The 114665-nt window shown below is 58.5% G+C and carries 109 protein-coding genes, 6 tRNA genes and 1 other RNA gene (2 of these 116 running past the window's edge); 53 read left to right on the forward strand and 63 right to left on the reverse strand.

Features of this window, described 5'->3' with window-relative positions:
* The 7 genes from hcp to CBW22_RS15065 form a co-directional block, all read right to left on the reverse strand.
* A protein-coding gene (hcp, locus tag CBW22_RS15035; protein WP_058776563.1) for a type VI secretion system effector Hcp crosses the window boundary here: on the reverse strand, positions 1-461 show its 5' portion. Its footprint begins 31 nt before the window's first position; only the first 461 of its 492 coding nucleotides appear in the window; the start codon lies at positions 459-461; the stop codon falls past the left edge of the window.
* A 3-nt stretch (positions 462-464) separates the two neighbouring features.
* Positions 465-2171, reverse strand: a complete 1707-nt coding sequence (locus CBW22_RS15040) for an OmpA family protein (protein WP_088517088.1) — start codon at positions 2169-2171, stop codon at positions 465-467.
* Positions 2168-2857, reverse strand: coding sequence for a type VI secretion system protein TssL, short form (gene tssL, locus CBW22_RS15045; protein WP_021509113.1), 690 nt, complete (start codon positions 2855-2857; stop codon positions 2168-2170). Before tssL ends, CBW22_RS15040 begins: the two co-directional genes overlap by 4 nt.
* On the reverse strand, positions 2854-4194 hold the full coding sequence (tssK, locus tag CBW22_RS15050; protein WP_088517089.1) for a type VI secretion system baseplate subunit TssK: 1341 nt from the start codon (positions 4192-4194) through the stop codon (positions 2854-2856). The genes tssL and tssK overlap by 4 nt, the downstream gene beginning before the upstream one ends.
* Positions 4195-4211: 17 nt before the next feature.
* A complete protein-coding gene (tssC, locus tag CBW22_RS15055; protein ID WP_088517090.1) occupies positions 4212-5759 on the reverse strand; it encodes a type VI secretion system contractile sheath large subunit in 1548 nt (515 codons plus the stop codon).
* Positions 5760-5792: 33 nt separating this feature from the next.
* Positions 5793-6290 carry a type VI secretion system contractile sheath small subunit gene (gene tssB / locus CBW22_RS15060; RefSeq protein WP_088517091.1) on the reverse strand — a complete coding sequence of 166 codons (498 nt, stop codon included), beginning with the start codon at positions 6288-6290 and terminating at the stop codon, positions 5793-5795.
* 614 nt (positions 6291-6904) lie between these two features.
* Positions 6905-7768 carry a helix-turn-helix domain-containing protein gene (locus CBW22_RS15065; RefSeq protein ID WP_088517092.1) on the reverse strand — a complete coding sequence of 288 codons (864 nt, stop codon included), beginning with the start codon at positions 7766-7768 and terminating at the stop codon, positions 6905-6907.
* Between the two features lie 181 nt (positions 7769-7949).
* On the opposite strand from CBW22_RS15065, the gene CBW22_RS15070 reads away from it, so the two are divergent.
* Positions 7950-8849, forward strand: a complete 900-nt coding sequence (locus CBW22_RS15070; RefSeq protein WP_088517093.1) for a DMT family transporter — start codon at positions 7950-7952, stop codon at positions 8847-8849.
* Between the two features lie 36 nt (positions 8850-8885).
* On the opposite strand, the gene CBW22_RS15075 is transcribed toward CBW22_RS15070, so the two are convergent.
* A complete protein-coding gene (locus CBW22_RS15075; RefSeq protein WP_021313687.1) occupies positions 8886-9125 on the reverse strand; it encodes a hypothetical protein in 240 nt (79 codons plus the stop codon).
* Positions 9126-9405: 280 nt separating this feature from the next.
* On the opposite strand from CBW22_RS15075, the gene CBW22_RS15080 reads away from it, so the two are divergent.
* Positions 9406-10623 (forward strand): L-lactate MFS transporter, encoded by a 1218-nt coding sequence (locus CBW22_RS15080; RefSeq protein ID WP_088517094.1) that lies wholly within the window; start codon positions 9406-9408, stop codon positions 10621-10623.
* A gap of 282 nt (positions 10624-10905) precedes the next feature.
* Entirely contained in the window at positions 10906-11058 is a 153-nt protein-coding gene (locus CBW22_RS26355) for a hypothetical protein (RefSeq protein WP_176428131.1), read from the forward strand.
* 73 nt (positions 11059-11131) lie between these two features.
* On the opposite strand, the gene CBW22_RS15085 is transcribed toward CBW22_RS26355, so the two are convergent.
* From CBW22_RS15085 to CBW22_RS15100, 4 genes are all read right to left on the reverse strand, one after another.
* Complete coding sequence (locus CBW22_RS15085) at positions 11132-11413, reverse strand: membrane lipoprotein lipid attachment site-containing protein (protein WP_021509105.1); 282 nt, start codon at positions 11411-11413, stop codon at positions 11132-11134.
* A 255-nt stretch (positions 11414-11668) separates the two neighbouring features.
* A complete protein-coding gene (locus CBW22_RS15090) occupies positions 11669-12472 on the reverse strand; it encodes a hypothetical protein (RefSeq protein ID WP_088517095.1) in 804 nt (267 codons plus the stop codon).
* 9 nt (positions 12473-12481) lie between these two features.
* Positions 12482-12934, reverse strand: a complete 453-nt coding sequence (locus CBW22_RS15095; protein WP_058758371.1) for a universal stress protein — start codon at positions 12932-12934, stop codon at positions 12482-12484.
* A gap of 7 nt (positions 12935-12941) precedes the next feature.
* Positions 12942-13727 (reverse strand): IclR family transcriptional regulator, encoded by a 786-nt coding sequence (locus CBW22_RS15100; protein WP_021509102.1) that lies wholly within the window; start codon positions 13725-13727, stop codon positions 12942-12944.
* A 149-nt stretch (positions 13728-13876) separates the two neighbouring features.
* On the opposite strand from CBW22_RS15100, the gene CBW22_RS15105 reads away from it, so the two are divergent.
* The 3 genes from CBW22_RS15105 (at position 13877) to ypdK (ending at position 16786) form a co-directional block, all read left to right on the forward strand.
* Positions 13877-15478 (forward strand): MFS transporter, encoded by a 1602-nt coding sequence (locus tag CBW22_RS15105; RefSeq protein ID WP_088517096.1) that lies wholly within the window; start codon positions 13877-13879, stop codon positions 15476-15478.
* Positions 15479-15483: 5 nt separating this feature from the next.
* Positions 15484-16512 (forward strand): HlyD family secretion protein, encoded by a 1029-nt coding sequence (locus CBW22_RS15110; RefSeq protein WP_058758369.1) that lies wholly within the window; start codon positions 15484-15486, stop codon positions 16510-16512.
* A gap of 202 nt (positions 16513-16714) precedes the next feature.
* A complete protein-coding gene (gene ypdK / locus CBW22_RS26085) occupies positions 16715-16786 on the forward strand; it encodes a membrane protein YpdK (RefSeq protein WP_006120362.1) in 72 nt (23 codons plus the stop codon).
* Positions 16787-16828: 42 nt separating this feature from the next.
* Here the strand turns inward: ypdK and alaC are convergent, their stop codons facing one another.
* Both alaC and CBW22_RS15120 read right to left on the reverse strand, forming a co-directional pair.
* Positions 16829-18064 carry an alanine transaminase gene (gene alaC, locus CBW22_RS15115; RefSeq protein ID WP_058758368.1) on the reverse strand — a complete coding sequence of 412 codons (1236 nt, stop codon included), beginning with the start codon at positions 18062-18064 and terminating at the stop codon, positions 16829-16831.
* 119 nt (positions 18065-18183) lie between these two features.
* Positions 18184-18708, reverse strand: coding sequence for a GNAT family N-acetyltransferase (locus tag CBW22_RS15120; protein ID WP_031280018.1), 525 nt, complete (start codon positions 18706-18708; stop codon positions 18184-18186).
* Between the two features lie 384 nt (positions 18709-19092).
* Here CBW22_RS15120 and CBW22_RS15125 point away from each other — a divergent pair, with 384 nt between their 5' ends.
* Positions 19093-20784, forward strand: a complete 1692-nt coding sequence (locus CBW22_RS15125; RefSeq protein ID WP_088517097.1) for a sensor histidine kinase — start codon at positions 19093-19095, stop codon at positions 20782-20784.
* Positions 20781-21509, forward strand: a complete 729-nt coding sequence (locus CBW22_RS15130) for a LytR/AlgR family response regulator transcription factor (protein ID WP_021508252.1) — start codon at positions 20781-20783, stop codon at positions 21507-21509. The genes CBW22_RS15125 and CBW22_RS15130 overlap by 4 nt, the downstream gene beginning before the upstream one ends.
* A gap of 35 nt (positions 21510-21544) precedes the next feature.
* Here the strand turns inward: CBW22_RS15130 and glk are convergent, their stop codons facing one another.
* Positions 21545-22510, reverse strand: a complete 966-nt coding sequence (gene glk / locus CBW22_RS15135; RefSeq protein ID WP_058781785.1) for a glucokinase — start codon at positions 22508-22510, stop codon at positions 21545-21547.
* A 154-nt stretch (positions 22511-22664) separates the two neighbouring features.
* On the reverse strand, positions 22665-24326 hold the full coding sequence (locus CBW22_RS15140) for an alpha-keto acid decarboxylase family protein (protein ID WP_088517098.1): 1662 nt from the start codon (positions 24324-24326) through the stop codon (positions 22665-22667).
* A 213-nt stretch (positions 24327-24539) separates the two neighbouring features.
* Between CBW22_RS15140 and CBW22_RS15145 the strand changes: the two genes are divergently transcribed.
* The gene (locus tag CBW22_RS15145; protein ID WP_088517099.1) at positions 24540-25529 is read left to right on the forward strand and encodes an aldo/keto reductase; all 990 of its coding nucleotides are present in this window, start codon (positions 24540-24542) and stop codon (positions 25527-25529) included.
* 157 nt (positions 25530-25686) lie between these two features.
* A complete protein-coding gene (locus CBW22_RS15150; RefSeq protein ID WP_058758363.1) occupies positions 25687-26040 on the forward strand; it encodes a DUF2502 domain-containing protein in 354 nt (117 codons plus the stop codon).
* Positions 26041-26090: 50 nt separating this feature from the next.
* On the opposite strand, the gene CBW22_RS15155 is transcribed toward CBW22_RS15150, so the two are convergent.
* Positions 26091-27332, reverse strand: a complete 1242-nt coding sequence (locus CBW22_RS15155; protein WP_021508247.1) for an Nramp family divalent metal transporter — start codon at positions 27330-27332, stop codon at positions 26091-26093.
* Between the two features lie 370 nt (positions 27333-27702).
* Here CBW22_RS15155 and CBW22_RS15160 point away from each other — a divergent pair, with 370 nt between their 5' ends.
* The 5 genes from CBW22_RS15160 to CBW22_RS15180 all read left to right on the forward strand — a co-directional run bounded on the left by CBW22_RS15160 (position 27703) and on the right by CBW22_RS15180 (position 33353).
* On the forward strand, positions 27703-28893 hold the full coding sequence (locus tag CBW22_RS15160; RefSeq protein ID WP_031279840.1) for a NupC/NupG family nucleoside CNT transporter: 1191 nt from the start codon (positions 27703-27705) through the stop codon (positions 28891-28893).
* A 192-nt stretch (positions 28894-29085) separates the two neighbouring features.
* A complete protein-coding gene (locus tag CBW22_RS15165; RefSeq protein ID WP_021508245.1) occupies positions 29086-30174 on the forward strand; it encodes an LLM class flavin-dependent oxidoreductase in 1089 nt (362 codons plus the stop codon).
* The gene (locus tag CBW22_RS15170) at positions 30174-31157 is read left to right on the forward strand and encodes an ABC transporter substrate-binding protein (RefSeq protein ID WP_088517100.1); all 984 of its coding nucleotides are present in this window, start codon (positions 30174-30176) and stop codon (positions 31155-31157) included. Before CBW22_RS15165 ends, CBW22_RS15170 begins: the two co-directional genes overlap by 1 nt.
* Positions 31154-31744, forward strand: coding sequence for a cysteine dioxygenase (locus CBW22_RS15175; RefSeq protein ID WP_088517101.1), 591 nt, complete (start codon positions 31154-31156; stop codon positions 31742-31744). The genes CBW22_RS15170 and CBW22_RS15175 overlap by 4 nt, the downstream gene beginning before the upstream one ends.
* Positions 31737-33353, forward strand: a complete 1617-nt coding sequence (locus CBW22_RS15180; RefSeq protein WP_088517102.1) for a rhodanese homology domain-containing protein — start codon at positions 31737-31739, stop codon at positions 33351-33353. Before CBW22_RS15175 ends, CBW22_RS15180 begins: the two co-directional genes overlap by 8 nt.
* Before the next feature lie 124 nt (positions 33354-33477).
* On the opposite strand, the gene CBW22_RS15185 is transcribed toward CBW22_RS15180, so the two are convergent.
* Both CBW22_RS15185 and CBW22_RS15190 read right to left on the reverse strand, forming a co-directional pair.
* Positions 33478-33553, reverse strand: a tRNA-Ala gene (locus CBW22_RS15185).
* A 44-nt stretch (positions 33554-33597) separates the two neighbouring features.
* Positions 33598-33673: transfer RNA gene (locus CBW22_RS15190), tRNA-Ala, on the reverse strand.
* Positions 33674-34034: 361 nt separating this feature from the next.
* Between CBW22_RS15190 and CBW22_RS15200 the strand changes: the two genes are divergently transcribed.
* Both CBW22_RS15200 and CBW22_RS15205 read left to right on the forward strand, forming a co-directional pair.
* A complete protein-coding gene (locus CBW22_RS15200; RefSeq protein WP_021508241.1) occupies positions 34035-34823 on the forward strand; it encodes a formate/nitrite transporter family protein in 789 nt (262 codons plus the stop codon).
* A gap of 111 nt (positions 34824-34934) precedes the next feature.
* Positions 34935-35288: a YfeC-like transcriptional regulator gene (locus CBW22_RS15205; RefSeq protein WP_058758359.1), complete on the forward strand. Its 354-nt coding sequence runs from the start codon at positions 34935-34937 to the stop codon at positions 35286-35288.
* Between the two features lie 83 nt (positions 35289-35371).
* On the opposite strand, the gene gltX is transcribed toward CBW22_RS15205, so the two are convergent.
* Entirely contained in the window at positions 35372-36793 is a 1422-nt protein-coding gene (gene gltX / locus CBW22_RS15210) for a glutamate--tRNA ligase (RefSeq protein ID WP_088517104.1), read from the reverse strand.
* 273 nt (positions 36794-37066) lie between these two features.
* Here gltX and CBW22_RS15215 point away from each other — a divergent pair.
* From CBW22_RS15215 to CBW22_RS15240, 6 genes are all read left to right on the forward strand, one after another.
* Positions 37067-37142 (forward strand) — tRNA-Val (locus CBW22_RS15215).
* Between the two features lie 41 nt (positions 37143-37183).
* Positions 37184-37259 (forward strand) — tRNA-Val (locus tag CBW22_RS15220).
* A gap of 41 nt (positions 37260-37300) precedes the next feature.
* A tRNA-Val gene (locus CBW22_RS15225) sits at positions 37301-37376 on the forward strand.
* A 4-nt stretch (positions 37377-37380) separates the two neighbouring features.
* Positions 37381-37456: transfer RNA gene (locus CBW22_RS15230), tRNA-Lys, on the forward strand.
* A gap of 44 nt (positions 37457-37500) precedes the next feature.
* A non-coding RNA gene (locus CBW22_RS15235) (RtT sRNA) lies at positions 37501-37637 on the forward strand.
* 538 nt (positions 37638-38175) lie between these two features.
* Entirely contained in the window at positions 38176-38532 is a 357-nt protein-coding gene (locus tag CBW22_RS15240) for a FlxA-like family protein (RefSeq protein ID WP_021508090.1), read from the forward strand.
* Here the strand turns inward: CBW22_RS15240 and CBW22_RS15245 are convergent.
* Entirely contained in the window at positions 38529-39449 is a 921-nt protein-coding gene (locus tag CBW22_RS15245; RefSeq protein ID WP_021508089.1) for a LysR family transcriptional regulator, read from the reverse strand. The genes CBW22_RS15240 and CBW22_RS15245 overlap by 4 nt on opposite strands.
* Before the next feature lie 101 nt (positions 39450-39550).
* Between CBW22_RS15245 and CBW22_RS15250 the strand changes: the two genes are divergently transcribed.
* Positions 39551-40552 carry a bile acid:sodium symporter family protein gene (locus tag CBW22_RS15250; RefSeq protein WP_021508088.1) on the forward strand — a complete coding sequence of 334 codons (1002 nt, stop codon included), beginning with the start codon at positions 39551-39553 and terminating at the stop codon, positions 40550-40552.
* Positions 40553-40583: 31 nt separating this feature from the next.
* On the opposite strand, the gene CBW22_RS15255 is transcribed toward CBW22_RS15250, so the two are convergent.
* The 3 genes from CBW22_RS15255 to zipA all read right to left on the reverse strand — a co-directional run bounded on the left by CBW22_RS15255 (position 40584) and on the right by zipA (position 43878).
* Entirely contained in the window at positions 40584-40802 is a 219-nt protein-coding gene (locus CBW22_RS15255) for a DUF3820 family protein (protein WP_088517105.1), read from the reverse strand.
* A 1-nt stretch (position 40803) separates the two neighbouring features.
* The gene (gene ligA / locus CBW22_RS15260) at positions 40804-42822 is read right to left on the reverse strand and encodes an NAD-dependent DNA ligase LigA (RefSeq protein WP_088517106.1); all 2019 of its coding nucleotides are present in this window, start codon (positions 42820-42822) and stop codon (positions 40804-40806) included.
* Between the two features lie 72 nt (positions 42823-42894).
* Entirely contained in the window at positions 42895-43878 is a 984-nt protein-coding gene (gene zipA / locus CBW22_RS15265; protein WP_058775693.1) for a cell division protein ZipA, read from the reverse strand.
* Between the two features lie 217 nt (positions 43879-44095).
* Between zipA and cysZ the strand changes: the two genes are divergently transcribed.
* The 6 genes from cysZ (at position 44096) to crr (ending at position 49050) form a co-directional block, all read left to right on the forward strand.
* Complete coding sequence (gene cysZ, locus CBW22_RS15270) at positions 44096-44857, forward strand: sulfate transporter CysZ (protein WP_088517107.1); 762 nt, start codon at positions 44096-44098, stop codon at positions 44855-44857.
* Between the two features lie 140 nt (positions 44858-44997).
* Entirely contained in the window at positions 44998-45969 is a 972-nt protein-coding gene (gene cysK, locus CBW22_RS15275; RefSeq protein WP_088517108.1) for a cysteine synthase A, read from the forward strand.
* A gap of 16 nt (positions 45970-45985) precedes the next feature.
* Complete coding sequence (locus CBW22_RS15280) at positions 45986-46180, forward strand: hypothetical protein (protein ID WP_021508082.1); 195 nt, start codon at positions 45986-45988, stop codon at positions 46178-46180.
* A gap of 179 nt (positions 46181-46359) precedes the next feature.
* Positions 46360-46617, forward strand: coding sequence for a phosphocarrier protein Hpr (ptsH, locus tag CBW22_RS15285; protein WP_007889063.1), 258 nt, complete (start codon positions 46360-46362; stop codon positions 46615-46617).
* Between the two features lie 159 nt (positions 46618-46776).
* A complete protein-coding gene (gene ptsI, locus CBW22_RS15290; protein ID WP_021508081.1) occupies positions 46777-48504 on the forward strand; it encodes a phosphoenolpyruvate-protein phosphotransferase PtsI in 1728 nt (575 codons plus the stop codon).
* Positions 48505-48546: 42 nt separating this feature from the next.
* The gene (gene crr / locus CBW22_RS15295) at positions 48547-49050 is read left to right on the forward strand and encodes a PTS glucose transporter subunit IIA (RefSeq protein ID WP_010617547.1); all 504 of its coding nucleotides are present in this window, start codon (positions 48547-48549) and stop codon (positions 49048-49050) included.
* A gap of 243 nt (positions 49051-49293) precedes the next feature.
* On the opposite strand, the gene CBW22_RS15300 is transcribed toward crr, so the two are convergent.
* From CBW22_RS15300 to CBW22_RS15345, 10 genes are all read right to left on the reverse strand, one after another.
* Complete coding sequence (locus tag CBW22_RS15300) at positions 49294-50655, reverse strand: ATP-binding protein (RefSeq protein ID WP_021508080.1); 1362 nt, start codon at positions 50653-50655, stop codon at positions 49294-49296.
* A complete protein-coding gene (locus tag CBW22_RS15305) occupies positions 50652-51332 on the reverse strand; it encodes a response regulator transcription factor (protein ID WP_021508079.1) in 681 nt (226 codons plus the stop codon). The genes CBW22_RS15300 and CBW22_RS15305 overlap by 4 nt, the downstream gene beginning before the upstream one ends.
* Before the next feature lie 173 nt (positions 51333-51505).
* Positions 51506-52390 (reverse strand): cysteine synthase CysM, encoded by an 885-nt coding sequence (gene cysM, locus CBW22_RS15310; RefSeq protein WP_058758351.1) that lies wholly within the window; start codon positions 52388-52390, stop codon positions 51506-51508.
* Positions 52391-52462: 72 nt separating this feature from the next.
* On the reverse strand, positions 52463-53551 hold the full coding sequence (cysA, locus tag CBW22_RS15315; RefSeq protein ID WP_058770811.1) for a sulfate/thiosulfate ABC transporter ATP-binding protein CysA: 1089 nt from the start codon (positions 53549-53551) through the stop codon (positions 52463-52465).
* A complete protein-coding gene (cysW, locus tag CBW22_RS15320) occupies positions 53541-54413 on the reverse strand; it encodes a sulfate/thiosulfate ABC transporter permease CysW (protein ID WP_021508076.1) in 873 nt (290 codons plus the stop codon). The genes cysA and cysW overlap by 11 nt, the downstream gene beginning before the upstream one ends.
* The gene (cysT, locus tag CBW22_RS15325; protein ID WP_021508075.1) at positions 54413-55246 is read right to left on the reverse strand and encodes a sulfate/thiosulfate ABC transporter permease CysT; all 834 of its coding nucleotides are present in this window, start codon (positions 55244-55246) and stop codon (positions 54413-54415) included. The genes cysW and cysT overlap by 1 nt, the downstream gene beginning before the upstream one ends.
* Positions 55246-56262 (reverse strand): sulfate ABC transporter substrate-binding protein, encoded by a 1017-nt coding sequence (locus tag CBW22_RS15330; protein ID WP_088517109.1) that lies wholly within the window; start codon positions 56260-56262, stop codon positions 55246-55248. The genes cysT and CBW22_RS15330 overlap by 1 nt, the downstream gene beginning before the upstream one ends.
* Before the next feature lie 220 nt (positions 56263-56482).
* Positions 56483-57385, reverse strand: a complete 903-nt coding sequence (locus tag CBW22_RS15335) for a Dyp-type peroxidase (protein WP_088517110.1) — start codon at positions 57383-57385, stop codon at positions 56483-56485.
* 98 nt (positions 57386-57483) lie between these two features.
* Complete coding sequence (locus tag CBW22_RS15340) at positions 57484-58104, reverse strand: RpoE-regulated lipoprotein (protein ID WP_058770813.1); 621 nt, start codon at positions 58102-58104, stop codon at positions 57484-57486.
* A gap of 113 nt (positions 58105-58217) precedes the next feature.
* On the reverse strand, positions 58218-58643 hold the full coding sequence (locus tag CBW22_RS15345; protein WP_021508071.1) for a GNAT family acetyltransferase: 426 nt from the start codon (positions 58641-58643) through the stop codon (positions 58218-58220).
* Positions 58644-58852: 209 nt separating this feature from the next.
* Between CBW22_RS15345 and amiA the strand changes: the two genes are divergently transcribed.
* A complete protein-coding gene (gene amiA / locus CBW22_RS15350; RefSeq protein ID WP_021508070.1) occupies positions 58853-59710 on the forward strand; it encodes an N-acetylmuramoyl-L-alanine amidase AmiA in 858 nt (285 codons plus the stop codon).
* 47 nt (positions 59711-59757) lie between these two features.
* Entirely contained in the window at positions 59758-60678 is a 921-nt protein-coding gene (gene hemF / locus CBW22_RS15355) for an oxygen-dependent coproporphyrinogen oxidase (protein WP_088517111.1), read from the forward strand.
* 100 nt (positions 60679-60778) lie between these two features.
* On the opposite strand, the gene maeB is transcribed toward hemF, so the two are convergent.
* The gene (maeB, locus tag CBW22_RS15360; RefSeq protein ID WP_088517112.1) at positions 60779-63058 is read right to left on the reverse strand and encodes an NADP-dependent oxaloacetate-decarboxylating malate dehydrogenase; all 2280 of its coding nucleotides are present in this window, start codon (positions 63056-63058) and stop codon (positions 60779-60781) included.
* Positions 63059-63410: 352 nt separating this feature from the next.
* On the opposite strand from maeB, the gene tal reads away from it, so the two are divergent.
* From tal to ampH, 3 genes are all read left to right on the forward strand, one after another.
* Positions 63411-64361 carry a transaldolase gene (tal, locus tag CBW22_RS15365; protein WP_021508067.1) on the forward strand — a complete coding sequence of 317 codons (951 nt, stop codon included), beginning with the start codon at positions 63411-63413 and terminating at the stop codon, positions 64359-64361.
* A gap of 69 nt (positions 64362-64430) precedes the next feature.
* Positions 64431-66440, forward strand: a complete 2010-nt coding sequence (gene tkt / locus CBW22_RS15370; RefSeq protein ID WP_031279807.1) for a transketolase — start codon at positions 64431-64433, stop codon at positions 66438-66440.
* 144 nt (positions 66441-66584) lie between these two features.
* Entirely contained in the window at positions 66585-67754 is a 1170-nt protein-coding gene (gene ampH, locus CBW22_RS15375) for a D-alanyl-D-alanine-carboxypeptidase/endopeptidase AmpH (RefSeq protein ID WP_088517113.1), read from the forward strand.
* 192 nt (positions 67755-67946) lie between these two features.
* Here the strand turns inward: ampH and CBW22_RS15380 are convergent, their stop codons facing one another.
* Complete coding sequence (locus CBW22_RS15380) at positions 67947-68873, reverse strand: DUF1176 domain-containing protein (RefSeq protein WP_254919517.1); 927 nt, start codon at positions 68871-68873, stop codon at positions 67947-67949.
* Entirely contained in the window at positions 68848-69252 is a 405-nt protein-coding gene (locus CBW22_RS26750) for a hypothetical protein (RefSeq protein ID WP_254919518.1), read from the reverse strand. Before CBW22_RS26750 ends, CBW22_RS15380 begins: the two co-directional genes overlap by 26 nt.
* A gap of 236 nt (positions 69253-69488) precedes the next feature.
* Here CBW22_RS26750 and CBW22_RS15385 point away from each other — a divergent pair, with 236 nt between their 5' ends.
* The 8 genes from CBW22_RS15385 to rbsK are packed head-to-tail and all read left to right on the forward strand — an operon-like array spanning position 69489 to position 77427.
* A complete protein-coding gene (locus CBW22_RS15385; RefSeq protein ID WP_021508063.1) occupies positions 69489-70319 on the forward strand; it encodes a DeoR/GlpR family DNA-binding transcription regulator in 831 nt (276 codons plus the stop codon).
* 12 nt (positions 70320-70331) lie between these two features.
* Positions 70332-71315, forward strand: coding sequence for a substrate-binding domain-containing protein (locus tag CBW22_RS15390; RefSeq protein ID WP_058758342.1), 984 nt, complete (start codon positions 70332-70334; stop codon positions 71313-71315).
* A gap of 1 nt (position 71316) precedes the next feature.
* Positions 71317-72822: a sugar ABC transporter ATP-binding protein gene (locus CBW22_RS15395; protein WP_021508061.1), complete on the forward strand. Its 1506-nt coding sequence runs from the start codon at positions 71317-71319 to the stop codon at positions 72820-72822.
* Positions 72815-73804: an ABC transporter permease gene (locus CBW22_RS15400; protein WP_088517115.1), complete on the forward strand. Its 990-nt coding sequence runs from the start codon at positions 72815-72817 to the stop codon at positions 73802-73804. Before CBW22_RS15395 ends, CBW22_RS15400 begins: the two co-directional genes overlap by 8 nt.
* Positions 73805-73821: 17 nt before the next feature.
* Entirely contained in the window at positions 73822-74871 is a 1050-nt protein-coding gene (locus CBW22_RS15405; RefSeq protein ID WP_021508059.1) for an ABC transporter permease, read from the forward strand.
* Entirely contained in the window at positions 74871-75563 is a 693-nt protein-coding gene (alsE, locus tag CBW22_RS15410; protein WP_058758340.1) for a D-allulose 6-phosphate 3-epimerase, read from the forward strand. Before CBW22_RS15405 ends, alsE begins: the two co-directional genes overlap by 1 nt.
* On the forward strand, positions 75560-76456 hold the full coding sequence (alsK, locus tag CBW22_RS15415) for an allose kinase (protein WP_088517116.1): 897 nt from the start codon (positions 75560-75562) through the stop codon (positions 76454-76456). The genes alsE and alsK overlap by 4 nt, the downstream gene beginning before the upstream one ends.
* Complete coding sequence (rbsK, locus tag CBW22_RS15420) at positions 76453-77427, forward strand: ribokinase (protein ID WP_059011563.1); 975 nt, start codon at positions 76453-76455, stop codon at positions 77425-77427. Before alsK ends, rbsK begins: the two co-directional genes overlap by 4 nt.
* A 71-nt stretch (positions 77428-77498) precedes the next feature.
* Here the strand turns inward: rbsK and nudK are convergent, their stop codons facing one another.
* The 8 genes from nudK to CBW22_RS15460 form a co-directional block, all read right to left on the reverse strand.
* Positions 77499-78077 (reverse strand): GDP-mannose pyrophosphatase NudK, encoded by a 579-nt coding sequence (gene nudK, locus CBW22_RS15425; protein ID WP_021508055.1) that lies wholly within the window; start codon positions 78075-78077, stop codon positions 77499-77501.
* A gap of 1129 nt (positions 78078-79206) precedes the next feature.
* Positions 79207-79791 carry a cytochrome c-type protein NapC gene (gene napC, locus CBW22_RS15430; RefSeq protein ID WP_058758337.1) on the reverse strand — a complete coding sequence of 195 codons (585 nt, stop codon included), beginning with the start codon at positions 79789-79791 and terminating at the stop codon, positions 79207-79209.
* 7 nt (positions 79792-79798) lie between these two features.
* Positions 79799-80230, reverse strand: coding sequence for a nitrate reductase cytochrome c-type subunit (gene napB / locus CBW22_RS15435; protein ID WP_058758336.1), 432 nt, complete (start codon positions 80228-80230; stop codon positions 79799-79801).
* 11 nt (positions 80231-80241) lie between these two features.
* Positions 80242-82728: a nitrate reductase catalytic subunit NapA gene (napA, locus tag CBW22_RS15440; RefSeq protein WP_088517117.1), complete on the reverse strand. Its 2487-nt coding sequence runs from the start codon at positions 82726-82728 to the stop codon at positions 80242-80244.
* On the reverse strand, positions 82725-83003 hold the full coding sequence (locus CBW22_RS15445; RefSeq protein ID WP_021508051.1) for a chaperone NapD: 279 nt from the start codon (positions 83001-83003) through the stop codon (positions 82725-82727). Before CBW22_RS15445 ends, napA begins: the two co-directional genes overlap by 4 nt.
* Positions 82993-83463, reverse strand: a complete 471-nt coding sequence (gene napF, locus CBW22_RS15450; protein WP_088517118.1) for a ferredoxin-type protein NapF — start codon at positions 83461-83463, stop codon at positions 82993-82995. Before napF ends, CBW22_RS15445 begins: the two co-directional genes overlap by 11 nt.
* A gap of 163 nt (positions 83464-83626) precedes the next feature.
* Positions 83627-85129: an L-asparagine permease gene (gene ansP / locus CBW22_RS15455; protein ID WP_031279802.1), complete on the reverse strand. Its 1503-nt coding sequence runs from the start codon at positions 85127-85129 to the stop codon at positions 83627-83629.
* Positions 85130-85419: 290 nt separating this feature from the next.
* The gene (locus CBW22_RS15460; RefSeq protein ID WP_058770823.1) at positions 85420-85692 is read right to left on the reverse strand and encodes a DUF1471 domain-containing protein; all 273 of its coding nucleotides are present in this window, start codon (positions 85690-85692) and stop codon (positions 85420-85422) included.
* A 239-nt stretch (positions 85693-85931) separates the two neighbouring features.
* On the opposite strand from CBW22_RS15460, the gene narQ reads away from it, so the two are divergent.
* The 3 genes from narQ to acrD all read left to right on the forward strand — a co-directional run bounded on the left by narQ (position 85932) and on the right by acrD (position 91606).
* On the forward strand, positions 85932-87620 hold the full coding sequence (narQ, locus tag CBW22_RS15465) for a nitrate/nitrite two-component system sensor histidine kinase NarQ (RefSeq protein ID WP_031279801.1): 1689 nt from the start codon (positions 85932-85934) through the stop codon (positions 87618-87620).
* 41 nt (positions 87621-87661) lie between these two features.
* Positions 87662-88294, forward strand: coding sequence for a response regulator (locus CBW22_RS15470; protein WP_058758331.1), 633 nt, complete (start codon positions 87662-87664; stop codon positions 88292-88294).
* Positions 88295-88489: 195 nt separating this feature from the next.
* Positions 88490-91606: a multidrug efflux RND transporter permease AcrD gene (acrD, locus tag CBW22_RS15475; protein WP_021508044.1), complete on the forward strand. Its 3117-nt coding sequence runs from the start codon at positions 88490-88492 to the stop codon at positions 91604-91606.
* 108 nt (positions 91607-91714) lie between these two features.
* Here the strand turns inward: acrD and ypfM are convergent, their stop codons facing one another.
* Positions 91715-91846 (reverse strand): protein YpfM, encoded by a 132-nt coding sequence (gene ypfM, locus CBW22_RS26980; RefSeq protein WP_369597198.1) that lies wholly within the window; start codon positions 91844-91846, stop codon positions 91715-91717.
* Positions 91847-92168: 322 nt separating this feature from the next.
* On the opposite strand from ypfM, the gene CBW22_RS15480 reads away from it, so the two are divergent.
* The 3 genes from CBW22_RS15480 to CBW22_RS15490 are packed head-to-tail and all read left to right on the forward strand — an operon-like array spanning position 92169 to position 93878.
* The gene (locus CBW22_RS15480; protein WP_021508043.1) at positions 92169-92537 is read left to right on the forward strand and encodes an ArsC family reductase; all 369 of its coding nucleotides are present in this window, start codon (positions 92169-92171) and stop codon (positions 92535-92537) included.
* Between the two features lies 1 nt (position 92538).
* Complete coding sequence (gene dapE, locus CBW22_RS15485; protein WP_010617581.1) at positions 92539-93666, forward strand: succinyl-diaminopimelate desuccinylase; 1128 nt, start codon at positions 92539-92541, stop codon at positions 93664-93666.
* Positions 93667-93689: 23 nt separating this feature from the next.
* Complete coding sequence (locus CBW22_RS15490) at positions 93690-93878, forward strand: YpfN family protein (protein ID WP_021508042.1); 189 nt, start codon at positions 93690-93692, stop codon at positions 93876-93878.
* Between the two features lie 66 nt (positions 93879-93944).
* Here the strand turns inward: CBW22_RS15490 and ypfH are convergent, their stop codons facing one another.
* From ypfH to dapA, 6 genes are all read right to left on the reverse strand, one after another.
* The gene (ypfH, locus tag CBW22_RS15495; protein WP_021508041.1) at positions 93945-94640 is read right to left on the reverse strand and encodes an esterase; all 696 of its coding nucleotides are present in this window, start codon (positions 94638-94640) and stop codon (positions 93945-93947) included.
* Positions 94641-94713: 73 nt separating this feature from the next.
* A complete protein-coding gene (locus CBW22_RS15500) occupies positions 94714-96690 on the reverse strand; it encodes a tRNA(Met) cytidine acetyltransferase TmcA (protein ID WP_088517119.1) in 1977 nt (658 codons plus the stop codon).
* The gene (gene ypfJ, locus CBW22_RS15505; RefSeq protein ID WP_021506607.1) at positions 96690-97553 is read right to left on the reverse strand and encodes a KPN_02809 family neutral zinc metallopeptidase; all 864 of its coding nucleotides are present in this window, start codon (positions 97551-97553) and stop codon (positions 96690-96692) included. Before ypfJ ends, CBW22_RS15500 begins: the two co-directional genes overlap by 1 nt.
* 205 nt (positions 97554-97758) lie before the next feature.
* On the reverse strand, positions 97759-98472 hold the full coding sequence (gene purC, locus CBW22_RS15510; RefSeq protein ID WP_031279423.1) for a phosphoribosylaminoimidazolesuccinocarboxamide synthase: 714 nt from the start codon (positions 98470-98472) through the stop codon (positions 97759-97761).
* A gap of 144 nt (positions 98473-98616) precedes the next feature.
* Complete coding sequence (gene bamC / locus CBW22_RS15515) at positions 98617-99648, reverse strand: outer membrane protein assembly factor BamC (RefSeq protein WP_021506605.1); 1032 nt, start codon at positions 99646-99648, stop codon at positions 98617-98619.
* Positions 99649-99662: 14 nt separating this feature from the next.
* A complete protein-coding gene (gene dapA, locus CBW22_RS15520) occupies positions 99663-100541 on the reverse strand; it encodes a 4-hydroxy-tetrahydrodipicolinate synthase (RefSeq protein ID WP_021506604.1) in 879 nt (292 codons plus the stop codon).
* A gap of 143 nt (positions 100542-100684) precedes the next feature.
* On the opposite strand from dapA, the gene CBW22_RS15525 reads away from it, so the two are divergent.
* Both CBW22_RS15525 and bcp read left to right on the forward strand, forming a co-directional pair.
* On the forward strand, positions 100685-101251 hold the full coding sequence (locus CBW22_RS15525; RefSeq protein WP_059011708.1) for a glycine cleavage system transcriptional repressor: 567 nt from the start codon (positions 100685-100687) through the stop codon (positions 101249-101251).
* A gap of 142 nt (positions 101252-101393) precedes the next feature.
* Positions 101394-101861 carry a thioredoxin-dependent thiol peroxidase gene (gene bcp / locus CBW22_RS15530; protein WP_021506602.1) on the forward strand — a complete coding sequence of 156 codons (468 nt, stop codon included), beginning with the start codon at positions 101394-101396 and terminating at the stop codon, positions 101859-101861.
* 56 nt (positions 101862-101917) lie between these two features.
* Here bcp and CBW22_RS15535 read toward each other — a convergent pair whose 3' ends face one another.
* The 9 genes from CBW22_RS15535 to CBW22_RS15575 form a co-directional block, all read right to left on the reverse strand.
* Positions 101918-103513: a sensor domain-containing diguanylate cyclase gene (locus tag CBW22_RS15535; protein WP_021506601.1), complete on the reverse strand. Its 1596-nt coding sequence runs from the start codon at positions 103511-103513 to the stop codon at positions 101918-101920.
* Positions 103514-103679: 166 nt separating this feature from the next.
* Positions 103680-104498, reverse strand: a complete 819-nt coding sequence (locus tag CBW22_RS15540; RefSeq protein WP_441339116.1) for a phosphodiesterase — start codon at positions 104496-104498, stop codon at positions 103680-103682.
* 24 nt (positions 104499-104522) lie between these two features.
* On the reverse strand, positions 104523-105509 hold the full coding sequence (locus tag CBW22_RS15545) for an ABC transporter ATP-binding protein (RefSeq protein WP_058770829.1): 987 nt from the start codon (positions 105507-105509) through the stop codon (positions 104523-104525).
* The gene (locus tag CBW22_RS15550; protein ID WP_088517121.1) at positions 105506-106318 is read right to left on the reverse strand and encodes an ABC transporter permease; all 813 of its coding nucleotides are present in this window, start codon (positions 106316-106318) and stop codon (positions 105506-105508) included. Before CBW22_RS15550 ends, CBW22_RS15545 begins: the two co-directional genes overlap by 4 nt.
* A complete protein-coding gene (locus CBW22_RS15555; RefSeq protein WP_021506597.1) occupies positions 106315-107172 on the reverse strand; it encodes an ABC transporter permease in 858 nt (285 codons plus the stop codon). The genes CBW22_RS15550 and CBW22_RS15555 overlap by 4 nt, the downstream gene beginning before the upstream one ends.
* Complete coding sequence (locus tag CBW22_RS15560) at positions 107172-108194, reverse strand: ABC transporter substrate-binding protein (protein ID WP_058775667.1); 1023 nt, start codon at positions 108192-108194, stop codon at positions 107172-107174. The genes CBW22_RS15555 and CBW22_RS15560 overlap by 1 nt, the downstream gene beginning before the upstream one ends.
* A complete protein-coding gene (locus tag CBW22_RS15565) occupies positions 108181-109203 on the reverse strand; it encodes a substrate-binding domain-containing protein (protein WP_021506595.1) in 1023 nt (340 codons plus the stop codon). The genes CBW22_RS15560 and CBW22_RS15565 overlap by 14 nt, the downstream gene beginning before the upstream one ends.
* A 124-nt stretch (positions 109204-109327) precedes the next feature.
* Positions 109328-109936 carry a DsrE family protein gene (locus CBW22_RS15570; RefSeq protein ID WP_021506594.1) on the reverse strand — a complete coding sequence of 203 codons (609 nt, stop codon included), beginning with the start codon at positions 109934-109936 and terminating at the stop codon, positions 109328-109330.
* A 27-nt stretch (positions 109937-109963) separates the two neighbouring features.
* The gene (locus CBW22_RS15575) at positions 109964-110569 is read right to left on the reverse strand and encodes a DsrE family protein (RefSeq protein WP_088517122.1); all 606 of its coding nucleotides are present in this window, start codon (positions 110567-110569) and stop codon (positions 109964-109966) included.
* Between the two features lie 697 nt (positions 110570-111266).
* Between CBW22_RS15575 and CBW22_RS15580 the strand changes: the two genes are divergently transcribed.
* Together CBW22_RS15580 and arsC are read left to right on the forward strand one after the other, a co-directional pair.
* Positions 111267-112730 (forward strand): beta-barrel assembly-enhancing protease, encoded by a 1464-nt coding sequence (locus CBW22_RS15580; protein WP_088517123.1) that lies wholly within the window; start codon positions 111267-111269, stop codon positions 112728-112730.
* A gap of 72 nt (positions 112731-112802) precedes the next feature.
* Positions 112803-113150 (forward strand): arsenate reductase (glutaredoxin), encoded by a 348-nt coding sequence (arsC, locus tag CBW22_RS15585; RefSeq protein ID WP_088517124.1) that lies wholly within the window; start codon positions 112803-112805, stop codon positions 113148-113150.
* Here the strand turns inward: arsC and hda are convergent.
* On the reverse strand, positions 113147-113848 hold the full coding sequence (gene hda / locus CBW22_RS15590; RefSeq protein ID WP_217899528.1) for a DnaA inactivator Hda: 702 nt from the start codon (positions 113846-113848) through the stop codon (positions 113147-113149). The two genes, arsC and hda, sit on opposite strands and share 4 nt — an antisense overlap.
* Before the next feature lie 92 nt (positions 113849-113940).
* On the reverse strand, positions 113941-114665 hold the 3' portion of the coding sequence (gene uraA, locus CBW22_RS15595; RefSeq protein WP_031279414.1) for a uracil permease. 559 nt of this gene lie beyond the right edge of the window; 725 of the gene's 1284 nt are visible here — the last part of the coding sequence; its start codon lies off the right edge, out of view; its stop codon occupies positions 113941-113943.

A 114665-nucleotide genomic window follows, 5' to 3' on the forward strand; every position in this document is an offset into this window, starting at 1 on the left:
GAATGAATGATGTTGCCGTCTTTATAGGTCCAGGTGATTTTTTCGTAGCGCAGTTCGATCTGCTCAAGGTGGTTGTGCTTCTCGAAAGAAGGATTTTTGATGTCATGCATTACCGGATTGACTTTCACCACTTTCACGTTTTCGAGTTTGGTGTTGAAGTACTCCACTTCCTGGCCCGCGTCGTTGATTTTGTACCACTTGAATTCCGCAGACTTCAGGGTCTGGCCGGTGGTCACCGCCTTGTACAGGTAAGGACTGGAGGAGTCGATTTCCTTGGTGAACAGGAACGGGGTGTGGATGCGGGTACCGGTCAGCTTGCCGGTGTTGTTGTCGGTCGGGATGTACAGGTTATGCTGCTGTGCCACCACTTCGATGCTGCCTTCACGATCCTGAACGTCCACAGAACCTTTAATGTCCGCACCACCGTCGTCTTTCAGCCAAAGATAAACAGGGATTGCCATGGATTACTCTCCGTTGTGTTGTGATACGTCATCATCCTGCGATGACGTCTGGGGGTTGCCCGGTATCTGGCAGGCATCAGCCTGCGGTACCAGACTGATTTCGACGCGACGGTTAAGCGCACGCCCATCCGTCGTGTCATTGGTTGCGACTGGGCGGCTTTCGCCATAGCCCTGCACCGCAAAACAGCTTTCCGGTACATCACCGGTGTCACGCATCCAGTCGCGCACCGCTTCGGCACGTTTCAGAGAGAGCGTTTGGTTCAGTTGCGGGTTACCGGTGTTATCGGTGTGGCCGGCGACCACAATCAGCCAGCCCGGCTTCGCTTTGATGCCGACCAGTGAGTTCACCAGCATTTTGGTGGACCCGGCTTTCAGCGCCGATTTGCCGGAATCAAACAGCGACATGCTGTCGAGGCGGACAATTTTCGGCACCGGTTTCGGCTGCGGTTTTGGCGGCGGTGGCGGGGGTACATACGAACGGATCGCATCCAGCACAGGCATTCGCAGACGCTCGCCCTGATACAGACCAAGGCCCATCCGCATCGGTACGCCATTGCGCGCGTGGTCATCCAACCCGGCCGCATCGTCACGCAGGACAGCAACAGCGTCGGCTTTGGGTGCGAAATCCTGCATCGGGATGCGTTCATAACGGGCAATATCGAAGCTGACACGCTGCAGCAACTGGCGATTGTTCCAGCCACTGCTGAGCAGTGCAGCCATGGCCGCCAGCGTGAAAATCGCGAGCGCATAACGGAAGGCTTGCCCACGCGGCGTCAGGCCTCGCCCTTCCGGCAGCAGCGGCAGGATAAAATCCGGCAACGCGGCAATAACCGTACTGTCCGTTCCCACCGGCTGCCAGCCCGCTACCTGTTGCATCGCAGTATGACGGGACAGCCATGCCGTCCATACCGAGGTGGCCAGACTTCCGGCCAGGATCGGTCCCAATCCCCACAGCACCGCAACCGGTGCAATGACCGGAACATCAGGGCTCTCATCAATGAAGACCGCTTTAACGTGCAACCGGAACCAGCTCATCAGGCTGTTCATCAGCACCTGTTGCTGCATCGCAGGCGCGCCACCGGTGGTGACCCATGCAGCGACTGAGCCCGGCGCTGAAGACGCACGCCAGACCCTCACCCCTTCCCCAGGGATAGCCGCCTGCCAGAGCAGATCATTGGTCATCGCACTGCCAACCTGACCATTCAGAACCAGCGGCACAGAATGCCCGGTTTCTTTACGCAGCTGGCTGATTTGCCAGCGCAGCGCCAGCAGACGACGGGTAAGCCGCTCGCTGTCGGCGTGTTTTTGCGGACAGACGCTGACCATCACCGACAGCTGGCAGCCCCAGTCAGGACGCAACCGCAGAATCTGACAGGCAACCTGTTGCAGATCCTGATGTTCCTCCACGCGGATCCAGCATCCCTGTGTCACTGTAAGCACCGATGACTGCTGCATACATGCCAGCGGCAGATCGCCACAGACCAGCACTACAGGCTGACGGTAAGTGGCTTCCGGGAGGTCATCCAGACTTAGAACGACGTCATGCTCCGCACGACGCCTGGCGACAATCCACAACGCCAGGATAAGCCCCAGCACCGCAAGCAGAAAGAGCACCGAAACCAGTCGCGATACCGGCAGGAAACTCAGGCAAACCACGGCACTCAGCAGGGCGGCCCACAGCGCAAGCCCGCGCTGCTGTGCAGGACTCATTTCACGGCTCCCGGCAGCAGGGTCACCAGCATCTGATCCAGCCAGTGGCTCAGTCCCCACCACAGCGCAGCCACCAGCACCACGCTCAGGCCAATACGCACGGGCCATGAAGCCAGCCAGCCACCCATTTCTCGTCCGGTACGGCTTTCCGCCAGAACCGGATGGGTTGGTGGATAGCTGAACGGCGTGACATGTTCGCTGAGCGCGTTGACGAGTTTCTGGCGCTCCGGATCGTTAAGAGAGCGGAAACTGCCGAGGAACCCCAGCATCATGACCCGCTGAAAGCAGGTCATAACAGCCTGGTCAGGCGCCGGTTCACGCAGCACATCACGCATGCGATCGCACAGCGTATCACCGGCATCCATGGTGCCGAGGAAGTGCCCCTGCAGGGGAATGTCATACCACTGCACGCAGGCGTCATCCTCCACACCACGACCTTTGACCGCCTCATCAAGCAGCGCACACTGTGCGGTGAGAATATGCTGACAGCTGACTTCATCGAGTTCGCTCGCTTTCAGCTCACGCTGCACACGTTCGACATCGGCAATGCAACGCTCCCACAACGTGCGCCCTTCTCCATCCTGAAACGTCGGACCGTGACGCAGGCTGATGACCTGCAGCCAGGTATCCTGCAGCAGAGCATCAATATCAATGGGCGCAGCAGTACTGCGTTTAGGCTCACTCATGTTCTCAGTACCGCAAAAAGTTCAAGTTCAGGCTCGCCGAGCATGCCCGGAACGTAAAACATACAGGTGCCGCTCTGAAGCATTTCACTGGCCAGGGGATGCGAGACATCAAGGCTGAAATACTGGTTTTCCAGACGCAGCGGAATGGCTGCCGGCACATGGCGCAGTGGCGTCAGTGGCACGCCCACCCGTGAGGAATTGACGATACTCCTGACATGATCGGGACTGCCGATCTTGCACTGGCGCGGGAACTGCTCCTGCAGTTGTGCCACCGGCATCGGTGAACGCACGGAAAGGTAGTAATCCGCCCCTTCGCGCAGACGGGAGTCATGCAGACGGGCCTGCCAGACGTGCAGCCGGGCATCGTGCTCAAGCTCAATCGCCACCACCCGCGACGGCAGGCTGGCTTCCAGCAGATCGCCCAGTAAGTCAAACAGCGGCGGGAAGACGTTATTCAGCTGTTCATGCTGCCAGACCGGAATAGCACTCACCTGATGTTCCAGCGAGAAAGTCAGCAGGCTGCCCGCAAGCCGCGCCAGTTCCGGGTACAAACGCTCCGGTGGGCTTTGCAGGTTACGCTGAAACTGGCCGAGCACCGGTTCTGCGCTGTTCAGGGCATTGAGCAGCCAGAACAACGACACATCAGCCACGGCAAAGTCGGCCATGCGCTCGTTACTTTCACGTCGCATGGCCATCAGTCGACTCAGACGGGCACGCAGTTGCGTCATCAATTGTTCCAGCTGGGTTACCAGCCAGCGGCTGCCCTGCAGAGCCAGCAGTGGCGGAAGCCAGGTTTCATCGAGTGCCCAGCTGCCCTGTGAATCCTGCTGCAGACGGGCGACCGGACAGGTCAGATAATCACTGTTGTTCTGATGGGCAAAACGCAGCGTCAGCTCTGGCTGCATCACTGCAATCTGTCGGGTATCGTCGCCAAAGGTGTTGCGGACATCCCGCCAGCGCTGGCGATAACGCACAGGGCGCTCGGCCACCTCATCGGGTTTAAGGCAGTTGCCGCCATTTGCCCGCAGCAGCGGAAGCGCCAGCACCACCACCACGCCCTGTGATTCGCCCTCAAGCATCAGCACCGGCGGCAGGTCATCGGCGTTATCGGTGTCGATAAGCGTGCCATCGGGGAAACGGATGTGCAGATGACGGGCCTGCAGGCGGCCCAGCTTCAGTGCATCAGGTTCGAAGGTGGCAGCAATCATCCCCCAGGGATGGGAGAGGCCCAGCCGGGCGATGCATTCCGCAGACCAGGCCGCATAGGCGACCTGTTGCTGGAAGTGCTGGGGAGAGACCATAACGCCCCTGCCCCATAACGGTTGTTCCGTTTTCATTGGCTTCCTGCCTTCGCTTACGATTTCGCCTTCGGCATCTGGGAAACCAGTGACAGGTTGACGTCCATGCCCTCTACCTGGAAGTGTGGGATGGCGTACAGCCTGACGCGGAAGAAGCCCGGGTTGTCGTCGATATCTTCCACTACCACCTTCGCGTCGCGCAGCGGGTGAGAAGCCTGCAGCTCATCGCCCGGATCGGTCATTTCGGTCACCAGACTGCGCACCCAGGTGTTCAACTCCAGTTCCAGCAGACGCCGATCCTTGGTGGTGCCGATGTTTTCACGCTGAATCAGCTTCAGATAATGCGCGATACGCGACAGCAGGAAGATATACGGCAGACGGGCGTTAATGCGGCTGTTGGCGGTGGCGTCCGCAGTGTCATACAGCGCGGGTTTCTGGGTGGAGTTGGCCGAGAAGAAGCAGCTGTAGTCGCGGTTTTTGTAGTAGGACAGCGGAATGAAACCGAGATTGGCGAACTCGAATTCACGGGTTTCCGGGATCATTACCTCACTCGGGATCTTCACCTGATTACCGGTGCCCAGATCGTACAGATGAATCGGCAGATCCTGCACCGCACCACCGGCCTGTGGACCACGGATTTGCACGCACCAGCCATTGTTAATGAAGCTGCGCACCATGTTGGATGCGAAGGCAAACGAGGCGTTGGTCCACAGATATTTGTCGTGATCCGGACCTTTGACTTCTTCAACGTAGTTAAAACTGCGCACCGGTACGGTGTCCGGGCCATACGGCAGGCGACCCAGCACACGCGGCATCACCAGACCGATGTAGCGCGAATCGTCCGTCTCGCGGAAGGATTTCCACTTGATGTATTCAGCGCGGTCAAAATAGTTACCGATATCTTTGATGGTCGCCACGTCTTCCATTGAATCCTTGAGGAAGAATTGCGGGCCGGCAGAGCCGATAAACGGCATATGCGCCGCAGCAGACACTTTTGAAATATTGCGCAGCAGGGCAACATCCTGCGCAGACGCATCAAACTCATAAGCGGAAATCAGCGCCGCAATCGGCTCGCCGCCTGGTGTGTCATACTCATCAATGTAGGTGTGTTTATACAGGCCGCTCTGGATAATTTCCGGGCTGTCTTCGAAGTCCTGACGCAGATCTTCTTTAGACATATCCAGCAGTTCGACTTTCACGTTTTGGCGGAAATCGGTTTTATCAACCAGCGATTTCACGCCGCGCCACAGGCTCTCCACTGCCTGGAACTCTTCGCTGTGCATGACCGCATCCAGCTGACGACTGATCTGGTGGTCCAGCGCGGCGATATGATGGTCAATCAGGTTTTTGTCGAGTTTTTCAACTTTTGCGCCTGATTTTTTCAGGCACTCCAGAAATACCTGCATGCCGGCGGTTAAACGCTCATCCGCCGTTGCATCCGACATCGCCTGCGCATCCTGCCAGATATCCAGCGCGCTCAGCTCAGAAACCGGGTTGAGATTGATTTTTTCAAACAGGGTGGCATAAACCCCACCGGCTGCCGGACGCTCCAGCACCACGCTCTCGCCACCCGTCGCATTCTCATTATTTACAGACATCAGCATCTTCCTTATTAATCCGTTAAATCATCGTGATGGTTATGGCTGTTTTGGTGCCAGGGTTGAGAGCTCAGCGCGCAGTTCTGCACTTAACGCCGGGTCCAGCAGAATTTTTTCCAGCTCTTTTCGGAAGGCCTGGTTATCCAGCAGGTTGGCTTTTAAATCACGCAGTAAATTACGCATGGAAAGCATGGCCTTCAGCTGAGGTATTTGCCGGGAGACCTGTTCCGGAGAGAAATCTTTCATGCTCTGGAAAGTCAGACTGATGCTGTCTTCGCTGCCGTCATCGGCCAGCGTATTTTTAACGGCAACTGTGACTTTTGGCGAATATTCGGAAAGCACTGCGTCAAAATTATTTTTGTTCAGATTAACTTTGGCTCGCTCTGATAATGGTGCGGTCGCCTGACCATGACTGAAGTCGCCTGCCACCAGTAATTTCAGCGGAAGCTCGGTTTTCTTGCTTGCGCCCCCGGTATGCAGGTCAAGTTTTAAGTTAATACGTGCCTTTGGCACTTCATTCTGGAAACTATCTGCCATTTCATCATCCCTCTTTTTATCTCAGCACACATTTTTCGCGCCATACTACTTTAGAGGTAACAACAGAGCAATGATCGACAAAAAAGCAAATAGCCAGATCTTTAAGCTACAAAAGTGACAGACACAAGCCGTTAACACTAAAAAATGCAGATCATTGTCACCTGAAACCAGCTAAAAAAACTGGCAAAGACATTAAAGGCCGCACATTAATGCCAATAAAAAATAAAGTTGTGGATTAATATTAACAAAGCGTGAATTTATTGATTCAGGTCAAAATAAAAAATCCGCCAGAAACCATCCCACCATCAAGAAAGAAATGACATAAAAAGATAAAAATTGCGGATAAAAGCAGTGCGGAATTTCATACAGGACGGTAATGAGATGAAGTAAAGATTTCAGGTAAAACAGAGCGCACTTAAGCCCCGTGCTACATCAGTTCAACGTAATCGTATAAATCACCACCCATGTGGGAAATTTCGTATAAATAACGTTCGGGAGCGACCAGAGGGAATCAATCAGGATAGCGTGGTTCACGACATAATGACGTATGCGATCAATCGCGCCGCTGCTAATTCAGTAATCTATTCCTCACAAACTTCATTCCAACTGCCCCGTCAGCGCTGACGCCATGCCGAGGGTGCCATACCGTGCCGCTGGCGGAAGCGGTTGCTGAAATGGCTGGAGGAGTGGAAACCGCAGCGCAGGGCAATCTCAGTGAGCGACAGCGTGCTGAATTGCAGCAGCTGCTGCGCGGCTTCCATACGGCGGCGCATCACATACTGGTGCGGCGCTTCGCCGGTGCTGCTGCGGAACATACGCGCAAAATGGTATTCGCTGAGCGCCGCCTCTGCCGCCAGTTGGGCCAGCGTTAACGGCTGATCCAGCTGCGTATCGATCAACGCCAGCACGCGGCGCAATACCGCCGGTGCCAGTCCGCCGCGCACCTGCGGCAGCTGCCACTGTACCTGACTGTAGCGCTGCAGCAGATGGGTCATCAGCAGTGTTGAGGCGCTACTCAGCATCAGCTGGTTGGCCGGCTGCTGCCAGTCGGCGCTCAGCAGAAAATGGCGATACAGCTGTGTGATGCGGTCATCGTCGGCAAAAATCTTCTCATGCAGGTTAAGCTGCGCCGGGCTGCGATCCCACACCTGCTCACCGAGGTGACGCAAATGCGCATCGGTGCAGTAGAGGTGCACGAAGGATAAATCCGCGCGCAGATCCCAGGTCGACTCAGTGCCAGACGGCATCAGGCAAAAGCGATCCGGCGCGCCGCCGTTGCGCCAGCCGTGCGGCGTTTTGTGCCAGGTATCGTAACCGTCAGCCACATAAAGGCTAAGCGTATGGTGATCGCTGAGGTTGGTCACGCGATCGCCACTGTTGAACCACGCCGCCAGCCGAATGCCGCCGCTCAGCTGCACGCTATCGCGCAGCTGCGCTTTGTGACGCTGAAGCATAGTAAACGTCTGATATTCCGGCATGGTCTGACATCGCTCTCTGGGTTGATGTCTGTAGTTTACGCAACTGACCGGACAGAAAACAGGTCAATGCCGGACCAGGCGGGAAAAAGCGCAAGAATTTGCAAGTGCTGCGCAAAGTCATGCAAGCCGCGCTCCTGTCGCTCAGGCACACTGCGAGCCTGATTCCGCCGGAGAGTTTCTGATGAACCTGATGTTATACCTCGCGGTGGTGCTGATTTGGGGCACCACCTGGATTGCGATTTTTCTGCAGCAGCAGGCCGCCGATACGCCGGTACTGGTGGCGGTGTTCTGGCGCTTCCTGTTCGCCTCGTTGACCATGCTGGTGCTTCTCCGGCTGCTGAAACGTCTGCGTACGCTGGATGCGCGTGACCACCTGTTTTGTCTGTTACAGGGCGGCTGCGTATTCGGTTTTAATTTTGTCTGCTTTTACCATGCGGCAGCGATGATCAGCACCGGACTGGAGTCGGTGATTTTTTCGATGGCGGTGCTGTATAACGCGCTCAACAGCTGGATCTTTTTCCGCCAGCGCCCGCCTTTCCGCCTGCTGCCCGCCGCCGCGCTGGGCCTCGGCGGGATTGTTGCGCTGTTCTGGCAGGATATTCAGTCAGCCCATGTTGCGCCGCAGCTGCTGTGGGGCGTGGGACTGAGCGCGCTGGGCACGCTCGGTTTCTCCTTCGGCAATATGATTTCTACTCGCCATCAACGTCGTCAGCGCGACGTGCTGACCACCAACAGCTACGCCATGCTGTACGGTGCGCTGATCATGGCCCTGCTGGCGCTGGTGAATGGCGACGCGCTGGCACCGGCACTCAATCTGCAGTGGCTGGGGGCGATGAGCTATCTGGCTTTGTTTGGCTCGGTGCTGGGCTTTGGTGCCTACTTCACGCTGGTGGGGCGCATCGGTGCCAGCCAGGCGGCTTACAGCACGCTGCTGTTTCCACTGGTAGCGCTGACGCTTTCGACGCTGTATGAAGGCTATCAGTGGCATAGCAATGCTATCGTCGGGCTGGTGATGATTCTGGCAGGAAATATGGTGATGTTCGTGCGCTGGCCGGCTCATCGCCGGTTACGTCTGGCCTGAAGCAAGAGCGGGCATAGCGCCCGCTCTGTCACTCCTCTAGCGCCAGCCCCCGACGCCGATGTTGAGCTGGTGAGGTTGGTTAATGGCTTTTCTGGCAATCCAGTAAAGCAGAACGCGTTCATCATCTCTGTCGCGGTCGGCCATCGCCAGTAATTTCAGCGACAGGGTGGACCTGGTCACAGGCTGCTGTTCATCGCTTAACTCGATAACCGCCTGACCGATGATGCAGCAAACCTCATCCCCGCTGGATACGGATTCATATGCCCGGTCTTTCATATTTCCTCCTGTTGAATGAACTATAAGCCTGGCAAAGTTCCTGCGTTTTGCCGCGCAGATGCTGCGCTTAAAACACCCTGTTACACATGCTCACCTGTCGCAATGCCTGTTCATGTAACGACACCCGCGCTGCGCTTAAGTAAAGGCGCAATGCCATTCATACCGGTTTCATAGCATTTCATTCCGTCTCCCGCTCCGTTCACGCCCGTCCGCACCACCCGCGCCCGCGTGAGGCTTATTATCGCTGCAGATTCCGTATTCCCGGATGGGAGAGAGAAAAATGACAACAGCCGTTACCCCTAATCATCAGCGTGTCCGTATCCTTACCCTCGCAGGCACCATCATTACCCAGTTCGCGCTCGGCTCGGTTTATACCTGGAGCCTGTTTAACGGCCAGCTGGCGCAGAAACTGGATGCGCCAGTCAGCCAGGTGGCTTTTTCCTTTGGTCTGCTCAGCCTCGGTCTGGCGATTGCCTCCTCGCTGGCCGGCAAGCTGCAGGAGCGCTTTGGCGTGCGCAATGTCACTATCGGTGCAGGCATTCTGATGGCCATTGGCTTCTGGCTGACCGCCCATGCTGACAACCTGATGATGCTGTACCTGAGCGCCGGCATTCTGGTCGGGCTGGCCGATGGCGCGGGCTATCTGATGACGCTCTCTAACTGCGTGAAGTGGTTTCCCGAGCGCAAAGGGCTGATTTCGGCCTGTTCAATCGGCGCTTACGGCCTCGGCAGTCTCGGCTTTAAATTTATCTGTGGCGCGCTGCTCAGCACTCAGGGGCTGGAAAATACCTTTGTGATTTGGGGTGTGCTGGCGATGACGATGATTATTGCCGGTGCCCTGATGATGCGCGATGCGCCGCTGCAGCAGGCCGGTTCACGTCAGCAGCAGGCCACACAGGAGTTCACGCTGGCGCAGTCGGTGCGCCTGCCGCAGTACTGGATGCTGGCGCTGATGTTTCTGACGGCCTGCATGAGCGGTCTGTATGTGATTGGCGTAGCGAAAGACATTGGGGAAGGCCTGGTGCACCTGACTACGCAAACGGCGGCCAATGCGGTGACGGTAATTGCCATTGCCAACCTGAGCGGACGACTGATTCTCGGCGTGCTGTCAGACAAAATGGCGCGCATCCGGGTCATTTCGCTGGCACAGCTGGTTTCGCTGAGCGGCATGAGCATCCTGCTGTTCACCCACATGAATGAAACTACCTTCTTCCTATCGCTGGCCTGCGTGGCGTTCAGCTTTGGCGGCACCATCACCGTCTTTCCGTCACTGGTCAGTGATTTCTTCGGCCTTAACAACCTGACCAAAAACTACGGCCTGATCTATCTCGGCTTCGGCATCGGTAGCGTGCTTGGCTCGCTGGTGGCTTCAGTTTTCGGCGGCTTCACCGTGACCTTCAGTCTGATTATGACGCTGCTGGTGATCTCGCTGGTGCTGTCGCTCAGTATCCGTCTGCCAAATCGTCAAAACCTGGTCGCGCCGGTACTGCATAATTAATTCACCCACCCTGCCGTGTAAATGCACGGCAGGCTTTTTACTGATAACCACAGAATTGATCACGCGTTGAGAATGACTGTTATTTAACCTTGCATTTCAGAGTAATCGGGTTATTATCAGGCGCTATTCAGCTTATTCCGATTGGTTTATTTCCCGCCCTGTCACTTTTATCTTTTAATTGACATATCTGGTAATAATTACGGAAATAACTCTACATTCACTGCATCTTCACTCCACTTTTCCCGGTTAATCTGGCCTCATTGGAAAAGAGGAGGACTCTCCATGAAGAAGTTAATAAAAGCTGCTTCGGTGGTGGCGATGATGACCATGCTAAGCGGGTGTATTATCGAGCATGACCATGGACGCGGTCCCGGCTGGGGCCACGGGCACGGCGGCGGCTGGCATCACGGCCATGGCGGCTATCGTCACTGGTAATTGGGCAAAGCACACACAGCACATAATAAAAAATGAATAAAGAAAGGGCGGGAATCAATCCCGCCCTTATTTTTTAGCTTTTCACCGCGTAATTACATTGATACCAGACTTTCTTCAGGCCAGGCAAATTGCTGTCCTGCGCCGGAAGCGATTCGACTTTATCGAAGCCGCGCTGGTTACAGTAATTCGCCAGATCAAGTTCCAGCGCATCTTTATCCAGCTTCTGTGGATCGTAACGATACTGTACGGTATTTGAACGGGCATCTTCATCTACGCGCTCAAAACCCCCGGGTTTGCTGACACTACAACCGGCCAGCATAAAAAGCGCTAACGCGCTAATAAGCATTTTATTCATTAGGGTGTCCTCATCAGACGTTGCAGTGTAAAAGGCAACGCCACACGCCTCTATAGGAAAAAGACGCGAAATGTCCGATTAATGCAAAGCTTTCGCCAATCAAATCAATAAAACCAAACGGTTTTCCTTATCACATCAGCAGTGAGAAGATGACTTCAGACAAAACGAAGTCTGCACCACACCAGGTGATACCCACAAAAAGACATACTGAAAGTGACCTTTATGCCCGTGCTGAGCGGGCTTTTTTTTCGCCCGTTATCCGGTAAGGCTGACCATCTTACGCAAAAGATTGGCCGCTTGTTTGTCCGGCAATGCGAGAATTCCGCTGTAAAGATCAATCGACATCGCGCACATCGTGCCGCGATCCACCGCCGTATCCGCCGGCATATTCAGCTGCTGCAGCTTATCGCCCCACTTGCCATACAGTTTTTCCACCACGCGCTGCAGATCGCGCTGCGCCTGGGGCTGATCCACCGCCAGCTCGTCGCCGGTACTGTTTTGCAGCAGTGCCTCGAGCGCTTCACCATCGCGCTGATTAAGCTCCGGCGACAGCACCTGTTGCAGATTGACGCCACCGCTGACCTGCGGATAGAGGAAACGGAAGCAGCGCTGCGTATCCTGCTGCTGCAGCGCCTGCATCTCCTGCACCGAAACGCGGATGTAGTTGATGATCGCCGCATCGCTGGCGCGCGCCATGCGCTGATTCACCAAATCCATCAGCCAGCCGCGCATATCGCCCAGCGCCTGTTCCGCAGGTACGCCCTCTGCCAGCTTGTGCTGCAGCTCGCGATTCAGCAGTTGCCACAGCGCCGGCTCCTGCACTTTCAGCACGCGATAACCCGGCGCGTCGCTCAGTTGGGTAGCCACCTGCGCCGCCAGCGCCTCGCGCTCCTGACGCGGATGCAGCCAGCTAAACCACAGCAGATTGGCCAGCAGCACAGGCAGCAAAAACAGCAGGACACCCTGCCAGACGCGCAGCGCGGTGGTGCGCAGCAATATAACGATGATGATCGCCAGCAGCATAAAAGCGGCCAGCGTGAGCGGGAAAAGCGAGAACATGGAGCGACATTAATCCTTGCGAACGTCAATTAAAACCGGACAGCTGGCGCGTTCAATCACTGCTGCGCTTACCGAGCCTTTCAGCAGGCGGTTGAGCGGCGACAGGTGACGACGGCCCATTATAATCATACTGGCGTGCAACGCCTCAGACTGCGCCACAATGGTTTCCGCCGCCTCACCGGCCAGAATCAGCCCGCGTGCGTCAATGCCAGCGCGCAGCAGCGGTGCCAGCGCATGGCGTACCACCATTTCAGCGGTGTTTTGTTCATCCTGCGCCACGACAAAATCGTCCGGGTCTTCCCCGGCGTCGATCTCAATCGGCTGATTGCACGACGAATAAGCCGGATCGACACAGCACAGCACGGTGACCTGCGCCTGTTGCGCCAGCGCCTGTTCAATGGTCAGGGCGATCACTTTTTCCGCCACCGGTGAGTTATCAATGGCCATCAGCAAGGTTTTCATCAGTCGGTTATCCTTCCGCAGCAGTTATTTTGCCAATTTCGCGAATCAGCGCCTCTTTACACTTTATCAGCGCTGTCCGGTAATGCGCTTCCTGGCGGTGAAAACGTGCCGTCGGCACCAGCAGTGAGATCGAGAAGCGCCCGAACAGCGTATCAATCGCGACCGCCATGGTGGAAATACCCTCCAGCGTTTCGCCGCGATCGATAGCCAGTCCGCTGGCGCGCACCTCCGCAATCAGCGTCAGCAACTGCGGCAGCGTTTTTACCGTCATTTCCGTCAGTTCCGCATAGGCTTCACCGACCATCACCCGCACATCTTCGTCGCTCTCCAGCGCAAGCAGCGCCCGGCCACCGGACGTACTGTAGAGCGGCAGATTCAGGCCAATGTGGGGCACCACGCGCAGTTCACGCGTCGCCACCACGTAATGGACAATCGCCAGCTGCGTCCCGCTGGCCCGCGCCAGCGATACCGTTTCATTGATTTCCGCCGAGAGTTGTTCGAGGAACGGCCGGACAATTTCCACCACGTCACTGTGCACGCTGGAGATCAGCTTCAGCAACGCCGGACCGAGGCGCAGCCCGCCTGCCCCGCCGCTGCGCACCAGCTGCGCGCTATCCAGCGCCGCCACGATGCGCTGCACCGTCGAGCGCGGCAGATCGACCACCTGCGCAATTTCACCCAAACTCATGCCGCCCGGATGCTCACCGAGCGCATTTAAAATTTTTGCCGCACGCGCAATGACCTGAATGCCACCCGCTTTTTCATCCTCACGGCTTGAGGGAGGTTCTACCATGATACGTTCCTTTTTGGCCTGCCCTACTTTAGCGCGAACGATCGCACTTTTACACCCTGTATCACATTGCAATACACCATATCGAAATGTAAGATGCGAGCTGTATCACATCGCAATACACTGCATCAACCAATAACGAGACACCTGCTATGAATGCCCAGCCCATCGCGGCACCGGCACCGCATCCTTTTACCCTGCGCCTTGCGCTGGGGCTGGTGGGGGTGCTGATCGCCGCGCTGACCTCCGGATTAAACGATCGCGTTACCGACATCGCGCTGGCCGATATCCGTGCCGCAATCGGCATTAGCTACGATGACGGCAGCTGGATTATCTCGGCCTATCAGGCAGCGGAAGTCGCCGCGATGATGATTGCACCGTGGTTCGCCGTCACCTTTTCGCTGCGCCGCTTCGCGCTGGCGGTGTCGGCCGGTTTCATGGTGTGCGGTGTCCTGCTGCCCTTCATGTCCACGGCCCCGCTGTTCATTGCGCTGCGCGTGGTGCAGGGACTGTTTGGCGGCGCCCTGCCGCCGCTGCTGATGACGGTGGCGCTGCGCTTTCTGCCACCGCCGATCAAACTTTATGGGCTGAGTGCTTACGCCCTCACCGCCACGTTTGGCCCGAATCTGGCGGCGTCGCTGGCGGCGTTCTGGACCGATGACGTCAGCTGGATGTTTGTGTTCTGGCAGGTGGTGCCGGCCATGCTGATCGCCATGCTGCTGATCGGCTGGGGTCTGCCGCAGGATCCGCTGCGCACTGAGCGATTTAAACAGATTGACCTGTTCGGCATGCTGAGCGGCTGCTCGGGCATGGCGCTGCTGATTCTGGCGCTGACGCAGGGTGAGCGTCTCGACTGGCTCAGCTCGCCGCTGTTTGTCGCCCTATTATTCAGCGCGCTGGCGTTGCTGATTGTGTTCTTTATTAATGAATGGTTTCACCCGCTGCCGCTGTTTAAGTTGCAGATGCTGCGCCGGCGTAATTTGTCGCACGGTTTGCTGACGCTGGCGGGTGTACTGATTCTGGCGCTGTCCGGTTCGGCGCTGCCGTCGGCCTATTTTGGTCAGGTGGAGGGGTTTCGCACGCTGCAGTTCGCGCCGCTGGCGTTGACCATCGGCCTGCCGCAGTTGCTGATTGCACCGCTGGTCGCCAGCCTGCTGAATATCCGCTGGATTGACTGCCGCTGGGTGCTGAGCGCCGGTGTGCTGCTGCTGGCGACCGCCTGCCTGCTCGGCATGCAGATCACCACCGACTGGGCGCGGCAAAACTTCTGGCTGATGCAGATCTTGCAGGCGTTTGGTCAGCCGATGGTGATTCTGCCGGTGCTTATGAGCGCCACCAGTGTGGTCGCGCCGCCGGAAGGACCGTTCGCCTCCGCCATGTTCAATACCGTACGCGGCTTTGCCAGCATCGCCGCCAGCACGCTGGTGGAGTGGTTTATCAGCCATCGTGAGCAGTTTCACTCCAGCGTGCTGGTCGATCAGGCGGCCAGTCGCAGCTGGCTGATGACCGCAGCGGATAGCCAGCAGGCCAGCAGCAGCCTGCCGCTGTTGGCCGACGGCAGCGCCAGCAGCGCGGCCAATCTCAGCGGCTTCGCCACCCTGCTGAAGCATCAGGCCATGGTGCTGAGCCTGAGCGATGCTTATCTGATGCTGATCGCTTTCGCTGTCGGGCTGTTAGTGCTGACGCTGTGCCTGGCGAAACGCGTCTGGCCACCGCAAACCCTGATTCAACCTGTTACCAAAACTCCGGAATAACTGTTATGCACGCTTTTGCTATGAAACGAACAATCCTGCTGAGCGCCCTGCTGCTGGTTTTGCTGGCGATGGCGTTCTGGCTGTGGTCAGCCATGACCGGCAACGACCATCGCACTGATGATGCCTGGGTGAATGCCGATTACACGCTGGTGGCCCCGAAGGTGTCCGGCTATATCGCCCACGTCAACGTGCAGGATAACCAGCGCGTGCGGGCTGGCGACGTGCTGGCGACGCTCGACGACCGCGACTATCGCGTGGCGCTGGAGACCGCGCGGGCGAACCTGCAGGTCAGCGACGCCAAACGGCTGAGCGCGCAGGCGCAGCTCGACCAGCAGCAGTCCACCATTGCCGAGGCCCGCGCCACGCTGGCCGCCAGTCAGGCATCGGCACAGTATGCCGGACAGAGCGCGGCGCGCTATAACCAGCTGTACAAGAGCGGCACCATAGCCGCTGACGATCAGCAGAAAGCCAGCTCAACCCAGCGTTCCGCCGCCGCTACGGTGCGCCAGAGCGCAGCGGCGCTGGCGGCGGCCGAACAGCAGGTGAAGGTGCTTGAGGCCGCACTGCGTCAGGCGGAGGCCGATGTCGCGGCGGCGCAGGCCAGCGTCGACCAGGCCGGGCTGAATCTCTCTTATACGCGTATTATTGCGCCGGTGGATGGCATGGTGGGTCAGCGTTCGGTGCGCGTAGGAGCCTGGGTCAGCGCGGGTACGCGTCTGCTGGCCGTGGTGCCGCTGCAGCAGACTTACATCACCGCCAATTATCTGGAGACGCAGCTGGCGGATGTGCGCCCGGGCCAGAGAGTGGTGGTGAAGATTGATGCATTGCCCGGCAAGACCTTCACCGGTCACGTCGACAGTATCGCGCCCGCTACCGGCGCCACGTTTTCCGCGATTGCCCCCGATAACGCCACCGGCAACTACACTAAAGTGGTTCAGCGTTTGCCGGTGAAAATTGTGCTGGATCCGCATCAAAGCGATCTGGCGCAATTACGTGTCGGCATGTCGGCGATTCCGCAGATTGAGACCCGATGAAAATGTGAGCAACTTCTCAGAAGTGACCTATTTATTTTCGGATCGATTCCGCGTAAATTAGCGCTCGATCCTGTTTCGGGGCAGCCCGAAGCGACCTGAGTAGAAAGCGTGTAGCGATGATGAACTCCACCTTTCTCTTATTCTGTTCGGGTTACGCTGGTTTGGGATCGCCATCATTGTAACCGCTCAGAGGAGTTGTTTTGTGAAATACGCCTTGATGGGAATCTCTTTCTTCGTCTTACTTTGGGTCGGCACCTTCGTGCTGATGCTGTAAAGACGCCAGCCGGGGCGACCGCTCAGTCGCCCCGATTTGTAGTTACTCTGCTTCTTCCACCGCTTTTACCGTTCCCGGCAAAATACCGTCGGCGCGGAACATCGCTTTAATGCCACGCACCGCCTGACGAATACGATCGCTGTTTTCAATCAGGGCAAAACGCACGTGGGTATCGCCGTAGTCACCAAAGCCAATGCCCGGCGAGACGCACACTTTCGCCTCCTGCAGCAGCAATTTGGCAAATTCCAGTGATCCCAGATGCGCATAGTGATCGGGAATTTTCGCCCAGACGTACATGGAGGCTTTCGGCAGATCGACCATCCAGCCCGCTTCATGCAGCCCTTTCACCAGTACATCGCGCCGGCGTTTATACTGCTCGGCGATGTCACGCACGCACTGCTGATCGCCCTCCAGTGCCGCAATCGCTGCCACCTGCAGCGGTGTGAAGGTGCCGTAGTCGTGATAGCTTTTGATGCGTGCCAGTGCCGCCACCAGCTCTTTGTTGCCGACCATAAAGCCGATGCGCCAGCCTGCCATGTTGTAGCTTTTTGACAGGGTAAAGAATTCCACCGCCACATCGCGCGCGCCCGGCACCTGCATGATTGACGGCGCTTTCCAGCCATCATAGGTGATGTCGGCGTAGGCCAGATCGTGGATGACCAGCACGTTGTACTGTTTCGCCAGCGCGATGACGCGCTCGAAGAAGTCCAGCTCCACGCACTGCGATGTCGGGTTGGACGGAAAGCCGAGGATCATCATCTTCGGTTTCGGGTAGCTTTCGCGGATGGCGCGTTCCAGCTCATTGAAGAAATCGACGCCCGCGACCAGCGGCACCGAGCGCACCTGCGCGCCGGCTATCACCGCACCGTAGATGTGAATCGGGTAGCTGGGATTGGGCACCAGCACGGTGTCGCCGTGATCGAGCGTCGCCAGCATCAGGTGCGCCAGGCCCTCTTTCGAGCCGATGGTAACGATGGCTTCGGACTCCGGATCGATATCCACCTGGTAGCGCTCGGCGTACCAGCGCGAAATGGCGCGGCGCAGGCGCGGAATCCCTTTGGAGGTAGAGTAGCCGTGCGTGTCTTCACGCTGTGCCACCTGACAGAGTTTTTCCACGATGTGCGGCGGTGTCGCGCCATCGGGGTTGCCCATGGAGAAATCGATGATGTCTTCGCCGCGCCGGCGCGCAGCCATCTTCAATTCAGCCGTGATGTTAAATACATAGGGGGGCAGACGTTCAATACGCGAGAAACGACGGGGTGTGCTGTTATCAGCCATGATGTCCTCTGGATTACGTTAGCGCCCGGACCGTCCGAGCGACGCTGGTCACTGCCGTGACCGAAACAAGAACATAACGCGCTGATAACAATATTGTCGAGGGGGGACGGCAAATTTTCTTAGCCTGCTTCGTTTAAGCGCCCAAACACCCAATCGTTTACCCACTGACCGTTGAGCCGGTAATTATCGCGTAGCGTGCCTTCCAGCGCGAAACCGTTCTTTTCCAGAATGCGCCGCGACGGCCAGTTGCCCTCAATCACCAGCGCTTTGAGTTTGTGGAAGTCGGCCTGCAGCAGGAACGTACACAATGCCTGCAACGCTTCGCTGCCGTAGCCCTGACCGGTACAGGCGTGACGCAGCATGTAACCCACTTCGGCCTGACGATACGGATGCCACTCGGCGCTGCAGCCAAACAGGCCAATCGCTTCACCGCTGTCGCGCAGGCGCGCCACCAGGCACAGCATGTGAAAACTGCTGGGTTGCCACGGTGCCAGCCGCTCGTTAAAGCGCTGGCGGATGTCGTTTTCATCGGGGATCTCGCTCACCCAGGTCATGGTCGCGGCATCTTCATGTACCGCTTTGAAAATCTGCCAGTCTTCCGGCTGTAACCGGCTGAGGGACAAACGAGGGGTGAGTAATTGCATGGCCACGCTCCGCTGTTGTGCTTACGGCAACATAGCAAACCGCATCCGTGACAACCAGTGACCGCTGCACGCTTTGAGCAATCCTCTTTTTGGCACTCAGGATTTCCTCTTTTCAGGTTTCATAGCGGATAATCTGCCTTGCTTCCCTTCAGGGGCGGGTGTTATGGGCGGATCTGGTCGACATAAATGGCGCCCCTATGGTGTGTCAGTGGCCAATTTTACAGGGCTGGCATTGATGCGCACCGGCAGCGCGCACCTTAAAAATTGATCCAGGCTATGAGAAACGTCTGCAGCTTACCGGGACGCTGGCGGATCGCGATCACATTTTTTATCATGTCCGCAACCTTGCCTGCTCCGGAGAACACCGTGCCTTCCCATTTCGACATGCTGCTGGCGGTGTTTGACCGCGCCGCGCTGATGCTGATCTGCCTGTTCTTCCTGACCCGCACCCGCGTATTTCGTCAGCTACTGCAAAAAGATGAACACTCTATCGGCGAAAAAGCCGTGGTGACCGCCATCTTCTCGCTGTTTGCGCTGTTCAGCACCTGGTCCGGCGTCAACGTTGACGGCTCACTGCTCAACGTCCGGGTGATTGCGGTCATGGCGGGCGGCATTCTGTTCGGGCCGTGGGTCGGCATTGCAACCGGTGTGATTGCCGGCGTGCACCGCTTCCTGATTGATATCGACGGCATCACCTCGGTGCCCTGTCTGATTACCAGCATCGTCGCCGGTATCGCCGCCGGCGCCATCAACCGCTTCGTCAGCAAAGAGCAGCGCTGGCGCGCCGGCATCCTCGGCGGCATGCTGTGTGAAAGCCTGACCATGCTGCTGATCGTGCTGTGGGCGAAACCGATGTCACTCGGTTTAACCATCGTGTCGGAAATTGCGCTGCCGATGATTCTCGGCGCGTCGAGCATTGGTTTGATTGTGCTGCTGGTGCAGAGCGTCGAAGGGGAAAAAGAGGCGATTGCCGCGCGTCAGGCCAAACTGGCGCTGGAGATTGCCAACAAAACCCTGCCGCTGTTTCGTCAGGTTAATAGCGACTCGCTGCGCAAAGTGTGCGCCATCATTCGCAGCGACATCCATGCCGATGCGGTGGCGATCACTAACACCAAACAGATTCTGGCTTACGTCGGCTACGGCGAGCAGAATTACCACAACGGCGACGACGGCATCAGTCCGACCACCGCGCAGGCGATCGCCAGCGGAAAAATTATCATTAAGAATAACGATGAGGCACACCGCACCAAAGACATTCACTCAATGCTGGTGATTCCCCTTTGGGAAAAAGGGGAAGTGACCGGCACGCTGAAAATCTACTATCGCCGCGCCCATCGCATTACCGGTTCGCTGAAAGAGATGGCGGTCGGACTGTCGCAAATCATCTCAACGCAGCTGGAAGTCTCGCGTGCCGAGCAGCTGCGCGAGATGGCCAATAAAGCGGAACTGCGCGCGCTGCAAAGCAAAATCAACCCGCACTTCCTGTTTAACGCGCTGAATGCCATCTCCTCATCGATTCGCCTGAACCCGGACACGGCGCGCCAGCTGGTGATTAATCTGTCGCGCTACCTGCGTTACAACCTGGAACTCAATGACGATGAACCCATCGACATCAAAAAAGAGCTGTGGCAGGTGAAAGATTACATCGCCATTGAGCAGGCGCGGTTTGGCGACAAGCTGTCGATGATTTACGACATCGATGAGGATCTGCACTTTTCGCTGCCCAGCCTGCTGATCCAGCCGCTGGTGGAGAATGCCATCGTGCACGGTATTCAGCCCTGTCGCGGCAAAGGCGTGGTCACGCTGAGCGTGAAAGATCTGGGCGATCGCGTGCGCGTGGCGGTGCGCGATACCGGTGCCGGCATCAGCGAAGAGGTGGTCAGCCGGGTGGTGCGCAACGAAATGCCGGGCAACAAAATAGGCCTGCTGAATGTGCATCACCGGGTGAAACTGCTGTCCGGCCACGGCTTAACCATCACCCGTCATCAGCCCGGTACGGAAATCGCCTTTACCCTCAGCAAAAGTGGTCAGCGGCTGTCCGGCCCGCTCACCCCGTTAGCGGAAACCTCAGCGTGAAAGCCATTATTGTCGAAGACGAATTCCTGGCGCAGCAGGAGCTAAGCTGGATGATCCAGCAGCATAGCCAGATCAGCATCGAAGCCTGCTTTGATGATGGGCTGGAAGTGCTGAAGTATCTGCAGACTCATCGGGTGGACGTGATTTTTCTCGATATCAACATCCCGTCGCTGGACGGCATGTTGCTGGCGCAGAACATCAACCAGTTTATCCATAAGCCGCTGATTGTGTTTATCACCGCGTGGAAAGAGCACGCGGTCGAGGCCTTCGAACTGCAGGCGTTTGACTACATCCTCAAGCCTTATCACGAGTCGCGCATCATCACCATGCTGAACAAGCTGGAGGCCAGTGCACAACAGCAGCAGGCGCAGCAGCACAATCCGGCAGCCAGCGCGCCGCAAACGGTGAATTTAGTTAAAGATGAGCGCATTATCGTGACCGATATTAACGATATCTATTACGTTGAAGCGCATGAGAAGCTGACGTTTGTCTACACGCGGCGCGAAGCCTATGTGATGTCGATGGCGATCAGTGAGTTTTGCAGCCGTTTGCCTGAGTCGATGTTCTTTCGCTGCCACCGTTCGTACTGCGTTAATCTGAGCAAGATTGGCGAGATCGAACCGTGGTTTAACAACACCTATCTGGTGAAGCTGCGCGATATGGATGCGCAGGTGCCGGTGAGTCGCAGCAAGGTAAAGGCGTTTCGCCAGCTGATGCATCTTTGAAGGCGAACGGCACGGGAAGCCGTTCGCCCGTCAGATTACAGCACGCGCCCCAGCGCCTGACGCAGATGGGCACCGGCGCCAAGCAGGCCCGGCTGGTCGTGAGTAATCATGTAGACAGGAATATCGACGAGATAATCGCGGAAGCGGCCTTTGTCTTCAAACGCCGCGCGGAAGCCGGACGCTTTAAAGAACTCGAGGAAGCGCGGCACGATGCCACCGGCAATGTAGACGCCGCCAAAGGTGCCAAGGTTCAGCGCCAGGTTGCCGCCAAACCGTCCCATGATGACGCAGAACAGCGTCAGCGCGCGGCGGCAGTCAATACAGCTATCCTGCAGTGCCCGCTCGGTGACATCTTTTGGCTTGAGGTTTTCCGGCTCGCGCTGATCGGATTTCACAATCGCCCGATACAGGTTAACCAGTCCGGAACCCGACAGCACGCGCTCGGCAGAAACGTGACCCAGTTCGGCGCGCAGCACTTCGAGAATCGCGTCCTCTTCTTCACTGTTTGGCGCGAAGTCAACGTGACCGCCCTCACCCGGCAGGCTGACCCAGCGCTTATCAACGTGCACCAGATGGCTGACGCCGAGCCCGGTGCCAGCACCGTAAATGGCAATCGGTTTATCCTGCACCGGCGATTTGCCGCCGAACTGCAGGACGTCCTGCGCCGTCAGCATTGGAATCGCCATGGAAACCGCGGTGAAATCGTTAATGATTTCCAGCGTAGTAAAGCCCAGACTTTCCTTCATCTGACGCGTTGAGAAGGCCCAGTCATGGTTGGTCATCTCCACCCAGTCGCCGGTGATCGGACAGGCGATAGCGATGCAGCCGTCGGTAATGTCCTGTTTTTGCTCATCCAGATAGTGACGGATAACTGCTTCAAGGTTGTCGTAGTCTGATGTTGAGAATGTTTTGGCTTGGGAGATGGCGCCGGTCTCCACCTCACACAAGGCGAGACGAGCGTTAGTGCCGCCCACATCGCCGACCAGGGCGTATTTTGTCATTCTTCTGCTGCTCCGCTTGGGTCATAAACAAGTGCAGGACACTATAAAAGCCTGCCAATAAAACAACAACGCTCACCTTGCACGATGAGCGTTGGTCATTCAGTGCGACGCACAGCCTGACTGTCGCCAGTCCAACTGTACAGAGGCAACTGTCCTAAACTTTGTGGCTATTGCGCTGGTGCAGCGCCGCCGTGACGGTGCGCAGCAGCGGCGGCAAATCCTGTTTCTCCATCACCACTTCAATCAGTGACAGGCAACGCGCCTGACTGAGCAGCGCCATCACGGCATCGAGCTGCGCCGTTTCACTGATGCGCCAGCTCTGAGCCGCACAATTCAGGCTCATCGCCTGCGGCAGCGCGGTCCAGTTCCACTGCGCGATGTCGTTGTAGCGCTGTTCCGCTCCATGGATCGCGCGTTCGACAGTGTATCCCTCATTATTCAGCAGAAAAATGATCGGGCTTAAGCCGTCGCGCTGCATCGATCCCAGTTCCTGAATGGTCAGCTGCGCCGATCCATCGCCGATGATCAGAATGACGCGGCGGTCGGGCTGCGCCGTCTGGGCACCAAAGGTGGCGGGTAAAGTATAGCCAATGGAACCCCATAAAGGTTGTACCAGCAGCTGCGCATCATGCGGTAAACGCAGCGCGGCAGCGCCAAACGCCGCCGTGCCCTGATCGGCAAGGATAATATCACCAGGCTGCAGGAAACGCTGCATCGCCTGCCAGAAAGCCTGCTGACTGATTACGGCGGCAGCAGCGGGCGGTGCATCGTCCGGCATGTCGGCCACGCCCGTAGCCCAGTGCGCGCAGTGGCGCTGATAAACCGGCAGCAGCGCGGCCAGCGCCTGCACCATGCTCAGCGGTGCGAAGGTTTCTCCGGCGACGCTGGCATGAAACGGCTGCAGATCAATCACCCGCTGCGCCGACAGCTGCTGGGTAAACCCGGCGGTCAGGGTGTCGGTAAAACGCACGCCGACGCACAGGGTGACATCGGTGTCTTCAATTGCCGCGCGCACGGTTTCGCGGCTGCCGCTGGCGGCGTAGGTGCCGACGAAGCCCGGTTGCTGCTCATCCAGCACGCCCTTGCCCATCAGTAGCGTGGCAGCCGGAATGGCGCGCAGCGCACGCAGCTCAGCCAGCGGTGCCTGCAGCTGCCAGCGGGCAGCGAGAAAATCGGCCAGCAGCGCCACGCGCTGCGCCGGTGCCAGCAGGCGTTCCGCCGCTGCGGCAAACGCCTGCGCCACGTCGCGGTTTTGAGCCGGTGCCGGGCTGGCGCTAGCTGACGGCAGCGTTACCGTGGCGGCGGCGACATCCACCGCCAGCAGCAGATAGCCCGGACGGTGCTGCTGCAGCGCGCCAGCGATGACCCGATCAATTTCAGCCACGGCGTTGTCGGCGCTCAGCACCGCGCTGGCAGCGCTGACTTCCTGGGCCATGCGCAGAAAATGGCCGAAATCGCCGTCGCCGAGCGAATGATGCACGCAGTCGCCCTGCTGCTGGGCGTGGCTGGCGGGAGCGCCGACAATGTGAATCACCGGCACATATTCGGCGTAGCTGCCGGCGATGCCGTTAATCGCACTAAGTTCACCGACGCCAAAGGTGGTCAGCAGCGCGGCCGCGCCGTTGCAGCGACCGTAACCATCGGCCGCATAGGCGGCATTGAGTTCATTAGCGCAGCCGACCCAGGTAATACCGGGATGGTCAATGACGCTGTCGAGAAATTGCAGGTTGTAGTCGCCGGGTACGCCGAACAGATGGCGGATACCCGCCTGGTGCAAACGATGCAGTAAATAGTCGCCAACGTTAAGAGTGTTCATCGACCGCTCCTGTGAGGGGGAATGATCAGGAGTATTAGCGATGTGGCTGAACTGGCGAGATTTTCACCATCATCGCGCTGTCATGCATGGCAAGCATTCGTTACGACGACAGAAAATTCTGTAAGTTGCGATCTTTGCCGCGTTACGGCGCAGTGTAAACGCATACACTGCTATGCTGATGCCACTTTCTCCCACCTGAGACAGGAACGCTGCATGAGTACTTTTCCCCACGCCGAACGTTATCACCAGATGCAGTATCGCCGCAGCGGCCGCAGCGGCCTGAAGCTGCCGGCAATTTCGCTGGGTCTATGGCACAACTTTGGCGACAGCACGCGCGTCGACAACAGCCGCGCGCTGCTGCGTCACGCGTTCGATCGCGGTATTACCCATTTTGATCTGGCAAATAACTACGGGCCGCCGCCCGGTTCCGCGGAGAGCAACTTTGGCCGCATTCTGCGCGAAGATTTTCACGGCCTGCGCGACGAACTGGTGATCTCCACCAAAGCGGGTTACACCATGTGGGACGGTCCGTACGGCGACTGGGGCTCACGCAAGTACCTGATTTCCAGCCTCGATCAAAGCCTGAAGCGCATGGGGCTGGAGTACGTGGATATCTTTTACCACCATCGTCCGGATCCGGAAACGCCGCTGGAAGAGACCATGCGCGCGCTCGATCAGGTGGTGCGTCAGGGTAAAGCGCTGTACGCGGCGATTTCGAACTACCCGGCGGATAATGCCGCCGCCGCTATCGCCATGCTGCGCGATCTCGGCACCCCCTGCCTGATCCACCAGCCGCGCTATTCGATGTTCGAACGCACGCCGGAACAGGGTCTGCTGGATGTGCTGGGCGACAATGGCGTCGGCTGTATTGCTTTCTCGCCGCTGGCCGGTGGCGTGCTGACCGACCGCTATCTGCAGGGCATTCCGCAGGATTCGCGCATCGCCAGCGGCAGCAAATTCCTCAACGAAAACCAGCTGACGCCCGAGAAGATGGCGAAGGTGCAGCAACTGCAGGCGCTGGCACAGCAGCGCGGTCAAAAGCTGGCGCAAATGGCGTTGCGCTGGGTGCTGCGCGACACGCGCGTCACGTCGGTGCTGATTGGCGCCAGTAAAACCGCGCAGATTGACGATGCCGTCGACATGCTGAGCCAGCCTGAACTAACGGCGGACGAGATCGCCGCCATTGAGCAAATTCTGGTGTAACCGTTTAACCGCCCGGACTTTTCCGGGCGCTGTCTTTAGCAGAAAACGCTGCACAACCTTTCGCTGACACTTTTTCAGACTAAATCTCAAGGCGTGTCTGGTCCCATATGGCACACTAGCGCCACGGTAGCCTCGATGCTATCGATGAGGAGAAAGTATGAAACGTGCAATTTTGTTTGCCGCTTTGCTGGCAACGTTATCCCCTCTGGCGCTGCACACAGCTGAAGCCAGTAGCGCTACCATCAATCTGGCCCCTGGCGTCACGTTGCATCTCGGCGATCGCGATCGTCGCGGCTACTACTGGGACGGCGGTCGCTGGCGTGAACCGCGCTGGTGGCACGATCGCTATCAGTACAACGATCATCGCTGGTGGCGTCACGAAGAGTGGAAACGCCACCGTGCCTGGGAGCGTGAACGTGAGCGCCGCTGGCACGAGCGCGAACGTCGCGAACACTGGCGTCACGATCACCGACACGATCGGCATGACCGCCACGACCATCATCACCATTAAAAAAAATCCCGGCGCAGACGCAGCCGGGATTTTTTTATTCAGTCATTTGCTTACCAGCCGAGCGCTTCGCCCACCAGCAGATAGATATTCAGTGCCACCACCAGCACCACAATCAGACGACCGGCATTTTGCATCAGGCGTGAGTTCACCAGTTCATCGCCCATGATGTCACGGTTACCGGTGAACGACAGCAGCGGAATCAGCGCCAGCGCAATACCGAAGCTCAGCAGCACCTGGCTCATCACCAGAATGCGCGTCGGATCCCAGCCCGCCCAGATAACAATAAAGGACGGCAGCATGGTAATGGTACGACGGAACCACAGCGGAATGTGGAAGCGGATAAAGCCCTGCATCACCACCTGGCCGGCCAGCGTGCCCACCACGGTAGAAGAGAGGCCGGCCGCTACCAGACTCAGCCCGAACACAATCGCCGCCGCGTGACCTAGCAGCGGCTGCAGCGTCAGATAGGCCTGGTCGAGATCGACAATGCTGGTGTGACCGCTAAAGTGAAACGCGGCCGCTGCGGTGGCCATCATCGCCAGGTTAACGAAACCGGCAATGGTCATGGCGATCGCCACGTCGAGCTTGGTGGAGGAGTAGCGCTCCGCCTTGCTGCCTTTATTACCGTACTGCGTGAGCGCCGAGTGCAGATAAATGACGTGCGGCATAATGGTCGCGCCCAGCACGCCAGCCGCGAGGAATACCGCGTCCGAAGTGGGCAGGCTCGGTAGCGCCATGCCCACCACCAGATCGCTAACGCGCGGCTGCGAGAAGAACAGCTCAACGATATAAGCGGCGGCGACAAACAGCAGCAGCCCGCCAATCACCAGCTCCAGCGGCTTCTGTCCACGGTTCTGCAGCATCAGAATCAGGAACGTGGCGATACCGGTTAACACCGCGCCCTGCAGCAGCGAGATGCCGAGCAGCAGCTTAAAGCCGAGCGCAGCCCCGATGAATTCCGCCAGATCGGTGGCCATGGCGATGATTTCCGCCTGTACCCAGTAGAACCACACCGCCGGGCGCGGGAAGCGATCGCGAATATGCTCGGCGAGGTTTTTACCGGTGGCAATGCCCAGCTTGGCGGACATCAGCTGGATCAACATCGCCATGATGTTGGCCCACACCACCACCCACAGCAGTTTGTAGCCGTACGCGGCCCCCGCCTGGATGTTGGTGGCAAAGTTGCCGGGATCGATATAACCAATGGCCGCGATGAAGGCCGGTCCCAGCAGCGCGAGCTTGATCTTTCTGGCTCCGCGAGCGGCGCGCTCGGCGGTGCGACTTTCTGACATAGTTTTGACCCTGTCCTAACGCTTGTCTGACCCATCCAGCTTACGGGGCATTCAAGGCAAGTGAAATTTGGTTATAGTTATCGCATTGATAGATGGTGCTATAAAGTATAGCCATTGCTATACCACAAGGTAAAGTTAGCGCTTGCTAAAAATTATGCAACAGGTTTCACTCTACTCCCGGGTCAAATTATAGACAATCTCTTTGTGGATATTTCTTGTGATCGATTTGTAAACAGGTTGTGAGCGGTGAGACTAATCTGAGAAATAAAGCGATACCGAATACTTATATTGTGGTTTTGATCTCGTTTTTAAGTAACGCGTTACATAGAATACGCAGCAAAATACAACCCTCCTCAAATTTGGAGCCGATATGTCCCATATTTTGCACTTCCTTTTAGCATTGGTGGTGGTAGCCGTGCTGGCGTTACTCGTCAGTCACGATCGTAAGAGTATCCGGATTCGCTATATCGTTCAGCTGCTGGTGATTGAAGTGCTGCTGGCGTGGTTCTTCCTTAACTCCGAAGCAGGCCTTGGTTTTGTTAAAGGTTTCGCCGGGCTGTTTGATCATCTGCTCAAATATGCAGCAGAAGGCACCAATTTCGTGTTCGGTAACATGAACGAGAAAGGGCTGGCCTTCTTCTTCCTCAATGTTTTGTGCCCTATCGTCTTCATCTCGGCCCTGATCGGTATTTTGCAGCATTTCCGCATCCTGCCGTGGGTGATTCGCGCTATCGGTACCGTGCTGTCGAAGATCAATGGCATGGGCAAACTGGAATCCTTTAACGCCGTCAGCTCTCTGATTCTGGGACAGTCAGAAAACTTTATCGCCTATAAGGATATCCTTGGCAAAATGTCACAGCGCCGCATGTACACCATGGCAGCCACCGCGATGTCGACGGTGTCGATGTCGATTGTGGGTGCATACATGACGATGCTGCAGCCAAAGTACGTGGTGGCCGCGCTGGTGCTCAACATGTTCAGTACCTTTATCGTGCTGTCGCTGATTAACCCGTACCGCGTGGACAGCGAAGAAGACCTGCAGCTGCAGGATCTGCATAAAGGTCAGAGCTTCTTTGAGATGCTGGGTGAATACATCCTGGCCGGTTTCAAGGTGGCGATTATCGTTGCGGCGATGCTGATTGGCTTTATCGCGCTGATCTCCGGCCTCAACGCGCTGTTTGATACCATCTTCGGCATCAGCTTCCAGGGCGTGCTGGGCTATGTGTTCTATCCGTTTGCCTGGGTAATGGGCGTACCATCCAGCGAAGCGCTGCAGGTGGGCAGCATCATGGCGACCAAGCTGGTTTCTAACGAATTCGTTGCAATGATGGACCTGCAGAAAATCGCCGGTCAGCTGTCGCCGCATGCGGAAGGCATTCTGTCGGTGTTCCTGGTCTCCTTCGCCAACTTCTCCTCCATCGGCATTGTCGCAGGCGCGATCAAAGGTCTGCATGAAGAGCAGGGTAACGTGGTATCACGTTTCGGCCTGAAACTGCTGTACGGCTCGACGCTGGTGAGCGTGCTTTCCGCCGCCATCGCCGGTCTGGTGCTGGGCTTCTGATCTACAGGGCGGGCTGCGGCTCGCCCTTCTCTTCTTTTATATACCTAAGCGTTATATCCCGCGCCAGTCAGCCTGCCGCCGCGTCACGCCCTGCTTCACCGTTTCCCGCAAACCCTTTGCACAATATCGAATTTCCGTTGTTGCCGTCTGCGCCCGTAGCTTTTCCTTCTGACCTCACCTCAGGAGAATCGCATGAGCATTCAGTTCCTCGGCATGATTGGCCACCGGCTTGCCTCAGAAATCATTCCCGCGTCCGGCACGTTGTTCGATAAAGATTACATTGCCCGCTTTGCCCGCGCCCATGAAGCGGCCGGCTTCGACCGCATCCTTGTCGGCTACTGGTCCGATCAACCCGATGGCTTTCTGGTCACCGCTCACGCAGCGGCGCATACCCAGAAGATTAAATTCCTGCTGGCGCACCGTCCGGGGTTTGTCGCGCCCACGCTGGCGGCCCGCAAGCTGGCTTCGCTCGACCATCTCACCGACGGCCGCCTGGCCGTGCATATTATCAGCGGCGGCAGCGACAGCGAACAGCGCCGCGACGGTGATTTTCTCAGCAAGGCTGAACGCTATGCGCGCACCGACGAATTTCTCAGCGTGCTGAAACAGAGCCTTGAGTCGCCACAGCCTTACGATCATCAGGGCCGGTTTTACCAGGCTGAGCAGGCTTTCTCTGCCATTAAACCGCTGCAACATAAGCTGCCGATCTATTTCGGCGGATCGTCACCGGAGGCGATTGACGTGGCGGCGCGGCATGCTGATGTCTTCGCGCTGTGGGGCGAACCGTTAAAAGGCGCGGCCGAGACGGTACGTAACGTGCGTGCGGCGGCGGCCGCGCAGGGGCGCCAGATTGCGTTTAACATCTCCTTCCGGCCTATTCTGGGTAACACCGAAAAAGAAGCCTGGGAGCGCGCCGAACATATCCGCGCCACCGCAGAGAAGCAGCTGGCGGAGACCGGCTATACCTTTGGTTTGCCGAAGCCGCAGAGTGTCGGTGCGCAGCGTCTGCTGGCGGCGGCGCATGAGAGCGAACGCCACGACAAAGTGTTGTGGACCGGCGTGGCAAAACTGGTGCAGGGCGGCTACAACTCCACCGCGCTGGTCGGCACGCCGGATCAGGTTTCTGAGGCGCTGCTGGATTATTATCGCCTCGGCATTCATAGCGTGCTGATCCGCGGATTTGACCCGCTGAATGATGCGGTGGAATACGGCCGTGAACTGCTGCCGCTGACGCGTGAAAAAGTGGCTGCGCTCAGCGCAACTGAAAAAAGGAGCGCCTGATGCGTCTCGCCGCTCTGTTTGCCGGTGTTGCGCTGGCCCTCGCGTCACTCCAGCCGCTACTGGCGGCCGATAAAGTCACGCTGCGCCTCGGCGATGTGAAAGGCGATCGTTTTGCCGCCCTGAAAGCTTCGGGCGAACTGAACAATCTGCCTTACGATCTTAAGCTCACCGCTTTTGACTCCGGCGCGCCGGTGCAGGAAGCGCTCAATGCCGGGGCGCTCGATGTTGGCTTTACCGGTGATTTGCCGTTTCTGTTTGTCTATGCGGCAGGCGCGCCGGTGAAAGCCGTGGGTGCCTGGCAGAATAATCCGGACAGCATTGCCCTGCTGACCCGCCCCGACGCCGGCATTCACCGGCTGCAGGATTTAAAAGGTAAGCAGATCGCGGTCAACCGCGGCGGCTGGGGACACTATCTGCTGCTTGGCTTGCTGGAGCGCGCTGGCCTGACGCCGCAGGATGTCACGCTGCGCTTCCTTGGACCGGTGGATGGCCGCGCAGCGCTGACGTCCGGTGCGGTCGCGGCCTGGGCGCCGTGGGAGCCCTATATTGCCACCTCGACCGCCATCGACGGCACGGTGCGCGTGCCGGACGGCGGGGGTAAAGGCATTATGTCTGGTTACTCTTACGCGCTGGCCCGCAATGAAGCGTTGCAGGACGCCGGCAAGCGGGCAGCGATTGCCGACCTGCTGGCGCGACTGGCGAAGGCGCAAATCTGGGCGCAACACCATCCGCAGGAATTCGCCGGCGTGCTGAGCCAAACCCTGAATATGCCCACCGCCATTACCCGCAGCTGGATTGACGATGCGCGCATCCGCCCGCTGGTGTTTGACACGCACCTGATTGCCACGCTGCAGAAATCCGCCGACTTTTTCCATCGTTATCAGGTGTTGCCAAAGCAGGTCGATGTCAGTCAGGCGTTTGACTTCAGTCTGTCCGCCGCCGCTAACCGCATCGCCCAGCACGCGCCCGGAGACAAATCATGAGTGATTATCAGCACCATCGCCTGCGCACCTTCGTCGCCCGGCTGGCCACCCTGCTCGACAGCCAGCCGGACGAAGCGACCCTTTTGCGGCAGGGCAGCGGCTGGCTGGCTGAACTGATTCGCCACGATGACTGGCTGGATGAGGCGTTTACCCAGCCCCATCCGCAGCACTATCAGCAATATCTGCTGTATGCCGATGCGCAGCAGCGCTTTTCCGTGGTGAGTTTTGTCTGGGGGCCGGGTCAGCAGACGCCGATTCACGATCACCGCGTCTGGGGCCTGATTGGCATGCTGCGCGGTGCCGAGATTTCACAATCGTGGCAGCCGGGCCCGCACGGTTTACAGGCAGAAGGTGCGCCGGTGCGGCTTGAACCCGGCAGCGTGGAGGCGGTGTCGCCGACGGTCGGTGATATCCATCGCGTCAGCAACGCCTTTGACGATCGCGTCTCTGTCAGTATCCACGTATATGGCGCGAATATCGGCGCGGTTGAGCGCGCGGTCTACACCGCCGACGGCCACGAAAAACGCTTTATTTCCGGCTACAGCAACCGTTATCTACCTAACATTTGGGATCTTTCACATGACTAAACCGGTTTTCCCGTTTCGCCAGGCGGCGGAACTGCTGACAGCACTGCGTCAGCAACAGGAAGTGGCGCTCATTGACGTGCGTGATGAGGCGCTGTTTGCCACCGGGCACCCGCTGTTTGCCGTCAACATTCCGCTGTCAAAGCTGGAGCTGGAGCTGCTGGACCGCATTCCTCAACGTCACACCGCCATTACGCTGTATGACAACGGCGAAGGCCTGGCGCAGACCGCCGCTGAACGTCTCGCCGCGCTGGGTTATCAGCAGGTCACGCTACTGGCCGATGATTTAGCCGGCTGGCAGGCGGCTGGCGGCGAGCTGTTTATCGATGTTAATTCACCCAGCAAAGCGTTTGGCGAACTGGTGGAACATCATGCCCGCACGCCTTCGCTCTCCGCCGATGAGGTACAGACGCTGATTAGCAATGATGCCGACGTGGTGGTGCTGGATGCGCGGCGCTTTGATGAATATCACACCATGAGCATTCCGGGCGCCACCAGCGTACCCGGCGGCGAACTGGTGCTGCGCGTGCGCGATATAGCCCCCTCACCGCGCACCACGGTGATTGTGAATTGCGCCGGACGCACGCGCAGCATTATTGGCACGCAGTCGCTGGTCAATGCCGGTATTCGTAATCCGGTATTCGCGCTGCGCAACGGCACCATTGGCTGGACGCTGGCCGGTCATGCGCTGGAGCATGGGCAGAGCCGCCGCTATGGCAACGCCAGCGAAACCGCGCAACGTCAGGCCGCGAGCCAGGCACGCGCCATTGCCGATCGCGCTGGTGTGACACGCATTCCTCTGGCGACGCTGACGCGCTGGCAGCAGGAAGCACGCACCACTTACCTGTTTGACGTGCGTGATGCCGAAGAGTACGCCGCCGGTCATCTGCCGGGCAGCCGCCACGTGGCGGGCGGCCAGCTGGTACAGGAGACCGATCATTACGCCAGCGTGCGCGGTGCGCGTATCGTGCTGGTGGATGATGATGGTGTCCGCGCCAATATGACCGGCTCCTGGCTGGCGCAGCTTGGCTGGCAGGTGGCAGTACTTGACGCATTGCAGGCCAGCGATTTCAGCGCTGTCGGCAGCTGGCAGCCGCAGGTCGCGCCGGTTGCTGCGCCGGAATCGATCTCCCCCGCGCAGCTGGCCGAGTGGCTGGCGGCTGGCGACACGCAGGTGCTGGATTTCACCACGCTCGCCAATTACCGCAACAGCCATATTCCCGGGGCGGCCTGGCTGCTGCGTTCCACCCTGCAGCAGCAGGGCAAGGCACTACTGCCCGATGCTGGCCGCTATGTGCTGACCTGCGGCAGCAGTCTGCTGGCCAGGTATGCCGTGGAGCAAATTGTCACGCTGACCGGCAAACCGGTGCGGGTGCTGGCGGGAGGCAATGCAGCCTGGCGCGCCGCCGGTCTGCCCACCGAACAGGGCGAGCAGCGCCTGCTCTCGCCGCCCATCGATCGTTATCGCCGCCCGTACGAAGGCACCGATATTGAACCGGACGTGATGCAGGCCTATCTCGACTGGGAATATGGTCTGGTGGCGCAACTGGATCGCGACGGTACCCACGGTTTTCGTGTGCTGCAGCTGCAGCCACAGGCCGTGACGGTTTAACACGGAAAGGCGCTGCAGGTCAGCGCCATTGCGCGCAGCCAGTCGGCGAATGCAACGTCACACTGCGCAAACGGCAGTATTATTATCGGGTTTTGAATACGTTTGTTCTGAACGAACAGAGAATTGGTGGAGATAAGCGGGATCGAACCGCTGACCTCTTGCATGCCATGCAAGCGCTCTCCCAGCTGAGCTATACCCCCACATCTGGAATTCGTTTTTTCAGTGCAAACCGTTGGGAGCGGTTTGGTGGAGCTAAGCGGGATCGAACCGCTGACCTCTTGCATGCCATGCAAGCGCTCTCCCAGCTGAGCTATAGCCCCGTACCGAAAAAACCGCCGAGTTACCTCGACGGACGGCATAATATGAGACCGCTGTTTGAGTGTCAACGGCAAATTCTCGTTCTGCGTGCGATCGCTGAAAAAGGCGGCAACCCTGTGTCGCCGTGGCTTTTTTTTCAGCGCAGCGCGTACTCATCATCCCTGCCCTCAGCCGTTATCTCAACGCCGCCTCAACGGTGCGCCACGCCGAGGTTAACTTTAGGTTAAAGATGTTAGCGTCAGGCTTGTTTTCGTTAATGGTGCGTGTAAAACTTAGCGCGCTAATTAACCGGTTAGCCGTCCAGGGTATTCACTCGCTAACCGGCCAGCACGTCCTCCTTGTTTAATAAAAGAAAAGTGAACTATGTCGCTGCATACACCTAAAGAGATCGCGCAACTGGCGATTCAGGCCGGCGTGGCTAAAAGCCGTCTGCCGGTTTCCACCTTATTGATTCTTGGCTTTATGGCTGGCGCGTTTATCGCCACCGGCTTCCTGCTCGATCTGCACGTTATTAACCAGCTGCCTGCTGAATGGGGCTCGTTTGCCGGCTTCCTCGGTGCGGCGGTATTCCCGGTCGGACTGATTCTGACCGTGCTGGCGGGCGGCGAGCTGCTGACCGGCAACATGATGACCCTGCCCATTGCCTGGTTCGCGCGCCGCATTAGTGGTTTCAGCGTGCTGCGTAACTGGTTTTGGGTCACCATCGCCAATTTTATTGGCAGCGTTGCGGTAGCATGGTTCTTCGGCCATCTGCTCGGCATGACCGAAGGCGACTATCTGAAGAAAACCGTGGCGATCGCCCATGCCAAAGTGAACGCCGATTTCATGCACGCGTTCATCTCCGGCATCGGCTGCAACTGGCTGGTGTGCCTGGCCGTATGGCTGGCCTTCGCCAGTAAAGATATGGTCGGCAAAATCTTCGGCATGTGGTTCCCGGTGATGGCCTTCGTGGCAATCGGTTTCCAGCACGTGGTGGCCAACATGTTTATCGTGCCTGCCGCAATTTTTGCCGGTCAGATGAGCTGGGCAGAATTTGCACCTAACGTGGTTGCGGTATTTTTAGGCAATGGTGTGGGCGGTGCGATCTTTGTCGGCCTCACCTATTTCCTCGCCTTCCGTCCGGCACAGGCGGCGGTCAGCGAAGCGCAGTAAACCGATTTTGCCTTTTGTCGCACAGCAAAAGGCATTTTCTGCCTTGATTACTTTTCCCCGTAACGTTTTGTTGTAATATGTAGAGCTAATGTATTTAACAGGGACAGCATCGTGAAAAAGGAATGGCTCACTCCCGAAGAGCTCGCGCTGGAAACGGGCTACAGTCGGCAGACGGTGAATAAATGGATCAAGCGTGAAAACTGGACGACCACGCCCAAGCCCGGTGTACAGGGCGGTAAGGCGCGATTAATCCACATTGATGAGCGTGTCAAAAGCTTCATTCAGTCCACCCGCCATGCAAACGAACCGGCGGCGAATTACGGCGCTCAGCAAAATACGTTACCTGCGTTATTAATAAATTCTGTCCAGCAAATGACGGCCACCGAACAGGAACAACTGGCGGCGCTGTTATTGCGGGAAGGGATCAGGGGCGTATTACAGCGGTTAGGAATCCAGGAAGAATAGAAAAGCCGGAAGCAGTGAGATGCTTCCGGCTTTTTTGTTGCCTGCCTCATCACAGCAGCCTGACAGGCCGCTGTTCAGCTCAATCAGGCCTGTGCTTCACGCTCCGCGATAAACGCCAGCGCTTTTTCGATACGCGCCACGCTGCGGCCGCGGCCGATGGCTTCCACCGTCACGTCGAGTCCAGGCGACTGACCGGCACCGGTTACGGCAACGCGCAGCGGCATACCGACTTTGCCCATGCCGAGCTCAAGTTGATCCGCAGCAGCCTGAATGGCGTGATGCACGTTTTCCGCATTCCAGTCGCTGTCGCTGATGGCCGCCAGCTTGTCGCGCACCACTTCCAGCGGCTGACGCGCCACCGGACGCAGATGCTTTTTCGCTGCATCCGCATCAAACGCGTCAAACTCTTCATAGAAGTAGCGGCAGGACGCGGCGATTTCGACCAGCGTTTTGCAGCGCTCGCCCAGCAGCGTCACCAGCTTCGCCAGCTCCGGTCCGGTGCGGGTATCGATATTCTGCTGCTCGATGTGCCACTGCAGCTGGGTCGCGACATATTCCGGCGGCAGCGTATTAATGTAGTGATGGTTGAGCCACTGCAGTTTCTCGGTGTTGAAGGCGCTGGCCGATTTGCTCACCGCATCGAGGGTGAACAGTTCAGTCATTTCCGCCACGCTGAAAATCTCCTGATCGCCATGTGACCAGCCGAGGCGCACCAGATAATTAAGCAGCGCTTCCGGCAGGTAGCCGTCGTCGCGATACTGCATGACGCCCACCGCGCCGTGACGCTTGGACAGCTTTTTACCGTCATCGCCGAGGATCATGGATACGTGCGCGTAAGTTGGCACTTCCGCACCAATCGCTTTCAGGATGTTGATCTGACGCGGCGTGTTGTTGATATGGTCTTCACCACGAATAACGTGCGTGATGCCCATATCCCAGTCGTCGACCACCACACAGAAGTTGTAGGTTGGTGAACCGTCGGTACGGCGGATGATCAGATCATCCAGTTCCTGGTTGCTGAATTCGATCGGACCACGAATCTGATCGTCAAAAATTACCGAACCGTCCTGCGGGTTGCGGAAGCGCACCACGCACGGCTCATCGGCAGCATGATGTTCATGGCTGTCGCGGCAGCGGCCGTCATAACGGGGCTTCTCGCCTTTTTCCATCTGCTCTTCACGCAGCGCGTCCAGACGCTCTTTCGAGCAATAGCATTTATAAGCAGTACCGGCTTCCAGCATTTCGTCGATAACGTCGTTATAACGGTCGAAACGTTTGGTCTGGTAGTACGGGCCCTCATCCCAGTCGAGATTCAGCCAGTTCATCCCATCCATAATGGCTTCGATCGCTTCCGGCGTGGAGCGCTCCAGGTCGGTATCTTCGATACGCAGGACGAATTCGCCCTGGTTATGGCGAGCATAAAGCCATGAGTAAAGCGCAGTACGCGCACCACCGACGTGCAGGTAGCCCGTCGGGCTGGGTGCGAAGCGAGTTTTGATTTTCATTCAGCATTGCCTTAAATGCGCAGGTTTCGTTGTCTGGATGACAAAAAAACGGGTTAACGCGGAAAAACAGTGCGCATATTCTAGCAGGTGAGGCTGATTCCTCAATCACTGTCACGCTGGCGGCGCGGGCAGAAGTGCGTTTTTCTGCTAATAAAACCAGCACATTGGCTAAAAGCGCTGCATGATGTCTAAATTTAAAGCGAACGCACATTTATGTTTTAAAAAGCGTTGACTCACTTCGAAGGATCCCTATAATGCGACTCCACACAGCGGGGGTGATTAGCTCAGTTGGTAGAGCATCTCCCTTACAAGGAGGGGGTCGGCGGTTCGAGCCCGTCATCACCCACCACTCTTAATGAGATGGCCCGCAGTGAACAAGAGATAAGATATGGGTGATTAGCTCAGTTGGTAGAGCATCTCCCTTACAAGGAGGGGGTCGGCGGTTCGAGCCCGTCATCACCCACCATATCTTAGTCAGATGACACTCTTGTTAAGCAGTACCGAAGTGGGTGATTAGCTCAGTTGGTAGAGCATCTCCCTTACAAGGAGGGGGTCGGCGGTTCGAGCCCGTCATCACCCACCACTTCGGGTCGTTAGCTCAGTTGGTAGAGCAGTTGACTTTTAATCAATTGGTCGCAGGTTCGAATCCTGCACGACCCACCAAATTCAGAAAAAAGCGCCCTCAGGGCGCTTTTTTCGTTTCTGTGCGCCGATGCTGAACGTGCAGGATGAGAACCTGCTGCAGGTTCGACTGAATCGCCGGGAGCGATTCAGGCTGATGCGCCAGCATCACCCGCAGGGCGAGGCCCCGGATGGGCCGAGGCATATCCTGCACGACCCACCAAATCCAGAAAAGAGCGCCCTCAGGGCGCTTTTTTCGTTTCTTCACGTTCCCCCCAGGCTGCCAGTTAAGCTGCAACTGCGTTCAACCACGGTTGCAAGTTTGGTAGCGGCGCAATTTATTGCGCGATGAATCGCGCCGCTACAAATGGTGTGCGATTTGCGGTTGCCTTACCTGGTTGCTCTTACGTCCTTAGGGCGCTTTTTTCGTTTCTTCACGTTCCCCCAGGCTGCCAGTTAAGCTGAAACTGCATTCAACCACGGTTGCACATTTGGTAGCAGCGCAATTTATTGCGCGATGAATCGCGCCGCTACAAATGGTGTGCGACTTGCGGTTGCCTTATCTGACCGCGCTTACATTCTCAGGGCGCCTTTTCGCTTCAGCTGTGAAGAAAGAACCCGCTCTGCCTGAGGCCGTGCCCGCTCTATCCCCTTCCGCCCTCGTTCCTGACGAAACCTTTTCGCAAATTTAACACCTCTCACCCTCAAGCCGCAGCGGCTACGTTCCGATAACGAAAGGGCACATTTGCAAGGAGAACGTGATGACCACCATTTCGACCAATACCAATATTGGCAGCAGCAGTACTTCGGGATCCGGAAGCGCATCCGGCAGTAGCGATAGCGCCTCGAAAATCGCCAGCCTGACCAAACAAATCGCCAGCCTGAACGATGAACTGAAAGACATCGCGAAGGACAAAAGCCTGACCGAGAAGCAAAGAAAGGATAAGCAGGAGACGATTAACGCGCAGATTCAGCTGCTGCAGGCGCAAATCCAGCAGTTGCAGAAGCAGGAAAAGGAGAAAGCGGAGCAGAAGCAGGAGAAACAGGAGGTTACTGCAGTGAAAGCGGATGGCATCAACCGCCCAACCGACAGCAACCAACTTGACGTTTATGTTTAAAACGCCGGATTAAGCGCGCGATCCTGCGTCAGCAGCGCCGCCTGCTGACGCACTTCCTGCCAGATAGCCTCCGCTGCCGGCGTAAGTGACCGGTTTTTGCGTTTAATCAGCATCAGGCTGCGATTGATCTCCGGATAGAGCCGGCGCACCGTCAGCTTACGTCCGGACGGCAGCGGCAGCGCCAGTGCCGGTAAGATACTGATGCCAATGCCCGCTTCCACCATCGGATAAAGCGTGGCCGGATGGCCAATCTCCTGCACCACCTGCACGTTCAGCGCCAGCCGCTGCAATGCGGCATCGACCAGCAATCGGCTGCCCGACGCGTAATCCTGCAGCACCATAGCGCGACCAGCCAGCATTGACCACTGGGCCTGCGGCACCTGCGCCAGCGCATCATCCTGATGGCACAACAGTAAAAACGGCTCCTGCAGAATCTCCTCGCTATCGAAATCCGCATCCTGCAGCGGACCGATGACGATGCCAAAATCGACTTCCGCATTGCGCACGCTCTGCAATACCCACTGCTGCACGCGGTCGTGCAGAATCACCCGAATGTCGGGGTAGCGCAGCTGGCTGCTGGCCAGACATTGCGGCATAAGATGCGCCGAGGGCGTCTGGCTGGCCGCCACGCGCACCGTGCCGCTGCGCTGCTCGCCATAGCTGCGCACATCGAGCAGCGTGGTATTGAGCTCCTCCAGCAGTCGTTCCAGCCGCGTTGCCAGTTGCTGTCCGGCTTCGCTCAGTAACACCTCGCGCGTGGTGCGATCCAGCAGCCTTACGCCCATCTCCGCTTCCAGCTCTTTAATGCTATGACTGACCGCCGACTGGCTCAGCCCAATCGCCTGCCCTGCCTGGCTGAAACTGCCGTGCTGCGCCACCGCCACAAAGGTGCGCAGCTGTCGTAAGGTGTAATTCATCGATTACGCTCATAGATTAATGCAATAAATCAATTTTATTTCTAAACGCGTCTGACGCACAATCAGCAGCATCATTTATTACATTTAACCGGATTGTAACAATGGGCTTTTTACGACTTGACCCGATGATGGTCAAACTCATCATCACCGTGCTGCTGGCCAGCTTCTTTCCGGCCAAAGGCGGGTTTGTCGATTTCTTCGAATACCTGACCACTGCGGCCATCGCCCTGCTGTTCTTCATGCACGGTGCCAAACTGTCGCGTGAGAAGATCATCGCTGGTAGCAGCCACTGGCGGCTGCATCTGTGGATTATGTGCAGCACGTTCGTGATTTTCCCGATCCTTGGCCTGCTGCTGGTGTGGTGGCATCCGGTCAACGTCGGCGCGGAGATTTACACCGGTTTCCTCTACCTGTGTATCCTGCCGGCGACGGTGCAGTCCGCGATTGCTTTCACCTCCATGGCGGGCGGTAACGTTGCCGCGGCGGTGTGTGCCGCCTCCGCCTCCAGTCTGCTGGGCGTCTTTATTTCGCCGCTGCTGGTTAACTTAGTGATGAATGTGCACAGCGATGCACCGGGCAATGGTCTGGAGCAGATTGGTAAAATCATGCTGCAGCTCCTGGTGCCCTTTGTGCTGGGCCACCTGGCACGCCGCTGGATTGGTGGCTGGGTGGAGAAGCATCGCAGCCTGATTGGCAAAACCGATCAAACCTCGATTCTGCTGGTGGTCTATTCGGCGTTCAGTGAGGCGGTGGTTAACGGCATCTGGCATCGCGTCGGCGTTGATACCCTGCTGTGGATTCTGGCTGGCAGCCTGCTGATTCTGTTCGTCGCACTGGCCATCAACCTTGGCGCTTCCCGGCTGTTTGGCTTTAGCCGTGCGGATGAGATTGTGGTGCTGTTTTGCGGCTCGAAAAAGAGCCTGGCAAACGGTGTACCAATGGCCAACATCCTGTTCCCGGCCAGCGCAGTGGGGATTATTGTCCTGCCGCTAATGATCTTCCATCAGGTCCAGCTGATGGTGTGCTCGTTCATTGCCCAGCGCTATAAAGCCGGCAATGAGAAGAAGCTGGCGAAGCAACAGATTGAAGCGCAGAAGTCATAAAACATCAGGCCCGCAATTGCGGGCCTGTCACTTATTCACTGCGCTTGAGCGGTTTAACTAAGCCCTCTAAGCCTTCGATTTTGATCGCCAGCGTCAGCTGCATCAGCTCACCCAGTTTGCCGGCGGGAAACTCATTTTTACGCGCAAACCACAGCAGATACTCTTCCGGCACATCGATCAGCATCCGCCCTTTGTATTTGCCAAACGGCATCGCGGTATTGGCAATCTCAACCAGCTGCTGCTTATCCATCTCAGGCGCCCAGTAACCGAATCATTTCGGCTTCATCGATCACCGCAATCCCCAGCTCCTGCGCTTTTGCCAGCTTGGAACCGGCGGCCTCACCGGCGATCAGCAGATCGGTTTTTTTCGATACGCTGCCGCTGACTTTGGCCCCCAGCGCCGTCAGCCGCGCTTTGGCATCGTCACGGTTCATCTGCGACAGCGAGCCAGTCAGTACCACGGTTTTTCCAGCAAACGGGCTGTCGATCTCTTCGGCTTTGATCACCACCACCGCCGGCCAGTGCACGCCCACCTCCTCCGTCAGCTGGCGGATCACTTCACGGTTGCTCTCCTCTTCCATGAAGTTGCGCACGTGCGCTGCCACCACTTTGCCGACGTCCTGTACCGCGATTAGCGCATCGAGATCGGCGTTCATGACCTTTTCCAGCTCGCCAAAGTGGTTCGCCAGGTTGGCCGCCGTCGCCTCACCCACTTCGCGGATGCCGAGCGCATACAGGAAGCGCGGCAGCGTGGTGAATTTGGCTTTTTCCAGCGCGTCCACCACGTTTTGCGCCGATTTGGGCCCCATGCGGTCCAGTCCGGTCAGCTTGCCGGCGGTGAGACGGAACAGGTCGGCCGGGGTTTTGACGTACTCTTTTTCCACCAGCTGGTCGATGATTTTATCGCCCATGCCGTCCACGTCCATCGCACGGCGTGAGACAAAGTGCTTCAGCGCCTCTTTGCGCTGCGCGCCGCAAATCAGCCCGCCGGTACAGCGCGTTACGGCTTCGCCTTCCACACGCTCTACGTCAGAGCCGCACACCGGACAGTGGCTGGGGAACACAATCTCGCGCGCATCCGCCGGACGCTCAGATTCCACCACGTTGACCACCTGCGGAATCACGTCACCGGCGCGACGAATCACCACTTTGTCACCGATACGCAGCCCCAGCCGGGCGATTTCATCGGCGTTGTGCAGCGTCGCATTACTGACTATCACGCCCGCGACCTGCACCGGTTCAAGGCGCGCCACCGGCGTAATCGCGCCGGTACGTCCGACCTGAAACTCGACGTCGCGCACGATCGTCATCTGCTCCTGCGCCGGGAACTTGAATGCCACCGCCCAGCGCGGTGCGCGCGCCACAAAGCCCAGTTGCTCCTGCAGCGCCTGCGAATCGACTTTGATCACCACGCCGTCAATATCAAAGCCGAGTGACGGACGGTCCTGCTCAACCTGACGATAAAACGCCAGCACTTCATCCGCGGTGTGCACCAGACGAATCCGATCGCTGACCGGTAATCCCCAGGCCTTAAACTGTTGCAGACGCTGCCAGTGGCTGGCAGGCATTTCGCCGCCCTCCAGCAGGCCAAAGCCGTAGCAGAAGAAGGTCAGCGGACGTTTCGCGGTGATACGCGGATCGAGCTGGCGCAGCGAGCCGGCCGCCGCATTACGCGGGTTGGCAAACACTTTGCCGCCGGTGCGTCGTGCTTCCTCATTCAGCTTCTCAAAGCCGCTTTCGGTCATGAATACTTCGCCGCGCACTTCTACCCGCGCCGGAATATTGTCGCCGTGCAGGCGCAGCGGAATGGCGTGAATGGTGCGCACGTTCGCCGTAATGTTTTCGCCGGTGGTGCCATCGCCGCGCGTGGCGGCACGCACCAGCAGGCCGTTTTCATACAGTAAACTTACTGCCAGACCATCCAGCTTCAGCTCGCAGCAATAGGTGAGATCGTCAGTGCTTTTCAGGCGATCCTGCACGCGCTTATTGAAGGCAAGAAATCCGGCTTCATCAAAGGTGTTATCGAGCGACAGCATCGGCACTTCGTGGCGCACCTGTTCAAAGGTGGCAAGCGGTGCCGCGCCCACGCGCTGGGTGGGAGAATCCGGGGTGATTAAATCGGGATGTGCACTCTCCAGCTCACGCAGTTCGCGCATCAATCGGTCATATTCTGCATCCGGGATTTCCGGCGTATCCATCACGTGATAGAGGTATTCGTGGTGGCGTAACGTGGTGCGCAGCGCGGTGATCTGCTCCTGAACCGATGTCATATTCTCTCGTCCGATAAAAAACCCCCGGCAAGCGGGGGTTATTTAGTTAAAGGGTGATACTGCTGGCGGCGCTTAGCCAATAACCTCGCGGATGCGTGCTTTATAGGTTTCCAGCTTTTGTGGTGTCATCATGCGACGCTCATCATCCAGCACCACGCCACCGACATCATCGGCGATGCGCTGTGCCGATTGCAGCATCAGCTTAAAGTTCTGATTGGCGTCACCGTAGGACGGCACCATCATAAAGATTGAGACGCCCGGCGTGGTGAAATCGCCCATTTCATCCGGATTGAACGAACCCGGTTTGACCATGTTTGCCAGGCTGAACAGCACCGGACCGCTGCCGGCCGGGCTGAGATGGCGATGGAAAATGTTCATTTCACCAAACTGGAAGCCGGCCTGCAGAATGCCCTGCAGCAGCGCTTCACCGTTCAGTGCGCCACCGGCATGCGCGGCAACGTGCAACACCAGCACCGCTTCTTTTTTACTGCCCGGCGCAGCGGGCTGCGGTTGCGGTGCAGCTTCCTGCACAGGCGCAGGTTCAGGTTGTTTAACCTCCGGCTCGGCGGCGGTAAACTCCGGTGCCGGCTGGGTGGCGGACAGCGGTTCATTATCCAGCAGCGGATCGGCCTGAATCGGTTGTGGCTGTGGCACGGGCTGCGCCACCGGCGCCTGCGGTTGTGGCGCAGGTGCAGGCTGACGTACCGGCTCATCGTCCAGCAGCGGATCGCCGCTTAACGGCGTTTCCTGGCGTGGGAACGGCTGACGCACCGGTTCCGGCGCACGCGGAGCAGCAGGTTTGGTGACCGGCGCATCGAACTGCGGCTCGTCTTCGGCATCACGCTGACGACGCACGCGTACTTCGCCGACGCCATCGTCTTCGCTGTTCAGCAGATCATCGTCATCCGCTTCTTCACGCTGTTTCAGACGTTTGTGCGGGCGATCGCGAAACACGGAAGAGCGCTCTTTACGGCTGGTCCACAGTCCGTGAAGAAGCAGCGCTATTATGGCGATCGCGCCAACAACGATTAATATCAGACGCAAATCCTGCATCATTGTATTCTCTGTTGTTCCAATACCTTGCCACCACGGCAAACTTTATCCTCTAACTGTATTTGCCCAGCTACACAAGTGCAAGTCTGTGCAGTATTTTCTGACAAATAAGATAGCTGCCCCACGCTTTTTTGCTGTTTTTTCGCGCAAAGTGCGCCTGTCACCGATAAAAAGCCAGGTTATGATGTTGGCGCCGCTACATAAAGGAGAAAGGCTCGCTATGCCCGCTGAGAATTCCGTCTCATCCATGAATGGTATTCATTATTTTGCCCAGGGCTGGAAACTGGTGCGTCTGCCCGGTATCCGCCGCTACGTCATCATCCCGCTGCTGGTAAACATTGTGCTGCTGGGCGGTGCGTTTATCTGGCTGTTTCAGCGCCTCGGCCAGTGGATTCCCCGGCTGATGTCGCACGTGCCGGACTGGCTGCAGTGGCTGAGCTATCTGCTGTGGCCGCTGGCGGTGATTTCGATTGTGCTGGTATTCAGCTATTTCTTCTCCACCATCGCCAACTGGATTGCCGCGCCGTTTTGCGGCCTGCTGGCGGAGCAGCTGGAAGGGCGTCTGACCGGAAAACCCCTGCCGGACAGTGGCTGGCTCGGCATGATGAAAGACATCCCGCGCATCATGAAGCGCGAGTTACAGAAGCTCGGCTACTATTTTCCGCGCGCACTGGGCCTGCTGCTGCTCTATTTTATCCCCGGCTTTGGCCAGACCGTGGCGCCGGTGTTGTGGTTTCTGTTTAGCGCCTGGATGCTATCAATACAGTATTGCGACTATCCGTTCGACAACCACAAAGTCAGTTTTCATCAGATGCGTAACGCGCTGCGTCAGCATAAAACCGCCAATATGCAGTTTGGCGCGCTGGTCAGTCTGTTCACCATGATTCCGATCCTCAATCTCGCCATCATGCCGGTCGCGGTATGCGGCGCGACCGCCATGTGGGTCGATCGCTACCGCAGCCAGCATGCGCGTCATCTATAATGCATCAAAAAGCCTTATGCATTTTTGCATCAGGCTTATGGTCGCAGGCTATATAGATATACGATTTCTTTCCTTCCGCCGGGGGTCAGAACAGGTATGCTCTGAGGGTTCCCAATATTTCATACAGTTAAGGACGGGCTATGAGTAAGATCTATGAAGACAACTCTCTGACAATTGGTCATACGCCGCTGGTTCGACTGAACCGCATCGGTAATGGACGCATTCTGGCGAAGGTCGAGTCGCGTAACCCGAGCTTCAGCGTTAAATGCCGTATCGGTGCCAATATGATTTGGGACGCAGAAAAACGCGGTATTCTGAAACCGGGCGTTGAGCTGGTAGAGCCAACCAGCGGCAACACCGGCATTGCGCTGGCCTATGTCGCCGCTGCGCGCGGCTACAAGCTGACGCTGACCATGCCTGAGACCATGTCGATTGAACGTCGCAAGCTGCTGAAAGCGCTGGGCGCCAATCTGGTGCTGACCGAAGGGCCAAAAGGCATGAAGGGCGCCATCGCTAAAGCAGAAGAGATTGTTGCCAGCGATCCGGACAAATATGTGCTGCTGCAGCAGTTCAGCAACCCGGCCAACCCGGAAATTCACGAAAAGACCACTGGCCCGGAGATCTGGGAAGACACTGACGGCGCCGTAGACGTCTTCATTGCCGGCGTGGGCACCGGTGGTACGCTGACCGGCGTGAGCCGCTACATCAAGAACACCAGAGGCAAGCAGGATTTGATCACCGTGGCCGTTGAGCCTACGGATTCCCCGGTCATCGCACAGGCGCTGGCGGGAGAAGAGATCAAACCGGGCCCGCACAAGATCCAGGGCATCGGTGCCGGTTTTATTCCGGGCAACCTTGACCTGAAACTGATTGACCGCGTGGTGGCCATCACCAATGAAGAAGCGATCAGCACCGCGCGTCAGCTGATGGAAGAGGAAGGCATTCTGGCCGGTATCTCTTCCGGTGCAGCGGTGGCGGCGGCCCTTAAGCTGCAGGAAGATGAAGCCTTCGCCAATAAAAATATCGTGGTGATTCTGCCCTCTTCCGGCGAACGCTATCTCAGTACCGCACTGTTTGCCGATCTGTTCACCGAAAAAGAGCTGCAACAGTAAACGACAGAGTCTGAAAATGATGAAAAAAGCACCCAAATGGGTGCTTTTTTGTGGCGCAGATCTCACTTTTACCACCGGGCAGATTGATTTCAGTGATGCGGCTCTGGTATTTAAGCAGCCAATTATTTCGGTGCCTGAAATTAATCTGCCTTTGAAGTGGATCAAGCTGAATCGATTTACTGATTTGGTGAAACGGCGAATCACGGCATAATCAGCAGAGTGACGTATTGCAGCAGTTTTGATCCGTCATCGAAAAAAATGACTTTTTCATTCAAGCGCATTTTTTGGTCAGCGTGATGCCGTACCAGCGCACCTACACAGGCTAAAGTTACGGCTCCAGGCTAGACTTTAGATCCATAACACCAAACCTGATAAAGTTGGGGAAATAGAATGTTCCAGCAAGAAGTTACCATTACCGCACCTAACGGCCTCCATACCCGTCCTGCAGCTCAGTTCGTGAAAGAAGCAAAGGCTTTCCAGTCTGAAATCACCGTTACTTCTAACGGCAAATCTGCCAGCGCGAAAAGCCTGTTCAAACTGCAGACTCTGGGTCTGACTCAGGGTACGGTTGTTACGCTTTCTGCAGAAGGTGAAGACGAGCAGCAGGCGGTTGAGCATCTGGTCAAACTGATGGCTGAACTGGAGTAATTCCGCTCCGGCAAGCCATTAAACCGACTCCTTTGCCCCATTGAGTGCAATTATGTTGATCGCGGACAACCTGTCCGCGTTATTGCTTCCTTAGAGTACTGCTCCGCGACAGTGGCAACGCATTGGGTCAATGAGCCATCGTGATTAAAAGGTAGGGTTATGATTTCAGGCATTTTAGCATCACCGGGTATCGCTTTCGGCAAAGCACTGCTGCTGAAGGAAGACGAGATCGTCATCAGCCGTAAAAAGATTACTGACGACCAGGTTGAGCAGGAAGTTCAGCGCTTCCTCGACGGTCGCAGCAAAGCAGCCGGGCAGCTTGAAGCCATCCGTGTGAAAGCCGGTGAAACCTTCGGTGAAGAGAAAGCGGCGATCTTTGAAGGTCACATCATGCTGCTCGAAGACGAAGAGCTTGAGCAGGAAATCATCGACCTGATTAAAAAAGATCACGTAACCGCTGACGCCGCTGCCCACTCTGTGGTTGAAGGCCAGGCGAAAGCGCTGGAAGAGCTCGACGACGAATATCTGAAAGAGCGCGCGGCTGACGTACGAGACATCGGCAAGCGTCTGCTGCAGAACATTCTGGGTCTGCATATCGTTGACCTGAGCGCCATTGCTGACGAATCCATTCTGGTGGCGAAAGATCTGACGCCATCCGAAACCGCACAGCTGAACCTGAAAAAGGTGCTGGGCTTTATTACCGATCTGGGTGGTCGTACTTCACACACCTCGATTATGGCGCGTTCGCTGGAGCTGCCTGCAATTGTCGGCACCGGCAACGTGACCGCTACCGTGAAAAACGGTGATTTCCTGATTATCGATGGCGTAAACAACAAGATTTACGTCAATCCGACCGACGACGTGCAGGAAGAGCTGAAAGCGATTCAGACGCAGTATCTGTCTGAGAAGCACGAGCTGGCGAAACTGAAAGATCTGCCAGCGATTACGCTGGACGGCCATCAGGTTGAAGTGTGTGCCAACATCGGTACCGTGCGTGATGTCGCCGGTGCTGAGCGCAACGGCGCGGAAGGTGTTGGTCTGTACCGTACTGAATTCCTGTTCATGGACCGCGATTCGCTGCCAAGCGAAGAAGAGCAGTTCCAGGCTTACAAAGCCGTGGCGGAAGCGATGGGTTCCCAGGCCGTGATCGTGCGCACCATGGACATCGGCGGCGACAAAGATCTGCCGTACATGAACCTGCCAAAAGAAGAGAACCCGTTCCTCGGCTGGCGTGCGATTCGTATCGCCATGGACCGTAAAGAGATTTTGCATGCCCAGCTGCGCGCCATTCTGCGTGCGTCTTCCTTCGGCAAACTGCGCATCATGTTCCCGATGATCATCTCGGTTGAAGAAGTGCGCTTCCTGAAGGCTGAGCTGGAGATGCTGAAGGCACAGCTGCGTGAAGAAGGTAAAGCCTTTGATGAGTCCATTGAAGTGGGCATCATGGTGGAAACCCCGGCTTCCGCAGTGATTGCCCGCCATCTGGCGAAAGAAGTCGACTTCTTTAGTATTGGGACAAATGACCTGACGCAGTATACTCTGGCGGTCGATCGTGGTAATGATTTGATTTCACACCTCTATAACCCAATGACGCCATCTGTACTGGGCCTCATTAAGCAAGTGATCGACGCATCACATGCCGAAGGGAAATGGACCGGCATGTGTGGTGAGCTGGCTGGTGATGAACGTGCTACACTACTGTTACTGGGAATGGGGCTGGACGAATTCAGCATGAGTGCCATTTCAATCCCAAGCATCAAGAAGATCATTCGCAATACCAATTTCGAAGATGCGAAGGCACTGGCAGAGCAGGCTCTGGCTCAACCCACAGCGGAAGATTTGATGAACCTGGTGAACAAGTTCATCAAAGAAAAAACGCTCTGCTGATCCACGAGACGCTGGCCCCAAATTACTGCTTAGGAGAAGATCATGGGTTTGTTTTCTAAACTTTTTGGCGATAAATCAGAGAGCGCGTCAGGGACTATTGATATCGTTGCGCCTCTGTCAGGCGAAATCGTGAATATCGAAGACGTACCTGATGTGGTATTCGCAGAGAAAATCGTCGGTGATGGTATCGCCATCAAACCTACTGGCAACAAAATGGTTGCACCAGTGGATGGTACTATCGGCAAGATTTTCGAAACCAACCACGCGTTTTCTATCGAGTCTGATAACGGCATCGAACTGTTCGTGCACTTCGGTATCGACACGGTAGAACTGAAAGGTGAAGGCTTCAAACGCATCGCTGAAGAAGGCCAGAAAGTGAAAAAAGGCGATGTGGTGATCGAGTTTGATCTGCCGCTGCTGGAAGAGAAAGCCAAATCCACGCTGACCCCGGTCGTGATCTCGAATATGGATGAGATCAAAGACCTGGTGAAACTCTCCGGTCAGGTTACCGTGGGCGAAACGCCGGTTATCCGCATCAGGAAGTAAACCGCGCTGATTGCGTGAAAACGGCACCCAATGGGTGCCGTTTTTGTTTTTTCACACGCTGATGAATGATTTGCAGGCGAGCGCTTCTGGCAAAGCGCACCGTGCCTGTTTGAGGGCAGGACGACCGGGCAGAGGAGCAAAGCGTCCCGCGCCATGGATGGCGCGGGACGAGGCCCAGGGACGGTTTATGCCGTCTTTGCGATCTGTCCGGTCGTCCTGACCGCCTGCGCCTGACGTGATGATTTACGCCTGCTTCCAGCGCGGCAGCCGCAGCGTCACTTCCAGCCCGCCTTCTGGACGATTCACCGCCTGAACTTCGCCGTGATGGGCCAGAACCACTTTGCGCACGATCGACAGCCCCAGCCCGTAGCCTTTGCCCATCAGCGGCGAATTCACCCGAACGAACGGATCGAAGATACTCGACAGCTTCTCATCATCCACGCCCGGCCCCTGATCGCGCACGCGAATCGCCAGCCACTGATTCTCCGCCTGCAACTGTACGCTGATATGCTGCCCCTGATGCGAGAAACGCAGCGCGTTGCGCAGCACGTTCTCCACGCCGCGGCGGATCAGCTCAGCATTACCGCGCACGGTGTAATCCGCGTTCTCATCCACCAGAAAATCTACGTGCACACCGGGGATCTGCGCTTCGTAGCGCACATCGGTTACCACCGCATGCAGCAGACCGGTCAGATCAAAATACTGCTCGCCAGGCATGCTCTCATGCTCAGCGCGCGACAGCGTCAGCAGTTCGCCGATCATCTTATCCAGACGCCGCGCCTCCTCGTCGATGCGATTCAGTGAGGATGCTACCGACTCCGGCGTCTGACGCGCCAGACCGGTGGCTAATTGCAGGCGCGCCAGCGGGGAGCGCAGCTCGTGGGAGATATCGTGCAGCAGCTCTTCACGCGCTTTCACCAGCGTATCCAGCCGCTCCACCATCGCATCAAAATCCTGGGCCACAATCGACAGCTCATCATGGCGTCGACGCATCACCGGATAGAGCCGCACCGACAAATCACCGCGCGACACGCGGGCAAACCCCTCGCGCAGCTGACGCATTGGCCGCGTCAGGTTCCACGCCAGCAGCAGACTGAACAGCAGCCCCAGCGCGCCTGCAAAGGTAAACATCGGCTCGGGGATATTCAGAATACGACGCGGGCCTCCGCCGCCCATTGAACTGTCTTCACGCAGCCCTTTTACGTCATAGCGCAGTTCGTACTCTTTACCGTCAGCGCCCTTCACCCAGCGCACAATCACCTGCGGAAACGGGCCGTGAAACGGCTGATTAAAGGTCTCCGGCGGCGCATTGTCCGGCGTAGTGGCCGGTCTGGCGTGCTGAATCACCGAGAAAAACTGGCGATCGTTCGGCTCCCAGTCCGCCATCATATCGTCGAGCGAGCTGGGGCCGCCGCGCTCCAGTACCGACACCGCCGAAGCCATTTGCAGATTAACGATCCGACGTACCGCCACAATCTCCGGCGGCTCGTGACGGTTTCCTGACAAGGTAAAGCCCAGCCACAGCAGCTGGCTGATAATCACAAACACAATCCAGAAGCCCAGCAGGATCTTCCAGAACATGCGGCCACGGTAGCTGTGTTTCATCGAATGCGATAACCAATGCTGCGCACGGTTTCAATATTCACGCTGTCTGCGGTCAGCGCAGCCAGCTTCTGACGGATATTGCTGATGTGCACATCCACGCTGCGATCGTAAGCTTCACGCGGACGGCCCAGCCCCTTCTCCGACAGCTCATCTTTGGACACCACGCGGTCCGGTGCGCGCAGCAGCAGATCCAGCAGATTGAACTCCGACGCGGTGAGATCAAAAGCTTTGCCCTGCCACTCCGTGATACGCGTAGCCGGGTTCAGGCTGAGATCGCCCCAGCGCAGGACCTCTTTCTTATCCGGCACCGGTGCCTGATCTTCAAAGCGACGCAGCACTGCGCGCAGACGCGCCACCAGTTCGCGCGGATAGCAGGGTTTGGGCACGTAGTCGTCCGCGCCCATCTCCAGGCCGATAACGCGGTCGATATTGTCGCCCTTCGCCGTCAGCATAATCACCGGCAGGCGGCTGTTCTGCCGCACCTGACGCAGCACATCAATACCGCTCATATCCGGCAGCATGATGTCGAGAATCATCGCGGTGTAGTGTCCGGATAACGCCCCTTCAATCCCGGCGCTGCCGGTCAGCACCAGCTGGGTTTCAAAACCTTCGGCAATCAGGTACTGGCTCAGCATGGTGCCAAGTTCAACATCATCATCAACAAGCAGGATTTTCATCTTTTTCTCTCGTACAAAATTGCCGCTATTTTGTCCTGAGTGCCGCGGGAAAGCAGCCGGTTTTACGCGATCCTTACAGTGACCGCGTCAGAACATGCTTAGGGAGACTATAGACAAAAATGGCCCGTACGCCGCGTCACAGGGCGCACGAAGCCAGAAACAGGCGGGGGGAACTAGCGGTGAAAAACACCGGTGGAGAGATAGCGATCGCCGCGATCGCAGACAATGGCGACAACCACACTGCCCGGCTGCGCCGTCGCGATGCGCAATGCGCCAGCCACAGCCCCACCTGAACTGACGCCGCAGAAAATGCCTTCGCGCTGCGCCAGCGCGCGCATGGTCTCTTCCGCCTCCTGCTGTGCCATATCTATCACTTCATCCACCAGTTCCGGGCGAAAAATCCCCGGCAGATAGGCCGCCGGCCAGCGACGAATACCGGGGATACTGCTGCCCTCCTGCGGCTGCAAACCAATCACTTTCACCGCCGGAGCAAACTCTTTCAGATAGCGCCCGACGCCACTGATGGTGCCGGTGGTGCCCATGCTGGAGACAAAATGTGTCATACGACCGTGGCTTTGCTGCCAGATCTCCGGACCGGTGGTGAGATAGTGACCGAGCGGGTTGTCGGGATTATTAAACTGATCCAGCACTTTGCCTTCGCCGCGCTGCGCCATGGCCTGCGCCAGATCGCGCGCGCCCTCCATGCCCTGCTCGCGGGTCACCAAAACCAGCTCAGCCCCGTAGGCGCGCATCGCATCCTGACGCTCCTGGCTCATGTTCTCCGGCATCAGCAGGCGTAACCGGTAGCCTTTCAGCGCGGCAATCATCGCCAGCGCAATGCCGGTATTGCCGCTGGTGGCCTCAATCAGCGTGTCGCCGGGCTGGATTTCACCCCGCAACTCAGCATGGTGGATCATCGACCAGGCTGCGCGATCTTTCACCGAACCTGCCGGATTGTTGCCTTCCAGCTTGAGCCAGATTTCGCTGCCGTTATCCGGCGTCAGGCGCTGCAACTTAATCAGCGGCGTATTGCCGATGGTGTTTTCCAGAGTGGTCACGGTGTCATTCCAGCCGAAAGGAGTACAAATAAATCGGGCGGGAAAATCCCGCCCGAAGGAGTGACAAAAATATCAGGCGCTTTCGGCAAAGGCAACCGGGCGCAGCGGCGTGGTGCCCTGGTAGATACGTGCCTGTTGCAGACCAACAAATAGCCGTTCGCCGCGGATCGGCGCCGTCTGTTCACCGGCGAATACCACCGAGATTGGCTCGCTCTGCCAGCCGACGGGCTGAACCACCAGCTGCCAGAAGTGGCCACGCGGACTGATCTCCAGCACCTGCACCGGTAACGGCGTCTCCAGGCTACTCTGGCGTGACACGTCCACTTCCCACGGACGCAGGAACAGCTCCACGTCGCCCTGATGCGCTGGCGTATAGCCCAGCGGCCAGCGATGCGCGCCCACATGGAACTGCGAGCCGTGCACTTCGCCATCAAAGCGGTTCACTTCGCCGAGGAACTCCAGCACGAAGCGGGTTGCGGGCTCACGCCACACGTCATCCGGTGCGCCCACCTGCTCAATATTGCCCTGACTCATTACCACCACGCTATCCGCCACTTCCATCGCTTCTTCCTGGTCGTGGGTCACAAACACGCTGGTAAATTTCAGCTCTTCATGCAGCTGACGCAGCCAGCGGCGCAGCTCTTTACGCACCTGGGCATCCAGCGCGCCAAAGGGTTCGTCCAGCAGCAGAATCTGCGGCTCAACCGCCAGCGCACGCGCCAGCGCCACGCGCTGTTTCTGTCCACCGGAGAGCTGAGCCGGGTAGCGGTTGGCCAGATGTGCCAGCTGTACCATCTCCAGCAGACGGGTAACGCGCTGCTTAATTTCGGCGCTGTTCGGACGCTCGCGGCGCGGCAGCACCGTCAGACCAAAGGCGATGTTGTCGAACACCGTCATATGGCGGAACAGCGCATAGTGCTGAAACACAAAGCCGACCTGACGATCGCGCGCGTGCGTGCGGCTGACGTCTTTGCCATGAAAATGAATCTGCCCGCTGTTCTGGTGCTCCAGCCCGGCGATAATGCGCAGCAGCGTGGTTTTACCTGAACCGGACGGTCCGAGCAGCGCCACCATCTTGCCGGAAGGAATATCCAGAGAGATATCGTTCAGCACCGGCGTGCGGCCAAATGCTTTATTAATGTGTTTAATCTCAATGCTCATGATTTTCCTCCTGTTGGCGCTTCTGCTGATGCTCTAATCGCCACTGCACCACGCTTTTTAGAAACAGCGTCACAATTGCCATCAGGGTCAGCAGCGCGGCGGCGGTAAAAGCGCCCACGGTGTTGTAATCCTGATGCAGTAATTCCACCTGTAAAGGTAAGGTATAGGTTTCGCCGCGAATCGAGCCGGACACTACCGATACCGCACCAAATTCGCCGATGGCGCGCGCGTTGGTCAGCACCACGCCGTACAGCAGCGCCCAGCGAATGTTTGGCAGCGTTACGCGGCGGAACATCTGCCAGCCAGACGCGCCCAGCAGCACGGCGGCTTCATCTTCGTGGCTGCCCTGGCTCAGCATCACCGGCACCAGCTCGCGCACCACAAACGGACAGGTGACGAAAATCGTTGCCAGCACCATACCCGGCCAGGCAAACATCACCTGGATGTTGTGCGCATCAAGCCAGCCGCCAGCCGGGCCGTTCACACCCCAGAACAGCAGATACATCAGACCGGCCACCACCGGCGACACGGCAAACGGAATATCGAACAGCGTCAGCAGCAGCTGGCGACCGGGGAAAGTGAAGCGCGTCACCAGCCAGGCCAGCAGCGTGCCGAACACCAGGTTTACCGGCACGGTAATCAGCGCCACCAGCACCGTCAGCCAGATAGCATGCAGCATGTCCCCATCCTGCAGGTTGCTAAAGGCCTTGCCGATGCCCTGCCCCAGCGCCTCCCAGAAGATGGAGACCATCGGCACCACCAGCAGGCCAATCGATACCAGCACGCCAATGCCGATCAGCAGCCATTTGCCCCAGTTCACCGGCTGACGCTCGGCATGATTGATCTGTGAAATCTCAGCCATCAGTGACCTCCCAGACGGCGGCCAAAGCGGCTCTGCAGGGTGTTAATCGCAAACAGCAGCAGCAACGACGCCGCGAGGATCACCGAAGCGATGGCGCTGGCGGCCGGATAATCAAACTCCTGCAGGCGAACAAAAATCATCAGCGAGGTCACTTCAGTTTTCCAGGCGATGTTACCGGCGATAAAGATCACCGCGCCAAATTCACCGAGGCTGCGGGTAAACGACAGCGCGGTCCCGGCCAGCAGCGCCGGCGCGACTTCCGGCAGCACCACGCGCCGGAAACTCTGCCACGGCGTGGCACCGAGGGTTTCCGCCGCTTCCTCATACTCCGGGCCTAACTCTTCCAGCACTGGCTGCACGGTACGCACCACAAACGGAATGCTGGTGAACGCCATCGCCACCGCGATACCGAGCCAGGTGTAAGACACTTTGATATCAAAATGTGCCAGCCACTGACCGTACCAGCCGTTAACCGAAAACAGCCCGGCCAGCGTCAGGCCGGCCACCGCCGTCGGCAGCGCAAACGGCAGGTCCATCAGGCCATCCAGCAGCGTACGGCCGGGAAAGCGATAGCGGGTCAGAATCCACGCCATCAGCATGCCAAACACCGCGTTAAACAGCGAGGCCACGCCCGCTGACAGCAGCGTGACTTTATACGCCGCCACCAGTTGCGGATTGCTGATCACCTGCCAGTACTGCGCCAGCGTCATCTGCGACAGCTGCATGATCAGCGCGCTGATCGGCAGCAGCAGAATCAGGCAGGTAAACAGCAGGCTGGTGCCGAGGCTGAGACCAAATCCGGGCAGAACGCGTTTCTGTGCAGAAGCCAACATCAGCCGCGCCCCGCTGCCAGTAATCTATCCAGCTCACCGCCGCTGGCGAAGTGGGTTTTCATCACCTGCGGCCAGCCGCCAAACGCGTCATTAACATTGAACAGCGCAGTCTGCGGGAAGCGATCTTTCTGCTCCGCCATCAGCTGCGGGTTATTCACGCGATAGTAAAAGCCGGTGATGATTTTCTGCGCCTGCGGCGTGTAGAGGTAGTTAAGATAGGCTTTCGCCGCTTCCGCCGTGCCGTTGTGTTCGACGTTCTTATCGACCCACGCGACCGGGAATTCAGCGAGGATATTGGTTTTCGGCACAATCACTTCGTATTGGTCTTTACCGTACTGATTACGGATATTGTTCACTTCCGATTCAAAGCTGATCAGCACATCACCCAGCCCGCGCTCGGCGAAGGTGGTGGTGGCACCACGGCCGCCGGTATCAAACACTTCGACGTTTTTCAGGAACCTGGTCATAAACGCTTCGGTTTTGGCCTGATCTTTGCCGTCCGCCTGGTCGGCAGCGCCCCACGCGGCCAGATAGGTGTAACGGCCGTTACCGGAGGTTTTCGGATTCGGGAAAATCAGTTTCACGTTATCGCGCGCCAGATCGGCCCAGTCGTAAATCTGCTTGGGATTTCCCTTGCGCACCAGGAACGCCATGGTGGAATAAAACGGTGAGCTGCTGTTGGGCAGACGGCTCTGCCAGTCGGCCGGGATCAGGTTACCTTTGTCGTGCAGCACCTGCACATCGGTCACCTGATTATAGGTCACGACATCGGCACGCAGCCCCTGCAGAATGGCCAGCGCCTGTTTGGAGGAGCCGGCATGTGACTGTTTAATGGTCAGCTTGTCGTCAGGGTGCGCCGCATCCCACTGCTGTTCAAACGGCGCATTCAGGGCAACAAACAGTTCACGTGACACATCGTAAGAGCTATTGAGCAGCTCTGTTGCCTGTGCCGCGCCCGCTAAACTCAGCGACAGCGCTATACCGCCAAGCCATTTTTTCGAAACCGAACGTGTCATGCTGCACCCTGAGAAATGGAGTTCGAGCCTATGCCATTAGATGCTGTCAGTGTATTTATAACTCTGGCGAAAGCTGTAACGGTTTTATATATCGTTTAGGGATTTCAAAGTCTAAAAAGGCATAAGCCAGCGGCAGAGTTTATGCGCAGGGCGGGATTAACTGAGCCGCGTCAAGCGGGGATGTGGTGCGCACGGCGGCGCACCGGTAAAACGCTGTGGATTAACGTGACAGCGCCTGCAGCGCCGTCAGCGAAGGGGCAAAGAAGTAGCTGCCGCTCACCGGTTTGGTGAACCGTAACATGGCATCCATCTTACCGTCGCGCTCGCCAAACATGCTCAGCAGCTGCTGCTCGATGTTATACAGGCGATGACAGTACGAAATAAAATAGAGACCGTGGCGACCGCTGGCGGTGCCGTACGGCAGGCTCTGGCGCAGAATCTTCAGGCCTTTGCCCGCTTCTTTCAAATCCACGCGGCTCAGGTGCGACGTCGCCGGCCGCTGATCGCCCGGCAGCTCTTCATTGTCCTGTTTGGTGCGGCCAATAATCGCTTCCTGCTTATCAATCGCCAGCCGGTTGAACTGCGGCAGGTTGTGCTCCCAGCGCTGGGTAAACACATAGCTGCCGCCGGCATCCGCGCCATCAGCAATGATCGCCACCTGCTGGCGCGCCTCGCCCTGCGGGTTTTCGGTGCCATCAACAAAACCGGAAAGATCGCGATCTTCGACCCAGCGGAAACCGTGCGTCTCTTCTTCAATGGCGACCGCGCCGGCGAACGCCGTCAGCGCTGCCTGCGCCAGCGAAAAGTTCACGTCGTGACGCAGCGACTGAATATGGATCAACAGATCGCGCTGGGTCGCCGGTGCCGCACCTTTGCCGAGCGGCGTGAAAGCTTTGAGTTCGGGAGCTGAGTCGGTGCCCTGCAGATCGCGCCACAGCGCATCACCAAAGGCGATGACCGCACCGAGACCGGCGTCCGGGAATTGCTGCTGCAGCGCAGCCAGCTGTTGCAGAAAGGCGTGGCAACCCTGACGCAGCGCAGCGAGGTCGCCGGTGGCGCGGGCTTCCAGCCAAATGGCGAAACGGCGGTGCTCCAGCAGGATTCCGCTCTGAAACTGAGACATGACAATGCTCTCCGGCATAAAAGTTAACGGCGTTTTTTCGCCGGTATCATACCGGAAAGCCCTGCGCAGAAGATGCGTTAACGCAATTTTTTCGCCAGTTAACGCTGCCAGACGATCTTACTGATTTTCCAGCTTTTTAACGTATCATCTGACGGCATCAGCCCGGTCGGACCGTGCCACTCGCCGCTGTAGATATAGGCGATATGCTGACTACCCGGCGCGCGACACTCAACATCGCGCACATCCAGCCCGGCAACCATTTTGCAGTTATCAAACGCTTTGCTGAATTTATCGCTGAACGCATCACCGATTTTACTGCCGTCGGCGCTGCGCGCGTCGCTATCGAGCACTTCAATGCGCTCGACGCTGCGCTGGCCATTGATCACCAGCTTAACCTTACCGTCATCCAGCGCCTGCCAGAAATCCACCACCTGCCCGTTCTGCGTGCGCATGCCCTGACGCAGCTGATAATCATTGTTCAGCGCGGCGCTAATGGCGGACTCCGACATTGCCGTGTTGCTGTTCAGCCCGGCGACGCCCTGCTCGGTGACGGTGAGCGAACTGCCAAACCAGCTGAACGGATTGAGCGCCGACCAGTGATAGCTGAGCGGATTGTACCAGTGACTTTCGCTGGTGCTGGCAGAGGAAGAGGAACCGGAACTGGCGCAACCGGCCAGCACCAGGGCGCTGACCAGCAGGGCGGGACGAACAACTTTCATGCAAACTCCTTTCTTTTGTGCCGACTGGCGTGCCTGTTGGAGTCGCAAACCGGCAAAAAGTTTATTCGCGGTGCTGCATGGCGGGCAGAAATCCGGCCGCGCGACGCGTGGAATCAGTATTCGCGGTCTTCAATCAGGCGTTTGCCCAGCAGCAGCGAGTCGACCGGCTCGTAATCCAGCTTCTCGTAGAAAGCCACCACCTGATCGTTCTCTTCGCGCACCATCAGATGGATTTTCGGGCAGCCGCGCGCAATCAGCTTTTTCTCCAGCCGGTTCATCAGCGCATTGGCAAATCCCCGGCCCTGATAATCAGGATGCACCGCCAGATAGTAGGCGGAGCCGCGATGGCCATCGTAGCCGCCCATCAGCGTGCCCACGACCTCGCCGCCTACCTCAGCCACCAGAAACAGCTCCGGGTCATGGTTCATTTTGCGTTCGATGTCGAGTTCCGGATCGTTCCACGGCCGTAACAGATCGCAACGCTCCCAGAGCGTAATGACTTCTTCAAAATCTTCCTGGCGGAAGGAGCGGATTTCCATCGGCGTTACCCTGCAATGAGGCACAATTCGCTGATTATCACGCATTCTTTGCCAGGCGCAACCCTCGCAGGGCGCAACGGCTGAAAAAAACGGCTAAATAGCGATTCGCGGCCTGAAATACAAAGTAATGTCCTGAAATGGTTCGGCAGTCGCCGCCGGACGGCGCTTAGGCTATAACACGGGGCAGGTTTACTCTCAGGGACATGTTAATGAACAAGATTTCACTGTTGCGGCGCCTGACCAATCGCCGCCAGCTGATCCTCTCCGGCCTGGCGCTGGCGGTGCTGTCGCCGCGCGCGGTCCAGGCGCAGGAAACGCGCGCGGCAGTGCCCGTCAGCGCACGCCATACACCGCCGAAACCGGCCACCAGCGGCAAGCGCATTGTGATGATCGATCCCGGTCACGGCGGCATTGATTCTGGTGCGGTGGGTCAGGAAGGCTCAGAAGAGAAGCACATCGTACTGGAGATCGCCAATACCGTGCGTACGCTACTGCAGAATCACCCGAAGGTGGAAGTGCGGCTGACGCGCGACAGCGACCACTTCATTCCGCTCTACCAGCGCGTGGAGATTGCGCATCAGCACGGCGCCAACCTGTTTATGTCGATTCACGCCGACGGCTACACCAGCCCGGAAGCCAACGGGGCATCAGTGTTTGCCCTCTCCAATCGCGGTGCCAGCAGCGCCATGGCGCGCTATATGTCGCAGCGCGAAAACGATGCCGATAAAGTGGGCGGCGCGGCGGTGCAGGAAAAAGATAATTACCTTAACCAGATCCTGTTCGACCTGGTACAGACCGATACCATCCGCAACAGCCTGACGCTGGGTAAACACGTGCTGGATCAGATTCGCCCGGTGCATCACCTGCACAGCCAGCACACCGAGCAGGCGGCGTTCGCGGTGCTAAAATCCCCGTCCATCCCGTCGGTGCTGGTGGAAACCTCGTTTATCACCAACCCGCGTGAAGAACAGCTGTTGGGCACCACGGCGTTTCGCCAGAAAATTGCCCGGGCGATTGCCGACGGTATCGTCAATTACTTTGATGAGTACGATCGTCGCCAGGCCTGATAGCGTTTTGTGCTAGAATCGCGGCAAATTTTTGCAATGAGTGAGCCATGAGCAATCCCGATATTTCGCGCGTCAAAGCCTATCTGCTGGCGCTACAGGATGACATTTGCGCCGGTCTGGCGGCGGAAGACGGCAGCGCCAGCTTTGCCGAAGACACCTGGCAACGCCCCGGCGGCGGCGGCGGACGCAGCCGCGTGCTGCGTAATGGCAAGGTGTTCGAGCAGGCTGGGGTTAATTTCTCCCATGTGTATGGCGAGCAGATGCCCGCGTCAGCCACCGCGCACCGCCCGGAGCTGGCGGGCCGCAGCTTCGAAGCGATGGGCGTGTCGCTGGTGGTACACCCGGAAAATCCGTATGTGCCAACCAGCCACGCCAACGTGCGCTTTTTCATTGCCGAAAAGCCGGGCGCCGATCCGGTCTGGTGGTTTGGTGGCGGTTTCGATCTCACTCCTTACTACGGTTTCACAGAGGATGCCCGGCACTGGCATCAGACCGCGTTCAATCTGTGCCAGCCGTTTGGCGATGACGTCTATGCGCGCTACAAAAAGTGGTGTGACGACTACTTCTTCCTGAAACACCGCAACGAGCAGCGCGGCATTGGCGGCCTGTTTTTTGATGATTTGAACACGCCGGATTTTGATCACTGCTTTGATTTCATGCAGGCGGTCGGCAACGGTTTCATGCAGGCCTATCAGCCGATTGTGGCAAAGCGCAAAGAGCTGGCGTGGGGCGAGCGCGAGCGTCAGTTCCAGCTTTACCGCCGGGGCCGCTACGTTGAGTTCAATCTGGTGTGGGATCGCGGCACGCTGTTCGGTTTGCAGACCGGCGGTCGCACCGAATCGATTCTGATGTCGATGCCGCCGCTGGTGCGCTGGGAATATGATTATCAACCCGCGGACGGCTCCCCGGAAGCCGCGCTGACCCGCGATTTCCTGCCGGTGCAGGATTGGCTGGGGCTGGAAAAATAAGCCAGGTGCGCATTCATGCGCACCCTGCTAAATAACCCGATAAAACGCGCTCCCGTAGGGTCGCCCTTCAGGGCGACCGGGTATCAGGCCAGCTTGCCGCTCACAACGGCTCGGTCTGCGCCTCCACCACCGCCAGCGCCACCATGTTAACAATGCGTCGCACCGAGGCGATGCGCGTCAGCACATGTACCGGCTTGCGGATGCCCATCAGCACCGGCCCCACCGTCACCCCTTCCGAACAGGACACGCGCAGCAGGTTGTAGCTGATGCGTGCGGCCTCAACGTTCGGCATGATCAGCAGATTGGCGGTACCTTTCAGCGGGCTGTCCGGCATCAGCTCGCGACGAATACTCTCCACCAGCGCTGCATCGCCGTGCATCTCGCCGTCAATCTCCAGCTCCGGCGCTCGCTGCTGAATCAGCGCCAGCGCCTCGCGCATCTTCCGCGCGCCGGGGGCGTTCGAAGTGCCGAAACTGGAGTGCGACAGCAGCGCCACGCGCGGCTCGATGCCGAAACGCCGCACGGTTTCTGCCGCCAGCAGCGTGATATCCGCCAGCTGCTCAGCGCTGGGATCCTCATTCACATAGGTATCGGCAATAAATGTGTTGCCGCTCGGCAGCAGCAGCGCGTTCATCGCCCCGGCGACCTTGACGTCATCGCGGAAGCCAAACACCTTCTCCACCACATCGTAATGTTCACGGTAGTCGCCGATGGTGCCGCAAATCATCGCGTCCGCTTCGCCGCGATGCACCATGATGGCGCCGATCAGTGTGGGATTGCCAATCACCGCGCGCTGGGCGGTTTCCGGCGTAACGCCGCGCCGCTTCATCAGCTGATAATATTCATTCCAGTACTCCTTAAAGCGCGGGTCGGACTCGTTGTTCACGATCTCAAAATCACGCCCGGCCTCGATTTTCAGCCCCTGCTTCTGCAAACGCATGGCAATCACGTTGGGACGACCAATCAGGATCGGCTTCGCCAGCCCGAGCGACACCAGCTCCTGAGTGGCGTGCAGCACCCGCACCTCTTCACCTTCCGCCAGCACCACGCGCTGCGGCGCTTTGCGCGCCTGCGAGAAGATCGGCTTCATGAACAGATTGGTTTTATACACGAACTCGGTGAGCTGCTCGCGGTAGGCGTCAAAGTCAGCAATCGGTCGCGTCGCCACGCCGGAATCCATCGCTGCTCTGGCGACGGCCGGGGCTATCTGCACAATCAAACGCGGATCGAACGGTTTGGGAATCAGGTATTCCGGGCCAAAACTCAGATCCTGATCGTCGTAAGCGGACGCCACCACGTCGCTCTGTTCCGCCTGCGCCAGAGCGGCAATCGCATGCACCGCCGCCAGCTTCATCTCTTCGTTGATGGCGGTGGCACCGACGTCCAGCGCGCCGCGGAAGATGAACGGGAAGCACAGCACGTTATTCACCTGATTGGGGAAATCCGAGCGCCCGGTACAGATAATCGCATCCGGCCGCACCTGCTTCGCCAGCGGCGGCATGATCTCCGGCTCCGGATTGGCCAGCGCCAGAATCAGCGGATTTGGTGCCATCTCCTGCACCATCTCTGGCGTCAGCGCTTTCGGACCGGAGCAGCCGAGAAAAATATCCGCGCCGCCAATTACCTCATCCAGCGTGCGCGCCCCGCTATCTTCCACGGCATAGGCGGCTTTGGTCGGCGTCATGTCCGCTTCGCGATCGCGGTAAATCACCCCTTTTGAATCACACACCACGATATTTTTCTGCTGCATGCCAAGGGCCACCAGCAGATTGAGGCAGGCAATGGCTGACGCGCCAGCGCCCGACACTACCAGCCGCACGTCAGCAATCGCCTTATGCACGATAGTCAGGCCGTTAAGCACTGCCGCGGTACAGATGATGGCGGTGCCGTGCTGATCGTCATGAAACACCGGAATCTGCATGCGCTGCCGCAGCTGCTGCTCAATGTAAAAACACTCCGGCGCTTTGATGTCCTCGAGATTGATGCCGCCGAACGTCGGTTCCAGCGCGGCAATCACCTCAATCAGCTTGTCCGGGTCGTGCTCGTCGATTTCGATGTCGAACACATCAATGCCGGCAAACTTTTTGAACAGCACGCCCTTGCCTTCCATCACTGGCTTGCCGGCCAGCGCGCCAATATTACCGAGCCCCAGCACCGCCGTGCCGTTGGAGATCACCGCCACCAGATTGCCGCGCGCGGTGTATTTGTGCGCGGCCAGCGGATCGGCGGCAATTTCCAGACAGGGTGCCGCCACGCCGGGGGAATAGGCCAGTGCCAGATCGCGCTGCGTCGCCAGCGGCTTAGTGGGTGACACCTGAATTTTTCCGGGGGTGGGATATTGGTGAAAATCGAGCGCGCTTTGCTTGAGTTGATCGTCCATCAGACATCCTTTTGCACGGCTGAAAAGCCCTCAGTATAAGAACGCGCGGCGCAAAAGAGGGTGAAGGCGCTCAAAGAACGCACAGTCGCCAGGGCACGGATTGCCACGGCTTCGCCTGCGGCTTTGGGACAGCCTGCTATGCTTAAGGGTGGCAAAACGCTGAGCTGAACCGATCAGGCAGGCCTGACTATCAGAAACGCGCCCCGACGTCACAATCAGAGAAAACGCATTTTCTTCATCCGGCGTCTGTTGCACTGTGTGGAACCTCCCTTCCCCGATAAGGGCGCACCTAAGACGATGACTGCCCGGGTGCCTGTTTTGCCCACATTATTGCTAATCAAGGAGTTAAGCGATGAACCAGCTAGATGCATTAAAACAGTTCACCACCGTGGTGGCGGACAGCGGCGATATCGAATCCATTCGCCATTACCATCCGGAAGATGCCACCACTAACCCATCCCTGATCCTCAAAGCTGCCGGCCTCGACGCTTACAAACACCTGATTGATGACGCCATTGAGTACGCGAAAAAACAGGGCGGCAGCAAAGAGACGCAAATCATCAACGCCAGCGATAAAGTGGCGATCAACCTCGGTATGGAAATTCTGAAAAGCGTACCGGGCCGTGTTTCGACCGAAGTGGATGCGCGCCTCTCTTTCGATCGTGGCATGTGTGTGACCAAAGCGGAGAAGCTGGTCCGCCTGTATGAAGAGAACGGCATCGATCGCTCACGTATTCTGATCAAACTGGCGTCCACCTGGGAAGGCATCAAAGCGGCGGAAGAGCTGGAGAAGAACGGCATCAACTGTAACCTGACGCTGCTGTTCTCCTTCGCCCAGGCGCGCGCCTGTGCCGAAGCCGGCGTGTTCCTGATTTCGCCGTTTGTCGGCCGAATCTACGACTGGTACAACACGCGCAAACCGCTCGATCCGTATGTGGTCGACGAAGATCCGGGCGTTAAATCGGTGCGTCGTATTTACGACTACTACAAAAAGCACCGTTACAACACCGTCATCATGGGTGCCAGCTTCCGTAAAGTGGAGCAGATTGTGGCGCTGGCCGGCTGCGATCGCCTGACCATCTCCCCGAATCTGCTGGAAGAGCTGGCCAACAGCGAAGCGCCGGTGGAGCGCAAACTGGAGCCATCAACCGAGGGCTTCCACCAGCCGGCACCGCTCTCCGAAGCGGAGTTCCGCTGGGAGCATAACCAGGATGCGATGGCGGTGGAGAAACTGTCCGACGGTATCCGCCAGTTTGCCGTCGACCAGCAGAAGCTGGAAGACGTGCTGGCCGCCCGCCTGTAATCCTGAACTCACCTTCTGCCGGACGGGTCGCGGCCCGTCCGCTTTTGCCCAATCACAAGGGAGAACCCTATGTCTTCACGCAGAGAGTTGGCTAACGCGATCCGCGCCCTGAGCATGGATGCGGTACAGAAAGCAAATTCCGGCCACCCAGGTATGCCGATGGGCATGGCTGATATCGCCGAAGTGCTGTGGCGCGACTTCCTGAAGCACAACCCGACTAACCCGGCCTGGGCGGATCGCGATCGCTTCATTCTGTCTAACGGGCATGGCTCGATGCTGCTGTATAGCCTGCTGCATCTCACCGGCTATGATCTGCCGCTGGAAGAGCTGAAAAACTTCCGCCAGCTGCACTCAAAAACGCCGGGCCATCCGGAAATTGGCTACACGCCGGGCGTTGAAACCACCACCGGCCCGCTCGGCCAGGGGCTGGCCAACGCTGTCGGTCTGGCGATTGCTGAGCGCACGCTGGCGGCCCAGTTTAACCAGCCTGGCCATGATATCGTCGATCACTTTACCTATGTGTTTATGGGCGACGGCTGTCTGATGGAAGGCATCTCACACGAAGTCTGTTCGCTGGCCGGCACGCTGGGCCTCGGCAAACTGATTGGCTTCTACGATCACAACGGTATCTCCATCGACGGCGAAACCGAAGGCTGGTTTACCGACGACACCCACAAGCGTTTTGAAGCTTATAACTGGCACGTGGTGGGCAGCGCCGAAGGCATCGACGGCCACGATCCGGACGCCATCGCGGCGGCCATCAAAGAAGCGCAAAGCGTCACCGACAAGCCTTCGCTGATTATCTGCCGCACGGTAATCGGCTTTGGCTCGCCAAACAAGGCCGGCAAAGAGGAGTCGCACGGGGCCGCGCTGGGCGAAGAGGAAGTGGCGCTGACGCGTAAACAGCTCGGCTGGAACTACGGTCCGTTCGAAATCCCGCAGGATATTTATCAGCAGTGGGATGCCAGAGAAGCCGGGGCCGCGCAGGAGAAATCCTGGGAAGAGAAGTTCACGGCTTATCAGCAGGCACATCCGCAGCTGGCGGACGAATTCAGCCGCCGCCTGAAGGGCGAAATGCCGGCTGACTGGGAAAACAAAACCAGCCAGTTCATTCGCGATCTGCAGGCTAACCCGCAGAAAATCGCCAGCCGCAAAGCCTCACAGAACACGCTGGAAGCCTTCGGTAAACTGCTGCCGGAGTTCCTCGGCGGTTCCGCCGACCTCGCGCCCAGCAACCTCACCATCTGGTCCGGTTCGAAGCCGATCAAAGAGGATCACGCCGGTAACTACATTCATTACGGCGTACGCGAATTTGGCATGACGGCGATTGCCAACGGTATCGCGCATCACGGTGGCTTCGTACCTTATACCGCCACCTTCCTGATGTTCGTCGAATACGCGCGTAACGCAGCGCGCATGGCCGCCCTGATGAAAGCGCGCCAGATTATGGTCTACACTCACGACTCAATTGGTCTGGGCGAAGATGGCCCGACGCACCAGCCGGTTGAACAGCTGGCCAGCCTGCGCGTGACGCCAAACTTCAGCACCTGGCGACCGTGCGATCAGGTCGAGACCGCCGTAGCGTGGAAAGCGGCGATTGAGCGCCATCACGGTCCGACCGCGCTGATTCTGTCGCGTCAGAACCTGCTGCAGCCGGAGCGCAGCGCGCAACAGGTAGAGAACATCGCGCGCGGTGGCTACATCCTCAAGGATTGTGACGGCACGCCGGACGTCATCCTGATTGCCACCGGTTCCGAAGTGGAGATCACGCTGGGCGCCGAAGCGAAACTCAGCGCCGACGGCCACAAGGTGCGCGTGGTGTCGCTGCCGAGCACTGACGTGTTTGATAAACAGGACGTGGCCTATCGTGAATCGGTGCTGCCTTCCACCGTGCGTGCGCGTGTGGCGGTTGAAGCCGGTATTGCCGACTACTGGTACAAATACGTCGGCATCGACGGCAAAATTGTCGGCATGACCACCTTCGGCGAATCCGCGCCAGCCGGCAAGCTGTTCCCGGCCTTTGGCTTTACCGTCGAGAACGTGGTGAGCCACGCCGAATCGCTGCTTAAACCTGCCTGAGTGTCTGGCCCTTTCCCGCTACCGGGAGAGGGCCGTTTTATTTCACAGCCTGATACAGAAAAAAATCCGCCCCGCCCCCTTCCCGCTTTGCGCAAACTGATTACTATAGGTTTTCCTCCGATTCCTATAGCGGACGCTTTCCCGTTGAAAAAACGTACTCCTTTTTTACTGGCCTTAATGGTTGCCGTGCTGCCCTTTACCAGCGCGGCGCAGGTATCGCCCGATCCGCTGCTGGCCTCGCAGATTGTTGATCGCTATGCCGAGCATATTTTCTATGGCAGCGGTGCAACCGGCATGGCGCTGGTGGCAATTGACGGTAACCAGCGCGTGTTCGCCAGCTTTGGCGAAACCCGTCCCGGCAATAATGTGCGCCCACAGCAGGACTCACTGATCCGTATCGCCTCGCTGAGCAAACTGATGACCAGCGAAGTGATGGTAAAGATGGCCGAGCGCGGCCAGATTCGCCTTGACGATCCACTGAGCAAATATGCGCCGCCGGGTGCCCGCATACCGACGTACAACGGCCAGCCGATTCGGCTGATCAATCTCGCCACCCACACCAGCAGCCTGCCGCGCGAGCAGCCGGGCGGCAAACCGCATCGTCCGGTGTTTGTCTGGCCAACCAAAGCGGATCGCTGGCAGTGGCTGCGCGGTGCGCAGCTAAAAGCCGCGCCAGGCACGCAGGCGGCTTACTCCAATCTCGCCTTCGATCTGCTGGGCGACGCGCTGGCTAAAGCCGCCGGTATGCCTTATCCGGCCCTGCTGCAGCAGCTGGTGACGCGTCCGCTCGGCATGAAGGACACCACCTTCACGCCATCACCGGATCAGTGTCAGCGCCTGATGATTGCCGAAAAAGGGGCCAGCCCGTGCAATAACACGCTGGCAGCCATCGGCAGCGGCGGCGTGTATTCCACGCCGGACGATATGGGACGCTGGATGCAGCAGTTCCTCAACTCGGCGGTGAATCACCGCACGCCGCAGATCGATCGGCTGCAAACGCTGATTTATCGCCGCGACCAGCTGACCAAAGTGGAAGGCATGGACGTGCCAGGACGCGCCGACGCGCTGGGCATGGGCTGGGTTTATATGGCACCGAAGGCGGGCCATCCGGGCATCATTCAGAAAACCGGCGGCGGCGGCGGCTTCATCACCTACATGGCGATGGTGCCACAGCACAACGTCGGCGTCTTTGTGGTCGTGACGCGCTCGCCGCTGACCCGCTTCACCCCGATGAGCGATGGCGTCAACAACATGCTGGCTGAGCTGGTGGGCAACCAGACGGGCTCACCGATGATGATCGGCAATATTCGCTAAGCCTTTGACAGCTGATGTCATGTCACCGTAGCCAAAGCGTGAGTTATGACGAGCAGTTACTGCGAACCCTCCCCTAAATCATTCGTGCTGCAGGAAGGCGGCAAGGATGGGCATCCCCGGGAGCTTACTCAGGTAAGTGACCGGGGTGAACAGCCGCAGCCAACGCCCCTGCAGTGCGAAGGATGACGGGGATTACTGAGTCACCCAGAGGGTGGGCCAGTCATCACTACTATGCCAGGCGTCACAGGTCTTTTCTTCCGCATACTCCGCCAGCACGAAAGCATTACCATCAAACTGCCAGCGTGTGGCCACACCGCAGTCTCCCAGACCGCGCTCTTTGCTGAAGGTATACAGCTGGCCGTTACTGGCATCGAACTCGGCGTTCACCAGCTCCAGCTGATTATCAGTGCGCGACGGCGGGGTAAACGGCAGGTTGAGCGTGATGCCGCGCGACACATACGGCTGGCTGCGCGTGACTTCAAACGCCAGATCGATCACGTTGTAGGCCCCGGTTTCGCAGCTTATCAGCAGCAGCGCTTTGCTGTCGGTGAGTGGCGCAACGCTGACTTCCCGCCGCAGCGGATCGAGCGAGCAGTTGTCGGTATTGACGCGCCAGGTTCCGTAATCGATCAGGCCGGTGGTTTCCTGCTGCGTCAGCGGCGCGGGTGCGGGCATTGGTGCCGGCAGCTGTGGAATTGAGGGCGGCGGTGGCACATCCCACTGCACGCGATCACCACGCTTTACCCAGGCGCTGGCCCCGTTAACCCGCCCCTGTACGTCATCCATCAGCAGCAGCGCCGCTTTCATACCGCGCAGCGGAATACTGGCGCTGGCTTTATAGGTGAGCTGTAAATTGCTGGCATCCAGCGTCTGGGCGAGAAATTCGTCGATGGCGATGGCGTTGCTGGTGGCCAGATGATGCGGCTCCACCGTCCAGTGTTTGAGGTCCGGATTGAGGCGGCGCTGGTCGAGCAGCAGGTTGTCTTTTAGCGCCGCGCCCGGCAATGCACCGCTGTAGGCGCTGCCGTAATCAATGCGCAGCAGTGGCCGATCGTTGACCCCGGCGTGACGCGAAATCGTCATCACCAGGCCATTATCGCCAGGAAAACTGCGTGCCACGCAGAACGCCGCGTTGTTGCAGGTGATCTGCCAGTCGGAAAACGACTTTTGCAGCGGCTCGGCCTGTACGCTGGCAATCAGCAGAAAGGGCAATAAAAGCAGCGACTTCATCCAATACGACATGAAAAAAAACGATCCCCGATTCCTGGAATGAAAATGATAGCGCAATGCATGAGCGGTCATCAGGCCGAAACTGTGAAGTGGCCTGAAAAGCGAAGTTAACTGCTGAAAAAGCCGTCGCCTTATGGGCGATCTGTGTGGAATAGCGCAACAGCTCCATCATCCGGTGCGGCTGATTTCTGCTCAATCGGATTCGTCGGACAATTTTTACCCCCTTCACAAAACGGTCAAATACACACAAACGGTCATAAGCGGTCATGCTATGGTGCTGGCAGAGCGTCAACGCTGTGCATGGACTCTCTCATTCCCTCGCGTAATAACGCGCATTTATGTGAATGCGATCACTCAAATTTGAAATTAAGAGATCTCATTTACATAAAAAATCCAATGAAAATCACCTTAATGTCGCCGGGCCAGTTGGTCGCTGCGGACTCGTGCCCAGCCCACATTTTCACATTCCGGCATCCAGTAATTTATAGCCATCGGAGGGAAGTCATGTTGCCGATTGAAAGACAGCAGCGAATTATTGACGAGCTTAATTTAAATGGTCGGGTCATTGTCGCTGAATTAGTCACGCTGTGTCAGGTTTCTCAGGAAACCATTCGCCGTGATTTAACGCAGCTGGAGAAACGTGGCGTATTACAGCGCAGTCACGGTGGTGCTGTACCAGCCAAACGACAGGCCGCCAACATTCAGGGAAATACACGCGGTATTAACGAGTATGAATTATCTTTTCGCCAGCGCATGAATGAAAACGTCGAGGCCAAGATGGCGATAGCCAAACGGGCACTCGATTTTATCAGCCCCGGTGATTGTTTATTACTCGACAGTAGTACCACCTGCTGGTATCTGGCACGACAGCTACCGGATATTGAATTAACGGTGTTAACCAATTCTATCAGAATCGTCCAGACCCTTGCAGCGCGCGGCAGTATCCGCACCATCTGCCTGGGTGGAGAATATTCTGACCGTTATGAAGATTTCCACGGCGTCGTCGCAGAGCAGCCACTACGGGAATTTCAGATCAATAAGATCTTTTTTTCCTGCAGCAGTTTGGGCAATGACGGTTATTTACGCGAAGGTAACGAAAACAACGCACATTTAAAACAGCAAATGTTGTTAGCGGCAGAAAGAAAACATCTGCTGCTGGACGGCAGTAAATTTCTGCGCCCCTCATTCGCGCGTATTTGTCATTACCGCGATGTGGATTTTCTCATCACTGACCAATTAAAAGACAAAGAGCTGGAACAAGAACTGGCGTGGAACGGCGTCAATATTATTGATTGCTCGCAACGCAGCCATTCGATGCAGCTAATAAAAAATTAATCTGGAGTCTTTATGAAAAAACATCTTATCGCCTGTTCTCTGCTTGCCCTGTTTGCCGCCGCTGGCGCGCAGGCCGCTGACAAAATCCGCATGGGCATCGTGGTAAAAATTGGCGGTATTCCGTGGTTCAACGCCATGGAAGCGGGCATCAAAAGTGAAGCGGCAAAACGCGGCATCGACGCGTGGATGGTGGGGCCAACCGCCGCTGACCCGGCGCTGCAGGTGCGCGCGATTGAAGATTTGATTGCGCAGAAGGTCGATATCATCGGCGTGGTGCCAAACGACCCGAAAGTGCTTGAGCCAGTGCTGAAGCGCGCGCGTGAAGCCGGGATCATGGTGATTACTCACGAATCGCCCGGCCAGAAAGACGCCAACTGGGATTTCGAGCTGGTCGATGCGCCAACCCACGGCATCAACCATATGAAAGCACTGGCGAAATGCATGCATGAAGAAGGCAAATACGCCATGTATGTCGGCAGCCTGACGGTGCCACTGCATCAGGAGTGGACCGACGCCGCGCTCAACTACCAGAAACAGCACTATCCGAAGATGCAGCTGGTGACCGACAAGTTCGGCGTCGGCGAATCGCTGGATGACTCCATCCGCACCACCAACGAGCTGATGTCTAAATACCCGGATCTGAAAGGCATTATGGCCTTTGGTTCTCAGGGACCGATTGGCGCCGGCCGCGCGGTCATGAACCGCAACAAGATCGATCAGGTGTGCGTCATCGGTGCCTTCAGCCCGGGCCAGGGCGCGTCGCTGGTACAGCGCGGTGCTATCAAGGGCGGCTATATCTGGAATCCGCAGACCGCCGGTGAAGTATTTGTGCGTATCGCCGACATGATGGAGAAGAAAGAGCCAATCACCGACGGCATGACTATTGAAGGGCTGGGCAAAGTGAAGGTAGACGAGGCGACGCACACCATTCTCGGTAACAACACTGAAAGTCTCGATAAAGAGAACCTGCCAAAACTGGTGAAAATGGGGCTGTAACATGCAAGAGGTCACTCCACAGACGCTGATTGCGCTCGACAACCTGTCGAAAACATTTGGTGGCAACCGCGCACTGAGCGATATCTCGCTGACCCTGCTGGCCGGCGAAGTGCACTGTCTCGCTGGCACCAACGGCTGTGGCAAGAGCACCTTAATTAAAGTTATTTCCGGGGTGCACGCCCCGGACAGTGGCAGCCGCATCACCCTCGGCGACGGCCAGAGTTTCCCGCGTCTGACCACCCGTCAGGCGCGCGACTTCGGTATCCAGGTGATTTACCAGGATCTGTCGCTGTTCCCCAATTTGAGCGTGGCGGAGAACATCGCTTTTGAGCATAACCTCAACGGGTTGCTCGGCTGGCACCGTCAGGCCCGGCTGCGCGACACCGCGCGCGGCATTATTGATGAGCTGAAATTCGATCTCGATCTGAATGAGAAAGTCGCTGCGCTGTCGATTGCCCAGCGCCAGCAGGTGGCGATTTGCCGCGCGCTGGTGGCCGATGCACGACTGGTGATCATGGACGAACCCACCGCATCGCTGACGCGTACCGAGGTCAATCAGTTGCTGCGCACCGTGCGCTATCTGAAAGACAAAAACATCTGTGTGGTGTTTGTCAGTCACCGGCTGGATGAAGTGCTGGAGATTTCGGATCGCGTGACGGTAATCCGCGACGGCCGCAAGATGGGCTGCTGGCCAGCCAGAGAGATGACGCCGCATCACCTGACCGAACTGATGACTGGCCTCAAGCTCGACTACCAGTTAAAAGCGCCAACGCGCAACGCCGATCGGGCGATTCTCGAGGTGGAGAAGCTGACGCGCGCCGGTCAGTATCACGACGTTAACTTCAAACTCTACGCCGGTGAAGTGCTGGGCCTGTGCGGCCTGCTCGGCTCCGGCCGCACCGAACTGGCGCTGTCGCTGTTTGGCATGACCAAACCGGACAGCGGCAAAATCTGGCTCGACAGCAAGCCGGTGCGTTTTCGCGGGCACGAAGACGCCATCAAAGCCGGTATCGGCTACGTTTCGGAAGATCGCCTGACGCTCGGCCTGGTGCAGCAGCAGTCGGTGGCCGACAACATGGTGCTGCCGATCCTCGATAAGCTGCAAAACCGTTTCCATCTGATCGACGAATACCGCAAGAACAAGCTGATCCTGCAGTGGATTCAGCAGCTCGGCGTGCGCGTGGCCGATCCTAACCTGGCGATCTCCACCCTGTCCGGCGGCAACCAGCAAAAAATCGTGCTGGCGAAATGGGTGCTGACCCAGCCGCGCATTCTGATCCTCGACTCGCCGACCGTCGGCGTGGATGTCGGTGCCAAGGCCAGCATCTATCAGCTGATCCACGAGCTGGCGAAAGAGGGACTGTCGATCATCCTGATTTCCGACGAAGTGCCGGAGGTCTGGTACAACTGCGACCGCATCCTGCACTTCCGCGACGGCACCATCCATGCCGAATACCAACCCGATACCGTGGCGCAGGAACAGCTGGCGGAGGTGATTAATGCCTGATTTCTCTCGTTTACGTCCGCACTCCAGCCAGGGCTGGCTCGCCTGGGTGCTGCTGGCTTTCATGGTGTTCTTCTCGCTGGCCAGCGATCAGTTCCTGACGGTGCAGAACCTGCTGGATCTGGCGGAAAGCTACGCCGTTACCGGCATTTTCGCCCTCGGCCTGTTTGTGGTGCTGGTGACCGGCGGTATCGATATCTCCTTCGCCGCCGTGGCGTCGGTGGTGCAATACCTGATCGCCTCGCTGTTTGTGCAGTTCCAGTTTGATAACGCGCTGCTCAGCATTCTGCTGGCTATCGTCTGCGGCACGCTGTTTGGCGTGATCAACGCCCTGCTGATCACCTCGCTGCGCGTGGTGTCGATCATCATCACCATCAGTATGCAGTCGCTGCTGTTTGGTCTGCTGATGTGGGTTACCGGCGGCAAAAGCCTCTACTCGCTGCCGGACTGGTGGATCACCCTGCACAGCGTGCTGCCGTTTAGCGTACAGGGCAACAGTTTTCAGATTGGCTTACCGCTGGCGATCATGCTGGTGATTGCCGCCCTCACCGCGCTGTTGCTCAACAAAACCAATCTGGGCCGTCAGCTGTATGCGGTGGGCGGCGATGCGGAATCGGCGCGGCGCATTGGCATCCGCGTGGGATTGATTCACGTGTTTGCTTACGGCTGGCTCGGGGCGATGGCGGCGATTGGCGGGCTGGTGCAGGTGTACCGCATGGGTGAAGTAGTGCCGAATGCGCTGGTCGGCGGTGAGCTGGATGTGCTGGCTGCGACGGTGCTGGGCGGTGCCAGCCTGATGGGCGGCAAAGGCACGGTCAGCGGCACGCTGATGGGCGTATTCCTGATCGCCATCCTGAAAAACGGCCTCAATCTGATCGGCGTCTCCAACTACTTCATGAACATTGTGGTTGGCGGCACGATTATGGTGGCGATTGCCGTCACCCACTACAAAAAACGTAAAGAAACCGACGTCAGTTTCGTCTGACGGGAGGAGCCATCACCATGAAATCTCTCTCTGCGCTGCGGCCGGACGGCACCAACATCGGCCTGATGCTGTTGATTGCCCTGGCGCTGGCCACCTTCAGCGTCATGCTGCCGGGCCGCTTTCTCACTGACTCGACCTTTATGAGCATGGCGTTTCAGCTGCCGGAGCTCGGCCTGTTAACGCTGGCGATGTTTATCGCCATCCTCAGCGGCGGCCTGAACCTCGCCATCATCGCCACCGCTAACCTGACGGCGCTGTTCATCGCCTGGACCCTGATGAGCGCCCTGCCGGCTGATGCCGGTACCGGTCAGCAGCTGCTGTGGCTGTTTATCGCCATCGTCGGCGCGATGGTGATTGCCGCCGTGATTGGCGTGATCACCGGCGTGATGGTAACGCGCATCGGCGCACACCCGATTCTGGTGACGCTGGCCACCATGATGACGCTCAACGGCATCGGCATCTGGCTGACCAAAGGTGCGGCGGTGAGCGGTATGCCGCCGGTGGTGCAGTCGCTCGGCTCAGACACGCTGCTGGGCATGCCGCTGCCGCTGTGGGTATTCCTGGTTGCCGCCGCGCTGCTGGCGCTGTTCCTCGGCAAAACCCGCGCTGGCAAATGCATCTACATGGGCGGCAGCAACATCAACGCCACCTGGTTCAGCGGCATCAATACCCATCGTATGGTGATGCTGGTGTACGTCATCTCCAGCCTGCTGTGCGTGCTGGCCGGTCTGATCATGATGGCGCGCTTTAACTCGGCGCGCATGGGCTACGGTGATGCCTACCTGCTGCTGACCGTACTGGCCATCATTCTCGGCGGCACCGATCCCAACGGCGGTTTTGGCCGCGTGACCGGCGTGGTGCTGGCGCTGATTGCGCTGCAGGTGCTCTCCACCGGCTTCAACCTGATGAACATCAGCCAGCACGTCAGCCTGGCGATGTGGGGTGCCGTGCTGGTGGTGGTGCTGGCCTTCAAACAACTCAAAGCGCGCTTTAACGATCACCGTGCCGTCAGGCTCAGCAAGCTGGCCGCGGCGCTTAATCCTCTGACCGAAAAAAAGGAAGTATGATGCGTATTCAAGTCTCCCCGTCGTTGATGTGTATGAATCTGATGGAGATCAAGCACCAGCTGGCCGTGCTGGACTCCCGCGCTGACTTCCTGCACATCGACATCATGGACGGTCACTACGTTAAAAACATCACCCTGTCGCCGTTCTTTATTGAGCAGATCCGCCCGCATACCAAAGTGGCGATCGATGTGCATCTGATGGTGGAAGAGCCGACCGACTTTATTGAAGCGGTGGCCAACGCCGGCGCCGATTACATTTGCCCGCACGCTGAAACCATCAACCGTGATGCGTTCCGCGTGATTAACCTGATTCGCAGCTACGGCAAAAAAGTGGGCGTGGTGCTCAACCCGGCCACGCCGGTCTCCTTTATCCATCATTACATTCATCTGCTGGATAAAATCACCGTGATGACCGTGGACCCGGGCTATGCCGGTCAGCCGTTTATTCCGGAGATGGTGCAGAAGGTGCAGGAGCTGAAGGCGCTGAAACAGGCGCACGGCCACCGCTACCTGATTGAGATTGACGGTTCCTGTAATACGCGCACCTACAACACGCTGGTCGGTGCCGGTGCCGAAGTGCTGATTGTCGGCACCTCCGGCTTGTTTAACATTCACGAAGACCTCGCTACCGCGTGGAACATGATGCGTGAGAGCATTGATGAAGCGCAGGGCCTGGCGCAGGTGTCGGCATGACAACACGCTGGCTCGGTATCGACATTGGCGGCACCGGCACCCGTCTGCAGTTGATGGAGGCGGGCCGCATCTGGAGCAGCTTTCGTAAAGTGCCCACCGCCAGCTGGGCGCAGCAGCCCGATGCGCTGGCCGCACTCGGGCTGCTGATTGCGGAAACGCTGGAGCAGCAGCCGGTCAGCGGTGTGATGCTCGGCCTGCCGGGCATTCTCAGCCGCGATCGCCAGCAGGTGATTTCACTGCCGTTCATTCAGGCGCTCGATCACCAGCCGGTAGCGGCGCTGCTGAGTGAACGACTGGGCGTGCCGGTGGCGATGGATAAAGACGTTAACCATCTGATGCTGTGGGATTTAATGCAGCTGGAGCAGCTGCCGGAAAATGCGGTAGGTCTGTATCCTGGCACCGGCATGGGCAACAGCCTGTGGCTCAACGGCCGCTTCTACCATGGTCAGCATGGCGGAGCCGGTGAACTCGGCCACGTGCCGGTGGCCGGTAACGCGCTGCCCTGCCCGTGCGGCAACCACGGCTGCGCGGAAACCGTGACCTCCGGCCACTGGTTAAGCCACTGGGCGCAGGCCAATGCGGCGCAAACGCCGATGTCGGCGCTGTTTACCCATCATGGTTCTGACCCGGCGCTGCAGGCGTTTGTGCAGCGTCTGGCGCAGCTGATCGCCACCGAGATGAACATTCTCGATCCGGAGTACCTGATTCTGGGCGGCGGCGTGCTGGCGATGGCAGATTTCCCGCTGGCGCAGCTGCGCAGCCAGATCCAGCAGCATTTACGGCCGCCGGCCACGCGGGATGGTTTGAAAATCATCTTCAGTCAATCCACCGATCACACCGGCTGTCGCGGCGCGTGCCTCGCCGCAGAACGGCTGTTCAGGAGCGCGCAATGAAAGGAAAAGTGTGTGTGTTTGGCTCGTTCAACCTCGACGTGGTGGCGGTGATGAACCGTTTCCCCCTGCCGGGCGAATCGCTCACGGCGCACAACAGCATGATGGGGCCCGGCGGCAAAGGGGCCAACCAGGCCACCGCCGCGCTGCGCGCCGGGGCGCGCGTGCACTATATCGGTAAGGTGGGTAATGACGATTTTGGCACCTTTGCCCGTCGCCATCTGGAGAAGACCGGTTTCGACGCCATTACGCTGTTCACCTGTAAAGAGAAACCCACCGGCAACGCGCTGATTTACGTGGCGGGCGATGATGCCGAGAACATGATATCGGTCTATCCCGGCGCAAATACCACCGTAACCGCGGCCGAAGTGGCGCGCTGTCAGCCCACCGTGGCTGCCGCCGATATTCTGCTGGTGCAGCTGGAGAACAACCTCAGCGCCATTCAGCGCATGATCGACAACGCGCGTGCCGGCGGCACGTTTGTCATTCTGAATCCGGCACCGTGGCAGAAAGTCAGCGATGCGCTGCTGGCTAAGGTGGATCTGTTAACGCCCAACAGCACCGAAGCGATGCAGCTGAGCGGGATAAAAGTGACCGATTTTGCCAGCGCGCAGCGCGCCGCCGAAGTGCTGCACCGTAAGGGCGCGCGTCAGGTGATTATTACGCTTGGCACCGCGGGCGCCCTGCTCTCCAGCGCGGAGCAGCAGCTGCGTATTCCGCTGTTTCCTGCCCAGCCGCTCGACACCACCGGTGCCGGCGATGCCTTCAACGGCGCACTGGCGGCGCGCCTGGCGTCCGGCGATGCGTTACCGCAGGCGGCGCTGTTTGCGGCGGCGTTTGCCTCGCTGTGCGTCGAGCGTTCCGGCGCGGCCAATTCTATGCCCTCCTACGCCGAAGCGCTGGCGCGCATCCAGGCTCATCCGGAGTGTGAAGTGACGCCGTTAAATGCCCCGGAAATAACGCACATGGCGTAGTGGCGCAATGCATTGCGCCCCGGCATCGGCAGAGTCGGCATTCGTGCCGGCCCTGCGAATCACCGCCGCGGTTATGCCTGCAACCAGCCCATCAGCTGCGCATAGTGCAGTAACATAATGGTCTTGCCGTCGCGAATGCGGCCCTCTTTCACCATCGCCAGCGCCTGGGGAAACGGCAGCTCGAGTACGGTGATCTCTTCATCTTCCACGCCACCGCCGTCGTTAGCGCGCTGCGCATCGCTGTATTCAGCGGCGAAAAAGTGCAGCAATTCGGTCACGCCGCCCGGCGACATGTAGGCCTCAAACAGCTTTTCGACCTTACCAACCTGATAGCCGGTCTCTTCCACCGCTTCTTTACGGATGCAATCTTCCGGCGTGTCGTTATCCAGCAGTCCGGCGCAGGTTTCAATCAGCTCACCGCTGGCGTTGTCATTAACATAGGTCGCGATGCGGAACTGACGAATCAGCACCACGCTGTTTTTTTCACGGTTGTAGAGCAGGATGGTGGCACCGTTGCCGCGATCGTAGACTTCACGTTTGTGACGTACCACGTCGCCGTTGCTGCGGGTGAGTTCGTAGGTGTAGTTGCGCAGAATGAAATAATTATCAGACAGCAACTTATCTTTGATGATGTTGATCTTTAACGACATAGCCGCTCCACTGCGTAGCTGAGGGAGCCTGAGATAATAGGCCGAAGCCGCAGGGAAAACTATCTGAATTGTGGAGCAGATTGCCTGCGATGGCGTGAGGCTGTCAGTTGAGCATTACGCCTTTTCAACCCTCATGGCACGTGTCGTAGCGGCGCCATCATTGCGCATCCGGGCAGCTGTGCAGTGATTAACTTAGCGCGATAAATCGCGCCGCTACAATGTGCGCAGAATGATGGTGCAGAAATAAAATGCCGCTACGATGTGTGCAGCATGATGGTGCAGAAATAAAATGCCGCACGAATCGTAGCGGCGCAATTTATTGTGCATCCGGGCAGCTGTGCAGTGATTAACTTAGCGCGATAAATCGCGCCGCTACAATGTGTGCGGGATGATAGTGCAGAAATAAAATGCCGCTACGATGTGTGCAGGTTGATGGTGCAGAAATAAAATGCCGCACGAATCGTAGCGGCGCAATTTATTGCGCATCCGGGCAGCTGTGCAGTGATTAACTTAGCGCGATAAATCGCGCCGCTACGATGTGTGCAAGATGATGGTGAAGAAATAAAATGCGTACGAATCGTAGCGGCGCAATTTATTGCGCATCCGGGCAGCTGTGCAGTGATTAACTTAGCGCGATAAATCGCGCCGCTACAATGTGTGCAGGATGAAGGTGCAGAAATAAAATGCCGCTACGATGTGCGCAGCATGATGGTGCAGAAATAAAATGCCGCACGAATCGTAGCGGCGCAATTTATTGCGCATCCGGGCAGCTGTGCAGTGATTAACTTAGCGCGATAAATCGCGCCGCTACGATGTGTGCAGGATGAGGGTGCAGAAATAAAATGCCGCACGAATCGCAGCGGCGCTATTCATTGCGCATCCGGACAGCTGTGCAGTGATTTACTGAGCGCGATAAATCGCGCCGCTACAATGTGCGCAGAATGATGGTGCAGAAATAAAAAGCCGCACGAATCGTAGCGGCGCAATTTATTGCGCATCCGGGCAGCTGTGCAGTGATTAACTTAGCGCGATAAATCGCGCCGCTACGATGCTGTGTGGTTTGCGGCTGCCTCAACCGGTCGGCACGAAAACCCTGATACCGCACCGGCAGGCGCGGCCAGGGTCGCGATTAGAAACCGTTTGGCTGGTCTTTCATATCCGGCAGATGGTGGGCAATGCCTTTGTGGCAGTCGATACAGGTCTGTCCGTCCTGCACCGCTTTGCTGTGCATTTTGGCGGCGACCGTTTTCTGCGCGGTGAAGTCCATATAATCGAAGTTGTGGCAGTTACGACACTCCTGCGAATTGTTGTTCTTCATCCGGCGCCACTCGTTCTGCGCCAGCTCGATACGCGTCTCTTCAAACTTCTGCGGCGTATCAATCAGGCCGAAGATCTTGGCGTACACCTCTTTACTCGCCTGGATCTTACGAATCATCTTCGGCCCCCACTCGTGCGGCACGTGACAATCCGGACAGGTGGCGCGCACGCCGCTGCGGTTGTTGTAGTGCACCGTCTGCATATATTCCTGATAGACGTTGTTGCGCATTTCGTGACAGCCAATACAGAACTGCTCGCGGTTAGTCATCTCCATCGCGGTGTTAAAACCACCCCAGAAGATGATGCCACCAGCAAAGCCAAGAATCAGCAGCGTGCCGAGCGCCAGACGGCTGGGGCGTCGCCACCAGCGCCAGATACGTAAAAGTTTCTGTTTCATCGCCACCTCACTGCCCAAAGCCGTCAGCCGGCTTAAAGGTGTTTTCCACCACCGGTTTAGCATCGGTCTGCGGCACGTGACACTGCAGGCAGAAGTAGCGACGCGGCGATACCGTGCTGCTCACCACGCCGTCGCGGTCGGTAAAGTGCGTCGGACTGACGCGCGGCGCGCCGGTGGTCAGATAGCTCTGGGTGCCGTGACACTGCAGGCAGCGGTTCACGTTCTTCGTCACCTGGTAGCCCTCCACGCTGTGCGGGATCACCGGCGGCTGATTAACATAGTTCAGCGGCTTGCGGCTCTGCTCTTTGGGCTGATGAATGGTGCCCTGCTGCGTTGCCGTCACTTCCGGTGACTGATTGAGATCGACGCCGTTATTAGCGTACACCACGCCGCCCAGCATCAGGGCGGCAACGGTTACAAGAGTGATAAAAGGTTTCATTGCATCCTGCCTCAGATTTTCACCAGCTTAACGGCGCATTTTTTGTAATCGGTCTGCTTCGACAGCGGATCGGTGGCGTCCAGCGTGATGTTGTTGGCCAGCACGCCGGCATCGAAGAACGGCATAAATACCAGCCCCTGCGGCGGCTGATTACGCCCGCGCGTTTCCACGGTGGCGAGGGTTTCGCCGCGACGCGATACCACGCGCACCTTCTCACCGCGACGGAAGCCGCGATCTTTGGCGTCCAGCGGATGGATATACAGCAGCGCCTGCGGCACCGCGCGGTGCAGTTCCGGCACGCGGCGCGTCATGGTGCCGGTGTGCCAGTGCTCCAGCACGCGCCCGGTGCAGAACCACAGGTCATATTCGGCATCCGGCGCTTCCGCTGGCGGCTCGTACGGCAGGGCAAAAATGGTGGCTTTGCCGTCCGGCTTACCGTAAAAACGTACCCCCTCACCGGCTTTCACGTAGCTGTCGAAACCTTCACGATAGCGCCAGCGCGTCTCTTTGCCGTCCACCACCGGCCAGCGCAGACCGCGCGCCTCGTGATAAGTATCAAACGGTGCGAGATCGTGACCGTGGCCGCGGCCAAAGCTGGCATACTCCTCGAACAGGCCTTTCTGAATATAGAAACCAAACTCACGCGCTTCATCGTTAAGGCGGTCGTCGGCCACTTCGCTCAGCGGGAACTGATTTACCTGGCCGTTGGCATACAGCACGTCGTACAGGGTTTTGCCTTTCAGCTCAGGCTGCTGAGCAATCAGCGCCTCTGGCCACACGTCCTCAACGCGGAAGCGTTTGGCAAAGGTCACCAGCTGCCACAGATCAGATTTTGCCTCGCCCGGCGCTTTCACCTGCTGATGCCAGAACTGGGTACGGCGCTCGGCGTTGCCATAGGCACCCTCTTTCTCTACCCACATCGCCGTCGGCAGAATCAGGTCGGCAGACAGGGCGCTGACGGTCGGATACGGGTCGGATACCACGACAAAGTTGCGTGCATCGCGCCAGCCCGGCATGCGTTCCTGCGTCAGGTTCGGCCCGGCCTGCATGTTGTTGTTACACATCACCCAGTAGGCATTCAGCTTGCCATCTTTCAGCGCGCGATCCTGCGCCACGGCGTGCAGACCGACTTTGGCTGGCACCGTGCCCTGCGGCAGCTTCCACAGTTTTTCAGCTAAAGCGCGGTGTTTGTCATTGTTCACCACCATGTCGGCTGGCAGACGGTGCGCAAACGTGCCCACTTCACGCGCGGTGCCACAGGCCGATGGCTGGCCGGTGAGCGAGAACGGTCCGGTGCCCGGACGGGAAATTTTGCCGGTCAGCAGGTGGATGTTGTAGCACAGGTTGTTCGCCCACACGCCGCGCGTATGCTGGTTGAAGCCCATGGTCCAGTAAGAGACCACCTTCACGTTCGGATCGGCGTACAGCTCCGCCAGCGCGATCAGCTGATCCTGCTCTACGCCGCTCATGGCGCTGGCTTTTTCCACCGTGTATTCCGCGACAAATTGCGCATACTCATCGAAGCTGATCGGCGTCGACTCGCCGTTGTCCGGATTTTTCGCCGCCGCCTGCAGCGGATTGGTCGGGCGCAAACCGTAGCCGATATCCGTCACGCCTTTACGCAGCGTGACGTGATTCTGCAGGAAGGTTTTATCGACTTTATTGTTCTGAATGATGTAGTTAGCGATGAAGTTGAGGATCGCCAGATCGCTCTGCGGCGTGAAGACGATGGCGTTATCGGCCAGCTCGAAGCTGCGGTGGCGATAGGTCGACAGCACCGCCACTTTGACGTTGTCATTGCTGAGACGCCGCGCGGTCAGGCGTGACCAGAGAATCGGGTGCATCTCGGCCATGTTCGATCCCCACAGCACAAACGCATCGGCCTGCTCGATGTCATCGTAGCAGCCCATCGGTTCGTCCATGCCGAAGGTGCGCATAAAGCCCACCACCGCAGACGCCATGCAGTGGCGCGCGTTCGGATCGAGGTTGTTGGTGCGGAAGCCGGCTTTCATCAGCTTTGATGCGGCGTAACCTTCCCATACGGTCCACTGGCCGGAGCCAAACATGCCAACCGATTCCGGGCCGTTGGCTTTCAGCGCCGCCTTAAACTTCGCTTCCATGATGTCGAACGCCTGATCCCAGCTTACCGGGGTGAACTCGCCGTTCTTATCGAATTTGCCGTCGGTCATGCGTAGCAGCGGCTGGGTCAGACGATCTTTGCCGTACATGATCTTCGGCAGGAAGTAGCCTTTGATGCAGTTCAGACCGCGATTAACCTCCGCCTGCGGATCGCCCTGTGAGGCGACCACGCGGCCATTCTGCGTGCCGACCAGCACGCCACAGCCGGTGCCGCAAAACCGGCACGGCGCTTTTTCCCAGCGAATCGGCTCACCCAGGCTGGTGGCCGCTTTGGTCACGGTCGGAATGGTGAGACCGGCAGCCGTTGCAGCAGCAGCCGCCGCATTGGCCTTCATAAAATCACGACGACTCAGGTTCATGATGCTTCCTTACAGGGTTCTTCAATTTCGTCTTGCTGGTGATAAACCAGCGATACCGCCAGCACATCCGGGATGTTGCGGGTGGCTTCAATGTTGCTCAGCAGCGTGGCGCTGTCGGCCGCGCCCAGCGTTAACGCCAGCGTGCCGCGTGCGGCATCTTCCGCCGCGATGTCGCTATCGGCAAAGTTCAGTAGCGCCTGCCGCACCGCCGCGATCGCGGTCGGACGAGCCTGGATCACCAGGCCACATACGTGCCAGCTGTCGTTATTCGTCATGATGCAGTCCTGTGGCTGAGACCGGACACGGCGCGATACAGGCGCCACAGCCGGTGCAGTGTTGCGGAAGGATTTCCGGCTGGCCGATGCCGTTGGGCATCAGGCGAAAACGGATCGCCTGCTGCTCACAACTCTCCTGGCAGCTGCGACAGTTAACGCCGAGAAAAGCGATACAGCGGCTGTCGATGCGGATGCGCTGGCTAGAAGGTTCAGTGTCGCGCGGCTGAAACAGCGGCTGCGGGCAGACGTCGGCACAGGCGGCGCAAAAGGTGCATTCGCCCTGCAGAAAGTCGAGCTGCGGCGCTTCGCCAGCGGCGATGCGGATAATGCCGCTCTCGCAGGCTTGTACGCAGCGTCCACAGCCGTCACAGCCGCTCTCTCCCCGCCACCACGGCAACGCGATACCGCCGGCAGGCATGACGCGCTGCCCGGTAAAGAGTTCACGTCGCGACAGCGCCATCGGCTCACCTCAATGCGGGGATGTAGAGATGGTGCGTAAAATAACCTGAGGTTATGAAGGGCTATATCACCCGAAAGGTGTAATTCCCGATGCGGGATCAAGAGAAGGAGAATTGCAATAAAAACGGGGGCCGACTGGCCCCCGCAGGTGAGAATTACTGCGATTAACGCGCGTTGTCTTCCGCCAGTTTAGGCGCCGCATCATCCTGATCGTCATGATGATGCTCGTGCTCTTTCATCGCTTCCGCCTGCACGCGCTTACGCACGCCAAACCAGCCGAGCACCAGCAGCACGGCAATCAGCGGAATTGAAGCAATGGTGTAAGTGCCGTTCGGGTAGTCAAACGCCATCAGCACCAGCACGCTCACCAGGAACAGCAGCGTCAGCCACGAGGTAACCGGCGCCCACGGCAGCTTGAAGCTGACATCTTCCGCTTTGCCCTCTTTGATGGCTTTGCGCAGACGCATCTGGCACACCACGATGAACGCCCACGAGGAGATAATCCCCAGCGACGCCACGTTCAGGACGATCTCAAACACCTGCGACGGAACATAGTAGTTGAGCACCACGCCGATCACGTACACGCCGATGGTCACCAGGATACCGGCGTACGGCACCTGCTGCTTACTCATCTTCGACATGAACTGCGGCGCCGAGCCGCCCATCGACATTGAACGCAGAATACGTCCGGTAGAGTACAGGCCCGAGTTCAGGCTCGACAGCGCCGCGCTCAGCACCACGATGTTCATCACGCTGCCAATGTAAGGCACGCCCAGTTTGGAGAAGAAGGTGACGAACGGGCTTTGTCCGGCCTGATAGGCGTTCCACGGCAGCAGCAGTACCAGCAGCACCACGGACCCCACATAGAACAGACCGATACGCCAGATCACGCTGTTGATGGCTTTCGGCAGCATGGTTTTCGGGTCTTTACACTCGCCCGCCGCCGTGCCCACCAGCTCAATCGAGGCGAAGGCAAACACCACGCCCTGTACCAGCACCAGCGCCGGCAGCAGACCGTGCGGGAACAGCCCGCCGTTGTCGGTGATCAGATGGAAGCCGGTGGTGTTGCCGTCCAGCGGTTTACCGCTGCCGAGGAACACCACGCCGACTATCAGGAACACCACGATAGCCAGCACTTTCACCAGCGCGAACCAGAACTCCATCTCGGCGAACCACTTCACGCCGATCATGTTCATGGTGCCGACAATCGCCAGCGCGCCCAGCGCAAATACCCACTGCGGCACATCACCAAACGCGCCCCAGTAATGCATGTAAAGCGCCACCGCGGTGATATCGACGATACCGGTCATCGCCCAGTTAACGAAATACATCCAGCCCGCGACGTAGGACGCTTTTTCCCCGAGGAATTCACGCGCGTACGAAACAAAGCTGCCGCTGGAAGGGCGATGCAACACCAGCTCGCCCAACGCACGGAGAATAAAGAAGGAGAAGATACCGCACACCAGATACACCAGTGCCAGTGCCGGACCGGCCATCTGCAGACGCGCGCCGGCACCGAGGAACAGACCGGTACCGATAGCGCCGCCAATGGCGATCATTTGTACCTGACGGTTACCCATCGCTTTGTGGTAACCCGTGTCGTGAGAGTTAAGCCAGCGCCTTCTCGCAGCACGCTGTTCGGCTGGCGTTTTTTTAGTAGATTTCATAGCTTTCCTGTTTGTCCTGTCCATCAATCACCGCGTAACCAATCGATTGCGCCGGGCAGTGCGAAATGGGGTAAAACCGGCCCCTGAGCGGCGGAACGATGCCGCGCGGCAAGCCGGGAAATTACGGCGATGAATCCTACCCGTTCTGCATGAACGAAGCAAAATTTACTGGCTGACTGCACGGGTTGATTTGTAATAATCCGTCGCGACGCACAAAAAAACCGGCCAGTGGGGTGGCCGGTAATCGGTGGCTACAGGAAAAAACTACCAGAGGGGAATAATGAAGGGCATTAACGGTAAATCTCGGCGCTGCCGCTCCACATGCTGGAATCGCCCGGATTCTGCATGCCGATGACGCGATAGTGGCTGGCGCCCATCTCTTCCGCTTTCTGCGACAGCTGACGGGTGGCGTCATCCAGCGAACCCCGCACGCCGCTCACCGAAACGGTGCCGCTGCTTTGCAGGTCCTGGGTTTGTGCCTCGCTCAACGGCGAGGCGGCAAAGGTAGTAAACGATGCGCTGGCAAGCAGTGCAGCAGTCATTACGGCATAACGTGTCTTCATGAGGTGCTCCTGTTGTCGTGCGGGAAAAGGGTTACGCGTCAAAGTATCGGCGAGCCAGTGCAAACCAGGCTGCGCGGGCGGTAAAGGCGTTCAATATTTCGCCAGCCAAACGCGGTTAATCCAGGGAAACGTAAACCGCGGTGAGTTTCTCTGGTAAAAGTAACCAGATGTGTCAATTTCGCGCTCGCACCCGCGTTGCGGCTGACTTATAATCCCACGCTCTTGTAAGGGTTATTATTGTGATAGTGAAACGTCCCGTTACCCGCACCATTGCCCGCGCGCTCAGCGCGATTGTGCTGCTGTCGCTGTTAACCACCGGCCTGGCGCTGATGACGCTCTCCAGCAGTTTGCGCGATGCCGAAGCGGTGAATGTCGCCGGCTCGCTGCGCATGCAAATCTACCGGCTGGCGTGGGACAGCACGCGCGATCCGCAGCAGCTGGCGCACCATATGCAGCAATATCAGCAGACGCTGGAGTCACCGGCGCTGCAGCACCTGGAGCGTCCGTGGGTGCCGATTGAGGTCAGCAGCCGCTATCGCTATCTGCGCGACAGCTGGCCGGTACTGCAGGAGACGCTGCAGCCGGCGCGGGCGCAGGTGTACCAGCAGCGCGTGGCGGGCTACGTCAGTGAGATTGACCGCTTCGTGCTGGCGGTGCAGCACTATGCCGAGCTGAAAATGCATCTGGTGGCCGCCAGCAGCCTGTTCGGCTTTCTGGCGATTGTCGCGCTGGCGCTGTGGAGCATTGGCTTTATTCGCCGCAACGTGGTGCGTCCGCTCGATTCGCTGGTCACCGCCAGTCAATACGTCGAGCAGGCCAACTTCAGTTTTCCGCCGCTTTCCGTGCATCAGCCCAACGAACTGGGCGTGCTGGCGCAGGCGTTTACCACCATGGCGGAGCGGCTGCATTCGCACTATCGCCTGCTGGAGTGCGCGGTACGCAATAAAACCGAAGATTTAACCCAGGCCAACCGCACGCTGTCGCTGCTGTATGAAAGCTCGCAGATTCTCACCGGCAGCCCGCTCAATCCCGAGCTGATTCAGGGCCTGCTGCGGCTGGTGCAGCGGCGGGAAGCGCTGGAGGTGCTGCAAATCGCCAGCGAGGATATCGCCTTTCAGGCCGGCGTGCCCGCCGACGATCTCAGCTGGCAGCGGCTGCCGCTGCAGCAGGAGGAGCAGCGCCTCGGCGAACTGTGCTGGCAAACCCGCCGCGCGCCGCCGGCCGATGAGCTGATGCACAGCCTGGCCAACATGCTGGCGCGTGCACTGTGGATCTGGCAGACGCAGAAGCAGTATCAGCAGATGCTGCTGATTGAAGAGCGCGCCACCATTGCGCGCGAGCTGCACGATTCGCTGGCGCAGTCGCTCTCTTTTCTGCGTATCCAACTGACGCTGCTGCGGCGTAATGTCGATAGCAGCCAGCCGCAGGCACAGGCGATCATCGCCGATTTCGATCGCGCGCTGGCCGAGGCCTATCAGCAGTTGCGCGAGCTGCTCACCACCTTCCGCCTGAGCATTGAACAGGCCGATTTAGTGCAGGCGATGCAGGCGATGATCGCCCCGCTGCAGGAGCAGTCGCAGGCGGCGATTACCTTTGACTACCAGCCTGGTCTGCAAACGCTGGATGCTCAGCAGCAGGTGCACGTGCTGCAGATTGCGCGCGAGGCGCTGCTCAATGCAATTCGTCACGCACAGGCGCAGCAGATTCAGATTCGCTATCAGCGTGTCGCTGATGATGAGCACCTGCTGACCATCGAAGATGACGGCTGCGGTATCAATAGCGTAGAAGAGCCGCCGGGCCACTACGGGCTGACTATCATGGCCGAGCGCGCGGCGCGTCTCGCCGGCAGCTTACTGATTACCCCGCAGGCGCAGGGCACCTGCGTCACGCTGCGTTTTCCCGCCCGCCCCGCGCACCGGCTGGCTTAACGCATTACACTTAGCAAATGGATTGAAACTCTGGAGAACCTATGGCTCACCCTTCCCTGTCTATTATGATCGTTGACGATCATCCGCTGATGCGTCGCGGTATCCGCCAGTTGCTGGCGCTGGAACCGCGTCTGGAAGTGGTGGCTGAGGCGAATAACGGTACCGAAGCGCTGGCCGAAGCGCGCCGTCTGGCACCGGATGTGATTCTGCTCGATCTGAATATGAAGGGCATGTCCGGGCTGGATACGCTGAAGGCGCTGCGCCACGAGGGCGTCGCGGCACGCATTCTGGTGCTAACGGTCTCCGACGCGCGCAGCGATATTTACGCCATGGTGGATGCCGGTGCCGATGGCTATCTGCTCAAAGACAGCGAACCGGAGCTGCTGCTGGCGCAGGTAATGCGCGGCGCACAGGGCGAGAACGTGTTCAGCGAGGTGGTGGCAGAATATCTGGCGACCCGCCAGCCCAGCGCCAATCCGTTCAGACAGCTGACCGAGCGCGAGCTGGATGTGTTGCAGGAAGTAGCACGCGGCTTATCCAACAAAGAGATTGCCGCCACGCTGCACATTTCCGAAGAAACGGTAAAGGTGCACATCCGCAACCTGCTGCGTAAGCTCGACGTCCGTTCCCGCGTTGCGGCAACGGTGCTGTGGCTGGAGAGCCGCAATGTGTGAGTGCGCACATAAAGCTGCTGCGACTTTTACACTTTCTCCATAATTTATCCACGATTCCCTAATTTGCCCCGCGTACAGTAAGCAGCAGCCGGAGTTTTCAGGATCGCCCTTGCACTCCGCCAGCGTGAAGCGCAGCGTGCGACACGCTTTTACTAATAACAAGTACAAAGTACGCAGCTGAGGAGTGTCGGTTTCATGTCGAACTTTTTTATCGACCGCCCCATTTTTGCCTGGGTGCTGGCTATTTTGCTGTGCCTGTGCGGCACGCTGGCCATTATCTCGCTGCCGGTGGAACAGTATCCGGATCTCGCGCCGCCTAACGTGCGCATCACCGCCAACTATCCCGGCGCATCCGCGCAGACGCTGGAAAACACCGTCACCCAGGTTATCGAGCAGAATATGACGGGGATCGATAACCTGATGTACATGTCCTCGAACAGCAGCAACACCGGCCAGGCGCAGATCACCCTCACCTTTACCGCCGGCACTAACCCGGATGAAGCGCGGCAACAGGTACAGAATCAGCTGCAGAGCGCGCTGCGCAAGCTGCCAGCGGCGGTGCAGTCGCAGGGCGTCACGGTAAACAAAACCGGCGACAGCAACATTCTGATGATCGCCTTTGTCTCCACCGACGGCAGTATGGATAAACAGGATATTGCCGATTACGTCGCCAGTAACATTCAGGATCCGCTCAGCCGCATCGACGGCGTCGGCCAGGTCGATGCCTACGGATCGCAATACGCCATGCGCATCTGGCTCGATCCCAACAAGCTGATTAACTACGCGCTGACCACCGACGATGTGGTCAGCGCCATCGAATCGCAGAACACTCAGGTGGCGGTCGGCCAGGTCGGCGGGTTGCCGTCGGTGGACAAACAGGCGCTGAACGCCACGGTTAACGCCCAGTCAATGCTACAGACGCCCGCGCAGTTTCGCGCCATTACGCTGAAAACCAACACCGACGGTTCAGTGGTAACGCTCGGCGACGTGGCCACCATCGCCATGGGTGCCGAAAAGTATGATTTTCTGAGCCGCTATAACGGCCAGCCGGCATCCGGTCTCGGCATCAAACTGGCCTCCGGCGCTAACGAGATGAACACCGACAAGCTGGTGCGCGCCCGTGTTGCCGAACTGGCGCAATACTTCCCCCACGGACTCGAAGCAAAAGTGGCGTTTGAAACCACACCGTTCGTCAAAGCCTCCATTAAGGACGTGGTGAAAACCCTGCTGGAAGCGATTCTGCTGGTGTTTCTGGTGATGTACCTGTTCCTGCAAAACTTCCGCGCCACGCTGATCCCCACCATTGCGGTGCCGGTGGTGCTGCTCGGTACCTTTGCGGTGCTGTACGCCTGCGGCTTCAGTATTAACACCCTGACCATGTTCGCCATGGTGCTGGCCATCGGGCTGCTGGTGGATGATGCCATCGTGGTGGTGGAAAACGTCGAGCGCATCATGAGCGAAGAGGGATTATCGCCGCGTGCCGCCACGCGTAAATCGATGGGGCAGATTCAGGGTGCGCTGGTGGGTATCGCGCTGGTGCTGTCCGCAGTGTTTGTGCCGATGGCGTTCTTTGGCGGCACCGTGGGCGCTATCTATCGCCAGTTCTCCATCACCATTGTCTCGGCGATGGTGCTGTCGGTGCTGGTGGCGATGATTCTGACGCCCGCGCTGTGCTCCACGCTGCTCAAACCGCTGGCGCAGGGCCAGCACCATGGCCGGCGCGGCTTTTTCGGCTGGTTTAACCGTCACTTCAATGCCAGCGCCGAACGCTACGAGCGCGGCGTAGCGCGCATTCTGCTGAAGAGCGGCCGCTGGCTGCTGCTCTACCTGGCGATTATCGGCGTGATGGCATTCCTGTTTATTCGTCTGCCTACCTCCTTCCTGCCGCTGGAAGATCGCGGCGTATTTCTTACTCAGGTACAGCTGCCGCCGGGCTCGACGCTGCAGCAAACCTCGCAGGTGGTAGCAAAGGTTGAGGATTATTACCTGACTGCCGAAAAGGACAATGTGCTGTCGGTGTTCTCCACCATCGGTGCTGGTCCGGGCGGCAACGGGCAAAACGTGGCGCGCCTGTTTGTGCGCCTGAAGGACTGGGAGCAGCGGCCAGGTCGCGATCGCACCTCGTTTGCCATCATCGATCGCGCCACCGCAGCCTTTAAAAAGATCAAAGAGGCACGCGTCATCGCCAGCAGTCCACCGGCGATCACCGGCATGGGTAGCTCCTCCGGCTTTGATATGGAGTTGCAGGATCACGGCGGCATCGGGCATACCGAGCTGATGGCGATGCGCGATCGGCTGCTGGCGCTGGCCGACAACAATCCGGCGCTGTCGCGCGTGCGCCACAACGGGCTCGACGACAGCCCGCAGTTGCAGATTGATGTCGACCAGCGTAAAGCGCAGGCGCTCGGCGTATCGCTGGACACCATCAACGACACCCTGACCACCGCCTGGGGCTCAACCTATGTGAATGATTTTCTCGACCGCGGCCGTGTGAAGAAAGTCTACGTCCAGGCGGCACCGGAATTCCGCATGCTGCCGGGCGACATCAACAAATGGTATGTGCGCAACAACAGCGGCGGCATGGTGCCGTTCTCCGCCTTCGCCACCAGCCACTGGGAGACCGGTTCACCGCGTCTTGAACGCTATAACGGCTATTCATCGCTGGAGATTGTCGGCGAGGCGGCTAACGGCGTCAGCAGCGGCACGGCGATGGATGAGATGGAGAAACTGGTGGCGCAGCTGCCGCTCGGCGTTGGCTTCCAGTGGACCGGTGCCTCCTATCAGGAGCGTCTCTCCGGCTCGCAGGCGCCGGCGCTGTATGCGATTTCGCTGCTGGTAGTGTTCCTGTGCCTCGCGGCGCTGTACGAGAGCTGGTCGATTCCGTTTTCGGTGATGCTGGTGGTGCCGCTGGGCGTGGTGGGCGCGCTGGTCGCCACCTGGCTGCGCGGACTGGAGAATGACGTCTACTTTCAGGTCGGCCTGCTGACGGTGATTGGCCTGTCGGCGAAGAATGCGATCCTGATCGTCGAGTTCGCCAATGAGATCAACAGCAAAGGGCGTGAACTGCTGGAATCGACGCTGGAGGCATCGCGGCAGCGCCTGCGGCCGATTCTGATGACGTCGCTGGCCTTTATTTTCGGCGTGCTGCCGATGGCGATCAGCAGCGGTGCCGGTTCTGGCAGCCAGCATGCGGTCGGTACTGGCGTGATGGGCGGCATGATCTCCGCCACGGTGCTGGCGATCTTCTTTGTGCCGCTGTTCTTTGTGCTGGTGCGCCGCCGCTTCCCGCTGCGGGCAAAGCCGCACGACTGAGGCTAACTCCGGGCAAATAAAAAGCCGCCATGATGAATGGCGGCTTTATTGATGTGTGCGGTAAGAATAACAGCAAGTTGGGAAGTGCCCTGCTTTTCTCTTCACGAATTACTTACGTAACATCGCTTCGATAAATTCTTTCCAGTTCCCCAGTTCGTGTTCAACCATAAAACCCTCTCTTCTTGTAGTGGCGATTTTACGCCGTTTTTTTCTACAGGTGAATACGTTTCCACCTCTCATCACTATCGGCAACTACCGCAGAAAGCTTGAATTTGCCGAAACTGCGGACTGACGCACATTTCAGCAACCTGTTAATGCGACTCATAAAAGCGCGGACTTAATCCGCCAGGCCCGTTTTTGCCGCCTAAGATAATTCTTAGATCACTAATGATGCCGCAGGCGACAATTTCGCAGGTAAGTGAAAGCGTTTACTGGCCCTGATTAGCGGCGTTTATTGGCGTCGCGGCGAGATGAAAAACAGCGCTGCCACGCGTCTGACCTCACAGCCCACGGCGCGCTATGGTAAACTCGCGCTTTATTTAACACAGGACGGGAATACGCGATGACAGCGCAGTGGGTGATGTACGGAATTAAGAATTGCGACACCATAAAAAAAGCACGCAACTATTTGAGCACTTCCGGCATCGACTTTCATTTTCATGATTATCGCGCTGACGGGCTGGATGCGGCGCTGCTGCAATCCTTTATCGACCAGCTGGGGTATGACGTGCTGCTGAACACGCGCGGCACCACCTGGCGTCAGTTGCCGGAAGCGGAACGCGATGCCATCCGCGATGCGGCCAGCGCCAAAGCGCTGATGCTGGCGCACCCGGCGCTGATCAAACGTCCGGTGCTGGCGGCGCCAGACGGTACATTGCTGGTGGGTTTCAAAGAACCCGTTTATCACGCCTTTATCCAGGAGAAGTCATAACATGTTCTGTCCGGTCATTGAGCTGGCTCAGCAGCTTATTCGTCGCCCCTCGCTTAGTCCGGATGACGCCGGTTGCCAGGCCATGTTAATTGCGCGCCTGGAGGCGATTGGTTTCCACGTCGAGCCGATGCACATTGGCGATACGCTTAACTTCTGGGCCACGCGCGGCCAGGGCGAAACGCTGGCCTTTGCCGGGCACACCGATGTGGTGCCGCCGGGCGATGCCAACCGCTGGATCAGTCCGCCGTTTGAACCTTCGATTCGCGACGGCATGCTGTTTGGTCGTGGCGCCGCGGACATGAAAGGCTCGCTGGCGGCGATGGTGGTGGCGGCCGAGCGCTTCGTTGCTGCTCATCCCAATCATGCTGGCCGGCTGGCGTTTCTCATCACTTCCGATGAAGAAGCCAGCGCCGTCAACGGTACGGTAAAAGTGGTTGAGCGCCTGATGGCGCGCAATGAACGCATGGATTACTGCCTCGTCGGTGAACCGTCGAGCACCGAAGTGGTTGGCGACGTGGTGAAGAATGGCCGTCGCGGCTCGATGACCGCCAATCTGACCATTCACGGCGTGCAGGGCCACGTGGCTTATCCGCATCTGGCTGATAACCCGGTACATCGTGCAATGCCGGCGCTCAACGAGCTGGTGGCGACCGAGTGGGATCAGGGCAATGAGTTCTTCCCGCCGACCAGCATGCAGATCGCCAACGTGCAGGCGGGAACCGGCAGTAACAATGTGATTCCCGGCGAGTTTTTCGTGCAGTTTAACTTCCGCTTCAGCACCGAACTGACCGATCAGATGATCAAAGATCGCGTGGCGGCGCTGCTCGATCGCCACCAGCTGCGCTATACGCTGGAGTGGAATGTGTCCGGTCAGCCGTTCCTGACTTCACGCGGCAAGCTGGTGGATGCCGTCGTCAACGCCGTGGCGCACTATAATGAGATCAAGCCGCAGCTGTTAACCACCGGCGGCACCTCTGACGGGCGTTTTATTGCCCGCATGGGCGCGCAGGTGGTGGAGCTCGGCCCGGTGAATGCCACTATTCATAAGATCAATGAGTGCGTGAAAGCCTCGGATTTGCAGCTGCTGAGCCGGATGTATCAGCGCATTATGGAACAGCTGATCGCCTGATGGCACCTTGAAGGAGAAACCTCATGGAATGGTTAAAAGAGTACTGGTGGGTGATTGTGATTCTGCTGATGGTGGGCGTACTGATGAACGTCTATAAAGACCTGAAGCGCATCGATCATAAAAAATATATGGATAACAAACCGGATCTGCCACCGCATCGCGATTTCAACGATAAGTGGGACGATGACGACGACTGGCCGAAGAAGAAGTAGTCGCCGCCGATCGTTTAGCGTACAAGGTCGCCCTGCACGGCGACCTTTGTTTTATGGCGCGCGGTCTCACACCATCATCACCACATCGTCGTCGCCCGGCTTCGCCCCGCTCAGCGCCTCATCGAAATAGCGACGCGGCACGGTATAGCGCAGGTGATTCAGCGCCAGCTGCATGCTGCGTTCATCAATTGCGTGCGGCAGATCGTCAACGATATCCAGCGTCACATCGCCGCCCAGCGCAGTTAAGCGCTGCATCGCCGCTTCCGCATGCTGCATCGGCACCTGCTCGTCATAATCGCCGTGAATCAGGTGGATAGTGTTGCGCGTGCTGGCCTGCTCCGGCAGCGTGACGTAGCGGCCGCTAAAGGCCACCACGCGTCCCGCCAGATCCGGCTGGGCTTTTACGCCTTCCAGCACCATGGTGCCGCCCTGCGAAAAACCGACCAGCGCGGTGGCTTCCGGCCGCACGCCGCTCTGCTGCTGCCAGTGACGCACCGACTCGACAAAGGACGGCATCACCGCATCCACGCCCTGCTGCTGCGAGCGGTCGTGTTCCGGTATCTCGGCATACCACTGGCGGCCCTGCGGCGCGCTGGCCGGATAAGGTGCGCCCACCGACACCACCTGCGCCTGCGGAAACGCCTGCGCGAACCAGCTGCCAATCTGCGCCATCGAATCGGGGTTGTCGTTCACGCCGTGATACAGCAAAAACAGCTGCGCGGCGTTGTCCGGTTGCTGAACAATTACATATCGTAGTGCCATAACGTCCTCCTCAAATCACTATACGCCGCTGACGGCAAAGTGATATTGGGAAAATTTGAACGAGATAATGGATTTATTGCAATGTGCCGAGGCGCTGCTGCCAGTGCTGCGCGGCAGCGGCATCCAGCATGATGAGTGCGTCAGCCGCCTCCGCGCGCAGCCTGAGCATCAGCGCTTTACGCCCGCTCACGCCAGCCAGCCGTGCCGCTTCACTCAGCGTTTGTTTTTGTTGCAGTATGGCATACAGCAACGGTGGCGATGCGACACCAGCCAGCCGCTGCAGCACCGCATAGCTGGCTTCATAGGGCCGCTGCGCCCAGGCAAACGCGGCCAGCAGCGGCCAGTCGTCGGCGCTGAGGGATTGATGGTCGGCAGACGACAGGGTCAGCGGCACCGCGATCAGCTTTTGCAGCCACGGCCAGTCGCGCGCCAGACGCTGCGCGGCGTGCTGCTGCAGGGCTTCACCGGCTGGCGTCAGCGCACAAATCGCCATCGCCGCATAGCAACCGCTACTGGCTTCGCGCTGTGAACCGATACGCACCAGCGTAAAGCCGCAGGCGCGCCAGAACTGCCACAGCGCTGCGGTGTAGCCAAAGCTCACCGACAGATAATCCGCGCCCTGTGCCTGCTGCCGCGCCGTCGCCACCAGCGCGCGACCGATGCCGCGCTGGCGCTGCGCGGCCTGCACGGCGATGCGGCTGATGCGCAGCGAACGTAACGTCGCCGCTTCAGTAAAACCGGCATGTGCCGCTAATGACTGCGCCACCAGATTGCCGCGCGGACGACGTAAGCCGGCCCACACTGCCTGCGCCAGCGCAGCATCCAGTCCGCCCTCTTCCACCAGCCACAGCGCGCCGGTGACCTGCTGCGGCTGCCCGGCCAGCCAGAAATGCATGCCGGGCGCATCCAGCATACGTCGCAGATCGAGCGGCGAGGTGCGATAGTGGGCGCTCGCCAGCAGACGATAGCCAGCCTGTAAGGCGTCGGCGTGCTGCGCGGGCGTAGCGGCAAAAATTGCTGTCTGCGCGGGTGCGTCGCAGGCTTCGGCCTCAGCAAACAGCAGCGCCGCGCTCAGCCACTGCTCCAGCGGATCCTGCGCCGACCAGCGCAGCGGCTCATCCAGCGGGAAGTAGCGCACCTGCGGCAGCGTGGCGCAGAAGCGCAGCATGAAACCGCGACCGGTACCTTCGTAGCCCTGCACCGTGGTGGTCAGCAGAACGCGCGGAAAACGCTGCACCAGCTGCTGTAACAGCGGCGCGGGGATGGCCGCGGCCTCATCCACAATCAGCCATTCTGCCAGCGGCGGAGCCTCCTGCGGCAGAGCGAGAATCGCATCCGGGGCCATAAAGCTAAACTGCTCAGCGGCGAACTGCGCCAGCACCTCCGTCGCGGCTTTGGCCGGCGCCGTCACCAGCGCGCTTTGCGTCTGGCGCGCCAGCATCCCCGCCAGCGCCGATTTGCCGCGACCGCGCGGGGCGATGATCACCGCGACACCGGGCGGCATGGCGCACAGCTGGCGGACAATCTGCGCCTGCTGCTCGGGGGCGCGACACTGCCACGGCGCGAAGGGCTGCGGCGACGGCAGGCGTGGCGTCTGATGCTGACGCAGCAGCATCACCTGCGCATCCTGCAGGATATGCTGTTGCAGATGGTGGATGAAATGCGGCGTGGCGATGGGCTGGTCGACATCGGCCCAGCGCAGGCTGTCGCGATCGGGCTGTGCCGGCCAGGCGTTCCAGTCAGGCGTCAGTAACAGCAGCCAGCTGCCGGCCCGCAGCGTCCCGGCCAGCGCAGCGAACGCTTCCGCGTGAAAGCCGTGGCGCGCATCGAAAATGGCATGCCGGAATTCCCGGCCCAGCAGGGTACGCAGCGCTGCAGGCGCGACGCGCTGCGGGAAGTCATCGCTGTCGCTAACCGTTAACCAGTCACCGGGCAGTGTGACCTGCCATGTGGCCGCCTCATTGCGCGCCCAGCCAGCTTCACCGGCAATTACGCACAGACGGCGGATACCGGCTTGCTGCATCGCTGCCGTCAGTTCAGCGTGCAACATCAGTTACTGGCGAAGGTGTTGCACTGGCCTGGATTGCCGCTGTCAAAACCGCGTTTGAACCAGGTGTAGCGCTGCTGTGAGGTGCCGTGAGTAAAGCTGTCCGGCACTACGCGCCCCTGACTTTGCTGCTGCAGACGATCGTCGCCAATCGCCTCGGCGGCGTTCAGCGCTTCCTGCAAATCGCCCACCTCAAGAATGTTCTCCTGCTGCATATAGTGACCCCAGACGCCAGCAAAGCAGTCCGCCTGCAGCTCCATCTTCACCGACAGCTGGTTCACCTGCGCCTGCGTGGCGCCCTGTTGCATCTGGCGCACTTTCGGTTCGATACCCAGCAGTTTCTGCACGTGATGCCCCACTTCGTGGGCGATGACGTAACCCTGGGCAAAATCACCCCCGGCTCCGAGTTTGGTTTTCATGTCGTCATAGAAGGAGAGATCGATATACACCGTCTGATCGGCCGGGCAGTAGAACGGCCCCATTGCCGACTGGCCGGTACCGCAGTTAGTGCGCGTCGCACCGCGATACATCACCAGCTTTGGCGGCGCGTATTGTTTGCCCATCTGCTGGAACAGTTTGCCCCAGGTATCTTCGGTGGTGGCGAGGATCACCGAGGTGAATTTGGCCGCCTCGTTATCCTGCGCCGAATTGACCTGACGCTGCTGCTGCTGCGACACCGGCGCGCCGCCTTCCAGCAGCGCGGTGAGGTCGTAGCCGTAATAGCCAGCGACCGCGACCACAATCAGCAGAATAATGCCGCCCTTGCCGCGCGGCAGACGAATCTGGCGTCCGCCAGAACTAAAACCCGGCGAATCGCCGCGACGATCTTCCACATTGTCGCTTTCACGACGCCCTTGCCAGCGCATGGCCTGCTCCTGTTATCAATGACTTTTGCATGATTTTAGTTGGCGGCAGAGGTTAGTACCAGCAATGCAATGCCAGCGGAGCGAGATTGCGCGCAGGGCGCAGTGTGAAGGCCGTAAACAGACAATAAAAAGGCCGCCAGCAAGGGCGACCTTCATGCGCTGAGAGGTTTGCGTCCGAACTACCTTGACGCACACCGGCAGAGGCTTAGTCCAGTTTGACACCCAGACGGTGTGCCACTTCTTCGTAGGCTTCGATCAGGCCGCCGAGGCTCTGACGGAAACGGTCTTTATCCATCTTGTCCATGGTCTCTTTGTCCCACAGACGCGCGCCGTCTGGCGAGAATTCGTCGCCCAGCGTCACTTCACCTTTGAACAGACCGAACTCCAGCTTGAAGTCCACCAGAATCAGACCGGCATCATCAAACAGTTTGCTCAGCACTTCGTTGGCTTTGAAGGTCAGCTCCTGCATGCGCGCCAGGTTAGCCTTGCTCACCCAGCCAAAGGTTTCGCAGTACGATTCGTTGACCATCGGGTCGTGTTTGGCGTCATCTTTCAGGAAGAGATCAAACAGCGGTGGATTGAGCAGCATGCCCTCTTCCACGCCCAGACGTTTCACCAGCGATCCGGCCGCCCGGTTGCGCACCACGCACTCTACCGGCACCATCTCCAGCTTTTTCACCAGCGCTTCGTTATCAGAAAGCAGCGCTTCCATCTGGGTCGGAATGCCCGCTTCCTGCAGTTTGGTCATGATGAAATGGTTGAACTTGTTGTTCACCATGCCTTTACGATCAAACTGCTCGATTCGTGCACCGTCTCCTGCTGACGTATCGTTGCGGAATTCAAGTACCAGCAGATCCGGATTGTCGGTGCTGTATACGGTTTTCGCTTTACCGCGATACAACTCAGCTCGCTTTTGCATCTTGTTAACTCCAAACATGAAAGAACCCGTGTTCAGCGGTGTTTCACCGCGCGATGACTGCCTGACGCAATCGTTTACCTCGCCGGGCGCTATTATGCCAAAACCAAAACAAAAAGGCCGGAGAATCTCCGGCCTTTATTGCATTTATTTGTTCAGCGCGCCCTGCAGGACCGCCACCAGCGCATCATTCTGCGCCTGGGTGAGTACGTGTCCTTTCGGATCGATGAACTGCAGGCTGCTGCGGTTATCGAGATCGCCCACCTGCAACTTGTAGTCGCCGTTTGGCAGTTCCGGATCTTTCGCGCCGATGGCGTCAAACGCGCTGCTGCCCGGCTGCTTGTAGGTCACTTTCAGACTGCCCTGCGAGCGGTTGTCATCGGTGACTTCCATGCCCATACGCTTCAGCGCCGCCGGCAGACGCTGCCAGGTGACGTTAAACGGTGAGCGCAGCACCAGCAGTGGCAGGCCGGTGTCGTCCGCGCCGCTCTGGACATCAATCTGTCCGCTGGCACGTCCGGCAGCCGCATCCTGACTGGCGGTATCGATCTTATCCAGACCGGTGCTGATGTCATTCAGCATCTGACCGGTATAGCGCTGAACCTGGACCGGCGTGGTGACCGTCTGGCCCTGCTGCTGCAGTTCCAGCAGACGTACGGTCAGCACCTGCTGATAGCCCTGGTTCTGCACGCTGATCTGGTAACGGCCGCGATACTGGTTATCTTCGTCAGCACGGTTCCACTGTACCCAGTCGGTGGTGAGCTGCTGCGCCGCATCATCACGCTGGGCAACCGGGAATTTGTACGACTGCACCACGTTCACCACCTGCGACCAGATGGAGCCACGGCTGCTGTCAACCGCCAGCACGCCGGTGTTACCGGTGAACTGCGCGCGGGTGCCGTTCATCAGCGCCAGCGGCTGCGCCGGCGGACGGATGTCGAGCTCTTTACCCAGCGCGCCTTTCGCCACGCTGTGCGGCACATCGTAATCACCATTCTGCAGCGGCAGAATCATGCCCGCCGGGGCTTTTAAATCATGCAGTTCAGGCGCCTGCAGGTAAGATTCATCACCGCTGACCTGGCGCTTATAACGCTGATCGCTGGAACAAGCTGTTAGCAGCATCAGGGTGGACAGGCCCACCACGGTTGCCAGCGTCGAGCGCTTAACTGAATAACTCATTGATTCTCCCTAAATTATCGCAGACCCGCCTGGATCAGCGCCTGCGCGGTTTTCGCCTGACCGGCTTCGGTCAGCGGCGTCATCGGCAAGCGCAGCGTGTCATCGGCGATTAATCCTAGCTGTTTCGCGGCCCATTTCACCGGGATAGGATTCGGTTCACAGAAAAGCGTCTGGTGCAGGTGCATCAGACGCTGATTCAGGCGACGCGCTTCGGCGAATTTGCCCTCTTGTGCCAGCGCACAGAGTTCAACCATTTCACGTGCTGCAATGTTAGCCGTGACCGAAATAACGCCTTTGCCGCCCAGTTGCATGGAGTCCAGCGCTGTCGCGTCATCACCGCTGACAATAATGAACTCATCTCCAACCAGCTGTTGGATCTGCGAAATACGCGATAAGTTCCCGGTGGCCTCTTTGATTCCGATAATATTTTTGATTTCAGCCAGGCGGGCAACGGTTTCCGGCAGCATGTCACAGCCGGTACGTGACGGGACGTTATACAGCATCTGGGGCAGATCGGTGCTTTCGGCGATCGCTTTGAAGTGCTGGTACAGACCTTCCTGCGTCGGACGGTTGTAGTATGGGGTCACGGTGAGGCAGCCGACTACGCCGGTGCCGGTAAAGCGTTTTGTCAGAGAGATCCCTTCGGCGGTGGCATTCGCGCCGGTCCCGGCAATCACGGGAATGCGGCCATCGGCCAGCTCCAGGGTTTGCATCACCACATCGCCATGCTCTTCATGGCTGAGGGTCGCGGATTCGCCGGTGGTGCCAACAGAAACAATCGCCGCCGTACCGCTGGCGACATGATAATCAATCAGTTTTTTCAGACTTGCGCGGCAGACATCACCTTTTTCATTCAAAGGCGTGATGAGCGCAACAATACTTCCGGTGAACATGGGCTATCCCCTCGACAAACAAGTGCCTCATGTTACGTTTTCCGCCGAAAGAAAAGCAAGCGAGCCACGCCATTACCGCGCTTGTCAGCAGTTTTTTTTATGTTTACCTTATGGTTATTAGCGAACGTACAGGAAACGCCATTTTGCCGCAGTCACAGCCGCACCATCTGGTGATCACCGCTCTGGGCGTTGATCGTCCGGGTATCGTCAATACCATTACCCGCCACGTCAGCAGCTGCGGTTGCAATATTGAAGACAGCCGCCTGGCGATGCTGGGCGACGAGTTCACCTTTATTATGCTGCTCTCCGGCAGCTGGAACGCCATTACCCTGATTGAATCGACCCTGCCGATGAAGGGTGCCGAGCTGGAACTGCTGATCGTGATGAAGCGCACTAACGCGCGCGTGACGCCGCCGATGCCCGCTACCGTCTGGGTACAGGTGGAAGTGCCGGACTCACCGCATATCATCGAACGCTTCACCGATCTGTTCGATAAACATCAGATGAACATCGCCGAGCTGGTGTCGCGTATTACGCCCGCCCAGGACGACGCGCCGCCGGTGCTCTATATTCAGATGACCGCGCACAGCCCGGCGAATCATGCCAGCGCACCGTTTGAGCAGGCTTTCCATCGGCTGTGCGAAGAACTGCATGCACAAGGTTCAATTCGCCTCTATAGTGTCACCGACGACGCGCACAGCGCCGTCTGAATCAGGCTCCGGGTTATTCCGCCACACACTCTGCCGCGCTGGCATACCGTGTAGTGAAATAACCCTGAGGTAAACTCCACCTGGCGCTTTTGCCGCTGATGGTGTATTACCCACAGCATGAAGAAAAAAATGGAGAGTTGTGATGAATCCACTGAAAGCCGGTGACACCGCACCGAAATTTAGCTTGCCCGATCAGGATGGCGAACAAGTAAATTTGGCCGACTTCCAGGGACAGCGCGTTCTGGTCTATTTCTACCCGAAAGCCATGACGCCGGGCTGCACCACGCAGGCCTGTGGTCTGCGCGATAACATGGATGATTTAAAGAAGGCGGGCGTGGAAGTGCTGGGCATCAGCACCGACAAGCCGGAAAAACTGTCTCGCTTTGTCGAGAAAGAATTGCTCAACTTCACCCTGCTGTCGGATGAAGATCATCAGGTTTGCGAGCAGTTTGGCGTCTGGGGTGAGAAAACCTTTATGGGGAAAACCTACGACGGCATTCACCGCATCAGCTTCCTGATTGGCGGCGATGGCAAAGTGGAGAAGGTGTTCGACGATTTTAAAACCTCGAACCACCACGATATCGTGCTCGATTACCTGAAATCAGCCTGATGACCAACGGGTGCCCGCCAGGCACCCGTTTTTTATTCTGCTGTGACGCTGCCCGGTTAATAACGCGAAACCGTGCTGGCCAGCGCCTCCTGCCCGGCGATCACCACGCAGTTACGTCCGGCGTTTTTCGCCTGATACAGCGCATCATCGGCCTGCTTCAGAATCTGCTCCTGACTGCCGTGCGTCGGCTGCCAGCTGGCGATACCAATCGAAATCGTAATCTGCCCGACCGGATCAATCCAGCCGCCAGCAATGCTGGTGCGCACGCGCTCCGCAATCACCCGTGCTTCATCAGGGGCGGTGGCGGGAAGCAGCATCAGAAACTCTTCGCCGCCGTTCCGGCACACCACGTCGGTCTGACGCGCGCTCTGGCGCAGCGTGCGCGCCACCTGTTTGATCACCTCGTCGCCAACATCATGCCCGAAGTTATCATTCACCCGTTTGAAGTGGTCAATATCCAGCGCCAGCACGGCAAACGGCTGCTGCATGGTATCGAAATAGTCGAGCACCGCGCTCAGGCCGCGGCGATTGAGCAGGCTGGTCATGGGATCGCTCTGCACCTCTGACTTGAGCCGGCCGATTTTATCCTGCACCAGACCAATACCGGTGAGCAGCGCGCGCTTCACCTGTGCCGCTTCGAAATACCAGGCGCGAATCACGCCAATTTCACCCGAAACGCCTTGGGTATCCATCTGGCTGGCTTTGCGCGCCAGCTGCCACAGCGGCAAGGCAATCAACCGGGCCAGAATCACCGCCACCAGCAGTGTCAGCAGCGCAAACGGCACCGAATTCTTCAGCACCTGGAGCAGCAGCCCGGAGAGCGGCGCCAGCGTGACGTTTGTCGGCTTGAGCGCCACCACCATCCAGCCGGTAGTGGGTACCACAGCGTAGCCCGCCAGCTTCGCCGTGCCCTCTTCCGTCAGCTGAACTTCGCCATTGCTGTGCTCCTGGCGCTGACGATCGCTGACGATGCCCGGCACGTTTTTGCCAATCAGCTGATTGTTCTGGTGATACAGCACGCGGTTTTCGCGATCCAGCACGTAAACATGGGTGCCGTCACGATAGTACTGCTCGCCGAGCAGCACGTTAAGAATGCTTTTTTTCTTCAGATAAATAGTGCCGCCGACGTAGCCAAGATAGCGCCCATCGGTGCTCCACACCGGCCAGGAAACAAACACCAGCAGGTTATTGGTGGCAGAAATGGTGGGCCGGCTGACCATCGGCTGACGCTGCGCCAGCGCTTCGCGCGAAGACTGGCTGGTGAGCTGCATGCCTTTCAGCATCAGCGATTCCGGCGAAATGGCTTTAATCACGCCGTTGCTGTCGACAATCGCCACCGAGTTAAAACTGCTGGTCTGTTCGCGCAGTCGGTTCACTTCCTGCTGCAGCAGTTCGGGATTATCGAAATCTTTACCCAGCTGATTGGCGCTGTAGTGCAGTTGCGACTGCGCCAGCTGGAAAAACACTTCGGTGGTGGCCGCCAGCTTGGTGGCGTAAGCGCGATTGGCTTCAAGGGTGCTTTCGATCAGCACCATGCGCTGTACGCGCCAGGTGGCGTACAGCGTATTAGCCAGTGTGATGACGATACTGGTGATCGCCAGCAGCGCAATCAGCGTGCGCAGATCAGTTTTTGGCCGGATGCGCGTTAACATGGCGCAACCGCCCTGGTGAGTAGCTTCATAAGTTAGCGTGCCTGACTATCTTGTTATAATTGGAGGTGTTTACCCTGGTGAGGTAACAGACAATTGTACACCTCTGAGCCAAATTGACTACGACGCAGACCCTCAGGAACGCTTTTTTATTGTGCTATTACTGGTGCTAATCAATTAAACCCTGCGCATCGTAAAACGGCCACGGTCCTGGATAATCGCCGATTGCGCACAGATGCGTAGTCATCCCCTGCTGCGGCTGCCAGCGATGCAGCAGAAAACCGGGCGGTTCCAGCACAAAGTTCGCCGGACCGTGGTCACGCAAATCCAGTGCCACCTGATGCGACACACCGGGCGCCACGCAGGCCAGCGTGCCGGCAAAACGCGCCTGCACCGAGCGGTGCAGGTGGCCGCTCAGCACCCGTTCCACCTGGGGATGCTGACCAATAATGGCAGCCAGCGCCGCCGGATTGCGCAGCGGCTGCCGATCCATATGGCCAATGCCGCTCAGGAACGGCGGATGATGCAGCAGCACCAGCGTCGGCAAATCAGGCTCACGCGCCAGCTGCTCTGCCAGCCATTGCAGCTGTGCGTCATCGACGTAGCCCCACGGCTGATGCGGTACGCTGGAGTCGAGCGCCAGCAGCTGCAGATGATTCACACGCATCTGCCAGTTGAGCGTTTCGCCGTGCTGCAGGTAGTGATGCTCCGGAAACGCGGCGCGCAGCTGCTGGCGATCGTCGTGATTGCCCGGCATCAGCAGGAACGGCAGCTGCAGATGGCGCAGCGCCTCGCGCAGCGTCTGGTACTCTTCCGCAGTGCCAAAATCCACCAGGTCGCCGGTGATCACCACCGTATCCGGTCGCGGCACCAGCTGATTCAGCGTGTCGATCACCCGCAACAGCGCGGCGTGCGTATCCACTTTTTTATAGGAGAGACGGCCATGGGCCTTGATGTGTAAATCGCTGATTTGCGCAACCAGCGTCATTGCGTCAGTCACAACAGCTCCTTATCAGGCAGAAAAGTGCAGCGCGGCATCCTGCGCCAGCGTCCAGCTTACCGGCTGGCCGGCGTGCCAGGCTTCGCGCGCGTGGCGATCAACCTGGATCGGCGCCGCCAGCCCGATATCAATACTCAGCCGCTGCGCAGCACCGAGAAAGGTGGTGCCGAGGATGAAACCGGGGCGTGCGTAGCGCTGGTCCGCCGCCAGCAGCACATCCTCCGGGCGGCAGAAATGCTGCGGATTGCCGCGCGCATCGACCCCGACACAGTTAATCGCGCCGACAAAATCCGCGACAAACTGTGACGCCGGGCGCTGGTAAATATTTTGCGGCGTATCGATCTGCACCAGACGTCCCTGCTCCATCACCGCAATGCGATCGCCCAGCGCCATCGCTTCCTGCTGATCGTGCGTGACGTACACGGCGGTGATCGCCAGCTGTTTCAGCAGCGCGCCAATCTCCAGCCGCAGCCGGTCGCGCAGGCGCGCATCCAGCGCCGCCAGCGGCTCATCAAACAGCAGCACCTTCGGACGCGCCGCCAGCGCACGCGCCAGCGCTACGCGCTGCTTTTGACCGCCCGACAGCTTGTCGATACTGCGCTGCGCCAGCGCGCTGAGATCCACCAGGGCCAGCATCTCCTGCACGCGCGCGTCGCGTTCGGCGCGCGCCACGCCCTGCACTTTCAGGCCGTAGGCGACGTTCTGCGCCACGTTGAGATGGGGAAACAGCGCGTAGTTCTGGAACACCATGCCCACGTTGCGTTTCTCAATCGGCAGCGCTGTCACGTTACGATCGTCGAACCACACTTCGCCGCCGTCGTCACAGCGCTCCAGGCCACTGATGATGCGCAGCGTGGTGGTTTTGCCACAGCCGGACGGACCGAGCAGCACCAGGGTTTCGCCAGGCTGCACCGTCAGATCGAGCGGCTGCAGCGCCAGCTGGTGATTAAAGTGCCGCGCACAGTGGCGCAGCGTAACGGTTACGGCCGCAGGGTTCATGCCGCCTCCTTATTAGCACGCGTGAGCGTACGGTTGAGCCAGTGATTGACCGCGTTGAGCATCAGCAGCAGCGGCAGAATCAGCAGAATAAAGATCAGCGTGTAGGCCGATCCCACTTCCAGTCGCATTGAGGCATAGCTGTCTGCCAGCCCCACCGGCAGCGTTTTTGTCAGCGGCGTATGCAGCATCCAGGTGATGTTGAACTCACCCACCGACAGGGTGATCACCATAAACGCCCCGGCGAGAATGCCGTTGCGACAGTTGGGCACCACCACGGTAAAAAAGCGCTGCCACAGACTGGCACCCAGACTGGCTGCCGCCTCTTCCAGCCGCGGCATCTCCATCGCCTGCATCACCGCCAGCACCGGGCGCAGCATAAACGGCAAGGTAAATAGCACGTGACCGATGAGAATGAACAGCCAGCTATCGCGCAGGCCGGAGAACTGACCGTACAGCAGGATAATGCCCAGCGCGGTGGCGAGGCCCGGCAGCGCGACCGGCAGCATCAGGCACTCTTCGATGCGCGCCGCCCAGCGCCGCGGCGCTTTTAACAGCCCCCACGCTGCCGGCACGCCGATCAGCAGCGTGATCAGCAGGCAGGCCAGCGCAATCAGCAGCGACAGCCAGAAGGTGTCGGCGTAAAGCTGCCACACCTGGGTCACCCACTTCAGCGTCAGGCCGCTGCGCAGGCCGGTAAAATAGTTGTTGGTCACGCCGGCCAGCATCGACAGCACCACCGGCACGATCATGAACAGCGCGGTGAGCACGGTGACCAGCAGTTGCAGGCTGAACAGTCCGCGACGTCTCATGTCACCTCCTGATGGGCCAGTCGGCGCGCCAGCATCAATGCCAGCCAGGCGACGCCGCCCATCACCACCGACAGCGCGGCGGCGGTGGCGAAATTGGCGTAGTTGGTGAATTCGCCGTAAATGGTCAGCGGCAGCACCGCCAGATCGGTGCCCAGGGTAAACGCGGTACCGAACGCACCCATGCTGGTGGCAAAACAGAGCGCGCCGGTGGAGAGCAGCGCCGGCTGCAGTCCCGGCACAATCACATCCCAGGTGATGCGCCACTGACTGGCGCCCAGCGAACGCGCCGCCTCTTCGAGAGAACGGTCGAGTTTTTCACTCGCCGCCACCAGCGTGATGATGGCGCGCGGCAGTGAAAAATAGAGATAGCCAATAAACAGGCCGGTAAACGAATAGGCCAGCATCCAGCGCTCGTGGAACAGCGCCAGGCTGATTTGCGCCAGCAGTCCCTGACGGCCCGCCAGCATCACCACCAGAAATCCCACCACCACGCCCGGAAAGGCCAGCGGAAACGTCAGCAGCGCCAGCAGCGTGCTGCGTCCGCTGAAGCGCTGGCGTGCCAGAAAGCAGCCGACTGTCGCGGCGATGGCCAGCGTCACCAGCGTGACGGCGAGCGACAGCAGCACGGTGTTCAGCAGGCTGAGCAGGTAGTGCGGCTGCGTCAGTACCGTCCAGTAGCCGCTGTGCCGGGTGCTGCGGTCGTCCTGCATCGCCATCTGCAGCAGCCGGACAAACGGCAGCAGCCAGAAGGCGCAGAAGAACAGCAGCGCCGGCAGCGTCAGCCATAGCCAGCGGCTGCCGGCCAGGCGCGGTGTCCGGCGGCACGAAGCCGCCAGGGTGTCCGTCATCGCCATCAGCGAATCTCACTCAGATAGCGCGCCGAGAAGGCTTTCTGCGCTGCCGCCATCTGTTGATAGTCAACGGTTTGCGCACGCGCATAGTCGCTGTCCGGCAGGAAATATTTCTTCGCTTCTGCGCTCATGGCGCCGGTGCGCACCGGGCGCAGGAACGCGCTGGCCCAGATAGCCTGCCCCTTGTCAGACAGCACATAGTCGATCACTTTTTTGCCGTTCGCAGCGTGCGGTGCATTCTTCACCAGGCTAATGACGTACGGCACCGTTACCGTGCCCTCTTTGGGAATAACAAAGGCGACGTTAGCGTGATCTTTGTAGCGGGCGCGGTAAGCGTTGAAGTCATAATCGAGCAGAATCGGGATCTCACCGGAAATCAGGCGCGCATACGCGGTCTGCTTAGGCACGATAGGCTGATTCGCCTGCAGCTTTTTGAACCAGTTCAGCGCCGGCGTGAAGTCCTGCATGTTGCCGCCCTTCGCCTGGTTGACTGCCACCGCCGCCACGTAACCGACAAAGGCGCTGGCCGGATCGAGATAACCAATCATGCCTTTATATTCCGGCTTCAGCAGGTCGTCCCAGGATTGCGGCACCGGCGCGCCGCCCAGCGCATCGACATTGACCATAAAGCCCATGGTGCCCGAGTGCAGCGCCACCCATTTGCCGTTGCTGTCTTTCATGCCGGCAGGAATGTCATCCCAGTGCGCCGGTTTGTAACTGGCGACCACGCCGGCGCTGTCCGCCTGAATGCCGAAGCTGACGCCGTAATAGACCACGTCGGCCACCGGATTGCCCTGCTCCGCCACCAGCTGCGCCAGCGCCTGGCCGGAGTTTTTGTTGTCCTGCGGCACCTGAATGCCGGTGTCTCTGGCAATCGCTTTGAGCTGAGTGCCCCAGTCGGCCCACTCGGGCGGGCAGTTGTAACAGATGGCGGTTTCCGCCGCCTGCGTCAGGCTGGTAAACAACGCGCTGGCGCTGAGCGCGATGGCGCCGGCGTAAATTTTTACTTTTTTATGCAGCATCATGAGGTTCCCTGGTGGTGGCAATAAACGCGGGGGCAGCAACACTCTCACCGCTCCGCAACTGATGTGGCAGCACGCGGGTGCCGCGGCTGACGTTATGCAACAACATATCGATGGCGCAGGCGCCGAGCCGTTCGGCGGGCTGCGCTACGCTGGCCAGCGACGGGGCCATTTGTGCCCCCATCGCAATCCCGTCAAAGCCCATCACCGCCAGCTGCTGTGGCACAGGCACGCCCGCGCGCGCCGCCGCGCCAATCAGGCTGATGGCCAGCAGGTCGTTGGTGCAGATCACGGCGCTGAGCGGGGTGGCACCGCCGAGCATCGGGGCCAGCAGCGTAAAGTCTGATTGGGTGTGGCTGGCCATCTCAATCACCGGCAGCGCCGTCAGGCCCGCGTGCTGCATGGCATCGCAATAGCCCTGATAGCGCAGGCGCGCACGATCTGACTGCAGCATCGGTCCGGCGACCATGGCAATGCGGCGATGACCAAGCGCCAGCAGCTGTGCGGTGGCTTCGCGCATCGCCTGGCGGTTATCCACGCACACCGCCGGCCAGTGGCTGTGCTGCGGCACGTTATGCGCCAGCACAAACGGCAGGCCAGCCGCCTGCAGCGTGCTGAGCACTGCGCTGTTATCCGCGTCGGCCACCGTCAGGACCAGGCCCGCCACGCGCTGACGCAGCATATGTTCAACGATGGCGGCTTCGCGCTCGGGCTGGTAATCGCTGGTAGCCACCAGCAGGCCATAGCCGGCGTCGCGCGCCTGGCGCTCCATCGCCTGTAACTGGCAGGAGAAGATCGGGTTAAGCAACGAGGGCAGCAGCACGCCGAAGGTGGTGGAGTGCTGCGTGCGCAGCTGGCGCGCGATGTGGTTAGGACGAAAGCCGAGCTGCTCCGACGCCGCCAGCACTCTCTCCAGCGTGTCGCGCCGCAGCAGATGGGGATCGGAAAAGGCGCGCGCGGCCGTGGCGCGTGAAACGCCTGCCAGCTTTGCCACCGTGAGTAAGTCGGACATGTTCGCCTCGTAAAGTGCCGATGAGATCGATCTCATTGGCGCCTAAACTAACGGCGAACTGTGACAGTGACATCGCGAAGGGATGACGAAAAGATGACAGCAGCCTGCACTGCTGTCGGCAGGATTACAGCATCAGGAAGGCGTACCCTTCATTTTGCAGCGACGCGACGGTGGTGCCGCTGGAGAGCGTATGCGTGACGCGGGTATCAATCCAGTCGCGCTCCAGCTGATGGAAGGCCACCGACTGGTCGCAAATGGTCACTTTCACCCCGGCTTTCTTCAGCTCATCAATCAGCTTCAGGTTAGGATTATCGCTGCCGTACGCTTTACGGAACTGATCGTTATTGAGCGCGGCCGGCACCGCATCGCTGTTAATCGACACCACAAAGTTGAGCTGATTCAGCGGCACGCCAGCCGCGTAATAGAGGTTGGTGACGCGTGCCACGCGCTCAAGGCCGAGGTTTGGCTGATGGATATCCCCTTCGCTGCGGTTGATCTGAAACACAATCTTATTGCTCAGCCCGGGCGTGTTGGCCGGGTTGTAATCCGGCGTGTTAACAAAGTGAATTTTACCGTAACCGGCAATCGCCGGCGTGCTCCAGAAATCCGCCGGTTCGGTTTTCTGGTCAGCGAATTTGCCGCTGACTTTATCCACCAGTTCCGGCAGCTGCAGCACATTTCCGCCGACAAAGCCCGCCAGCGCGGCGATAACAATATAGGATGCTGGACGCATGACACTTCTCCTTAACCAAAGACGCGATTACATCTGTAAAAAGGCATAGCCCTGATTTTCCAGCGTCGACACCGTGGTCGGGCTGGATAATGCATGAATCACCGACCGGTCGATCCAGTTGCGCGGATAGTGATGGAACGCCACCGACTGATCGCACACCGAGACTTTAACGCCCAGCTTGTTCAGCGCGCCAATCAGCGCGAGGTTGGGGTTATCGACGCCGTAAAACTGCTTAAAATGCGCGTTATCCAGCGTGGCGGGCGTGGCATCGCCGGTCATCGACACCACAAACTGCAGCTGTTCGGCCGGTACGCCAGCGGCGATGTACAGATTGACCACGCGCGCCACGCGCTCCAGCCCGAGGTTAGGCCGTTTGATATCGCCTTCATTGCGGGTCAGCTGAAATACCACTTTGTTGCTCAGCCCCACCGCCGGTTTAAACGCGGCGTCGGCTTCATAATGAATTTTGCCGTAGCCCGCGACCGCCGGCGTGCTCCAGAACCCGTCCGGATCGGCAGGTTCAGCGGAAAAATGGCCCGCGATACGCTGATACAGGTCATCGCTTTTGATTACGGCGGCACCGACCATCCCACCCACGATGGCAATCAGGGCATAGGAAACAACAGAACGCATAGAAACTCTCCGGCATGCACTGCGCGTTAATTCACAGTCCGTTTGAAAAAGTGCTTTATCTATACCACAGCGCGCGGCGCGCAAAACGCCTGTACTGCCGGGCTGTCCGGCGTTTGGCTGCCAGCAGAAATCATTGCGCCAGCTGATTGAATAAGCCTGTTGATTGAGCCGTGCGGGCGAGTTGAAAAATAGCTGGCCGGAATTACCGGCAGTCACCAGGGAGAGAGATGCACAGCAGATGACAGCACCTCATCGTGCGGGTTAATACTGTCATCGCGCACCGCCAGTTGACCAGTGAGCAAAACCTGACCATTCATTTCTGGGCTGGTGATGCACGGCCAGAGCAGCACGATAAAAATTGCTGATGGATAAAGCGGGCCAACCGGGGATTTTCGGGCGTGTTTTTCAGAGTAAACCTGGAAAAAACCATGCCAGATTCAATTATTTTGAGCAACTTTACGTAACTTTAATTTCATCAGTGCGCTGTGCCTTTTTATTTTGCCTTTTCGCTATTCAATTTTTTGCTACAAATTTCGCGTCAGTCAGCCATTCTTTGCCATCACGTCAATGTGACGGCGGCATTTGCTTGTATCCTCACTGTGGTTAAGATAGAGCCGCGGCAGAAAAGGAAACGCCGCCACAGAACATTGGCATGACTTTCCTGTCCAATGGCAGGAGACTTTTACAGGATCAAGGCATGTTTAACCGGTTGAAAAAATCAGTGCTGGCGGCCCTTATTCCTGCGCTGCTGCTCACGCCTGCGGTCGGTGTCCGCGCCGATCTGAGCGACAATTTGCCCGACATGGGCACCACGGCAGGCTCCACGCTCTCCATTAATCAGGAGCTGCAGATTGGCGACTTCTACGTGCGCCAGCTGCGCGCCAGCGCGCCACTGATCAACGATCCGCTGCTTAATCAGTACATTAATGAACTCGGCCAGCGGCTGGTGGCACACGCCCATTCAGTGCGTACGCCGTTTCACTTTTTCCTGATTCAGAATGACGAGCTCAACGCTTTCGCCTTCTTTGGCGGCAATGTGGTGCTGCACTCGTCGCTGTTCCGCTATACCGATAACGAAAGCCAGCTGGCGTCGGTGATGGCGCACGAAATTTCGCACGTGACGCAGCGCCATCTGGCGCGCGCCATGGAAGAGCAAAAGCGCAGCGCTCCGCTCACCTGGGTCGGCGCGCTGGGTTCGATTCTGCTGGCGCTGGCCAGCCCGCAGGCCGGGATGGCGGCACTGACCGGTACGCTGGCCGGTACGCAGCAGGGCATCATCAGTTTCACCCAGGGCAACGAGCAGGAAGCAGATCGCATCGGCATTCAGGTGCTGCAGCGCGCCGGTTTCGATCCGCAGGCGATGCCCGCGTTTCTGCAAAAGCTGGCCGATCAAAGCCGCTTCTCGTCAAAACCACCGGAAATTCTGCTGACGCACCCGCTGCCCGATAGCCGCCTGGCCGACGCGCGTAACCGCGCCAACCAGATGCGCCCGGTGGTGGTGCAGTCGTCGCAGGATTTCTATATGGCGAAGGTGCGCGCGCTGGGTATGTACGCCACCGGTCGCAATCAGCTGACTGACGATTTGCTGAATGAGTACGCCAAAGGCAACACGCGGGAACAGCAGGCGGCGCAGTACGGCAAAGCGGTGCAGTTCCTGCAGGCGAAAGATTTTGCCAACGCGAAAAAGGTCATCGCGCCGCTGCTGGCGAAGCAGCCGGATAACCTGTGGTTCCTTGATATCATGACCGACATCGACATCGGTCTGAACCAGCCGCAGCAGGCCATCAGCATGCTGAACGCCGCCCGCGGCAGCCAGACCAGTCCGGTGCTGCAGCTTAACCTGGCGAACGCCTACGTCGAGGCGAAGCAGCCAGCCAACGCCAGCCGCATCCTTAACCGCTACACCTTTGCGCATCCTGACGATCTCAACGCATGGGATTTACTGGCGCAGGCCTCAGCCGCGCAGGGGCTGCGCGATGAGGAGCTTTCGGCACGGGCGGAGAGTCTGGCGCTGAACGGCCAGCTCGATCAGGCCATCACCACCCTGAGCAGCGCCAGCGCCCAGGTACCGCTCGGCAGCCTGAAGCAGGCGCGTTACGATGCGCGCATCGACCAGTTCCGCGAGTTACAGCGGCGTTTTAAGCAGTATGCAAAAGGGTAAATAGCCGGTTGCGCGGGTGGATGGCCGGCAGGATTTCGGTGCGCATCAATGGATTACCCAGGATAAAAAAACATGGTCCGTATTTATCACAATCCGCGCTGCAGCAAGAGCCGCGAAACCCTCGCGCTACTGCAGCAACAGGGTATTGAACCGCAGGTGGTGCTGTATCTCGATACGCCGCCGGACATCGACACGCTGAAAACGCTGCTGCAACAGCTGGGCATGCACAGCGCGCGCGAGCTGATGCGTCGTGGCGAGGAAATCTATAAAACGCTGGGGTTGGCCAGTAACGATCTCAGCGAACAACAGCTGTTACAGGCGATGGTGGAGCATCCAAAACTGATCGAGCGGCCGATTGTGATTCATGGCGACCGCGCCCGCATTGGTCGTCCGCCGGAAGCGGTGCTGGAGATTCTCTAAAGCCCCAGCGCCTCTTTCACGAAGGGAATGGTCAGCTTGCGCTGTGCGCTGATCGAGGCGCGATCGAGACGATCAAGCGTGTCAAACAGCGTGCGCATTTCGCGGTCGAGGCGTTTCAGCAGGAAACGCCCAACGTCTTCCGGCAGCTCAAAGCCGCGCAGGCCGGCACGCAGCTGCATCGCCTGCAGTTTGTCCTCGTCGGACAGCGGCTGTAAGCGGTAAATTTGTCCCCAGTCGAGACGTGACGCCAGATCCGGCAGGCCCAGATTGAGCTGACGCGGGGGACGATCGCCGGTGATCAGCAGGCGGGTTTTGCCGGTTTCCAGAATGCGGTTATAGAGATCGAAGATCGCCATCTCCCACTCGGCTTCGCCGGCGATGCACTCAATATTATCAATGCACACCAGCGCCAGATTCTCCATGCCTTCCAGCACTTCCGGCACGAACCAGGTGCGCTTATCGAGCGGCACGTAACCCACCGCTTCGCCGCGCGCGGACATTTCGGCGCAGGCTGCGTGCAGCAAATGGCTGCGGCCGCCGCCTTCGCGTGACCAGAAGTAGAGATAGCTGCCGTGCTGTTGCGCCAGCGCGCTCTGCAGCGCCGCCAGCAGTGACGGATTTTCCCCCGGCCAGAAACTGGCAAAGGTTTCATCATCGGGTAGATAGAGTGGCAGTGAAAGCTGTGCCGGCGTGTTCAGAAGTACCTCAACGGATGAGCGGGCAGAAAACCGGGCAAGTTTATCACGATCCTCCGCAGAGATGAACCGGGCTTCCCTGCCCGCAGGATCCTTTAAAGCTCGCGTTTTTCTTCCGCGTCCAGCACCACTTCTTCCGGACGTAACAGACTGATTACGCGGAAAATCAGCGCCAGGCCAACGCCGACGATGGTGGCCAGTGCCATGCCCTTCAGCTCGGCGGCGCCCACGTGCACTTTCGCGCCGCTGACGCCAATGATCAGGATCACCGAGGTGAGGATCAGATTCTGCGCTTTGTTGTAGTCGACTTTGGATTCAATCAGCACGCGAATACCGGAAGCGCCGATCACGCCATACAGCAGCAGCGACACCCCGCCCATCACCGGCACCGGGATCGCCTGGATGGCGGCCGCCAGTTTACCGACGCAGGAGAGCAGAATAGCGAAGATTGCCGCGCCGCCGATCACCCAGGTGCTGTAAACGCGGGTGATCGCCATGACGCCAATGTTTTCACCGTAGGTGGTATTCGGCGTGGAACCAAAGAAGCCGGAGATCATGGTCGACAGGCCGTTGGCGAACATCGAGCGATGCAGGCCGGGATCGCGAATCAGATCCTTCTTCACGATGTTGGCGGTCACCACCAAATGGCCCACGTGCTCGGCAATTACCACCAGCGCTGCGGGCAGGATGGTCAGCATCGCGGCCCATTCAAAGCGCGGCGTATAGAAGGTCGGCAGCGCAAACCACGGCGCGTTTTCCACCGCGCTCCAGTCAACGATACCCATGGCCGACGACAGCGCGTAGCCGACCAGCACGCCAA

Origin of the sequence: Pantoea sp. VS1, from assembly GCF_002207995.1 — a bacterium.
Lineage (GTDB): Bacteria > Pseudomonadota > Gammaproteobacteria > Enterobacterales > Enterobacteriaceae > Pantoea > Pantoea dispersa.

Coding starts and splice junctions, on each gene's coding strand:
- CBW22_RS15120 (WP_031280018.1), bottom strand. CDS start 18,708: ATGCAATTACTCACCCCTCGTTTGTCCCTCAGCCGGTTACAGCCGGAA.
- CBW22_RS15330 (WP_088517109.1), bottom strand. CDS start 56,262: ATGACACGTTCGGTTTCGAAAAAATGGCTTGGCGGTATAGCGCTGTCG.
- CBW22_RS15160 (WP_031279840.1), top strand. CDS start 27,703: ATGTCCCATATTTTGCACTTCCTTTTAGCATTGGTGGTGGTAGCCGTG.
- CBW22_RS15170 (WP_088517100.1), top strand. CDS start 30,174: ATGCGTCTCGCCGCTCTGTTTGCCGGTGTTGCGCTGGCCCTCGCGTCA.
- CBW22_RS15550 (WP_088517121.1), bottom strand. CDS start 106,318: ATGAGACGTCGCGGACTGTTCAGCCTGCAACTGCTGGTCACCGTGCTC.
- CBW22_RS15085 (WP_021509105.1), bottom strand. CDS start 11,413: ATGAATAAAATGCTTATTAGCGCGTTAGCGCTTTTTATGCTGGCCGGT.
- CBW22_RS15110 (WP_058758369.1), top strand. CDS start 15,484: ATGCACGCTTTTGCTATGAAACGAACAATCCTGCTGAGCGCCCTGCTG.
- CBW22_RS15155 (WP_021508247.1), bottom strand. CDS start 27,332: ATGTCAGAAAGTCGCACCGCCGAGCGCGCCGCTCGCGGAGCCAGAAAG.
- arsC (WP_088517124.1), top strand. CDS start 112,803: ATGGTCCGTATTTATCACAATCCGCGCTGCAGCAAGAGCCGCGAAACC.
- ligA (WP_088517106.1), bottom strand. CDS start 42,822: ATGACATCGGTTCAGGAGCAGATCACCGCGCTGCGCACCACGTTACGC.
- CBW22_RS15175 (WP_088517101.1), top strand. CDS start 31,154: ATGAGTGATTATCAGCACCATCGCCTGCGCACCTTCGTCGCCCGGCTG.
- CBW22_RS15385 (WP_021508063.1), top strand. CDS start 69,489: ATGTTGCCGATTGAAAGACAGCAGCGAATTATTGACGAGCTTAATTTA.
- CBW22_RS15555 (WP_021506597.1), bottom strand. CDS start 107,172: ATGGCGATGACGGACACCCTGGCGGCTTCGTGCCGCCGGACACCGCGC.
- ypfM (WP_369597198.1), bottom strand. CDS start 91,846: ATGAGAGGTGGAAACGTATTCACCTGTAGAAAAAAACGGCGTAAAATC.
- CBW22_RS15400 (WP_088517115.1), top strand. CDS start 72,815: ATGCCTGATTTCTCTCGTTTACGTCCGCACTCCAGCCAGGGCTGGCTC.
- CBW22_RS15335 (WP_088517110.1), bottom strand. CDS start 57,385: ATGTCTCAGTTTCAGAGCGGAATCCTGCTGGAGCACCGCCGTTTCGCC.
- CBW22_RS15580 (WP_088517123.1), top strand. CDS start 111,267: ATGTTTAACCGGTTGAAAAAATCAGTGCTGGCGGCCCTTATTCCTGCG.
- CBW22_RS15125 (WP_088517097.1), top strand. CDS start 19,093: ATGCTGCTGGCGGTGTTTGACCGCGCCGCGCTGATGCTGATCTGCCTG.
- cysT (WP_021508075.1), bottom strand. CDS start 55,246: ATGTTGGCTTCTGCACAGAAACGCGTTCTGCCCGGATTTGGTCTCAGC.
- nudK (WP_021508055.1), bottom strand. CDS start 78,077: ATGTCGTTAAAGATCAACATCATCAAAGATAAGTTGCTGTCTGATAAT.
- CBW22_RS15305 (WP_021508079.1), bottom strand. CDS start 51,332: ATGAAAATCCTGCTTGTTGATGATGATGTTGAACTTGGCACCATGCTG.
- CBW22_RS15345 (WP_021508071.1), bottom strand. CDS start 58,643: ATGGAAATCCGCTCCTTCCGCCAGGAAGATTTTGAAGAAGTCATTACG.
- CBW22_RS15180 (WP_088517102.1), top strand. CDS start 31,737: ATGACTAAACCGGTTTTCCCGTTTCGCCAGGCGGCGGAACTGCTGACA.
- CBW22_RS15080 (WP_088517094.1), top strand. CDS start 9,406: ATGACAACAGCCGTTACCCCTAATCATCAGCGTGTCCGTATCCTTACC.
- CBW22_RS15150 (WP_058758363.1), top strand. CDS start 25,687: ATGAAACGTGCAATTTTGTTTGCCGCTTTGCTGGCAACGTTATCCCCT.
- cysA (WP_058770811.1), bottom strand. CDS start 53,551: ATGAGCATTGAGATTAAACACATTAATAAAGCATTTGGCCGCACGCCG.
- purC (WP_031279423.1), bottom strand. CDS start 98,472: ATGCAAAAGCGAGCTGAGTTGTATCGCGGTAAAGCGAAAACCGTATAC.
- CBW22_RS15460 (WP_058770823.1), bottom strand. CDS start 85,692: ATGAAGACACGTTATGCCGTAATGACTGCTGCACTGCTTGCCAGCGCA.
- CBW22_RS15095 (WP_058758371.1), bottom strand. CDS start 12,934: ATGAAAACCTTGCTGATGGCCATTGATAACTCACCGGTGGCGGAAAAA.
- alsE (WP_058758340.1), top strand. CDS start 74,871: ATGCGTATTCAAGTCTCCCCGTCGTTGATGTGTATGAATCTGATGGAG.
- tal (WP_021508067.1), top strand. CDS start 63,411: ATGAACCAGCTAGATGCATTAAAACAGTTCACCACCGTGGTGGCGGAC.
- dapE (WP_010617581.1), top strand. CDS start 92,539: ATGTTCTGTCCGGTCATTGAGCTGGCTCAGCAGCTTATTCGTCGCCCC.
- CBW22_RS15500 (WP_088517119.1), bottom strand. CDS start 96,690: ATGTTGCACGCTGAACTGACGGCAGCGATGCAGCAAGCCGGTATCCGC.
- tssB (WP_088517091.1), bottom strand. CDS start 6,290: ATGGCAGATAGTTTCCAGAATGAAGTGCCAAAGGCACGTATTAACTTA.
- CBW22_RS15075 (WP_021313687.1), bottom strand. CDS start 9,125: ATGAAAGACCGGGCATATGAATCCGTATCCAGCGGGGATGAGGTTTGC.
- CBW22_RS15300 (WP_021508080.1), bottom strand. CDS start 50,655: ATGAAACACAGCTACCGTGGCCGCATGTTCTGGAAGATCCTGCTGGGC.
- CBW22_RS15545 (WP_058770829.1), bottom strand. CDS start 105,509: ATGAACCCTGCGGCCGTAACCGTTACGCTGCGCCACTGTGCGCGGCAC.
- alaC (WP_058758368.1), bottom strand. CDS start 18,064: ATGGCTGATAACAGCACACCCCGTCGTTTCTCGCGTATTGAACGTCTG.
- napB (WP_058758336.1), bottom strand. CDS start 80,230: ATGAAACCTTTTATCACTCTTGTAACCGTTGCCGCCCTGATGCTGGGC.
- CBW22_RS15165 (WP_021508245.1), top strand. CDS start 29,086: ATGAGCATTCAGTTCCTCGGCATGATTGGCCACCGGCTTGCCTCAGAA.
- CBW22_RS15140 (WP_088517098.1), bottom strand. CDS start 24,326: ATGAACACTCTTAACGTTGGCGACTATTTACTGCATCGTTTGCACCAG.
- tssC (WP_088517090.1), bottom strand. CDS start 5,759: ATGCTGATGTCTGTAAATAATGAGAATGCGACGGGTGGCGAGAGCGTG.
- cysZ (WP_088517107.1), top strand. CDS start 44,096: ATGCCCGCTGAGAATTCCGTCTCATCCATGAATGGTATTCATTATTTT.
- tssK (WP_088517089.1), bottom strand. CDS start 4,194: ATGAAAACGGAACAACCGTTATGGGGCAGGGGCGTTATGGTCTCTCCC.
- ypfJ (WP_021506607.1), bottom strand. CDS start 97,553: ATGCGCTGGCAAGGGCGTCGTGAAAGCGACAATGTGGAAGATCGTCGC.
- CBW22_RS15470 (WP_058758331.1), top strand. CDS start 87,662: ATGGCTCACCCTTCCCTGTCTATTATGATCGTTGACGATCATCCGCTG.
- CBW22_RS15105 (WP_088517096.1), top strand. CDS start 13,877: ATGAATGCCCAGCCCATCGCGGCACCGGCACCGCATCCTTTTACCCTG.
- CBW22_RS15040 (WP_088517088.1), bottom strand. CDS start 2,171: ATGAGTCCTGCACAGCAGCGCGGGCTTGCGCTGTGGGCCGCCCTGCTG.
- CBW22_RS15490 (WP_021508042.1), top strand. CDS start 93,690: ATGGAATGGTTAAAAGAGTACTGGTGGGTGATTGTGATTCTGCTGATG.
- CBW22_RS15070 (WP_088517093.1), top strand. CDS start 7,950: ATGAACCTGATGTTATACCTCGCGGTGGTGCTGATTTGGGGCACCACC.
- CBW22_RS15480 (WP_021508043.1), top strand. CDS start 92,169: ATGACAGCGCAGTGGGTGATGTACGGAATTAAGAATTGCGACACCATA.
- bamC (WP_021506605.1), bottom strand. CDS start 99,648: ATGAGTTATTCAGTTAAGCGCTCGACGCTGGCAACCGTGGTGGGCCTG.
- dapA (WP_021506604.1), bottom strand. CDS start 100,541: ATGTTCACCGGAAGTATTGTTGCGCTCATCACGCCTTTGAATGAAAAA.
- CBW22_RS15405 (WP_021508059.1), top strand. CDS start 73,822: ATGAAATCTCTCTCTGCGCTGCGGCCGGACGGCACCAACATCGGCCTG.
- ptsH (WP_007889063.1), top strand. CDS start 46,360: ATGTTCCAGCAAGAAGTTACCATTACCGCACCTAACGGCCTCCATACC.
- rbsK (WP_059011563.1), top strand. CDS start 76,453: ATGAAAGGAAAAGTGTGTGTGTTTGGCTCGTTCAACCTCGACGTGGTG.
- amiA (WP_021508070.1), top strand. CDS start 58,853: ATGAACAAGATTTCACTGTTGCGGCGCCTGACCAATCGCCGCCAGCTG.
- CBW22_RS15100 (WP_021509102.1), bottom strand. CDS start 13,727: ATGGTAGAACCTCCCTCAAGCCGTGAGGATGAAAAAGCGGGTGGCATT.
- CBW22_RS15390 (WP_058758342.1), top strand. CDS start 70,332: ATGAAAAAACATCTTATCGCCTGTTCTCTGCTTGCCCTGTTTGCCGCC.
- CBW22_RS15340 (WP_058770813.1), bottom strand. CDS start 58,104: ATGAAAGTTGTTCGTCCCGCCCTGCTGGTCAGCGCCCTGGTGCTGGCC.
- hemF (WP_088517111.1), top strand. CDS start 59,758: ATGAGCAATCCCGATATTTCGCGCGTCAAAGCCTATCTGCTGGCGCTA.
- CBW22_RS15250 (WP_021508088.1), top strand. CDS start 39,551: ATGGGCTTTTTACGACTTGACCCGATGATGGTCAAACTCATCATCACC.
- acrD (WP_021508044.1), top strand. CDS start 88,490: ATGTCGAACTTTTTTATCGACCGCCCCATTTTTGCCTGGGTGCTGGCT.
- ansP (WP_031279802.1), bottom strand. CDS start 85,129: ATGAAATCTACTAAAAAAACGCCAGCCGAACAGCGTGCTGCGAGAAGG.
- napC (WP_058758337.1), bottom strand. CDS start 79,791: ATGAAACAGAAACTTTTACGTATCTGGCGCTGGTGGCGACGCCCCAGC.
- CBW22_RS15540 (WP_441339116.1), bottom strand. CDS start 104,498: ATGACGCTGGTTGCGCAAATCAGCGATTTACACATCAAGGCCCATGGC.
- CBW22_RS15145 (WP_088517099.1), top strand. CDS start 24,540: ATGAGTACTTTTCCCCACGCCGAACGTTATCACCAGATGCAGTATCGC.
- CBW22_RS15240 (WP_021508090.1), top strand. CDS start 38,176: ATGACCACCATTTCGACCAATACCAATATTGGCAGCAGCAGTACTTCG.
- napF (WP_088517118.1), bottom strand. CDS start 83,463: ATGGCGCTGTCGCGACGTGAACTCTTTACCGGGCAGCGCGTCATGCCT.
- crr (WP_010617547.1), top strand. CDS start 48,547: ATGGGTTTGTTTTCTAAACTTTTTGGCGATAAATCAGAGAGCGCGTCA.
- CBW22_RS15280 (WP_021508082.1), top strand. CDS start 45,986: ATGATGAAAAAAGCACCCAAATGGGTGCTTTTTTGTGGCGCAGATCTC.
- alsK (WP_088517116.1), top strand. CDS start 75,560: ATGACAACACGCTGGCTCGGTATCGACATTGGCGGCACCGGCACCCGT.
- ypfH (WP_021508041.1), bottom strand. CDS start 94,640: ATGGCACTACGATATGTAATTGTTCAGCAACCGGACAACGCCGCGCAG.
- cysK (WP_088517108.1), top strand. CDS start 44,998: ATGAGTAAGATCTATGAAGACAACTCTCTGACAATTGGTCATACGCCG.
- CBW22_RS15200 (WP_021508241.1), top strand. CDS start 34,035: ATGTCGCTGCATACACCTAAAGAGATCGCGCAACTGGCGATTCAGGCC.
- CBW22_RS15575 (WP_088517122.1), bottom strand. CDS start 110,569: ATGCGTTCTGTTGTTTCCTATGCCCTGATTGCCATCGTGGGTGGGATG.
- CBW22_RS15570 (WP_021506594.1), bottom strand. CDS start 109,936: ATGCGTCCAGCATCCTATATTGTTATCGCCGCGCTGGCGGGCTTTGTC.
- tssL (WP_021509113.1), bottom strand. CDS start 2,857: ATGAGTGAGCCTAAACGCAGTACTGCTGCGCCCATTGATATTGATGCT.
- napA (WP_088517117.1), bottom strand. CDS start 82,728: ATGAACCTGAGTCGTCGTGATTTTATGAAGGCCAATGCGGCGGCTGCT.
- CBW22_RS26750 (WP_254919518.1), bottom strand. CDS start 69,252: ATGACCGCTTATGACCGTTTGTGTGTATTTGACCGTTTTGTGAAGGGG.
- ptsI (WP_021508081.1), top strand. CDS start 46,777: ATGATTTCAGGCATTTTAGCATCACCGGGTATCGCTTTCGGCAAAGCA.
- maeB (WP_088517112.1), bottom strand. CDS start 63,058: ATGGACGATCAACTCAAGCAAAGCGCGCTCGATTTTCACCAATATCCC.
- tkt (WP_031279807.1), top strand. CDS start 64,431: ATGTCTTCACGCAGAGAGTTGGCTAACGCGATCCGCGCCCTGAGCATG.
- CBW22_RS15565 (WP_021506595.1), bottom strand. CDS start 109,203: ATGTCCGACTTACTCACGGTGGCAAAGCTGGCAGGCGTTTCACGCGCC.
- gltX (WP_088517104.1), bottom strand. CDS start 36,793: ATGAAAATCAAAACTCGCTTCGCACCCAGCCCGACGGGCTACCTGCAC.
- CBW22_RS15065 (WP_088517092.1), bottom strand. CDS start 7,768: ATGCCGGAATATCAGACGTTTACTATGCTTCAGCGTCACAAAGCGCAG.
- CBW22_RS15445 (WP_021508051.1), bottom strand. CDS start 83,003: ATGACGAATAACGACAGCTGGCACGTATGTGGCCTGGTGATCCAGGCT.
- CBW22_RS15245 (WP_021508089.1), bottom strand. CDS start 39,449: ATGAATTACACCTTACGACAGCTGCGCACCTTTGTGGCGGTGGCGCAG.
- CBW22_RS15090 (WP_088517095.1), bottom strand. CDS start 12,472: ATGTTCTCGCTTTTCCCGCTCACGCTGGCCGCTTTTATGCTGCTGGCG.
- zipA (WP_058775693.1), bottom strand. CDS start 43,878: ATGATGCAGGATTTGCGTCTGATATTAATCGTTGTTGGCGCGATCGCC.
- CBW22_RS15535 (WP_021506601.1), bottom strand. CDS start 103,513: ATGTTAACGCGCATCCGGCCAAAAACTGATCTGCGCACGCTGATTGCG.
- CBW22_RS26355 (WP_176428131.1), top strand. CDS start 10,906: ATGAAGAAGTTAATAAAAGCTGCTTCGGTGGTGGCGATGATGACCATG.
- cysW (WP_021508076.1), bottom strand. CDS start 54,413: ATGGCTGAGATTTCACAGATCAATCATGCCGAGCGTCAGCCGGTGAAC.
- CBW22_RS15395 (WP_021508061.1), top strand. CDS start 71,317: ATGCAAGAGGTCACTCCACAGACGCTGATTGCGCTCGACAACCTGTCG.
- bcp (WP_021506602.1), top strand. CDS start 101,394: ATGAATCCACTGAAAGCCGGTGACACCGCACCGAAATTTAGCTTGCCC.
- glk (WP_058781785.1), bottom strand. CDS start 22,510: ATGACAAAATACGCCCTGGTCGGCGATGTGGGCGGCACTAACGCTCGT.
- CBW22_RS15560 (WP_058775667.1), bottom strand. CDS start 108,194: ATGATGCTGCATAAAAAAGTAAAAATTTACGCCGGCGCCATCGCGCTC.
- CBW22_RS15255 (WP_088517105.1), bottom strand. CDS start 40,802: ATGGATAAGCAGCAGCTGGTTGAGATTGCCAATACCGCGATGCCGTTT.